The organism is Wolbachia endosymbiont (group A) of Sicus ferrugineus, assembly GCF_947251515.1.
Classification (GTDB): Bacteria; Pseudomonadota; Alphaproteobacteria; order Rickettsiales; family Anaplasmataceae; genus Wolbachia.
Genome location: NZ_OX366370.1, coordinates 634,386 through 749,728 on the forward strand (window position 1 = coordinate 634,386; position 115,343 = coordinate 749,728).

A 115,343-nucleotide genomic window follows, 5' to 3' on the forward strand; every position below is an offset into this window, starting at 1 on the left:
TCATGTAAGACGAGGCCTTGAATATATAATTCATCGTTTTGCTTTATTAATTCTAGGATCTCCTCCGATGACACAAAATCTTCACCATCAAATTTTAGTACTTCAGTTATGCCGCTACTACTCACATTCATAATCATGGTACACATTCTGGATCCATTCTCTACAGGCCAAGTGCTTGTCATTTCATAATATGCGCCTTCTTTAAATTCATAATATCTTTTCTTATCTTCTTGATGAGCGTATATTTCATGTTTTTTATTGCAATAGATATTCAATTCTTTAATATCTTTCTCTTGCTGTAAAATGTCACTAATTCTTGTTGGCTCACTTCTATTGTAATTAATAAGGTTAACATTCAAAACTCTATGGGCGTTATCAGTTTCTGTGTAATAAGCTTGAAGCTCTACGTCTTTCCTCTCAAAATATTTACTTGCAGCTTTTTTTCCCTGCTCTGCCAACTCTATGCATTTATTTATATCTTCCTTAAAGCTCTTATTAGCAGACTCTGTTACTGCTTTATCTATGTACGTTTGTTTAAAATCTCTATCGTTTATTAGGTCATAAAAACTCCACTCATCCCTATAAGCCTTTTGTATAGCAGTGAAGTCACTTTCTTCTTTCAAAAGTACTAAGAAGCCTACCTTGTCTTCTAGATCTTTTAGTTTAAAACCTGTTATTATCTTCTCTAATTGAGAATCAAATTCTTTATTGGCAAAATTTTCAGCAAGATTATTTAAATTTCTTAATTCTTTGCATAATTTATCATTTTCTGCAATTGAGCGGCAGAACTTTATTGTAGCAGAGTCCTTAGTGGAAGGATTTTCTTTTTCCACTTCATCGATACGGTCCTTGAGGGATGCAAAACGTAGTGTAAGCCGTGACGAATATAGATCGCGTTCATAAGATGCCAACAAGCGATTTATTGCACTCCAAGCACATGATGCGATTGATCTAATACCAGAATCCTCTCCTGCCTCTGCTGTTTTTTCTTCCTTAGTCAAAACTTCAATCATAACACACCTCCTTTAACTATATTTACATTATACCAATTAACATATATTCAAAAAAATCAAACTGTATAACCACGTTCTACACTAACTTTTATTATTAACTTAATTGTGTTGAAAATAACTGCAAGTGTTAACCTTAAGCTTTTGTCTTTCATTATGCACTACTCACTATAAGTTTACAATAATATCTTATATAATAGACTTGGTATTTGGAATTATGCAAGTATTTTTTTTTGGATAAGAGTTAATAAGATACAAAGACGTTTTCAGAAATCTTTAAGCTTAATAACATCCTCTCTCTTTGGACTAGTTGAAATTAGATGAATTGTTACACCTATTAATTTTTCTAACCCTTCTATATATTTTATTAAATTGATAGGCAATGCTTCAATCGACCTTTTACCTTGAGTGTTTTCTTTCCAGCCAGGAAACTCTTCATATATTGGCTCTAATTCCTCTTGTATTGAATGCGATGCGGGTAAATAATCATACATTTTCCCGCTATACTTGTAACCAGTGCATATTTTAATTGTATCAAAAGAATCAAGCACATCTAATTTGGTTAATACAATGCTTGAAACTCCAGAAAGTTGCACAGCCTGGCGCACTAAAACTGCGTCAAACCATCCGCAGCGCCTTCTTCTATTGCTCACTGTTCCAAGCTCCTTGCCTATAGTAAATAAGCTATCTCCAATCTCGTTCTTTTGCTTAGTAGGGAATGGACCATTGCCCACTCTTGTTGTATAAGCTTTTACCACACCAATAATGTAAGCATTGGAGGCTAATCCTGAGCCTGTTATTGCTTGCGACGCTACAGTATTACTTGAAGTAACAAAAGGGTAAGTTCCGTGGTCGATATCTAAAAATGTGCCTTGGGCGCCTTCAAATATTATTTTCTTACCTTCTTTCACAAAGTCATTTAATATCCTCCACACAGGTTTTTTATATGAAAGAATTTTTTTTGAAATCCCTTGAATTTCTTTTAATATTTCTTCTTTTTTAACCACCTGGTAGTTAAGGCCTTTTCTGATAGCATTGTGGTAATTCAGAAGAGTATCCACTCTTTTATTGAGCTCATCTGCGTTTTCTAAATCACAAAGGCGTATAGCTCTCCTTCCAACTTTATCTTCATAACATGGTCCTATCCCTTTGTTTGTTGTACCAATTTTGTGATTTCCGTTTAAATCTTCAAATAGCTTTTCCTTGTCCTTATGTACGCTAAGTATTAATGGACAGCTCTCGGATACCATCAAGTTGTTATAGTTTACGTCCACTCCTTTAACTTTCAATGACTCTATTTCTGAGATTAGAGCATGTGAATCAAGAGCAACACCGTTTCCTATGATGGATATTTTGCCCGTTCTCAAAACAGCAGAGGGCAGTAAATTTAATTTATAAACCTCATCATCTATTACTATAGTGTGCCCTGCATTATTTCCTCCCTGAAATCTCACAACTACATCTGCATTCTCAGAAAGATAATCTACTATTTTACCCTTGCCTTCGTCACCCCATTGCAGACCAACAATTACAATGTTATTCATCATTATTTTCTAAATCAATACATAAATATTAATGCAGTACGCTACAAATGGAAAGAGAAATCTGCGCCTTTCCTGCACCTCTTAAATAAAGAAATATACTGTCGATTTTCTTAATATATTACCAAATTATTCATCATTATATGATACAACTTACAGCATATTTACAGTAAGGTGTTATTTATGAAAGAGGCAAAAGGAAAAAATAATAAGAGTCCAGTAGTTAGATTAAAGGCCACAGCTAAAGAGTTCAATTTTAGTAAATTAAGAGCAGATCAAGATAACGAATTAGCAAATTCTGGTGAAACAATGTTCTTAGATTTTCAAAGGATGAATTTTATTATTAACGGAAAAGAAATAGATAAAAATCTTATTATTGCATTTAAGGAAGGAGCTAAGCACCGCAAAAGCGAACTTTTTAATAGTGATGATATATATAATGACGAAATATTTAACAAAAAAGGAACAAGAGAAATAGATACGGATCATGGCAAAGCATTTGTTGCTTCAGTACTTGAAGATATTGAGAAAGAGCTTGTAAGTGATACATTGGATGAGCTATACTGCAAAGATCCCAAAACTGCCAATCATCAAAAAACCGATTCATATAAGAAAGAATTTGAAGAATTTTACAATGCTGGCCACGGGTATATCCATCTATTACCTACAGAGAGAGATGAAAACAAGGATTACCGTTCCTTTGCAAAAGAAGTTTTCAAAAAAATGTTTAGATACACTGGGGCAGAAGTTCCAAGTGATGCTATTTTAGAAGAGCTAGTCACCAATTGTAATCAAGCAGGGTATGAGGCTGCTCCATTTATACAAACCCAACTTGCACTTGGACAATCGTTCATAGTAGAAAATCCTAAAAAAGTAATAAACATTGATTGTGCTAACCAAAATAATGTGAGAATTAGATCTGATATGAGGCTACCAATACTCTCTGTTAAAAATCAAGTTATGCATGGTGATAAGATATGTGATCTGTCTAACTCATTAGAATTTACACTTGAGTCTCAAGATGGTAAAGACTTTGTAACATACAGAGATGGTAAATTGTCACTTACTATTCCTAAAGAGTTAAAAAATTATAAAGATAATGGCAAGAGCTTATTTGACATTATTAAAGAATATTTTCAGAAATTCTGTGCAAAATTAGGATTTAAACCTGAGACAAAAATACAAATAGAGCATAGCTTAGGTACTCAAAGTAACTATTTAGATGGTACAATATCTACTACAGGATCGGATGCAAATGAAGAGTTTATCAATCTTTTAAGCGAAAATCTCAGAGAGAGGTTCTTGGGGTTAGGACTTGCTCTAGAAGATGTTAATGATCTTGTTGAAGTCAGAGTATCTACAGTTATGGATCTATTGAGTGATTATGCTAAATTGGAAGATAATAAAGAAAACAGAGAGTTATTAATAAGTGAAGTAGCAGATAATTTAGGGCTTTCCTTTCAAGGTAAAATAGCATCAGAAGTATTGAAAGAGTTTGATGATGAAATGTTAATGCATACAGAAAGTATAGATAATAACATAGGTCAACATATAATGGAATTAGGCTCTTTACCTTCTTTGATAAGAGGCCATATTAATCATAATCAAGTGCAGTCCGTTGTAAATACTTTTATTAAGTTAATTATTGAAGGGAAAAGCGAAGTATACAAAGAAAAAAATGCAATTAATGCAATTTATCAGAAGGTAGATAAGGCAATTGTTGAACAAGAAAAAAAAGCAACTAATAAACAAGATAATGATAAATGGACAGATAGAATAAAAAAACAGAAATTATCTGTGGAATCACATGAACATTTACTTTAAAAATACTAGTAGGCTCTTTAAATATTTTAGAGTTCATGGTTGTAATGGTTGCTATTTTACAGTGCATCTCACGACCATAATCATGCACTTTTTCCATAAGTTGCCTCCCGAAACCTTTTCCCCTATAATCAGAATGCACCCAAAGCAGATCAGTATAAATTGATCCATACATCACAGAACCACTACAGCCCGCAATAATTTGTTCAGTATCATCGCGAATAAAAAAAGCAAATGGGTCACACGTACCTTTATCAGCGGTTTCTTCATTAATCTTTTTGGAGAGAAATTCAATATCTCTATTGTTTGGAGACGTGGTGTATTCTATTTTCATCTCTTGGCCTAATACCGCACACTAATTTCTCTCTTTATCTTATATAAATTAATTAAGTAAAGCAAATACATTATCCACACTACTAAAAAAAATGTGGCACAAAACATAAACATTACAACAAGTGGCAACAGCAAAGAACTTTCTATTGCTACTCCACCTCTTCTCAAAATGCTTGCTGGCTGATGGAGAGTAGACCATAAATTCACAGAAAATTTTACTACGGGAATATTTATAGCACTAAAAATGGCAAATACTGCTGCTGATTTTTCTGCCCTCGCTTCATTATCAAAAGCGCTCCACAATGAAAGGTAGCCAACATATAGGAAAAATAAAATTAGCATTGAAGTAAGCCTTGCATCCCATACCCACCAAGTGCCCCAGGTTCCTTTTCCCCAGATGCTACCTGTGATTAAGCATATTGCAGAAAAGACTGTCCCTGCAGGAGCAGCAGCATGTGCCAAGACACTAGCAATGCTATTGTTCCACACCAATGAAATGAAACTAAGTGATGCAATGAGTCCATATATTCCAAGAGCAAGCCATGCGGAAGGCACATGAATGTACATAATTCGTACAATTTCTCCTTGTTTATAATCCTCTGGGGAGAAGAGTAACGCCAAAAACATTCCAATTAAAAAACATGCGAAACAAATAACCCCAAGCCAAGGTAGTGCTTTTTTAGAAAAAGAAGTGAAATTTGTAGGCTTTAATAAAAACATTCGTTTTGAGAATAATTGCGTTAAGAATTTACCAATTAGTTTGAGTTTTATCAACAGGATAGTTTTTCTGCATTGACATAGATTAACAAATTAGCACAATTTCAGTAGCAGATTGCTTGCTATTATTTTTAGTATATGACCCTTAAAAAGCTTAATCTACATTTAGTATCAGATTCAAGTGGTGAAACTGTTATATCAGTTGCAAAATCAGCCCTGAAACACTTTCGTTCTATAGAAACGATCGAATATGTTTGGTCTTTTGTAAAAGGAGAAGAGCAGATTGACAAAATTCTGGAGGAAATTAATAGGAAAAGTGATGAGCATAATTTTGTTATATGCACTATTACTGATGATGAGCTAAGAAAATATCTAAAAGATAACTGTATAAAGTTGAAAATTCCCTATAGAGCAATATTATCACATATTATTAGAGAAATTTCGTCCTATCTTGAAATTGAAAAAGACGAAAAGCTTGACTTGCATACTGAGATAAATAACGAATATTTTCAGCGCATTGAGGCAATAAACTACACTATTAATCATGATGATGGGCAAAATATTCAAGATATTGATAAAGCAGATATAATTTTGGTTGGAGTTTCACGTACATCAAAATCTCCCACCAGTACGTATTTAGCTTACCGAGGCTATAAAGTTGCAAATATTCCTTTTGTTAGTGGAGTACCCTTTTATGTCGACTTGGTAAAATTAAAAAATAAACTAACGATAGGGGTAACAATAGACGTAAGTAGGCTAATAGAAATACGCAAAAATAGACTTACTTCAATTAACAACGAAGATAATAATATATATGCTAACCCTGAAAAAGTAGAAAAGGAAATTAAAGAAGCAGAGGAACTATTTAAGCAGAATAACTGGCCAATTATTGATGTCACGCAAAAGTCAATCGAAGAAGTATCAGCAACAATTATACAGTATTTTAATAAAATGTGAAAAATTTATCAATTGACTAACTCTCTGTAAGTGATCATAATGTAAGGTAATTTAATTCTTACTATAGATATGAAAGTCAAAGGGTCGCTAAAATCTCATCGTAACAGAGATAAAAATTGTAAAGTTGTGAAAAGGGCTGGTAAGATTTACATTATAAACAAGGTAAAGCCAAGGTGTAAAGCGCGTCAAGGTTCTTAGCTTTTTGTTCACCTTTTCATGTTATACATTTCTTGTATGTGAAAGTACGGTGTTTATACCTAAAAAGAAGCAAAAGTTACTGTGTTTAAGCGCAGCCTTATTCATTTCTTCTCTTACATTATATTTTAGCATTAGCACAATTACAGGTAAACGTGGCTTATTGACGTTAATCGACTTAAAAAAAGAGATTGAGTACAATAAGCTTTTGCTAAAGGATGTCTCTTCTGAAAAGGAAAAGTTGGACAATAAAGTATTTGGCTTATATGAAAAAAGCTTAGATTTAGACCTGCTTGATGAGCAAGCAAAAAATGCTTTAGGTTATGTGAACCCTAATGAACTTATGGTTGTTCTTGACGTGGAATAGCAGTAGACTTCTTGCGTTACCTCCTGTCATTCAAGCCCCTTTCTTGTCATCCCAGTGCCCTATGATGTCATTCCAGTGTCAAGCACTGGAATGACATCATTATAGAGTGAACCAGTGTCAGCTACTTTCATGACACCATCATAAAGTGAAACTAGATTCCAGCGTCACGCGCTGGAATGACAAAGAAGAGTGGGCTATTGGTTTTTCATATGGTTATGCAAGCGCTTAAATTTTTGATCAAAAAGGAACAAGTTTAGAGAAAAATAATGATATTATTAGTGGAACATAAAATAGTCCTACTGCAGTACTAATTAGAAGCAGCAGAGTAGCTTTATCTGGTTGATAATTCAAAATATTAGCAAGTATTATACTGGACCCAGAAACTGGAATAATAGCCAGCAACATCAGTGCTTTATATATACTCTCGTCGTATACACCTATAACATGTTTGTCTAGAAGGACAATTCCTAAAACAAACAGTGGCCAGAATACGTACTTTGCTGTAATAGTGATCAAAGCAAGCTTCCAATCTACTTTAAAGCTTGTAATATTTGCAATGCTCACTCCAAGTAGCATCATCCCTAATGTGACAAATGTACTTCTAATATTCATCATAACATCTGTTAAAAAAGTAGGTATTTGTATATCATATATACTTAAAAAGAAGCCCAGAACCATCGCATAAAGCGAAGGAAGTTTGAACAACTTTAATATGCATTCTTTTGCGGTATAAATACCATTTGCAGCTATGTAAAATCCTAAGCTATTTTCAAACAACGCCATTCCTATATAACAAACAACATATACAGAGACTGAATCTTCATCAAACAAAGCCATGGCAATCGGCAGGCCAAAATAACCCATACTTGTGCTGCCCGAGCTAAACGCTAATATGTTTCTCGTGTTATCCTTAAATAAAAAAGAAGAAAGATAATACACTGATAAGGACATAGTGCTACCTATAAACCATATCAAAATCGGCAGAGAAATTACTTTTAAATTAACTTCTGTATGAGAGACTCCATATAAAATCACTATTGGATTAGCTATATAAAAGAGTATTTGAGATATAGTGTTTCTGTCAATTTTAAGACATTTTCCTGCTAAATAACCAATAAATATTGTAATATAAATAGGTAATATTTTTAGGAAAAGAGTAAGGAACATACTAGCCTATTGTGATACTTTTGACTGATAAAGTGATATTAGATCTTAAGGTATTATAAAAGTAAACAAAATTTATTTTCCAATTTATCCAGCTCATAGTTAATTAAAAAAGATTCACTTAGTGCCAAAATTCGTTTTTACATAGGACTTAAAGATGACATTTTTATGATAAAATTATGTTAAGTTTCTATAAAGCTTCTTGCATATTTTTATAAACCACTTGTAGTAATTTAGGTGGACTGTTGAAAAAACACTCATCTTGCATGGTTCTCAGGAATTCTTGCCTTGATCATTAAGATTGTACCATTACTTTCCCTAATTTTTTTTAAATCCAACTTTTTCGTAAACACGGATTGCACGAACATTTGCTGTATCTGGGTCAACAAAAGCATTTTCAGAAACTTTAAAGACAAATTCATTTAAAAATATATTCAAAGCTTGTGGACCAATGCCTTTGCCCACATAATCCAGCTCTCCGATATACCAGTCTATAGCAGCACAGCTTTCTGGAAGCTCAGAAGTATCGTAGCCCTGCTCAGGTGGAAAATCATGTTTGTTATAGTATTGAATATAACCAATATCAACTCCGTCACAATTAATAATGAATGCATGCATTGGTTTTTCAATAATTTGTGTCTTAAGTTTCAAACGTTTGAATCCTTTGATATAATTGCTATATTTTTTCTCAATTAACTCTGGTGTCCAATTTATATCCGCATCCCACCACTTCTTTACGTGAGGTGTTTCTAACCATTTTAATAACAGTAAAAAATGTTCTTCTTTCAACGCTTTAAATATGATATTCTTATTCATTAATTAAAAATCTCAAATGTTACTACCATTTCTGTTAATCCTGTCTCTAATTGCCAAGTTCATTGAAATTGACATTTCCGTACCTAGTTTTCCTGATATGGTGCACTATTTAACGTATCAGAAGGCACAATTCAATTAACTATTGCTTATAATTTCCTAGGCTTTTGCATAGGAGGGTTATTTTTCGGTCCATTGTCTGAATGCTATGGCAGAAGGAGAATTATGATCATAGGTAACACTTTGCTATTAATCGGTGCTGTTGGTTGTGTTTTTGCACCGTCGGTTTTTTGGCTTTTAATTTCTCGCTTTGTTCAGGGCATTGGTGTTAGCACGTCTGTAGTTGTATTTGCCATAATTGCAGATAGCTATCAAGGCGACAAAGCGGTGAAATTTATTGGAATCATGAATTCTATTCTAACAGTTGTCATGGCAATTGCACCTATTTTAGGAAGCTTTATTAACGAAGCTGTAGGGTGGCGTGGTAATTATGCAACTGTTGCAATACTTTGTTGATCTCTTGGGTTTTGCTGCTTTTTCTGTTACCAGAAACAAAAAAGGACCGCGATATTTTTTAGTTTGAAAAAAATGACGAAAGATTACAGAAAACTACTATCTAGTCCGAGGTTTGTTACGTTGTCTTTAATGTCAAGCCTCTTTTCTGCCGCTTATATGTCATTCATCACTTGTGGACCTTTTTTGTATATGGAGACTTTTGGTTTATCTAGCACTATTTATGCACTACATCAAGGTGCAATAGTTGGGTGCTTCTCACTCATTAGTCTATTTGCTGGCAAAATCTTACAGAAACTTGGAGCAATATGGTGTGTAATTTCTGGTACGAGCGTGGGTGCTATTGGGTCTCTATTGCTTGTAATATTCAGTATAATTGTACCCCACTCTTTCTACTTAGTAACACTGTCTATGATTATTTTTTCTATCGATTGTGCAATTTGCCAGCCAGTGATTTTTAATGCATCAATAAATGTTTTCCCTGAAATTAAAGGCACAGCTTCTTCTCCAGTCTCGTTCATTAGAGCTTTTATCATGGCTATTTTTATCGGCTTAACAAGCTACGTTTACAATGGTCAAGCAATTAGTGTAGCTGTTCTTGTTCTATCTGCGATAGTACTAGAACTTGTTTTTACTGCCTGTTTATTGTTTTTAAAAGATCCGGTATAATTAATGATCTTTTTACAGATGTGAGCGATTAACTTTCCCCGGCCAATCTTTCTGCTTCATTACGTGAAATTAATGCCTCAATAAATTCATCTAGTTCACCTTCTTTTATAATCTGCTCTAGCCGATGTGAAGTTAGATTAATTCTGTGGTCTGTTATTCTTGATTGTGGAAAATTATATGTTCTTATGCGCTCGGAACGATCACCAGAGCCAATCTGACTTTTTCTCATTGTTGACCTTTCCATTTCTTTTTTTTGTCTTTCAATTTCGTATAGCCTTGCCCTCAATACTTTAAGCGCTTTAGCTTTATTTTTGTGCTGCGATTTTTCATCTTGCTGTATTACAATTATCCCTGTTGGCAAGTGGGTGACCCTTACTGCGCTGTCAGTTGTATTCACTGATTGCCCTCCAGGACCACTGGATCTATAAACATCTATTCGTAAGTCTTTTTCTTCTATTTTAAAGTCAACTTCTTCTACTTCAGGTAATATCGCAACAGTAGCGGCAGAGGTATGTAACCTTCCTGAGGATTCAGTTTCTGGCACTCTCTGTACTCTGTGTGCTCCTGATTCAAATTTCAACCTTGCAAAAACTTCTGTTCCATTAATGAGTGCAGAAGCTTCCTTATAGCCACCTATACCTGTATTAGAAATGCTTATTGGCTCGAACTTCCAATTTCTTCTTTCTGCATATTTTTGATACATACGAAATAACATTGCTGCAAATAATGCTGCTTCTTCTCCTCCTGTACCTGCTCTGATTTCCAATATTGCATTTCTTGAGTCATCTTCATCTTTAGGCAATAATGCTAACTTTAGTTTTGCTTTTACTTTTGGTAATAATACCTTGTGCTTTTCGAAAAATTCTTCTTTTGCTAACTCTTTTATATCACCTTCGCTGTTTTCATCTTTCATTATTTCCTCTAAGTCTGAAATTTCCTCTTTCAGCGTGTTATATTCATCAATTATCTTGATTATTGGCCTAAGCTCAGAGTATTCCTTTGAAAGGGTAATGAATTCTTTTTGACTTAAATTGGCAGGGTTTTCCAAGTTCCTTTCTATATCACTAAATTTTTTCTTTAAGTCTTGTAAATTATTCTCTATATTCATATAGCACAGGTCTAGTATTTTAACTAAGTAATATATACTGAAATAAAAAATTTCTTATATCAAGCAATAACACTATAATATATCTACTACCTTCTACTTGAATATAATGGCAAGACAGATAACATCAAGCTGCAATTTCATATTTGGAGCTTCGGACATGAAATCATTACCAGATGAGTCGGCTCCAGAGATTGCGTTTGCTGGTAGATCAAATGTAGGAAAATCCAGTCTGATCAACTTACTGATAAACAGCAAAAAAGCTGCCAGAGTTTCCTCTAAACCTGGATGCACTAGACAAATAAATTTTTATTCTATGTACAATGATAAGTTCAGACTTGCTGACCTACCAGGGTATGGTTATTCTCATGCAGGTAAGGAGGAAATTATACAATATTTAAACTTAATTGAGTATTATCTAATTCAAAGAAAAAATCTAAGAAGAGTGTTTGTGTTGATAGATAGCAAGGTAGGATTAAAAGAAATAGACAAAGACTTCATTTATTGGTTAATATATAATAATATTAACTTTAACGTTGTGCTAACAAAAATAGATAAAGTGAGTCAAAAAAGCCTAGATGCCATTCTAGAAGATACTCAAAAATGGATTAATAATGAGAATGTGTCAATTCATCAAATAAGCATCCGTGTTAAGCATAAAATAATCAAGGTAAGAGATGAGTTTTTCAAGTTTACAAGATAAAAAAATGAAAAGTAGTGAATTTTTAAAGGGTGAAGTATCATTTGAACAAAAAGCAGAAATATTACTTGAAGTGCTGTCTAGCATACCTAGCTTTGTGGGTGAAACTTTTGTCATTAAATGTGGCAGCGTAACGATCTCAGATGAAACACTATTCTATACTTTTGTGCATAATGTTGTCTTATTAAAGCAGCTTGGTATAAATCCGGTGATAGTTCATGACGGAGAATATGAAATTAACTCAGTGTTAAAAATGCTGGGTATGGACAGTAAGTTTGTGAATGGTATCAGACTTACAGACAAAGACACTATGAAAATCATTGAAATGGCACTGTGTGGTTCAGTTAATAAAAAAATTGTTCAGCATATAAATTCTGCTGGTGGTTCAGCTATTGGATTATGTGGAAAAGACGGCAACTTAATAAAAGCTGAAAAGATAAGCGCTACGCTTAAGGAAGACAGATCAAATAACATCGAAAAAATACTAGACATGGGATTCATCGGTAGGCCCACTGAAATCAATCCTGATATATTATTTTTTATTGAAGAATCAGATTTTATACCAGTTATTGCACCTATCGGTCATGGAAAAAATGGGGAAACATATCATATTGATGCCGATAGCACTGCAAGCACAATTGCAATTGCAGTTTCTGCATCTAAAATGATAACCTTTAGCGATACAGGTGAAGAAATAGATAAAATTGGTGGCAGGAAGATATCTGTTAAAAATTTAAATGCATCGATTGATTGTGGCAAAATTCAAGGAGAAAAATTTATTGGAAGGCTTATGGCATATACTAAAATGGTAGAGGAATGTGCTGGAGTTGTTCACATAGTTGATGGTAGAATACCTAACATTATGCTTGATTTATTTACTGAGAATAATTCAAGCATATCAATTGTGAGTGATTTATAACTAGGCTGCTCACAACTACACGAATAGACTTCTTGCATAACCATATGACGAACTTTTCTTGGGAATAGAAACGAAAAAACTTACTTTACAAACTCCGCCAGCCCCCTTATCATAACACTGAAGCTATTTATTTATCTTCGCAATCTCTGCAGTAGATTAATGACAAAAAAACTTAATGTATTTGGCGTAAATCATGCTTAATTTTTTGCACTATGTGCACCTCATGTCTTTATAAAACTTTAGGTTTCTGCCTATAAAAGCCGAAACGCGCTTATAAAGCGTTTAAGACAGTAAAAGACATCAAATAGACAAGGGAGAATTTGAATACTAGCTACCCTGGGGTTTCTTTGCCTTTTTTTTTCACTTAGTAAATTTCTTAACGTTTATAATTTAGGTTAGTTGCGTTTAAAAGCAGCTGAGTCGTGGTTATTAGACGTTTGGAATAAAAAAACGCCATACTTGAAAGTATAATGTAATACCAATTCTCATTGTTGGTCAGTCAAATAGGAGAAATTGCAGAGTTGTTTAATTGTGGAGCTGGCAAGAGAAGTAATAAATTTGCACAAAGCACCCTAAAGCAGAGCAATTGTATCGTATATTTTATTGCGCAAAATGTTCTGTTTTATGTATAACCAAAGCCTCTCAACAGGATTGAGTTCAGGTGAATATGGAGGTAGGTATATAATCTCAATATTTTTAGCTACCTTTAAATTTTTTGACTTATGCCAACTAGCACAGTCCATAACAAGAACAGCTTCTCTTGTCCCTAGATATTGCGACATTTGCTCAAGAAATACATTCATGCAATCAGTGTTAACATTTAGTGCAAATAAGCTAAAACTCTCTCCATTTTTAGGATTAACTGCACTGTAGAGATAAAAATTATGCCTACCTAATTTTATTTTAACCCGAGTCCTAGTGCCTTTTTTAAACCATCCATGCCCAACTTTCGAATGTGTGCCAAACCTTGATTCATCAAAGAAAAATAGCTCTTTTTCTGGATACTTGCTAATAGCTCCATTGAGATTTTTTTTTGAATTCCTCTTGTTTACTTTTATCTTGTACGTTGTGTACTGGTCTTGGTGTAATATATGAAAATTTCATCTTTTGCATATGGCGGTGTACTGTAGATTTGCTGATATTTAATCCGAACTTTTCCTGGATTCTTATTCTCATTTCTTTAATGGTAATATTAGGATTTTCTTCTATACATGCTTCAATTTGCTGTAGTTGAGCCTGATTTAATTTAGTTTTTCTACGGCGTGATGGAGGAGCAAACAGTTTTTCTTCTCTGCCAAATTTCAAGAGTTTTATCCACGAAGTTAGTGCGCTTCTTGAAATTCAATATATTTTTGCTACAGCCGTTATACTATGCTTTTTTGCCGCAATTACAGCATTTAGTTTTTTTGAAACATATGCATTGTTCCTTACTTTCTTCAGCATTTCTTTTGCTGATTCTACTACTTTTTCATCCAATAATTTTGATCTTAATGCCATTTATACCTCGCTACTTCACTTACTTTAGTATGGCTTTTTTCCCATTATTGTCTATCCGTTCTTTGTATAGTGGGAATTGGTATCAATATCAACAAAACCCTCTGCCACTTTCAAGTGGTATAATTAAACGAGAGTGGCTGAAGCGCTATAGAAATTTTCCTGATAGTCTCTCATATGTCACTCAGAGCTGGGACACTGCAGTTTCAACAAGCAGCATGAGCAACTTTAGCGTCTGCACTACCTGGGCAAAAATAGACAACAAATTCTATTTACTTGATGTATATCGCGCAAAGCTTGAGTATCCAAAGCTTAAAGAGCAAGTTTTGTCCTTAGCAGCAAGATGGACACCACACGCAATTTTAATCGAAGCAAAAACAAGTGGTCAGCAATTGGTGCAAGAGCTAAAGACAAACAGTGATTTACCAATTATCGAAATAGTACCACATGATGACAAACTCACTCGATTTTATCAAATTGTTCCGATTATAGAGTCTGGCAAGGTTTTTCTGCCGCACCAAGCAGTATGGCTCAATGACTTTGAGTATGAGATTTTAATGTTCCCAGAAACTCGCCACGACGACCAAGTGGATAGTACCGTGCAATATCTGCAGTGGATGAGAAAAACTAACACCAGCGTTTTCAGGGTCAGGGATTTTACCTCCGACCCTGTTTGAGTGAACCAGTGTCAAGCTACTTGGCTTGTGTTCTAGGCAAAACCTGCTATAACATTTAACATACTGTTTCCGAAACAAATGTTCGTACAGTACGCACTGGTATCTGCTATGTAAGAGGTCTAATGATCAACGAAGAAATTGTAAGAGAGAACTTAAAAAAAGTTATAGAGCAAAAAAGCGGTAAAGATGTGATCGCTCTTGGCATAATATCCTCAATCATTATTAAAGGCGGGGACATTGGTTTTGCGCTTGAAGTTGCCGGTAACACGCAAGCAAACGAAGAATTAAGAAGAAATTGCGAGCAAGCTGTTAAAGCTATACCGGGGGTGAAAAAAGTGATCGTGGTTGCTACTTGTCAAAAACAAACTGGGCAACAAAAAGCTAAATTACATATCGAAGGAGTGAAAAATATAATCGTTGTAGCCTCTGGTAAAGGCGGTGTGGGCAAGTCCACAGTTGCGCTAAATCTTGCTCTCTCATTAGCAAAGTTGAAACATAAAGTTGCGCTGGTTGATGCAGATATATATGGTCCTTCAATTCCTAAAATGCTTAGCACTGAAAAATTAAAGCCAGAAATACAGGGTGGAAAAGCAATACCTATAGAAAAGTATGGACTGCATACTATCTCAATCGGCTATTTTGTTGACAAGGATCGTGCAGCAATATGGCGCGGACCTATGATCACAAAAGCACTTTATAATCTGCTCATGGGAACAAAATGGTCCGATATAGAGTATTTGATAGTTGATACACCACCTGGAACTGGCGATGTGCATTTAAGTCTTATGGAAAATTTTAACTTAACCGGGGCGATAATAGTTTCAACTCCACAGGAGCTCTCTTTAATCGATGCTCGCAAAATTTATGATATGTTTACAAAGCTCAGTATACCGATTATTGGCATTGTGGAAAACATGAGCTATTTTACTCAAAGCGGCTCAGAAATATACATATTTGGAAAAGACGGCGCAAAAAGAATGTCTGAGGAGCTGAGCATCAAACTATTAGGCAGGATTCCTCTGGATCCACAAATATGTCATGCTTCTGATTGTGGAAATCCTTTAATGCTAAGTGAAGATTTGGCAGAGATTTATGAAGACATTGCTAAAGATGTTATAGCTAAAGTGGCTTAGGTTTACCTACAATTTGAAAAACCGTCATTCCGCTACTCGTTAGCGGAATTTATACCGCGAATGAATCCACAACTGTACGAACATTGTGATTTGGACCTACCAGAAGGGTGTCATCCCAGTGCGTGACACTGGGATCCAGGAATTTTATTAAGTTGGCGAGCATAAAAATAGCTGTTTTATGTTAAAATACAACGTTTTAATGATTATGGAAAGGCTGGATTCCAGTGTCAAGCACTGGAATGACATCATCCTTTTTTCTGAATTCCAGTGTCAGCTACTTCCATGACATCGCTTACTATGTGATATAGTACCATATTGCAATGTTCGTACAGTTGTGGAATGAATCGCGGTATGACGTAGGGAAACCTTTCTTGGGTTAGCTATAGGTCTTTGTCTATAAAGTTTGTTTAAACTATTTTCAAAATAGATAAAATATAATTTTACAATTAGCGTGAATAAAATGAATTATGATGTAATCATTTCAGGTGGTGGGTTGCTTGGTCTTATTACTGCAATTGGCCTCAGTTGTGACTCTGTGTCTGTAGCTGTGATTGAAAAAAATAGTCTACCATGTGTAGTAGATGACAACCGAGCATTTGCTATTTCTCAAGGCTCGAAAAAAATATTGGAAAAATTAGGGATTTGGCAGTTTATAGAAAGCGAAGCTGAGCCAATACTTGATATATGCATATTAGATGCGGTTACTGTGCATTACAATCATAAAATGGTTGGTGAAGAACCAATGGGTTATGTTATTAACAATGCTACTATATGGAATGCAATCAACAATAATTTTCTGAATAAACTAAATATATACTCTCCACATTCCTATAAAACAATTGCTTGTGATTCAGGATATGTGGAAGTTATTCTTGATAATAACCAGGAATTAATATCATCGCTACTTATCTGCGCTGAAGGCAAAAACTCTAAACTACCAGAGTTATTTTCTATACCGACAGTGAAATTTGATTATAAACAAAGTAGCATAGTATTTAATGTAAAGCATGAACTGCATCACCAAAACTTAGCTGCAGAGCGTTTTTTTCCTGGCGGTCCATTTGCAATTCTGCCGATGAAGGGTGGCTATACTTCTTCGATAGTTTGGACAGAAAAATCTGGAATTTCAAAAATGCTAATGGATCTGTCTGAAGAAGAATTTATTATAGAGCTCAAAAAAAGATTTGGTTCTTATTTAGGAGAGATAAAATTAGAGGGTGAAAGAAAACTTTATCCTTTAAGTTTTGTTTTCGCAAAAAAGTTATATAAGGGTAGAGTTTTGCTTATCGGCGATGCAGCACATTCAATTCATCCTGTTGCAGGTCAAGGGCTTAATCTTGGAATTAGAGATGTAGAAAGTGTTATAAAGCACATAGTTGCTGCAAAAGCATCTGGTATTGATGTTGGCAGTAGTTATTTATTAAAGAAAATTTCACGTAACAGATACTTTGATAATTTTACAATGGCGCTTGCAACTGATGGATTAAATAGGATGTTCTCCAACAGAATATTCTGCGCTAAAGCACTAAGAAATCTTGGCTTGATTGCAGTTGAAAATTCAAATTTTCTCAAAAAAAGCTTCATTCGGCATGCTATGGGATTTATATAAACTACTATTTTATAGCTAATGCAAGTCAGTACGTCATACCGCCACGGTATCTCTAGATCCCGCTAACAAGCAGCGGGATGACGAATTTGTCGGTATCTGTTCAGATGCATGGCTAATGTACAAATATTGAAGCAAAGTGCGTAACACACAGCTGTACGAACATTTGTTTGCAAAGGCAGTATGTTAAGTGTTATAGCCGATTTTGCCTCAAACACAAAGGTGTCAAGCATTGGGATGACACCATTTATTGTAAGGACTTACCTCACATTTACTCTATGGTTATACTACCTTGCCGCTATCCTGAACGGATCATGACGAATTTGTCGTTTATCAAATCGTTGGTAAATCTAAAGCTATAGGTACATATCCATTAAGCACGATAAAGAAAATCATTTATAATCGCTATAGCAACTAGTGTAGACACTTGACGTTCCTTGTGATTTGATAAATAGAGGTTTTTATATGATTTTACAACAAGGGCTTCTGGATGACATTGAAAGTAAATGTTACCGTGCTTATCTTCAATAGCCTCTATTACCCCATCACTGGAAAATGCTGCAACTTTATATCCAAGTAACTCCAATTTTCTTCTATTTTCTGGTGTATTACTTACTGCCCCTGAATGAGCATCTGGAAAATATGTTGAAAACCAGCCATTTTCATTAGGTATTAAGAATTTAGCTACTAATTCCGCTAAACGACTGTTTGGAACGATCTTTATCTGCTGGAGAGGTGCATCCTCTTTATGTGGATTAGGTGCTGATTTTAAATGAGATCTTCGCTTCTCTTCATCACTCACAACACTCACTACTTCAATTCCCTTTGCATTCATTATGCCTTCACATATGCCAAGTAAATGAATTGCAGGGTTATCATCCACTATTTTTGCAATTGCTTCAGTAACAAGCTGGCGACAAGGAGTGGGGGGAAACGGTTCTGAATGAAAATTGTCTGGAATAAATATTCTATTTATTTTGTGCTCTTTAATAAACTTTGCAACTTTAACTTTTATTCGGTCTAATGTCAGCTTCTTTGCCAATGTTTCATCTTGTTTTGCGAGATTAAGTGACTCTGTCTGAATTTTTTTAAGGCTAATTATCTTATTATAATCAATCAGTACAGTCTTAACCCCAAAGTTATTAAACATCTCGTAGATATTTTGAGATAGCCCAAGCTCACATGGGTATGCCTCTTCTTCCGTTTTCAACAAACCAACAACTATGTCATTATTTACTGTATTTTCTGCCGTCAAGACAGTTGACGCTGGTTCTTCTTTTCTGGTTATATGTTGAGATGCCGGTTTTTCGCTAACATCAGCATAAGTAATATTGCTTAATAATAGAACTATAATTAATAAGATATTAAAGATTCTACTATAACATTTATACATATAGTTTACCTTCTCAACACTTATATTAATATCATAACATATTATAGAACGTTTTACAACAAAAAGGTAAGTTTGGTAAGAAAGAGAAGTGGCCTGAGCAGGAATCGAACCAGCGACACAAGGATTTTCAGTCCTTTGCTCTACCAACTGAGCTATCAGGCCAACTGTATACTTTCATTTTTAGATAAAAAATGTTATTATGTCTATCAAAAGTTTTTAAAGTAGTTTATATAAAAATAAAGGATGAACATTAATAACAGAATAGGAATCTACCCTGGCACATTTGACCCTATAACTTTTGGGCATATTGACATAATCAAAAGAGCGTGTAAACTAGTCGATAAATTAATAATAGGAGTTGCAGAAAACGTTAATAAGCATATTGCCTTTGACACAAAGCTACGCACAAGCATGGCTGAAAGTGAAATCAAAGGGCTAGGAATTGATGCAGATGTTATATCTTTTAATGGGTTGCTAGTGAAGTTTGCCAAAGGGCAGAATGCTTCTGTTATTATTAGAGGATTAAGAGCAGTATCGGATTTTGATTACGAGTTTCAAATGAGTTGGGTAAATTATAAACTTCTTCCTGAAATCGAAACCATATTTCTTCCTGCTTCTGAAGATACTCAATTTATCTCATCAAGTTTTGTAAAGGAAATAGCAAGATTAGGAGAAGATGTTAGCAAATTTGTATCAAAAGGCGTTCAAAACGAATTAATTAACCTGAATAGGATAAAAAATGGAGAATAGTGCTTGTTGTTTTTTATTTCTGAATGGGTATATTCAATATATAAAATGTTATAAGCTAAAGGAGTAGCATGTCAAAAGTGAGGGTTAATAATAGAAAAGTTTGTTGTCATGGTGATGAGAATGATGAGGGTTCCGGCCATCCATTAATATATTTAGATATGGGAGAAGAAGAGGAAATAGCCTGCCCTTATTGTGAAAAGACGTTTGTCCATGACTGTACTGTAGAAGCGGTTGGGGAGCTGACTAGGGATGAACTCTAATGGCACTTTATTTCTTCTGCAGACTTAGCTTATGTAAATAGCAATAAGAGGGGCAGTAAAAATGAAACTATCCATACGATCGAGCACTCCTCCATGGCCAGGTATCATACTTCCACTATCTTTAACACCGTAAGCTCTTTTAACAAGCGACTCAGTGAAATCGCCAAGTTGCGCTAGAATAGCGATTGCAAGGCCAATGATTGGAGAATAAAAAATTGAAAATAGACCAAAAAATATTGATCCAAAAATTGTGCACACTACTCCAGCTAAAATCGCACCAAGAAGTCCTGTCCAAGTTTTTCCAGGGCTAAGAATTGGGCAAATTTTAGCTCCACCAAAATTCTTACCAAATAGGTAGGCAGTAATGTCAATTCCCCAAATGGTTAAGACGAACCATACTAATGCGTATTTTCCCTGTGGTAGATTATATAAATATATTAATGAGGCGCTTGGTAGTGCAATCAATAATAATGCGAAAACGTATAAAATTTTGTTTCCTTGGGTTAGATTATACCATTCAAAAGAAGATAAAACTGCTATTGAAAAAATCAATAGGTAAAACGATAAATCACTGAAATATGTAGCAAAAGAAAATATGAATAATATTACTATTGAGGACAATATTCTAATTATAAAATTATTATCTACCATATTTTTTCTCTCTTTTTGTATAATCTTCTAATGCTTTGCTCAAATCTTGACAAGAAAAATCAGGCCATAAAGTATCACAAAAATATAATTCAGCATAAGCTGCTTGCCATAATAAAAAGTTGCTTAACCTTTTTTCGCCGCCAGTGCGAATTAATAAATCCAATTTTGGTAGATCTTTAGTATATAGAAATTTTTCAAATTCCTCTTCTGATACATAAGCAATATTTTCTTTTATAATATTGCTTATAGCTTGTGTAATTTCTTGCTTTGCTCCGTAACTGACTGCCACAGTGAGTAATAAACCATCGTTCTTATGTGTCATTTCTTCTGCTTTTTTAATTTGATCCAATATTTTACTGGATAACAGACTTAAATTGCCAATAAAATTCAACTTAATGTTACAGTTGCAAATGAAATTGACTTTATCTTCATTAGTTAAAACGGAGTAAAATAAATCAAATAGACAGTCAGTTTCGTTTTTGGGTCTAAGCCAATTCTCCATAGAGAATGCATACAAAGTTAAGTAGGGTATGGTTAGGTCCGTACAATACTTGGCAATATCGTATGCAACTTCACTGCCCTTTTTATAACCATCAATTTTTACCTTTCCTTGATTGTTCGCCCATCTACCATTACCATCCATAATAATTGCTAAATGTTTCGGTAAAGATTCTTGATTCAACATTTAAAGTTCACCTAAACCACCCGCCAACACTCTCTTCTGTAACCCCAGTACTCTCTTCTGTCATCCGAGTAGCTGACACTGGGATCCAGAAAAGTTTGCTTGTAGACAAGCAAACTAGCACAGAAAGTAGCTAATCTTGTACTAAATAAACGTTTTTGATGAGGTTGGATAAGAAGTTGGATCCCAGTGTCACGCACTGGGATGACGCCCTTCTTGGTGGAATTTGCTCTCAAATCACAACGTTCATATTCACTACTGAAGGTTTCTTTCATATTACCTTAGTGATGCAATATATCCTTTTCTTTGATGGACAATTCACCATCAATCTTTTTTATATTATCATCAGTAATATTTTGTATTTCCTTCTTAGCACCATGAAAATCATCTTCTGAGATCTCCTTATTTCCCTTCATTTTCTCTATTTCTTCCATAACATCTCTGCGTATATTTCTGATGGCAATCCGCGCATTTTCAGAAAACTGATGCAATAATTTTACTAATTTTTCACGGGTTTCTTGTGTTAAATCCGGAAGAGCTATACGTATGGTATTGCCCTCAACAACAGGATTTAAATTCAAGTTGGCATTTAATATAGCATTTTTCACTTCACCTACAACATTAATATCCCAAACTTTAATTGATAGGGTTTTGTTATCTATAACTGAAACGCCTGCAACCTGATTTAACTTTTGATGTCCACCATAGATATTTACAACTATACCATCAAGCAACGATGCGCTAGCTCTACCAGTGCGTACGCCTTTAATATCATTATGAAAGGACTGAATAGTTTTTAGCATTCTTTCTTTTGTTTTAGCTTTTATTTCATTTAACATAAATTACCTACTGTTTACAATCTGAAACTATAGTATAAGTACCTTGACCCTTAATAATATTGACTATTTTTTCTCCCTTCAAAGAAAAAACTATAATTGGAATAGAATTCTCACGAGCAAGTGAAATTGCTGATGCATCCATAACTTTTAAATCACGAGTCAATAAATCCGTGTAAGAAAGCCTATCATACATTACAGCATCCTCATTTTTTTTCGGATCAGCGGAGTATACACCATTTACTTGTGTACCCTTTAGAATAACATCACAATTCATTTCAACAGCACGTAAGGCTGCAGCTGTATCTGTAGTAAAAAATGGGTTGCCTGTGCCTGCTGCAAAAATTACCACTCTACCTTTTTCTAAATGACGAATAGCTTTCCTTCTTATGTAAGGTTCACATACAGTGGCCATGGGTATTGCAGATAATACCCTAGAAGCTACTAAATTTTTTTCTAAAAAGTTTTGTAAAATTAAAGCATTGATTATAGTTGCAAGCATTCCAATATAATCACTGCTTGCTCTTTCACAGCCACTTAAAGACGCAGATGCGCCACGAAAGATATTACCACCACCAACAACAATACATACCTGAACTCCAAGCCTGTTAACATCAGCTATATCTTTGCATAATTGGCTTATTATTCCCATATCATGGCCAAAAGACTGTGACCCCATCAAAGCTTCACCAGAGATCTTCAATAACACTATAGAGTATTTTACTTTATCTGCTAAGGAAGACATTTCTTGCCATTTAGTTTGCACTGCCCAAAACAAGTAACTTGTAATCAGATAATTTAATAGCACTCACCTCGCTTGATTTTATAAAATCAGAAACCTTCATTTTATCATCTTTTATGAACTTTTGTTCTAGTAAAACAACTTCTTCATAGTACTTAGCCATTCGTCCATCTACTATTTTTTTTGCTACTTCTTCAGGTTTATTTAAGCTCCTTACTTGCTCTTCAATTATAGAACATTCATTTTTCAACTTTATTTGATCTAAATCATCTATAGACAAAGCTTCAGGCTTCATAGCAACTATGTGCATCGCTATTTGTTTTCCAATTTCCTGTAACTTTGCCTTATCACCGGGTGATTGCAATGCAACTAAAGCGCCAGTTTTACCTAAACCACGTACATCACCGTGTACATAACCAGCAACAACTCCATCCTTAGTCTCTAGGTAACAAAGCTTGCTCAACTCTAACTTTTCACCAAGAACTGACGTACCATTCATAATAGCTTCCTGCACTGTGCCAATGCTTTCATACTTGGCATTTTTTAACTCATCAACGCTGATACAGCGTTCTTGATGAGCAATTGATGCTAAATTTGAAACTAACTCTATAAATTTCTCATTCCTTGCAACAAAATCGGTTTCGCAATTGAGTTCAACCAATGCACCATAATTTTCAGTCAAACACATAGCAACGAGCCCATCTGAAGCTACTCTATCAGATTTTTTGTCAGCTTTAGCAAGACCTATTGTACGCAACTTATCAACGGCTTTCTTGATGTCACCATCACATTCTTCTAATGCTTTTTTACAGTCACTTAAGCCAAGCCCTGTCCTATCACGTAATTCCCTTATATTATCTGGATTCATCTTCATTTGTTACTACCTCCCTTTCTTCTTCTTTGTAAACTTTACTACGTTTCCTTTTAGTTTGCACAATACTATCTTCTTTTTCTTGAATAAACTCATCACCTTTTATATTATCAATCTTAACTCCAGATCTTGCTAGACTAGACTCTATTCCAGCTAATATAGAGTCGGTAGCTAATTTACAATAGAGCTCTATTGATTTTCTTGAGTCATCATTTCCAGGTATTAGATAAGTAATATCATCTGGATCAGAATTAGTATCAAGTATTGCAACTATTGGAATTCCTAACTTTTTAGCCTCCTTAACCGCAATATGCTCTTTATTAGTATCAATGATGAATAAGATATCAGGAATTGCTCCCATTTCTCTAATACCACCAAGCGCCTTATCAAGCTTTTGCTTTTTCTTTTCAATGTTCCCCAATTCTTTCTTTGTTAAAATGCTATCCTCGTCATTTAATATTTTCTCATATTGCATCAAGGTTTTTATCGAAGAAGAAACAGTGCCCCAATTAGTAAGCATACCACCAAGCCATCGATGATTCACATAATATTGACCACAACGAATCGCTTCACTTGCAATAATATCAAAAGCTTGAAACTTTGTACCAACAAATAGAATGCGACCACCTTGAGATGCAACGTCATATAAAGCCTTCATGGCCACCTGTAGCAATGGTAATGTTTTTCGCAAGTCAATTATATGTATACGATTTTCTTGATGTACCCCATATATATATGGAGCCATTTTTGCGTTCCAGCGACTAATTTTGTGACCAAAATGTACACCAGACCCGGCTAAATCACGCACAGTGACTTCAGGCAAACTTGCCATATTTATTCCTCCAAATAGTTTATCTTCCATGGCATTGCCCTAAAGGGACTACTTGTACAAGCCATGTGTGAAATTAAATTATTTATATAGTAATAGAAAAGACAGCAAAGCGCAAACAAAAAATATTGACAAAGGGCAACATGTTTATTAGCTTTAAAGTCGAAGCCCGAAAACGCTAAAAAGAAATTAGGGGGGTGTAGCTCAGTTGGTTAGAGCGCATGCCTGTCACGCATGAGGTCGTGAGTTCAAGTCTCATCACTCCCGCCATACTGGTTTTAGCATAATCTAAAATCCGCAATATTATTGCCGGTATTTAGAAACGTTTTCACCAGACTTGACATGGCATGGTATTGTAATTAATACTTAAATAGGTTTGTTTTTATCATTAACAATTAGGATTAAATATGCTCATTTCTGAAGTTTTTGCAGCAGATGCAACTAGCAATGCATCAAGTATCGGCGCATCTTTTGCTAGTTTTATTCCATTGATTTTAATATTTGTGGTATTTTATTTTCTCATTATTCGCCCAAACCACAAAAAACTAAAAGAACATAGAAAAATTATAGATCAAATAAAACGTGGTGATACAGTCATTACTTCTGGCGGGATAATAGGTGAAGTTAATAAAGTTGATGAGGCAAATGCACAATTTATAATAGAAATAGCACCAAAAGTTGAGGTGAAAGTCCTAAAGTCCGCTATATCTGAAGTTTTAAACAAAGAAACTCAAAAAGTGGCAGCTAAACCAATTGAAAAAGGCAAAATCGAAAAGAGTGATAAAAAGAATAAAAATCAACCACCAGAGGAAAGTAAAAAGGGAAAAGATGATAAAGGCAAAAATGCTGCATAACTTTAAAAGAAAGTTCATTTGGTGATCCATTTATGTGCGGAATATTTGGTGTAGTAAGTAGCGGTGATTCAGTAATACCAACTTTACTAACTGGGTTGCAAAAATTGGAATATAGGGGATATGATTCCTCAGGTATAGCAATCATAAATAACGAAGGCGAGATAGAAGTCAAAAAATCAGAAGGTAAAGTTAAAAGATTGTATGAAGTTGTTGATGAAAGCAAGATGTCTCACAGTACAGTTGGTATAGCACATACTCGCTGGGCTACACATGGAGTTCCAGGCCTTAAAAATGCTCATCCCATTCATACAAATAATGTTGTTGTTGCTCATAACGGCATAATTGAGAATTACAATCTGCTAAAAAATGGTCTAGAAGAAAGGGGAATGTTATTCCATACTGATACTGACACAGAGATCATACCAAATATGCTAACCTTATATCTTGATGAAGGATTGTCGCCAGTTGATTCTCTATTTAAGTGTTTAAACAACTTACATGGCTCATTTGCCTTGGTCTTATTATTTGCAGAATATCCAGATGCCTTATTTGTTGCGAAGAGAAATTTGCCTTTAGCAATAGGCTATAACTGTAACACAGTGTTTGCTGCATCTGACTCTAATGCTTTAAGTGCATTTGTGGAAAGAATATCGTATTTGGAAGATGGTGACATTGCAGTGATAAAATCTAGTGGAGTTAGTATATACAACAATGGTACACAAGTTAAACGTAGTATAGAAAATAGTAGTCCAAGTGATTTTCTAATTAGCAAAAATGGGTATCCTAGCTTCATGTTAAAAGAGATTTTTGAGCAACCGCGTGCATTAAACAAAACAATAAATCAATTTTACAAGCAATATAAAGAGTTCAACAAAAAATTGTTTTCTGAGCGGAGTTACATTACTATAGTTGGATGCGGGTCATCTTATTTTGCCGGGCTAATAGCAAAATATTGGCTGGAAAGTGTCGCTCAAGTTCGAGTATATCTAGAAATCTCATCAGAATTTAGGTATAGCAGCGTCAAGCTAGAAGAAGGCAGCATTGGGTTATTCATCTCTCAATCTGGCGAAACTGCAGATACCATAGAAGCGCTGCGTTATGCGAAATCACAGAAGCAAACAATCATTAGTATAACTAACACATTTAACAGCAGCATTGAAAAGATCTCAGATATTGTGTTACATACTCTTGCTGGGCCAGAAATTGGTGTTGCTTCAACAAAAACCTTTTCTGCGCAACTTGCAACTTTAGCATGCTTTGCCGTAGAGCTTGGAAAAATAAAAGGTATACTGGGTGGAGAGAGAATAAAACAGCTAAGCAGTGCTATCAATTCTATTCCCGAGTATGTTGAGCACGTTTTGAATGTGATGAAAATACAACATATATCAGGCAGTATATTAGAACACAATAACGTTATTTTAATCGGCAGAGGAAGTTCATACGGAGTTGCAATGGAAGGCGCATTGAAGATAAAAGAGCTTTCATACATTAATACCATTGGTATTGCAGCAGGGGAAATGAAGCATGGTTCTATTGCTTTAATAGACTCTACTGTGCTTGTTATAGCAATTATCCCTTATGATAGTTTATTCTTTAAAACGCTATCTAATATACAAGAGATTATTACAAGAAAAGGCAAAGTAATTGCCTTCAGTGATAAGCAAGGAGCGCCATTCCTAAGGGGAGTTTGCGCAGATGTGGTGCAACTTCCAGACACTGATAATTTTATCTCTCCAATCATCTACAGTGTTGCTATGCAATTCCTTGCTTACTTTACTGCAGCAAAAAAAGGGTTAGATGCCGATTGTCCAAGAAATTTAGCTAAGTCTGTCACGGTTGAGTAGTCCATTTAAAGTTAAAGCTAGACTTCTAATTAAGGTAACCGTTCACTCAATGGCGTCAACTTAAGGAAAAATGTCTGCGATTGTGTGTAAAATTTCTCTCTAAATTTTTTCACATTAAATTATCTAAAGAGTGAAGAAAAAACGCTGTTGTTTCTGTAAAAAAGTTTAAAATGTGTCCTTTTTAGGTGAAACATGCAAAAAGGGAAAAATCTTATTTTACAAATTAAAAATACAATATACTCGAAAACTTTTCAGAAGATCCATTGTGTTGGAAAAAAAGTTTCACACGCACAAGAAAACTTCCTTTTACGACAGTATTAGACTTCCTGCATAACCAATAACGAACTTTTATTGGGAATAGAGACGAAAAAACCTACTTAACAAACTCCGCCAGCCCCCCTTATCATGGTATTGAAGGTATTCATTTATTTTCAATCTGTGCAGATTAAACGACAACAGACTCTTGTTTCAATGTTAAACAAAATACCATAGAACCCGAGGTTTTAGAGCAATAAACCTATCATACGAAGGTAGTTTGGGAAAGTCTGACCTATTTCGCAACTTTAAGTAACATATGTAAAATGATTTAAAGTTTTCATATCTAGATTGCTGATATAATAAGATTATTGTTATAATTTCAGAATACGTTATTTCAGGTACTCTTCTAGGTTTTTTACCATTGGGTAGTAATCTACTTGCAAAATTCTCATCTATTATTTTGCAATAATCATCTACAAAACAAAATAATTCTGTTATATTTTTATTCATTGGGTAACCTCCTATTATTGCTAAAATACTGGATTTTACCCTATTTCTCTTCCTCTCTCTACTCTCTTTCTAATCCATAGTTAGCGTTCTTATGGCTGGTTTTATGGGTTCAAACTACATATGGTAATCAATGAAAAGGGTGAAATTCAAGGGGTAAAAGGTAATGTTGACGATAGAAAACCAGTTCCGAATCTGACCAAAAAGCTAGTAGGTTTATTACTTGGGGATAAAGGTTATATCCAAAAAGATTTATTTCTACAATTACTTGATAGAAATTTAAAGCTTGTTACCAAGATAAAAAAAGGTATGAAAAACGCATTAATCTCGCTAAATGAGAAGATTCTCCTGAGGAAAAGATCTATCATCGAAACGTTTTTTGGTTACCTGAAAAACAGATTAGATACTCGCCATAGATCCCCTGTTAACTTCCTAGTTCACATTTTTTCTACACTCATTTCATATTCCATGCAACCCAAAAAGCCCTCTATCTCCAGCTCTTTCTTTATCGGCTAATCCATAGTTAGCGTTATTAGCTGATATGTTGCTGGCCAAGAGAGGTAAAAGACAAATGTATACTTCTTCAGCAGATAAACAGATTTCTTTGCAAGAGGCACAAGGCTATTCATTAAATATCGTAGATAAGTTTGAAGCAGAACTAAAACAAGCAGCTTTTCGTTGTGGTATATCGGTACAACAATTAAAAATTAATTTTCAAGAAGTACAATTAAGTGTACTTAAGAAAGTCATAGCGGGAAACTATCATGAAATCTCAGGTATGCTGTACTCATATGCAGAAAAAGCTTGTCCAGCATTAGAGCAAAAGGAGAAATTCTCAATGTCTTTTAAAGGTAAAATCGAGCAAATGTTGCAGAAAGAAATGATGCCTTTACTGGACAAAGCAAATGTTGATCCTTCATCAGTAATACCAATTCCCATTACAAGGCAAACAGATGGACAATGATGGAAGAAAAGCCATAATGAAGCAAGTAAAATAGTTGAGGTATAAATGGCATTAAGATTAAAATTATTGGATGAAAAAGTAGTAGAATCAGCAAAAGAAATGCTGAAGAAAGTAAGGAACAATGCATATGTTTCAAAAAAACTAAATGCTGTAATTGTGGCAAAAAAGCATAGTATAACGGCTGTAGCAAAAATATATTGAATTTCAAGAAGCGCACTAACTTCGTGGATAAAACTCTTGAAATTTGGCAGAGAAGAAAAACTGTTTGCTCCTCCATCACGCCGTAGAAAAACTAAATTAAATCAGGCTCAACTACAGCAAATTGAAGCATGTATAGAAGAAAATCCTAATATTACCATTAAAGAAATGAGAATAAGAATCCAGGAAAAGTTCGGATTAAATATCAGCAAATCTACAGTACACCGCCATATGCAAAAGATGAAATTTTCATATATTACACCAAGACCAGTACACAACGTACAAGATAAAAGTAAACAAGAGGAATTCAAAAAAAAATCTCAATGAAGTTATTGGCAAGTATCCAGAAAAAGAGCTATTTTTCTTTGATGAATCAAGGTTTGGCACACATTCGAAAGTTGGGCATGGATGGTTTAAAAAAGGCACTAGGACTCGGGTTAAAATAAAATTAGGTAGGCATAATTTTTATCTCTACAGTGCAGTTAATCCTAAAAATGGAGAGAGTTTTAGCTTATTTGCACTAAATGTTAACACTGATTGCATGAATGTATTTCTTGAGCAAATGTCGCAATATCTAGGGACAAGAGAAGCTGTTCTTGTTATGGACTGTGCTAGTTGGCATAAGTCAAAAAATTTAAAGGTAGCTAAAAATATTGAGATTATATACCTACCTCCATATTCACCTGAACTCAATCCTGTTGAGAGGCTTTGGTTATACATAAAACAGAACATTTTGCGCAATAAAATATACGATACAATTGCTCTGCTTTAGGGTGCTTTGTGCAAATTTATTACTTCTCTTGCCAGCTCCACTATCTCTCCTTGTCCCTGCACTTGCACCATGGCTTATGTTTACATCACTTAGCGAAGTACCCTGATTCAATAAACTTCTTATACCTGCCTCAATTACTCCAACACTTACTTTTCCTTCTTTTATTATTTGCTCTCTATTAATCTTTATTTCCTCTATTATTGCATTAATTACCTGTTCTGGAGATCCACTTGTACAACCTACAGCTGCTTCTACAATTTTGTCTTCACTTTCCTCATTTACTGCACTTTGTAGTTCTTCATCAAGACCTGCTAATTTACTAGCACAAACCTTAATTGCTATCCTCTCTAAGCTTTTTTCTTCTAATGCCTGCTCTAGCTGTTTTACTCTTTGAGCCTCTCGTTCTGCCCTTTGAGCCTCTTGTTCTGCCCTTTGTTCTGCCTCTTGCCTTGCCTGCACATCCTGCTCAATCCTTTTCTGCAACTCTCTTAATTTTTCTTCCCTCTTTTCCCTCTCTGCTTCTATTCTTTCTTCTTCTCTTTCCATTAACGTCTTCCTTTCCTTAAATTTCTCTTCCAACAACTTTGCCCCACGCTCCAACTTAAATAAAACTTTTCCTAGTTCTTTTGTTCTGCTCTCTCTTCCCTGATTTGATAACTCTACCCTCTTATCTCTCGTTAACTTGCCTGCTAACTCATTGCAACTATCTGATGCAGACTCCAACAACTCTTGATATGAAAGCTTTTCTATATTCTGCTTCTCTTCTTCACTAATTGAATTCTTCCCCCTATAGCATTCGTCTATACCCTTTCCACCTGTAACGTTGAAAAAAGTAAAATATAATTCATTAAATTATAATACTCTAATATTGGCTCTATAAACACTCTATCCGCCTTTCCTTCCAATAATCTTTGATTTCCTCCTAATATTTCATACTGTTCCTTGCTCTCCTTTAACAACATATCTATATCACCTTTCACTATCTCTAGTTCTTTTACCCCTATGCACCTTTTGCTTAGCTCTTCCAGATTCTTTATCCACTTCTCTCGATATAAATTTCTGTATCTTTTATAACTTTCATAAAATTCCTTCCTCACATCATTTACTACATTTCCATCTTTTGGCAGTTTGCTCAATACTTCCAAACAACTCCTTGCACTACTTAAATACTCATTTCTTCCCCTCATTAATATTTCACCTTCCCAAAAAGCTATGCTACTTAATTCACTTTTTGCCACTATGTTCACTACTTGTAAAGCATCGCGATCTATTACATTTTTTATTGGTGCATCCTCAAACAACCTATACACAACAAGGTTTTTAACCATGCTTGTATCCTTCGTAATATAATCGTGTATATTCCTTAGTGCCTGAGTCACATTGTTAATTAAAATCTGTTCACTATTTTTATTAACTTCTTGTCCTTGCTTGTCTGGATGGTAGACTTTCGATAACTTCAATATCTCTCTAACTTGTTCATTAAAGTATTTATTATGATCTTCCATAGTTTTTGTTCCATCTCTTACAGCTGCTAAACTCCTATCTAAATATAGCGGCAACCACTCCATTTTAAATGACTCAAGTCCTCTTTTAACCGTAACAGTAGTTTCATCCCCTACGCTGAAGATTCTCCTTATTAGGTTACTTGACCTTGCTTCCAGCTCATCTGTAATTTCTTCATTTTTGACTGTAGAAGAAATAATTGAACCTACACCACTTTCAGCTTTATTCAGGCCATCACTAATCGCACTGTAGGCTTCTTGAGATTTATTTTTAGCTTTTTTAAATCCATCCTTAACAGGTTTTGGAATAGAAATATTAGGCATTTTTCCCTCCATTAATTCTTGATAATTGTAAATATAACCATACTTTGCAATATAAAGTTGGTGTAGTTTTACATTCGTAAACAGTGAATACATCACTCGTGCAATAAATGAATTATCACTATAGCTTAAAGCCCTTTCTACTTTCTCCTCAGTTACTTCAATATCTTTTACCTTCTTACCCCACGGCCACCACCAATACTTTGGTACTTCATCAAGTCCTTCCAGTAATCTAAGGCAACATTCTTGACTTGCTACTCCGCCAGTATCTTTTCTTTTCGTCTTCTGATAATCAATAGCAACTGTAATTAGCACCCCAAATAATATTACCCCAAGAGTTGCCGCAGCAGTAAATGTTGCTCTACGTGTCGATGCAAATGAAATTATTGCCACAACAGGAGTAATACTGTAAGTTATAATCAATCCATTTTTTGCATAATCTGGCTGCTTATTTTCTCTTACTCTGTACAGATAATCTAACAAAGTAGGACCAAACTCCCACCCAAATATCCGATACTTTCTATGGTTTGATAAAAACTTAACAACATCTTTTTGCCACTCAGGTAAATTAGATGCATACTTCATCAATTTCTCCCCATTCCTGCATTTACACCATGACTTACGTTTACATCACTTAGTGAAGTACCCTGATTTGAGAAACTTCTTATACCTGCTTCAATTACTCCAACACTTACTTTCCCTTCTCTTATTATTTGCTCTCTATTAATCTTTATTTCCTCTATTATTGCATCAATTACCTGTTCTGGAGATCCCCTCGTACAACCTACGGCTGCTTCTACAATTTTGTCTTCACTTTCTTTACTTACTGCATCTTGTAGCTCTTCATCAAGTTTTGCTAATTTTCTACAACAAGCTCTAATTGCTATTTTCTCTGAGTTCTTTTGTTCCAATTCCTGCTCTAACTGTTTTGCTTTTTGCTCTGCACTTTGTCTTGCTCGTGCCTCCCGTTCAACCTTTTCAGTTTTCTCTTGTAATTTACGCTTCCTTAACTCATCTGCCATTCTACCAGTATCCTCTAAAAAGCTACCAAATGTATACTGTCCTTTTGCTTCCCCCCAGCCTTGATTTGCAATCCCATATAAACGTTCTATATACTTCTTTACCTCTTTATCACTTGTTACATCTCCTTCTCTCGTTTTTTTTACATGATCATACATAATTCCTTCATCAGCAAACTGATCTGCATACAATGCCCTTCTATGTAACTCTACAGCTTGGCTATCTATCACTGAATATTGTCCTTTGCTCAGACCTTGATAAATCAAATCGTAAACCATAAAAGATGGTTTAAAAATCCGCCATTCATTTCGATTCTTTTTATTTTCCCATATCTTCCTCTTCTCTTCTAATTCATCCTTTAATCTTTTTAGCTCCTTAACTATATCCTTGTATTTCTTTCCACCTATTTGTTCCAGCATAATCTTATCTTCACTGCCTCTTTTGTCAAAATTACCCTCTTTTGTTGGAAATACCGATACTAAATTTACTAACTTATCATCAAAATCAAATAAACTATCGTGCACATCTATCATTATTGTGTTATTTGACTTTTTGCTTAAATTCCTTACTTCTTCATTTTGACATATTTCTATATGACTCTTACAAAGATCCCCAGCATGAGCAAGATTGAGCAGCAACACACTGACTACTTTTACACTAGCTTCCCGCTTTTTATCCAATGCATATTTTAATAGATCATGAGTAGTGTCAACATTCACCTCCTTAGTTTGGTTGAGAATTTTCCTTTTTACCTCATCTACACCATTGTTTTTTATATCACTGTATAACACATTCTCTTGATCTCCCCTCGCTTTCATTAGATAGTAATCTAACAATTTTTCATACATCGTATGTACAAATTCTTTATCAAATAACTTCCCGTCTGTCATTCTATCAACTGCTTTTTCCTTTACTTCTTGCCTTGCTTCCAATAGCCTCTTTTTCAATCCACTCTTTTCTGCTGCAATACTACTGAGCTTACTGTTTACTTCACTTACTTCCTTTATTTTACTGTCTACACAACTTATATTTTGTAAATTATTATTCATGTAGTTGTTTACCACTTGCATTCCATTAACTAATGGCCTAAACACTGCTAAACATCCTCTAATTAGATCAGAGTACCTGTTGTTTGGTATGTAATTTACAGCTTCATCTAAAACCTGACCATTTTCGCCACCTATATAATTACTTATTTCATTTAAATAGTCCCCAACCTTAGTAGAGAAATTAGTTTGTTCCCATACTTTGCTTACAATCATCTTTTCCATTTCATCAATGATAACATTACACCCTTCTACAAAATGTAACTGAGTGAATGCTCTTACATTACGTAATGAATGAGCTGTGTACTCTGGAATACCTACTTCATTGCCTCCAACTGCACCGGTGCTATTGCTTTCGCTCATGATAGCCTCATTCTGAGTACAGTATAGAAAATTTGTACCTGGTACATTTTCTTGCTCTATAATTCTTTTATGATCCTCAGCTATTTGACGTGCATCTCTAAATAGCTTAGAAATCAAATCTTGCATATCAGTTAAGCGTCTTTCTTCCTCTCGTAACGGAACAACTTGCCCACCTTCGTCTAACGCTCACTTTCTACTTCTAAGTAATTCCAACGACCCTTCTAAACTCTCTCTTTGCCTTTCGATAATTTTTAAAGGTAAATTACACTGTGTATCTCGTTCTATCGCTAACATGTTATACGAAATCATTGCATGTGCTCACCAATATTGCCAAAGCTGACAAAATTCCGATCCCAAGAGAATCTGGACTAACTTATGATCATCTTCATAAATTGCTAGTTCTATCTGTTTCTTTACCGAATTATCAAAAAAACTTGGCATACTACCCTCTCATCATTAATCAGTATACCTTAGTTATCATAAGATCACAAGTCAATATCTTTTTTTACACAAAATTCTAACACTTTGAGTAAAATTTGATACTTGCTAAAAACTTCTAAACTACACCTGCATGACTTAAACTTCTCCAGTGTTGCCTATTGTGAGATATTAAGGCGAAGGTTACTTTGGCAGAAATTCAATTCCACTAACGAAACTTATTCATTAGTAGTATAACGAGGCTTATTATAAAGCTTATCAAAATTGCAGTAGTGATCGGAAAATAAAACACCTTTTTCAATATAGATATCGCCTGGCAAGTTACCTACGCCAAGTCTTTGTATTAGAGGATAAACAAGACCTATCCCTGTAATCAGTAAACCAAGTATTACTAAAAAGCGTGACATCAATTTAGTTTTAGAAAATCTCGTCCACGTTTATTTTAACTATATCACACAGTATTGAAACTAGTGAATAGAATGATTATATAATGCACAAGTAACGATAAGGAGGTGTAACATGAGTAATCTAGTTCATTCAAATAAAAACAATAATCGCGATAATTTTAGCTTAAGAGGTCTGCAAAAAGCTGTTGGTCAATAGCTTCTTTATGGTAGCTAGCCCTGGACTTCTCAGAAGAGATGGTAGTGTATTGCCAGCTTGTGACTTGTATGAAACAGAGCAAAACTATCGCCTATCTTTAGAATTGCCAGGTATCTCTAAAGAAAATGTAGATATTAGTGTCTCTGGCGATAATCTCATAGTGAAAGGTGAAAAGAAATGCGAAAAAGAGTCAGAAGATAAACAATATTACCATCGTGAGAGGTATCATGGTTCTTTCTATAGGTCTTTTCAACTTCCAGCTAATGTAGACCAAGATAAAATATCTGCTAATTTCTCAGACGGAGTATTACATATAAGTGTACCTAAGTCGGAAAAACATATTAAGAAAATTGATGTAAAGTAGTGTACATGAGGTGGTGAGCTTCCAGTTTTAGGCTCGCTGTCTTATCGCTCTTCTCAAAGTAATTTGATAGCTCCCTCTTGCTTGCACTATCACAGTGGATACGTATCTAATTCTGATTGAGTTATTATGAAAATAGATATACCTTTAACTTCGTACAGAGAATAGCAGAAGCAAAATACTGGTGATTGTTTTAAATAGCTTAGTCTGGTATACTTCTAAATTGTTTAACTATGATAAGTGGCTGCATTTCTTCCTCTAATTATCTTTCTAGTCTTATACCTTGGAAGTGGTATTTATTTTTCTTTTATCGGACTTGATAATCCTTTTCATCAAATTTCACCGTTAGTTTGCTTATTATCAGCATTATTTTTCGCTGTTCTACTCAATAAAAACAAAATTCAGCACAATATTGATACTCTTATAAAAGGTATGGGTAATAAAACTACTCTTACCGTGTGTTTGATTTTTCTATTTGCTGGATCATTCTCCACTGTTACTGAATCACTTGGTAGTATAAATGTTATTACTAACTTAACTCTTTGCTTTCTTCCAGTACGATTATTACTTCCTGGAATGTTTGTGGTTTCTGCTTTTATTTCAAGTGCAATTGGCACATCAATCGGAGTTGTTGCACTTATAACACCAATAGCTGTGAATCTAGCACAAAATGGAGCTTTTGATTGTGCGGTAGGCGTTGGAGCCGTTATAGGTGGTTCTATGTTTGGCAGCAATCTTTCAATGATATCTGACACTACTATTGCGGCTACTTCTTCACAAGGAGCTTCAGTAAAGGATAAACTAAAACTGACCCTCAAGACAGGATCTGTTACAGGTGTTATAATACTTATTTATCTAGTAATAATTTCAAATAGTACAGAAGTTGTTTCTATCTCAAGTCTGAATTACTTATCCGTAATCAAAATTGTACCTTATATATCTTTAATAATTATGGGTTTATTTGAAATAAACACTCTGGTAACATTAGCTGTTAATATGGTTATTGCCGGGATATTAGGAACAGCTTTTTTTGATTATTCTCTTATTGAATATTCTCATGACATATGTAGGGGTTTTAATAAGATGAATGAAGTAATGATATTTATTCTCTTCAGTAGTGGATTAAGCCACTTAATGTACGAATACAGTCAGAAAAAGATAGATAAATTCACCGATGAGGTGAATCTTACGAAAAGTCAAGCTGAACTTATGATTGCAGGAATATCATCTATGTTTACTATTTTAGTTTCCAGCAATGTTGTTGCTATTTTATTAACTAGTAATATTGCAAAAAGACTTGCACAAAGATATAACATTGCACCACACCGTAGTGCGTACTTATTAGAGGTATTTACTTCGATTACAAAAAGTATCTTACCTTATGGTTCTCAAGTATTACTAGCAAGCAGCATTGCTTCTCTGTCACCCATTATCGTACTAACAAAAGTATATTATTGTTTTGTTTTTGCAGCAGTTGCGATAGGTGAAATAGTTATTAACGGCAGACGTGATACGATCGTAACTTGACAAGCTCTTAGTTAATTATAACAAAATTATCCGCTCAAATTCCCCGCTTCGATTGGATAAAATATGAATTTTTGCGATAAATGACTTTTATTACATAATTAAGTGTAAATTTCTGTAGCACTGGTTTACCCAAACTTCTTTTCATCAACCTGCATACCATAGATTCTTTGTTTTGAAATATCGGTTTTCTAGCTTTTTGATCTCCTGTTGCTTTTATAAATTAAGACGCCAGTCCGTAGAACTTCTCCAACTGCTCACTCCATAACATTGGTATTTCCCTTAAATCAGCTAATCTTAAACCTCTCGGTTGTCTCCCATTTACTATGTCTTCTTTAATCTTTGGAGCTAAATAATTTAACCTTAAAATTTGTTGTATACGTCTTGTACCTATATTAATTTTAACGCTCAGCTCTTTCACATTTCTATATTTTCCTTCTTCTAGCTGCCGTTTCCACAGATGGGCTCTTACCACTGCTTTCAGTAGTGCATTATCTGTTTTGCATTCTGGTTCGATTACTGTGCATTTATTTCCTTTCTTTTTTAAACTCATTGGTATAAATTTTTCCTCTGACTCAGAACAGACATCTATTCCATCCTCTCTCATCCATACTGTCTTTATTAATTTCTTCACCACTTCTTTCTGTTTTTCAAAACTTAAATTTTTCCACTCTTCCGCTTTTTCTTCCAAATTTTCATATAGGCGTTCTGCTCTCTTCATCACTTCTTTTTCTACTTCTCCCGCTACTACTGTTCGGTTCACTGATCCACAATCTTTTCCTCTTAAATGGTTATTGCATATATAGTATCGATACCTCTTATTATCCTTTTTCGCATACGTCAGTGTCATATTCACATCACAGCTCTTGCACTTGATTATTCCCTTTAGTAGTGCCTCTTCATATTTTTTCCCTTGATACGGTTGATTCTTTATTAATTCTTGCGCTTTTTGCCATTTTTTTTCTTCTATTATCGCTTCATGCTTTCCTTCATATTGTTTCTCATAATGCCTTATTTTTCCCATATATATTGGATTTGTTATTATTCTCCTTACCGTTGCTTTTTTAAAGATTTCTCCTCCATCAGACTTTGCTTCAAATCTCTTTGTTCGGTATCCTTCTCTGTTTAACTCCCTTGCCAATTCTGCCATTGACTTCAGCTCCAAATATCTTTCAAATATATGCTTCACTGTCTTTGCTTCTTTCTCATTTATTATTAATTCTTTATCTTTTACATCATACCCAAGCGGTAAAGTTCCTCCCATCCATAATCCTTGTTCTTTTGATGTTGCTATTTTGTTTTTTACTCTCTCTACGATCATTTCTCTTTCTAGTTGTGCTGCCCCTGATAACACTGTTTGTACGAACTTTCCCATTGGCGTATTATTGTCAAATATCTGCGTTACTGCTACAAAATTTACTCTGTGCCTTCTAAAAAATGATGTCACTTCTATACTATCTTTTGTTTCCCTTGATAGCCTGTCTAATGTATATACTACTACACAATCTACTTCTCCTGCCTTTACATCTTCAAACAACTCCTTTATCGCTGGTCTTTCTAAATTTTTTCCTGAATATCCTCCATCATCGTATCTTTTTGCCAATACTACCCAGCCTTCTCGGCTTTTTATGTACTTTTCACATGCTACTCGTTGCGCGTCCAAGCTGTTGAACTTTTGCTCTAGACCGTCTTCATTTGATTTTCGCGTATATATTGCACATCTTACCTCTTTTAACATTCTCAACTTCCACTTTTATCACGCATTCCAAACAATAAAGGTCCGTTGTAACTCATTCCCATTATTTTCCCTGCTACTGCTGACAATGACGTATAAAACTCTTCTCTGTAGATTAAACCCCTATCTGTTACCATTACCGCATGCATCTCTTCTCCTCTTTCTAATATTAGCTCTGTTCCTGCTACCGGAAGTTTGTCACTACTTATTCTTTTTCCCTTCTCTAGCCGATCTGCCAGATACTCTAGTCTTTTTGCTCCTTTTCTTGATATTTCTCCATACTCCTCCTCTTGCAACCTATATGCTAATCTTGGTACCAGATATTTCTTTGAGTATCTAGGCGCTTCTTCCCCAAATACCTTCTTCCACATTCTCCTCAGCTCTTCTAACGTTTTTTTCTCTAAATTCATTACTTTCTTTTCTGTTTCTTCCTCCATATTTTTAGCCTCTCACAAATTCTCAAATAACTTTTCAATTCTGTCTGTTTCTTTCTTCAATATCTCGGTTATCTCTTTGCTATTTTTTGCATAATCCATTGCTTTCATCCCACATTCATCCCCTTGCTCTATTTCTCCTCCAGCTTTCACTAGTTCCTCCACTATTTCTTTTTCATCTACCATACATCCAAGGTGTAGCGGTATGCATTCATTTCCATATTCTTCCGCATTTACATTCCCTCCTGATTTTATCAATTCTCTCACGGTTTCTAGACATTTCTCCGTTACCGCTAGGTGCAGTGCTGTATATCCTCCTACATCCGCTGCATTCACATTCGCTCCTTTTTCAACTAATAACCTCACTGTTTTTGCGTCTACTGCATAATGTAGAACTGTTCTTCCATTTTCGTCTCTTTCATAAACACTTTTAAATGAGTTCTCTAATAGAGATTTATTAAATGCCTCTTTCTTACCAAGCTTTATCATAATCTACCCCACCTTTCTTTAAAATTAAGTCCCTTTTTTAAGCTTTCCTTCTCACCACCTCATCAATCATTTCGTTCACTTTGCACATTATCTTGCTTGCTAAATTTTTACACTCTTCCCTTATTAGCGCCTTATCTCTCTTTCTTATTTCTTTTATCTCTATTATTTTTAACTCTGGTAAATAGCTTCTATCCAACATATATGCTATTTCTTCCACTAAATTCTCTATTTCATAGCATGTCACTTTTCTACTTTTTGTTATTCCACCTTGTTCTCTCATGAATTTTCTCGCCTTTTCATTCTCTCCATTATCCCATAGGCAATACCTTTCACTCTCCCATATATAATACATTGGTGTTGCACCATATTTATCCAGTTGATTAATGGCAGCTCCTGCTTTTACTAGCTCTTTTATTATTGCAATTCCTGCCCCTATCCTACATGCAGAGTGCAGTGGCGCACATCCGCTGATATATTGAGTGGCATTTATTTCTGCTCCTCCCCTTATCAGCACTTTTACATTTTCTAAATTTCTCGCAAATACTGCCCAGTGCAATGGTGTAAAACCTTTGTTATCTCTTGCATTGATGTCCGCTCCTTTCTTGACTAGAAAACTTACTTTTTCTCTTGTCGACATTCTTGCTGCCTTATGTAGTATCGTTTCTCCTTTTTCATCTTTTTCATTAATATTCTTAAACGAGTTCTCTAATAATTCATAAAATGACTTATTAAAAGCTTCTCTCTTTTCCTTGCTAAACCTCATTTCATACTTCACTATAAAAACATACATAAAATGGCCAATTTGGCTCACTTCAGTGCAAGATCAATTTGTTATGTTTACCTACACCTACCTAATTTATAGCTGTCTTGGCATGGAAAAGCAACTTCTTTTTTTCAAAAAACACACACTTTTACCGAATATTAATGCATTATGTGAAGATGTAAATATATGTATTTAACTCATTAAGCATATAGGTTGTTTTTCTTCCCAGGACCTGTTCAAATGTCGATGTTCGTGCCACGTTAGTACACCTGGGTAAAACACCAAAATGTAACTTTCTAATTCATGTATTGCATCCTTTTGTTTTAAATCTAAATCGCTTTCATAATGAACATAGTGCTCTGCTATACCAAATCTTATAACTTTTTGGTTGGTAAAATCTTCTACCTTGTAATGATGAGTAACGCTAAACCTTTCTAAAATTGGCTTGTATTTTAAATTCCACAGTTGTTCAGATAGTTTGCTACTTCCTAGTAAAAATTTATCCCCTTCCTCTTCTACGCTCGTAACCGGAAAACATGCGTTTATTTCTCCCAAATTCCAACTATCCGACAATACTATCTGCGCTTTAGCAAACTTAATTGCCGGTAATAAGCTCTGTGGTAGCGGATATAGCGCTTTGAAGTTATACCACACATGATTTCTTTCATAGATGCCTCTGTAATTCTTCATGTGGGACTCGGTTTCTCCAAGTATTGCTACATCTAGGCGATATATATCATTGCTTAAAGCTCGTTCATAATGATCGCGTAGATAGTTTTCTATAATCCTAATAACTGGACCACTAGACCTGAAAAAATTTACTCTCCCAAATGATAACACTGGTCCATCTTTTTCTATTTTTACCCCCGAATAGTCAGAAAGAAGATCTCCAAATAAACTCTCATCCAATATAAATCTCTGCGCATTATAATAATCGTTAAAAATCCTCATCAATCTGGATCTTACAGGCAGTGATAGTTTTGCCAGCTCTACTACTGCATCAACAAAAAAATCATTTGGTACGTCTCTTATCCCTATCTGTAATTCAAAGAAATGTTTACCAGGTGGCTCTTCAATAATCGTAATATCTTCTATACTTGCCCATTTTAATGCTATTTTCAGTGACGCTGGTGTTCCTCTTAAACGCTGAAATTTTATTCCTTCTTTTATCGCTCTTCTTTTCTCTTTTGCCCAACGCAGAATCTCTTCTAACCCATATTCCTCTATTATCCATGGCAATATTTCATTTTTAGGATTAAACTTAAATCCTCTTATCCTGCTTGGTTCTACTTTGTAGTCTATTGCATCAACCAGCGCTTTTTCTTGCTTTGTTGCGTTTGGGGGTAATAACATTAACTTTTACCCATTAGTTCAATATTTAAGCTTTGCAAAATAGCACACTCATTCCCCAGTACCACAACATCCTCTCTTGGCTCGATTAATTCTACGTTTTCTACCCCATCCACAAACAGGTTGGCTATAATCCATGATTTCGTTACTTTCCATCCTAATCTTTTCGTTGTTTCAAATTTTTCGATAAATTTCTTCTTCACCGTTTCAATGATGTCTGGTCTGTTAATGCTAATTTTACTGTGGATATCTACTTCTATAATATTGCAACTTACCACTTCTATTGTATCTGTTAAAATCCTCACATCCTCCCTGTTTAGTTGATTTCTGACAATTTCTAGTAATTCTTCTTGGGGTATGCCAGTTGTGGATAATTGTGTTGATAAGATCGAAACTTGTACTTTTCCTGGTACAGGTGATTCTACTAATGCATCTTTTACTCTCGTATCTGCTGATAATGCATAATACCGATAATTTCCTCCAGTACTCCAGCCTACTATTTTTGCTTTAATCCTTTTCCTAAAATTTTCATCTTTTTCTTCTTTTTCCCTTGCAACTCCGTAAAATTCAGCTAAATTATCAAGATCATTTCCCGTCGCAAACTTCAGTAAATTACTTTTTACCGCTTCTTTTATTCTTTCTCTCAGCAAAAGTTCTCGCCATGCTGCTACTTCTAATACCTTCATCGCTGGGTCACTTTCTACTAATGCTGTAAAACTTGAGTCTCGACGTATCAACTCCTCCTTCATACGTGAAAAGATTTCTTCGAAGTTCAGTGGCTCAATAATGTTAGGCTGCTCCATCTTTATACCACAACTCTATCAAAGCGAATCTTTTCCCCCATTGGTAAGTACAATCCTTCTAGGTCAAGCGTTACTTTTCCTTCTTTCACTTCTGTTATTTTTACTTTTTCTAACTTAAATCTCTTTTCCCATTTTTGTAGTGCTTCTGCTGTTGCTGTGTAAATTTCTAGTGTAAAATCACGATTTACTGGCTTATCTACTAATTCAAATAATCTTGATCCATACTCTCTTCTCATAATACGTGATCCAATAGGAGTGGTTAAAATATCAGTAATTGATTGTTTTAAATGCTCCAAACCTTCTAATGCCTTACCTGTTTTAGCATCCATTCCCTTCATTTCTATTTTGCAAAGACGCTTTCACTGCCTTTTATTACTTTAAACCCACATGAAACTATATCTCCTACTCTTCCTACACTAAGACCATTTGCAAATACTGTTTTTGATCCTTCAGTTAATGCTCTTCCTTCACTAAAACTGTCTCCCTGTCTGCACATTGGCTTACCATTTACAAAAACATTGTTACTGCCGCTAATGCAGAAATGCGGTGTTGCTTCTACACAATAATCTCCTACTCGCACAACTGATTTTTTCATTCCTTTTCTATTTAATTTAGATTTATTCTTTTTGCTTTTAGGTTTATTTCGCTCTTTGTCATCTCTATATTTGATTCTCCAGCTTTTAGTGTTATTTTGTCCACTACCTCAATCTCTAAATGATGCTTCTCTTTATCATATAACAATTTTGTTCCATCTTGAAATTTTACACTATTCATTTCTTTTTTATTCTCTGGTTCAGGGTATTTTTCCTGATATATTCCTGGCAATACTACTCCTAATGATAGTTCTCCAAGAGGAGAAAATACTATTACTTGTTCATCGATATCTGGAGGAGACCAATCTCTATCTTTTCCTGCTTTGCTCGTTATCCACGGTAAATAATCTGTTAAAAATTCTCCTATTTTCACTCTTACTTTTGCTTTTTCATAATCTATTTCTTTTACAAGCCCTATACGAATGATATTCGCTAATTTTCTATTTAGCTCTGAAATTGCAAAATTATGGTCTAACATTTTCGCCAACACTTATTGTATGTGGTATGATACCAGTTCCTGACCATATTGATTTTCCTAAGTGTAGCTCATGCACCCAGTCTACCATCCATACTAAATATGCATCCAATTCTGGCCTAAATCCATCTGTTTCCGCAGATATAAATTCTCCTGGCGAAATTTTTTCCGTTTCCCAAGTATTCTTATTTACTACTCTTGCAACTTCCGCTGATAATTCTCTCACAATTATCGGTGCACTTTCTATTGTACTATCAACTATCACTCTTGCTTCAAATCTACCTCTCAGCGCCAATTCCTCCGTTCCTGAATCTTTTCCCGATTCTAAACTCACAAGCTCTACAAATAACGCTGGTGCTATCAATTCTTTCCTTATTGCTGGATAAACCTCACAAGTTTGAATTGCTGGTATTTCTCTCTTCAGCGTAGTGCAGATTGCATTATGCAAATCTTTAAAATTCATACATTTCTTGTAATATAACTCAATTCACTTTCAAAGAACTTTTCAAACACTTCCTCAACTTCATAATTAACAAAATTCTCTATTATCCTTGAAGCTTCAGGTTCCAATGGCAATTTAACTTCCTTTATTGGTAATGCTGTTTTTCCCTCGCGTTTGAAAGCTCCTTTATAACCTCTTGGCATCGTTGCTATAAATGCTCCTGTAATCTGATATTTTCCAATTTCTGCCCCTTTTTTTCCTTGCTTCATTCTTCCAATTGATGATACCTTTACATCATAGAGGTTTGCTCTAACTAAAGCTGTCAATGTATTTCTATTAGCCTTAACAACCCTTAGTCTTTTCCTTATTACCGTTAATTTTATTCTCTTTTCCTCACTGATTTCCTTAGTTGCTTGCGCTTTTAACCATGATGCCGTTTTGTTTAGTGCTATTACCGCTGCCAATTCTATTTTGGCTTTGTTAGCATCAATGTTGTGAATAATCCTCTCAATATTTTCATTAACCTCAATGTTAAACATCCTTCTCTCCAAGTACTGTACATTTTATATTCCATACTATTCCTGAATTATCTCGCAGCGGTGGAGAATATACTTTATATTTACGACCATCAATAACAAAAATATCTCCCACCATCGGCCTCAGTACATCAAAAACGTTTACCTCAAGAAAAAGCATCTCTTCCACAAATTGTCCTTCACCAATCTCGTATAATTTATCTGGCTCTTGCTTTAATACTTGTACCATATATGACTTATCCTTCGACTCATACAAGGCTGTCTTCCCTAAATGGGCAAAACAATCTTTCAACAATCGCTTAATATTTTCTTGCATTCTTTCATAAGTATGCTAATAAGGTATATGCTGATAGGGTAGTCTTACGCCTCACTGCTTTTTAGTTAGTATTGTTATGTTGTAGCGACTTTTACCAAAAAGGCCGGACGATGGCACATTGGCAGAGGATTTGACTGTGTATGTAAATCTGTTCCTCTATCAAATCTTCTTGGTTCTTGTTTTGCATATAGTGGCTGTCCAAGAGTATTTACTGTTTCATTAAAATCTGCTGGTGCAAAATATGTTGTAAATGTGCTTGCTGTTCCTAGTGGAAAACAGTGTCCCGTATCTCTTTCTATAAATCTTCTTACGGTTCCTTCAGGGTCAGTTGCTTGCCCTCTATATTCCTCAAATGTGATTCCACAGAACGTAAATCCTGACCTCATATCATTCCTTAGCGCTGCTCCTTCTTGCCATCTCTCATATGCTTCTTTTACTTTAGCATGAGAAGTTAGTGCATCAAAAAACTCAGGGCTTACCAAGGCATGAATTCCAGTCATGTATTCACCACTTAGGTTATCTTCTATGTGCCTCAATACTTCCAGACACTTACGTTTTACATCTGTTGTTGCTGTTCCTAGTGCAAAATTTACTACTTTTGGCGTGATTTCAAATTCGTTGTACAGATTTAATAATTCACTGCCATCAGCATCTAAAATTATTCCTTTCAGCGCTCCCATTCGCAAATGCTCTAACGTTATTGCATGTTTGTTTCTCATTAGCTGTAAATGATCGGTTATTACATCTGCCAGCGCTTTAAGTTCACTCTCTGATCCAAATGCCCTTATTCCCTGTATTTCCTCTGGCAGAACTACATCATCATGCGGAATATGCGGAATTGTAAACGTTCTTACCTTTCTTTTTCCTCTTTTTCCTACTGTTGCTGGTGCTCCGGGTACTTGCGTTGGTAGTAAACTTAACACTCCGTTGTGCTCTTCTATTGTAATATGTCTAAATCTTACTGACCTACTTGGAAATAAATTTAAATTTTCAACACGTCCATAATTTACCGGCAATATATTCATCGCATTTGTTAGTGCCGTCATGCTAAATGCTGTATTTGTAAATGGATTTTGCATTCTTTTTCCCCCTTATTAATTTAAGTTACACTCCCTTGCGGACAATGATCCCTCGTGCTTCAAGTTGCTTTATTGCTGCAGCTTTTTGCTCTTCAGTGATATTTGTTGGCCACACAATTGCATGATCTGCTAGCATTGCACCACGAGCAATAATTACTCCTTTACTATTTTCCTTTGCGTTTGCATCGCTTGCTATTACACCTATCGCTGTTTGTGTACCATCTGTGGCAGTTGGATTTATTATCTTAACCATGCTATCTTTATCGAGAGCCACTACTGTACCAAGCTTTAGGTTCTGCCCTTTGGCTACTGTTATCTGATCTCTTGAATATAGACTTGATGCCTCATACTTTAATAGTTCACCCAGATTATTTTGTTCGCTTATACAACTCATAAATTTCTCTCCTTAACTGCTTACCGCCGCTTTTATCAATGCTATATACGGCGGTTATAAAAAAACTTAAATACTTGATTGTGCTCTAGCTTTAGCTACCTGCATCATCAACTCTTCTCCTGAATTCTGTGGTATTGCACTCAGTATCTCTGTCTTCTTCGTTCGCTCTGCTAGCAGTTCCATTAAAACTTCCCTAGCTTGCTCAACACTTACGCCCTGCTCAATAAATTCTCCTATTTTCTCTGGCATTCGTGATAAGTTACATAAACGTATTAATTAAAGAACTTCAGTACGATACTTAGTTAAATTATCAGTTTCTAGGTCAGTTGTAGTTTGTTCATTCATAGTAATACTCCTGTTTTTATTAATAGATTTTAACTCCGAAAGAATTGTAATTCCGTCTGCAAGGCCTATCTCTACTGCATTTTCACCAAAATAAAGCCCTGCTTCTGTTGATCGAATCTTTTCAATTGAAAGACCTCTGTTTCTTGCTATTAGCTGCACAAACATTTCATATAGTCGGTCTACTTCTTTTTGTAAGCTTTCCAGACTTTCAGACGTCATTGGCTCATGTGGATTTAAATCATTTTTTCTACTTCCTGCAAATACTGTCGTATATTTTACTCCCTGTTTTTCATCAAATTCACTTTGATCTATATGACTTGCTATTACTCCAATACTGCCAACACCAGAAGTTCTGCTCACAAATACCTTCTCAGCGCTAGAAGCTATAGCATATGCAGCAGAATATGCATCATCATTTGCTATCGCTATTATCCTCTTTTTTCCTCTTGCACTATAGATAAAATCAGCTAAGTCAAATACTCCATTTACCTCTCCTCCTGGGCTATCTATGTCCAGTAAAATAGTCTCTATACTACTATCTGCTAATTCTTGCTTTACTTGCGCTTCTATTTGCTCATATGATGTCATCCCGAGCATTTCATCAAACGCACCTGGTTTTTTCGTCAAGATTCCATGAATTGGTATAATTGCAGTTCTTTCTACGTTACTTTTGATGGAGTGCTTGAGATTTTTGAAAATTGGCTGTTTTTCTTTGTATAGCGATAGTAGCTCAAAACTCCTTGGCTCAAGCATTAATGGTTTTCCTAAGAGCATCATAACCCTTTACAATCAGAGTCAAACATTAAATTGAGACTATTTGCACGCTTTTGATCTTCTGCTATTTCTTGATCAATTTCTTCTACATCGTAACCCATTTCTGATACTACCTCTGCTCGACTCTTAAATCCATTTCTTACTGCCACTTGCTGTGCTTGCTGGTCTTTAAGTGGATCCACCCAATCAAATCCCTGTGGTATCCATTTTACATCTTTAAATATTTGATTATCTGTTGTAGAAAGTTCTCCAGATAAAGTTGCAAGTTCTAACCATCTACTCCATACTGGTCTACAAAATTGGAATACCATAATGTTATGTTGCAGCATAGCGCATCTACGACGAAACTCTATTAATCCTGCTCTGATTGATGAATAATTAACACCTGTTAAATCTCCTGTTAGCTGCTCGTATGTTATCCCTGTGCCTATTGCTATTGCCCTTAGCTGCTGTCTCATGAATGCTTCATAACTTCCTCCTACATCTGATGGTTCTGAAAATTTTATGTCCTCACCTGGGTCTAAAAGCTGCATTGTTCCAGGTTCTAGGCCAGATAGTGCTACTCCTTGCTCATTTGCTTCGCCTTCTCCTAAAATATTTGCTTCAGGATCAAGTCTTGTAATAAATCCTGCAAACATCGCTGCTGTCTTTTTTCTCACTAATTCTGCATCATCGTATTGATCAAGCTCATAAAGCTTTAGCAGTATATTAGAAAGCCATGGCTCTCCTCGAATCTGACCAGGTCTTAATGGTCTATAGATATGTAAAACATCGTTTGCTGGTACTCTCACTGATTCTCCAAACGAGCCTTCTCCTGGATGTTCTCTAAATAAGTAATATGCCTCTCTTTGCCCAAGTCTATTGAACTCAATCCCGTTTCTTATTACATTACCATTGGCTAGTGTTTGATTGCTCTTATTGTCCAAATGCTCTGATTCTAGTACTTGCAGTTGTAATGGTACAGAAAATCTATCCTCTAGCTTTCTCGTTCTTAAACGTACAAAACATTCTCCTCCCTCTATCATACTTCTGCATACTAGAGCTTGTAATCCATAAAAATCACTTACTCCACTACTGTCTGCTTCATCTGTCCATTTTAGCCATAATTCTTGCACCTTCTTTCGAAATTCCCCATCTCTTGCTTTTGATTGTGGTTTTATTCCTGTTCCAATAGAGTTACTTACTATTGTATCAATAATATTTGCTGCATATGGATTTTTTCTTACCATATCACGAGAGCTGCTACGCAAGTGCTCAAGGCTTTGAGAAAGCAAATTATTTATGCTTCCCGCTTCTCCTTGCCAATACATTACCCTTCTTCCTGAGCCTGCTGCATACCATGCAGAACTTTTGATTTTTGGCTTACTAAATAGTTGTTTTAAGGTCTTTAACATCCTGATAACCAAAAATTCTTTAATTCTTCTATTGTTCCATTAAATTTACTTCTATCACATGGTCCTATTCCTCTTACTGAACGCGGTTCAGGTCCCATTTGACCATTAGTGTATTGCCACAAAACCCACTTACTCCATCCTTTTGGTAGTTTAGACCATCTTATTTTCCACAGTGGACACTCAGTTTAAATTGGTATAGCAAAATCTTTTAGAAAATAAGCTCCTCCGCAAATCAATGGTAAGCGATTAGTTCTTTCTTGAACTCTATTCACAAAATCTTCTGCTTGTTTTGGTGTTATATCTTTCTCATTCTGATTTTTCTGAATATCAAGTGCAAGCAGAGTTTGAGCATTATCACCTACTTTATCCAGAAAATAGTCAGCTTGATCTTTACCATTTCCCCAGACTCCAAGATGATATGCACCCCAGAGAAGTCCTTCATTTTCAGCAGCTTTTCTCCTTTTAGCATATTTCGGATCTACATATTTTAGTCCTTGTGTTACTTTATGAACTACACCAGCTATGCTGTCTTCCTTAGCTAATTTGAAGTCTACATTTTCATCACAGTAAGATAAATCTACTACTGCGTTTGTTATATTCCTTCTATTTTCAGAATATTCTTCTTCTACAACTTTTTTCATATCATTTCCTTAAATAATTCCCTTATTCGTTGAAAAAACAATTTTCCTCTTTGGCTTCATTCCAGCAATCTTCAGCTCAGCTTTAATACGTTGTCTTAAGCTCAGTAGATCCTTTATCTGAACTTCAGCATATCTCACAACATGATCACCATATGCAATTGATACTACTCGCTCTCCGCTTTGCAGTTTTTTTATCGCTTCTTCGACTTGACTTAAATATTCTTGATTGTACATTTTACTTCTCATTCAACCATTTACTTTGTCTCACTTTTTTAGGTTTTTTGCTTTCTGGTTTTTCACTCAAACTATTCCATTTACTCTCTGGCCATCTGTCTATTCCCAGTGCTATCGATGCTGCTCTTGCGTAAATTCGGCAATCTAGTACTTCATTTCTTTCTCTTACCTTTTGCCACTCCTGTTTGGTGTATCCTTTTACTACCTTGCTGACTAATTGCTTTGCCGTTAGCTGCTTAAAATATTCAGGTGCATACTCGGGAAAATGACAATACCCTGCTGGCACTTTCTCTTCTTCTTTTAAAACATTAAGTAATTGAAAAAGTTCTGACTTTAATATTGATACTCCTACTGGCCAGAGCTTTATTCCTCTTTTCAGCTTTTGACCACCAACTGTTATATCTACTCTGCTTGGACTGCTAAGTGGTACTAGAGCTTTATTTACACCTTTGACTGCCATTACTCTTCCAGATCCTTGATGACCTCTTACCCAGTTGTATACTTCTTGCGTTGCATATCCAGCATCAACTGCCATCATGCTTATCATGTATTCAAGCCCATTTTCACCGATAAAATGATGATTAAGTAACTCCGAAAGTTTTTTCCATACTTCTCCTCCTCCTGTATCTCCTTCAAATACTCGGTAGTCTATTGACCAATTCTCACGGCTTTTTCCCCATGCTACGACTTCTACTTCTAAACGATCTTTTTGTACATCTACTCCTGCGGTAAGTACCACTTCTCTCCTCGGTACTGTGCCTACGGGAAAAAATTCTCTCCTGTTAAATAATTGCTTCCAGTCTGGTACTTCTCCTTTATCTACCCAAGTTTCTCCTAGCGTGGTATTTATCCAAACTTTCAGTAATTGTTCACTCTCTTTTGCATGGAGAAAGTCCTCTACTGCTTGTTGCCAACTATACCACCCAACTGGACTATAAAGACTTGAAAGATGAAATCCTTTTTTCTCCCCTTTTATTGGATTAGTAGCCCTCCATTCTCCACGGTCAAGCATCTCTGTCTTTTGATGATTTTCTATCTTTTCACCACATTCTATACATATATAGTGTGCTGTATTTGGATTTTTATCTTCTCATTTTATTTGTGACCATTTTAGAACTTGATAGTAATTACAATATGGACATGGTACAAAAAAATATCTCTTATCTGTTGCTTCAAATTCTTTCTCAATTCTGCTTATTCCATGAATCGTTGGTGTTGATACTAAAAAAATCTTTCGCCGTGCAAATGTATTAGTTCGAGCAATACTGAGCAGTACTGGATCTCCTTCACCTCCCGAATCTCCTGGATAGGCATCTATTTCATCAAGAAAGAGGTATTTTACTGGCATAGAACGAAGTCCTACACTACTATTCGCTCCGGTTATTACTACTATTCCACCTGGAAATTCCTTACTTTGTACAGTATTGCCTGAATCTCTTGACCTTGGGTCTTTTACTTTATTTTTTAAACATGGTGTACTCTCTATTAACGGTGCAAATCTTCCCTTCGACCAACGTTTTCCCATTTCAACTGTTGGCTGCACAACTAACATTGGCCCTGGTGTTTGATCTATGATATAGCCTATCCAATTGTTACCTGCTTCTGTTCCTCCAATCTGCGCTCCCTTCATAAATACTACTTTTTCAGCCTGTGAAGAAGGAGATAGTGAATCCATGATTTCTTTAAGGTATGGCGTTCTCTCTGTTCTCCATTTTCCTGGCTCTGATGCTGCAGTTGGCGCTAAAACTCGATACCCATTCGCCCACTCTGATACTTTAAGCTGCGGATCTGGTTTTAAACCTTCAGAAAAAGATGTGGCGTATATCATTGTCTGCATCTACTCACAACTGGTTCTAACTCAATATCATTAACAGTAGAACTACACTCCTCCAATTCCATAAACATCTTTTTCTGAAATTCGTTTTCTATATATCTTTTGCTCATCTCACTTATCATCATTGCTATAACAAGCGCAAATATCCCTGTTACTGTTGCAAAAATGATTGCATTGCCTATTGTTGTTATTAACCCTATATATACTGCTACTGCGCTGACTGTAATACAGATGCAGATAATATTATTATGCTTTTTCATCCTTTTATCTGCTATTTCTCTCTGTGCTATATATTTATTATGAAGGGTTGGAAAATTAACAATGGTATCTCTGCAGAGCAATGCCCCATTTTTTTCAGTAAACAAAACTTTTTGTAACTCTAAATTGTTTGATTTGATTACTAAATGCAAAACAGGTGTATAATTTGCTCCTTTTTTCAGCAATAACTTCACTACATGTAAATGTCCTTTTTCTGCAGCAAGGTAAATTGCTGATAGACCTTTATTATTTGAAATATCAATATCGATTTCTTCTTTTAAAATTGCATCTACAAGCTCAATTTCTCCTCTTTGTGCAGCTAAATGCAATAGACTATTCTTTTCAGAACCGTATTTATTATTCATCAAAGCCTTCTTTATCTCAGGTCTATTTTTAGCGTAATCAAATGGTGTCTTGCCGCTATCGTCTTTTACCAGAGGATCTATATCTTCTCGCGTTAGTAAGACCTCTATTGTTTTAAGTCTTTCAGCGTAATGTAGAGGTGTTTTATTTTCGTAGTCTTGTAGATTCACTTGAGCATTAGGCTCCTTTATTAAGCATTTGAGGATATCAAGACATAAGTCTCTTTCATCGTAATTAGTATTACTTACAGCTATATGAATAGGTGATAATTTCATCGAGTTTTGTCCTACACGTGCGCTATTTACATCTGCTCCTAGCTCCAGTAATAACTTTACTATCTCCAACTTTTTGTTATTAACTGCATAGTGCATTGGTGTCTGATTTCGTGCATCAAAAACCTCGATTTCAGCATTTCCTTCTTCCACTAAAATTTTGACAATATTTTCATGTCCTATGCCTGCTGCTAGATGTAATGGAGTATGATGCAAAGCATTTCGTAAATTAACGTCAATACCTTTTCCTATCAAATATCTAACTGCATTAACTTCACCTATCATTGCAGCTAAATGAAGTAAGCTATCTTGCTCTGATCCGTATTTGTTATTAATTAGTGCTTGTAATATTTCTGCTTTTTTCCCTTCTTTTGCGTAATCAAGAGATGTTTTACCATCATTATCTTCTACAAAAGGATTGATATTCTTTTTTGTGAGCAGCAGATCCACCATGCTTAACTCGTCAAACTCTATAGCACAATGTAATGGGGTTTTTCCGTTTAACCCTCTAACATTTACATCCACTTCTGGCTGATTAATGAGGCACTTTATTAACTCTAAACTTAAGTTATCAGCCATTTTATATTCAAAATCTTTTTTATATTTGAAATTTAGTATTAGATAATTCTTGGAGTGAGTTTGTAATCTCTTCAGTGAGCGTCTTATGAATCTTTTCAGTTTCACTCAGTGATGCAAGCAGCGCTGAAACCCTATTTGGAATATTAAGCAAATTATTACGTACAACTCTTGCTACGTTAAATGCATCGCGCTTTACTTCCTCTACTGCTACAAGTTCTCCTATCTCAGCCTTAGCTTTAGCCTCAAGCAGTTTACCACGTTCCATTTCATTTTTTATTCGCGTTTTTAGCAACATCGTGGAAAGTTTTTCTCCATTTTCTGAATAGTTTTTTCTTCTCAATGGCTGACTTGGATCTCTTATTGCTGCTACTGCTTCATTTGCTTGTTCTCTGTTGATCAAACCATCCTCCAACTCGACTATTCCTTTCTTTACTAAATAACAGACATATTGCTTTGATACTCCTATCTCTCTTGCCCATTCTGTTTGTGTGATTTTCACTTTTTTTGCTTCTTTTTTACGAATTTTCTTCTTGAATCTCTGAAAAGGTTTTGCCAGTATCAGCAATTCCCTACCTGTTTATACTTGCCAATATTTTAGAGATATTTTACTAACATAAAGCGAAGTACTCCGGTTATTACTACTATAGCTGCTTTCTTTTTATATAGTGAAATTTGGCTATAAAAGTTCTTTCAACTAATACTATAAATTACATCTTTGTAGTTATGAGATTCAACCACTACTTGCTCTAGCGTTAAACTGCTGCATTTAGCATCTTTACTGTGGTTTTCTTCAAGCACTTTTGTCCTTGCTTCCTTTATTTCCTCAATGAACTTTCCATTAACTTTTTCTGGTTCAATTCTTTCCTCACAATATACAAGATTTGTGCAATTTGTTTTTCTGTAGTAATGTACTCCAAGGCATATCATTGATAGTGCAAGTATACTCGAGCCTACAAGTACTGATAGCCCTACGTTATTAATCAAAGCGTTCTGGTAAAACTTCTGTACACTACTAATACCACCTTCCACATACAGTAATAAAGGCCATACTATATTTGCAGCAACCAAACTGCTTAATAATGCTGTAAATAATGGCCTATCTTTGATTACTGATTCTACTTTATTCCTTCTACTAATGACTTTGTCGTCAATATTAATGAAGTTGTTCTTACTCTTCCAAGCGTTAAGTGTAAAATGTGAATGAGTACTATTGCTGTATTCCAGTCTGACTGATTTTATTACTTTACCTTTTGGTTGATACTCTAGCACCTGATTCAAAGTTTCATTCGCATTCTTTCCCCCTATTTGACACTCTTCAGTATATCTAAATTGCTTTATTCCACAAAATATCGGACTAATTGCAACCAATAATGCAACAGCTAGAATTGGTATAGTCACATAGATGGCACTGTTTGCAAAAAATGCAATAAATTGTGCTTTATCCTGTAAATATACCAAAGCTGCAGAAACGCTAAGTGCAACAGCAGCTATACCGAAAATTATAAATTCCTTCTGCTGCACTGCATATTTTACTCTTGGCAAAATTCTATTTGTTTTCTTTTCTTTTTTAATTAACGGGGTTTCTTCATTATCACTTTTTTCTGATGAGCTAGTTGAAAGTGTAACTGGACTATCATGTTTTAATGACATATTCTCCCATCCTTGACTGCCACAAGACTCACTCATTTCTGTTACTTGAGAATTTGATCTTGTCATCTCTGCACTTCTATTGTCTATTCCACTATCGCTTCCTTCCAAACTCTTTTTTAAAAATTTTGTATTCAGATCTACAGGTTCATCAATTATATCTTCTGACCCTTTCTTAATTGATGTTTCTTCAGAATTTGACTTTTCTATCTTTGGACTTTGATCATTTATTTCACCATCTAAACCTCTTTTCGAGAATTTTTTACTTTGGTCTATAGCTGCATACATAGGTTCTCCTATAGCTTCTTGCTCATCACATTTTTCTCCATCTAATTGGAAAGAAGAATGTGGTAGCTTTGGTGGTGCAATATTCTGAATAATACTCAACCGATGATTTTCTGCTGTTCTAGGTGAAGGTGGAGCCACACTCCTACTATTGTCCTGCTGTACGATTTTAGGTGATGACTTTGGCTTATCCCATGATTTTCTATCCTCTTCATGCACATCTATTGTGTTATATGTTTGGTAGTTGGAAGATGTGCTGAATGCCACATTAAACTGATCAGGAGAATACCCACCGTTATATCCTATTCCATTTGCCTCACAAACTGCATTAAATTCGTCCTCTATGTCTTTACCATCATCCAACACTAAAGAAGAACAACTCACTGAAAAATCAGAACCTGCTTCGTCTATTTTTGGTGTAATACTGCTATCGCTACCATTGGTAATTACATTTAAAGAAGCCAGTTTGCATTCAGTGTTCAAGTCAGGTTCTTGCTTCGTACCTTTTTCAAACAATTCAATTCTCTCCTTAACAGATAGTGTAGAATCTGAAACATTATTTTCTACTTCTTCAGAAAACGATGTTTCATTATTTGTTTGCGACGTTACTACTCCAGCTAACGTCTTTGCTTGATTCATTGAGTACATCTTATTTAATTTAAAATTGATTTACATGTACTACATTAAACTAATTAAAATACGGTATATACCAGTAAATTAATATTACAACTACTAAGGCTTACTAAATTTCTGTTTGCGTTATCTTTTCCACTTTTTTCTTACTGTTTTTCTTCTTGAATCTCTGAAAAAGTTTTACCAGTACCAGAAAGAATTGCCTCCCTACCTGTGTATACTTGCCAACGTTTTATCGTTACATCCACAAATTTTGAATCTAGCTCTATTGTTCTGCAGATTCTTCCTGTTCTCTCACATGCAATCAGTGTGCTGCCAGAGCCACTAAATGGATCAAGTACAGTATCCCCAGGTCTGCTGCTGTTTACTATCGCTCTCTCCATTAGCTCTACTGGCTTCATTGTTGGGTGTAGTGTATTGTGTGTTGGCTTATCATAAAACCACAGATCACTTTGATTTCTACCACCATGCCACTCACGTTTATTACCGCTTTTCCATCCATAGAGCATTGCTTCGTATTGTCTTTGATAATCTGATCTGCCTAGCGTAAAGTGATTCTTTGCCCAAATGATAAATGTTGACCATTTCCCTCCCGCTTCCTCAAATACTTTTTGTAACGTTGAAAACTCTGATGATGATACGCAGATGTAAATTGCACCTTTCGTATATGCTAAAATATGAGTGCAAATATCATAGAGAAAAAGCTCATACTTTTCACCTTGATTATCGTTTAATATCTTTTTGTCTTCTCTTTCTTGGCTACTACCATAGTCAACGTTATATGGAGAATCACAAACAGTAATATCTGCCATTTTATCGTCTAATACTGCTTTAAATGATTCAACTACAGAGCTATCACCACAATAGATTCGATGATCACCTAAAATCCATAGATCACCTGGTTTTGTTACTTCTTTGTCATCAACAGCTAAGTTAGAAAAATCTTCACCATTGTCTCCATCAAAATCATCGAGAAATCGTTGAACTTTTTCCAATTCAAATCCTGTCATTTTAAGATCAAACTGTAAATCTTCTAGCTCTTGAATTTCCACCTTCAAAAGATCATCATCCCACTTTGCCCAGTTAGCTGATTGATTAGCAAGTAGTCGAAAAGCTTTGGTTTGTGGTTCATTCAAATTATCACTTAAGACCACTGGAATACTCTCCATACCAAGTTTTCTTGCTGCTTTAAGTCTTAAATGACCATCAACCACAGTGCCATCGCTTTTTGCAACTATTGGAATACGAAAGCCGAATTCCCTGATTGAAGCACACATTCTGTTCACTACGTCATCATTTTTACGTGGGTTACGCTCGTATTCGACAAGATCTCGAGTAGGATAGTAGTGGATTGCTAAATTCATATAATTACTATGTTTAATAGTTAATTAAAAAGTTAATATTCAAAATATCTCTGACGCTAAAGAAGGCCTGGGGTCGTACCCACCAAACCCGCCATCCTGGCCGAAAGGACCCACTTTCTATGGGATTTTTAATGTGTTAAAATCTTTACTAAGATTCATAGCATAAAACATTAATGCCAAAGCATCAGATTCATTATCATCTCTAGGTGAAAAACCTTTGTCCTTTACAGCTTCAATAACTCCACCCTTGCTCGCATTACCTTTGCCTGCTATAAAGCGTTTTATAGTTTTAACATTAACACCTTGGTAGGGAATATTGTTCTCCTCACACCAAGCAGATAGAACGGCAAGAAAACCACCGTAGCAATGAGCTGCATCAGTTCCTAGATGTCTTCTCACTTCCTCAAAATACACTGCTTCAATGTTTGAGAACTTTTCCTTCATTTCATTTAGCCAGCTACGAAAATTTAAGAAGTGTATGCCACCACCACTGAAACGACTACCATGAAAACTTTTGCTTCCACTTTCAATTACTTCATCTGTAAGAATTGCCCAGCCTGTTTGTTTGCCGAGGTCAAGTGTTAAAATTGACATTATCGGAAGTTGTTGTATAGTATATATACACGGTTGCTTGCAATTTCGTCCAAAAAATGTTGAAATTTTTTAAAGTTTTTTTATATAGTTGCTAACTATTTGAGTGGATACCCTGCTAACGTAAAAATTTTATAACGAGTGTGATACAGCTTAGCAGGCTGCTATTTCTTTGCAAAAAATGTTTTAAGTTTGTTAAAAGGTTTGTCTCATAGCAATCAAATTACTACAGATCCTTTCTACTGCTTGAGCAGCTAAAGAAGTAATACACCGGAAAATCCAGATAACTCAATTTGTTTTCATCTATCTGTGTTAAAGGTGCTACAAGTGTACCTAACGGGCTTTTCCTTTCTTTCCTTAAGTTTTTTCCTTTGTAATTTTTTTAGTATTTTATATACTTTCCATTCTTATTCATTTATTATTATTTATATTATATGTATATATAATATTTACATATATTATATAATATATAAGGTTTTCGGAAATTGGAAATCAGCCATTATAGAGGGTTTCATCTCTTTCCAATTGACTCAATTTTTAAAAATGGAAATGCAGGATTTTTGTATATAAAGCAGCCAAAAAAGGATAGAATTTTAATAACTTAGCTGTACTACATTTTACGTTTCCAAATTTCAGCAATTCACTGGAAACGGTAAGATCTCACAAAACTGGAAATCAAATTTTCTCTCGTTCAATTTCCATATCAGCAGTCTATCTTATTTAATTTCATAGATGTCTTATTTTATTTATTAATAAAACAACAATTGTCTTATTTAATTTTTCATAATAGCCAAATTGTTCTTATTTAAATTCTGCAGAATCTTGAAAGAAGAATTAGTAATAAACCTTTGATTATTCGAGGTTTTTATGCAATCTAGAAATTCTTTTTCAGGTATTGATCCAATAGTTATTAAATATATAAAGTATTACGCTCATTGTCTTAAATATGTTGACTGCTTTATTCATGAGAGTCTTGAAGACATAGAGCTGGAACTTTTTTGTGAGGTTTGGCCTTGCCTTAGTCTGTATGATGAAACAAGAAGTAGCTTTAATACTTTTGTTGCTAATTTAACCAGACATCGTGCTCGTAACCTCTTACGTAATCAACTGTGCACCAAACGTCAGATCAACTTTGGTATTGATGATAACATACCAGATTGTAAATATCTTGAAAATGATATAATGGTATACATTGACGTAAAAAATATAATCTCAAAACTACCGGAATCTCATAGAAAACTATGTGAGCTGCTTAAGGTTTCTACTATTACTGAAGCTTCGAAAATAACAGGCATACCAAAAACAACTGTCTACAGCATTTTAAGGCAAATACGCGATAAATTTTCATCTCTAAAATGAGATTTGCTTAAACTTTTTTTTGCAAATTTTGGACGAATTGCATAGGTCACCGTGTATATATATCTGAGTGATCAAACCAGGAGAAAAATGAAAATAATTAGTAGAGATGAACGACTGAAGACGCAAACAGGAACGAAAATTGTGATCTTTGGTCCTTATGGAATCGGTAAAACTAGCCTGCTTAAAACTCTTGGTGAATCAACAACACTTTGTCTTGATTTTGAAGCAGGACTTTTAGCTGTGCAAGACTGGAAGGGAGATTCAATCAGCATTCGTACTTGGAATGAGGCAAGAGATATTGCTTGTCTTATCGGCGGACCTAATCCTGCATTAAAGTCTGATCAAGCATATAGTCAAAGGCACTATGAGCATGTATCTGGTAAGTATAAAGATCTTCTTTCTGAAGTTTCTAAATACCGATGCATCTTTGTGGATAGTATAACCGTTGCTTCACGTTTATGTCTATTATGGGCAAAAATGCAACCTGAAGCTTTTTCTGAGAGATCGGGAAAACAGGATATGAGAGCTGCCTATGGATTACTTGCTCAAGAAATGATGGCCTGGCTCAATCAGTTTCAACACATTAGAGATAAGGACATCATCATAGTTGGCACTTTAGGTCAATATCTCGATGACTGCAATCGTTCAACGTGGCTGCCTCAATGTGAAGGGGCTAAAACTGCCAGTGAAATTCCTGGAATTGTTGATGAAGTAATCAGCATGGTTGGAATCAAGAAAGATGATGGTACAGAGGTGCGTTCTTTTGTCTGTCAGACGATTAATTCTTGGGGATATCCAGCTAAAGATCGAAGTGGCTGCCTTGATATGGTTGAAGAACCGCATCTTGGTAAATTACTTGCGAAAATTAAAGCCAAAACCTTGGCTTCTGTTGCCTTAGTTTAATTTTAAAATTGGAGTAATATGGAACAAAACTTTTTCAATATCAGTCAAAAAATTCCCTTTTTCAGTGTGAAAGAATACTTAGATGATCAATCACCAACACCAGAAGATATTATCCACCCTAGAATTTTAACAAAAAGAGGCTTATTGGTACTAGGTGGCCCACCTAAAATCGGCAAAAGTGACTTTTTGATCTCTTGGCTTATCTACATGGCTGCTGGAGTTTCATTTCTTGGTATGACACCAAATAGACCTTTGAAAATTTTTTACATGCAAACTGAAATTGAATATGAATATATGAAAGAACGGTTGCAACAACTTCAACTTGATAACGAACTTTTGAATGTAGCTGCTAACAACTTAATCATTACGCCAAAAGTGCACTTATCATTTAATCATGATGAAATAAGTGAAATCAAGGAAATTGTGAAAGAACGCTTTAAACCTGATGTTTTGGCCATAGATCCATTGCGTAACATCTTTAGCAGTGAGTATGGAAATGAAAATGATAACAGTGCTATGCTGTTTTTTCTGCAAAAGACTCTTGAAAAGCTACGCAGTGCTGTCAATCCAGATGCTTGCATTGTATTAACTCATCATACAAAAAAATTATCAAAAAAGATGCTGGAAGAAGACCCATTTCAGGGTTTGAGCGGAGCTGGTTCTTTGAGGGGATTTTACAGTACGGGAATGGTGATGTTTTCTCAAGATGATGAAAGCACTGTACGTCAGATAGTATTTGAACTGCGTAATGGTGAACGTGTGGCAAGTAAGCTTGTCGATAAGATAAATGGTCGTTGGAAGATTGTAGACCAATGGAGTTGATTCTTTTTTTTCACTTTGCAATTAATCTATAGGAGGACAATATGCTATCAGATTTTTTAACTGATTTTAATACTGCAAAATCACAAAGTAATTTAATACCAAAAGGTACAGCGGTAAAAGTCAAAATGGCCATTAAGCCTGGAGGTTATGAAAATTGGTTCACTAAAAGCTATACTACTGGCAGCATCTATTTAAACGCTGAATTTACTGTCACTGAAGGGCCATATGCAAAACGTAAGATTTATCAAGTAATTGGTATTAAAAGTGGCAAAGCAAGCGTTGAAGGAGAAGATACTTGGGGAGAATCTGGTCGTTCTATGTTGCGAAGTATTTTAGAGTCAGCACGGAACATTCATCCACATGACACTTCAGAAAAGGCAACTCTTGCTCGTAAGCTGAACTCTATTGCAGATTTAAATGGCCTAGAATTTACCGCAAAAGTTGGCATTGAGACCGATAGTAGATATGGAGACAGGAATAGAATTGCTACGGTTATTACTCCGGAACAATCTGAAGTTGATTGGTTACCATTTTGAAGTACGACGAGGAGAAGCTCTGGATTGCTGTAATTGAGAGAGCTATCAAAGATGCAGCAGGAAAAAATCTAGAGCTAAAGAAGGAAGCAACTGAGTGGTTAAATTCGAAATCTTTTGAAACTGTTTGTGAGCTAGCTAATCTCAGCTCTAAACGTATGAAAAGTATGTATGGGAGTTTTATGCAGAGAAAGGAAATAAAAGGATTATTAATTGATAATATTAAGGAGTGTGTACCTTACCTAATTCCAAGCGGTAATTTTTATCGAGAGAGGACTTATGTTGGCAATTGTGATGGGGATACGATTACAGTTAAAATAGTGGGTAAAGAAGCTGGAAATTGGCGTAATTTTACTAAAGGAATCAGTGGTGATATTATTGATCTTTGGACTTTAGTTACAGGTGATATAAATTCTGCCAAGAAGTGGTTAAATACTAAAAATACTGAGAAATTACAAAATAAAGAAGAAATAAAAAAGTGGACAAAGGGGAAAGGAGCGTTTTCTCTGAGACAGTATTTAAGCGATCAATCTCCAATGCCAAAAGACGTCATAGGACCAAGAATTCTGACATCAGGGGGGCTTTTAGTTATAGGCGGTACTCCAAAGGTTGGCAAAACCAGTTTTCTACTCTCTCTATTAGCACATATGGCAGCCGGAATATCCTTTCTTAATATGAAGCCTGCAAAGCCACTAAAGATACTATATTTACAGGACCAAATGAATCGTGAAGGTGTGAGAAGGCGCGTGCAGGAGCTCAAAAAGCTTATGAGTTTGGTAAAAGAAAACTTGGTCATTACTTCAGAAATAAAAATAACGTTAAATGACGAAGGAATAGAGAGAATCAAAGACATTATTGTGGAAAAATTTGGGACAAAGATGATCGATCTTATTGCAATAGACTCTCTGACAACGCATCTGATGCCACTTTCTCTTTTACGGAGTGGGATTGAAAAATTGCGCTCTATCGGCATTGGAATAATCATGACCCATCACACTAAAAAAGTATCCACAGCTACACTGGAAAAAGAACCGTTTCAGGCCTTAGTTGGAGCTAATGCACTCAGAAGCTTCTATACATCTGGTATAATAATGTTTCAACCCAGTAGAAGCAAAAATATCCTGCAGATAGCGTATGAACTTGGAAACGGAAAACCTATACAAGCAAAATTTATTAGCAGGGCTAACGGATGTTGGAAAGCTTCTAAGGTTGTGGCATAGCAAAGTTGAAATTGTTAAATCTATTGTGATTTTACACTACAGAAAAACGGGCATATTGATTGAAAAAGAAGAGCTTAAAACTCAGCTTTTACAAAACATCAGATCTTGTCTTTCGTACTTACTACCTAATGGCACTTTTTGCAAAAATGAGTTTCAAGTAGGCGATGTCTGGGGTAATAGAGGAAAAAGTTTAAGAGTAGAGCTAAGTGGCAGTAAAACCGGGTTATGGAACGATTTCGCAACCGGGGATAGTGGTGACATTATCGATCTCTGGGCAGTCATACACGGGAAGAACGCGAGGACAGAGTTTTCTGAAGTAATGGCTTCTATAGGTGAATGGCTTGGCAAACAACACACTAGAGAAAAAAAGAGTATCAAAGATCTAGAACAGTACATGACTTGTAGCTGGAATTATTACGATGAAAACAACCAAGTTATTGTTATAGTTTACCGTTATGACCCTCCTGAAAGAAGGAATATCGTCCATTTGATGTTAAAAAGCTAAGTTTTGGTGAACCAGATATAAGGCCACTCTATAACATTCCAGGTATCTTAAAGTCTGATAAAATTATTCTTGTGGAAGGAGAAAAATGTGCTGAGGCACTTATAGAACAGGGGATTACTGCAACAACAGCGATGTTTGGAGCAAATGCACCTATTGATAAAACAGACTGGAGTCCACTTAAGGGAAAACATATTATCATTTGGCCAGATAATGATGAATCTGGGAAAAAGTATGCTGAAAAAGCTGCAAAAAAGCTTTCAGATCTTGGAGTCGCGTCACTTTCTATTCTAAAGATTCCACAAAACAAGCCAAAGAGTTGGGATGCTGCAGACGGTGTGTTAGAAGGAATGAACGTTGAAGAATTTATCGAAAAAAATTCTGCAAAACAGTCGCTTAACATTTTAGATTGGAGTGTGAGTCGTTATTTAGGTCAAGCACCAGTACAAAGATTTCTTGTTGAAGGGTTATTTCCTTTAGGCGTAACTTCAATAGTAGCTGCTATGGGAGACACAGGCAAAGGTATGCTTCTTCTTGACCTAGCGCTTAAGGTTGCAAGTGATACAGATCAAGTATGTGGTTTTGGCCCACTTGTTACTGAGCATGGATCAGTGGTGATTTTTTCAGCAGAGGATGATGCAGATGAAATACATCGTCGCCTTGATCGTCTTGATCCTGAAGGTAAAAGAGCAGAATATCATGATCGGTTATTTATTATACCTATGCCAAATATGGGAGGACCTTTCTCTATGCTAAAAACCAACATGCGCGGTAAATGTCCTGAAATTTCAGAAAAGTTTGAAAATATTAGTAGACAGTTAAGTACAATCAAAAATTTAAAACTAATCATCTTTGATCCATTAATATCATTTGTCCATGCTGATATAAATTCAGATCCAGAGCTTGGTTGGTTTTCTACAGGATTACTTGCAAGTTTAGCAACTGAAACGGGAGCTAGTGTAATTACTGCACATCATATGAGAAAACCTAAAATTTCAACCGTAGAACAAGCAAGAGAAGCAATAAGAGGCACTACTGCACTTGTTGATGGAGTTAGGTGTTCTTTTGCACTATGGCCTGCGTCTACAGAACATCAAAATTCAGTATTTAATGATCTGAAAATCGCAAAAGTTAACAATGCAATTTATCAAGGAGCTATAGTCAAATCCAATGGGTTAGCAGACAGAAGTACAAGGACTTACTTGCGTTCACCAATTGGCTTACTTGAAGATATATCCGAGCAGCTTAAACTTAATACATTGTCTGATGAATATCTAAAAAAGATACTTACGCAAGCCATTGCCATTTCAGCACAAGCAGGACATCCATTTACCCATACAGGCGGACCAGGAGTGTTTAAACAAAGGCACAGATTACCAGCTATATTTCATAATATCAGTAGGCATAAGCTTGAGCACTTAATACAGGTCTTATTAAACGAACATAAGGTAGTGAAAGGTATGGCTGCAAACTCAAAAGAAGATAAATGGCTTGATGTTCCAAATGGTCCAATTGCAAGAGGTGAAGGTAAATTTAAGTTAGGTGCTGGAATTTTTAACTTCAAATAAGATTTCCATTTTTTAAAGGCAACTCAAAGAACGTTCTGTAGACTTAGCAGCACCTAAAGAAAGTATAAAGGGATTGAGACGGTAACCATGGTCTTTGCAAGAGTATCCTGGCCAGCCGACATTCTCGATAATATCGTTACAATCAATGCCAAGCTTCTCGAATAAATTTTCTTTTATTGCTTTGATCATTCTATTTAGGGGTCTTCTAATCTTGTACTCTAAGTTGTGAATTTCTGAATTAAAACCCAAACGCTCTCCTAGTTGATTAATATTAAGGAATTTATATTTTTCTGCTGGCAATCCGTTTTTGAAATCCTGCCAAAACTGAGCTAATAACACATGCATAATATCAAGACATGCTACTGAATACTTACTGATAACTTCGATGTTATTTATGTAGATTGAGTTATTTATAATATGCAAATGCAGTATCTTAGGCTGAGATAGCTCAGTAGATGGAGTTAGCGACATTTATTAATTTATTACGTTCAATAAAGTCATTGTAGTATATTTTTAATAAAAAAGTAGAAATTTTTTGGACGAATTTTGAAGCTACCGTGTATATATACTATAGGGGTCAAACTTTCGAATGTCAATACTCACACAATCAGGTCGAGCAGCAATAGCAGCAAGTATAAAAGAGCAAGTTATACATCTTGCCTGGGGAAATGGTGATGCAGGCTGGGAAAGTAGCCATAGAGCTGAAAAAATTTCTTTCACCGATGATGACGAAATAACCTTAGATCACCAACCTGTTAAAAACGTAAAAGTTTTTACCGGGCAAACAATTTATCAGCCAAGTATTGATTATATAGTTGATAGCAGTACTGGTGTTATTAAGCGCATAGAAAACAGCTCCATTGCAGAGGTGACCATAGAGTATACTCAAGACACACCACCGGAATTCATTACTTCTGCAACATTAATTAAGGAAGTTGGACGTCGTGTTGTTGATGAGATGCTCTTCTGCGTGGGTGATGAAAATGGAGAGCTTGTTACTCCCTCCGGAAGGTTTAAACCATCAAATGTACCAACCAATAACTTGTACCTTAAATTTACTTTCGATTTCACGGACGCAGCAAATCAAGTGATAAGGGAGCTCGGGGTTATGGTTGGTACTAAAGTAAAAGAAGGATTACCTACAGGACAGAGATATTTTGAACCAAAAGACGTGGAAAATCCTGGAATTTTGTTAGTTTTAGAACATACAGTACCACTTATCAGAACAGCTGCCACAAGAAAGACTTTTTCATTTGTGGTTACATTTTGAAAAATTTATGAAAGGAAAAAAAGAAATGACAAAAGATGCGCTTACTCGTTTGCAGAAGATAGGACTTGATGATTCCACTGCTGAGCAGCTACTGAGTTTTAAAGATAACGGAAATTTTCTATATGACTCAGCGTTTAAGATTACTGACTTATCTGAAGATAGGTTTGTTGAAGCAGTAAAAGATACATTTTTAGAAAGCACAGCACGGGATATCTATCAAAAAGCTGTGGCCAGGAAAAAGTTTATCTCAGTTTATGTAGCAAATGCTAAGGAAATTTCTGAGCCTCATTATCGAGCTCAACGCTGCTGCAACATACATTAAAATTTATAGGGGAAAACATGCATATACCAAAAATCTTTAATACTGATGATTACAATCAGTGTGAAAGTTGCCAATCAGTACTAAGTCCTGCAGCTTATCTGGTTAAGTTATTGGAAATAGTTGGTAAATATATCACAACACAACCAACTAAATCACTTGAAAAACGTCGTCCAGATCTCTACTGCATAAAACTAGATTGCAATAATACTAACAAAGAGAAGTTATATCTTGAAATCGTAAATGAGATAATGGAGGAAAAGCTAAAGCATGATCTTGGAGATGATGTTCTAAGTAAACTTGCAACTGCCAAATATCCTTTTAACCTTCCAGCAAATTTTCCACTAATGAGTATACGTGCTTATCTTAAGAAGCATAAGACAAGCTTAGCAGAGATATATAAAATACTCATTGCAAATGCTGACACTGATGCAGAATTTTTAAGCCTTTCCCCAGAAGAGCATGAAGTAATTACGTCTGATAATGAAACAGAAGCTTATTTAAAAGAGGTATATGGAATAAAAGACGGGAAAATAGATCAATTGAAAAATGTTGATAAATTCATTGCACAAACAGGTATAGATCACGATAAGCTTCAACCGTTGCTTGATAGCTATAAAGGTGCAAAAAAACTTACTATTACAGAACAAACTATAAATAATCTTGATAATCAAGCACTGAGCTTTCTACATCGCTTCATTCGTTTAGCAAACAAACTTAATTGGTCATTTGCTGAATTAACTCAAGCACTAAATGGGAGTAAAATTGATCAGAAAAAAATAGCAAAGATTAAAAATCTACAAGAAAGATTTAAGCAACCTTTAGCTAAGATATTTGCATTGTATGCTGATAGTTTACCAGAGAGTATATCGAGTAAAATTGACAGTCTACCAGAATTTAAAGCACTTTTAAGTCAAAAAAACCTCAAAGATTTAGCTGCTACAGCAAGTAATTATAGCGCATTGCAAAATATTTTAGAAGTAAACAGTAATGAATTAACTGCTTTGATTAACTACCACAATGATCAAGAGGTATTCGGAGAAAAAATTTTAAAAGTATATAAACAAGTTCTGCTTGCAAGATTAGTAAACATACCAATAGCAGAGCTCTTATCACAATTAAGCGTAGAAGGAATAAATCTGGAAAATGTGGTTGAATTTAATGATTGGTTAAAGAAGCATTCAATTACGACAGAGCAAATACGCAGACTGATTGATCCTGCTTCAAGTAAGCAACTTGCGAAACAATTGCACAATTCAGTACAAGGGATAAAAGATCTGCAGAGTTTCTATAATGAAGTATATAAGAGCATAGGTAATATTCAACCTGAGATACTCGATGCTATTTATACGTTTACTGCTGATTCAAACAATCCACAACCATTTTTAGACAAAGGATTTTTAGAAAAGCTCATTCATAACATAGATGTATTTACAACGCTAAAGTTTGAAGCAGAGGGTATTACAAGTTACAAAAGTGCCTATAGAGGACAAGAAAAATGGTCAATTGAGCAAATCAAGACTTTAGCAAACTATAAAACACTAAAGGGATTATATTCTACGCTACCAGAATACATAAGCTGGTTATACGGCAATGACTACAGCAGTGATAAAGTAACAGAGAAAATGGCTCAGCTAACTGGTTGGAGTAAAGATACACTCGAAGCTATTAAAAAAGTCAAAATATTTAAGCAATGTTTTGGCAAGCAAGATTCGGTGAATTCTTTAATGAAGATAAAATCTCTTATGGATATAGCTGGAATCAATGTCAAAGTTCTACTGAAGCTTCAGGATTTATACAATTTAAAAGCAAGTGAAGGATGGAAAAAATATACCGATACTGAAAAAGATTTAGAACTGATCACTGAAAAAGACGAAGGATATTTAGCAAGAGAAAAGCGGGATATTCTCGCAAGGTACATGATACATACTAATCCGAATCTGAAAAATATGAGAGATCTTTATGGGTTTTTATTGATCGATGTTGAAATGAGTGAATGTTCAAAGATTTCGCCGATTAAAGCAGCACTAAATAGTGTCCAACTTTACATTCATCGCGCTATGATGAAGATAGAAGAGGGTGTAAAGGTTGATGAGAAATTCACTGAAGAAAAATGGAAATGGTTGTCTAGCTATCGTGAATGGGAAGCAAGTAATAAGATAAAATTATATCCAGAAAATTACTTAAATCCAACTTTACGTAAAATTGTTACTCCAGAGTATAAGAAACTACAAAACACGCTCATGCAAGGAAATATCACCGATGAAGGAGTAAGTGATGCATACATGAAGTATTTTGAAGATTTTGAACAAGTAACTAGTTTAAAAATAGTTGATAGTTGTTATGAAAAAGTAGAAGGAAAAAATACTTTATATGTTATTGGTCGCACCCTTGCACAACCCTATGATTATTATTACCGCACAGCAATATTTGATGAAGAAAACCAAAAGATACTTTACTGGACTGCATGGGAGAAAATAGAAGCATCGATTTCAGTTGAAACGGTGACGCCAATACATGCATTCAACAGATTATTTATATTTTGGGTGCAACAAATTGAAAAATGGAAAGATAACGAAAAAAGAATCGATGCAACGATTAATTACATCTTTCAAAAACCAAGCGGAAGTTGGACAGCACCACAGAAGCTTGCAAGTGATATTAAAATAGATCCAGTTGATGAAGCAAAAAAATTATACTGGAAGAAAGTGGCAGCTTTTTACCTTCAAGAAGAGAACGGAAAAGAAAAACGGATAGTAATTGTTATCGGCAAAACAAAGTTTGATAGTGTAAGTTTATCTAATCTATTTACTCTTGATGAAGATTTAGTTGCTAGTGAAAACCAGAAGGGAATATTTATTAATAGCCTTACTTATGAGACTCGTACTATCAATTTAAACAAAAAACTTCCTGACACACACAGTGTTGTGGTTGGCAATAGAGTTCTTTTTTTTAGAAGTATGGTTCGTGGCTATCCTGATTTTCAATATTCTTCTCAAGTTGATATTTATGATAATGACAATGAAACCTGGACAACTCATCCCACTGTAGAATCACGCAGTGAAGTAGCAGTGGCAGTAGTAGGAAAGAGGGCTATTTTCTTTTGGGGCAGCATAAAAAGTAAATCCTCTTCAGAGAGAGACACCTACGATCTGACTGAATTCTCTTCAAAGATAGATATCTACGACGATGAAACGGGAAATTGGACAACTCACACCGCTAGTGAAGCTAGACAATCTGCAAAGGTAGCGGTAGTAGGAAAGAAGGCTATTTTTTTTGGTGGTTATAAAGAGAGCCCAAACCGATACTCTGCAAAAATAGATATTTATGATGATAAAACCAAAAAATGGACGTCTCATACTGCTAGTGAAGCACGATTATATCCAGGAGTAGCAGTAATAGACAAAAAGGTCATTTTCTTTGGTGGTGTAGGTGAAGAATGCTTTGGAAAAATAGATATTTATGATGATAAAACAGGAATATGGACAACTCATACCACTAGTGAAGCTCGATACCTTGAAAAGACAACAGTACCAGTGTTAGGTAAGAAAGCTATTCTCTTTGGGGGAAATAAAGGTAATGATCAGTACTCATTACAAATAGATATTTATGATGATGAAGCAGGAAGATGGTCAACTCATACTTCTAGTGAAGCACGTTTGGTTCCAGCAGTAGTAGTAGTAGGAAAGAAGGCTATTTTCTTTGGTGGTTACATTCCTGAAAGAGGTCGTTATTCTGCAAAAATAGATATTTACGATAGTGAAAAAGGAGAATGGAAAACTCATGAAGCTAATAGGGCAGTAGGTGATGTGTCAACAGTAGTAGTAGGCAAAAGGGCTATTTTCTTTGCAGGTGATGGAGCTTCTCAACAAATCAATATCTATGATGACGAAACTAACAAATGGACATCTATGACTACTACTGGTGTAAGTCATGTTGTCCACTCTATTCAAGATAACAAAGTAACGTTTTTTGGTAATGATATACGTGGTAACATATTAAAATGTGAAATACGGTTAAATAAATTTCAACATCCATCTTATGATGCAATTAACTATGACGATAAGCTTCTTTTTGGGGAAACTAAAAACATCTTTGAGACCAATATTACCAATAAAGAAGGTAATGCTAAACTTTTATATGAAAACGATCCCTCAAAACAATTAGCATTATTAGGTAATTTTAAAAAATCCCTATCGCAACAAGTAATCAATAAACCTGGATGGCTTATTGTTGAAGGTAACTTAGAGCGTGAAAATATTCGTGAGTCGTTTTTGGTTTTACCCAAAGATTACGATCTACCTGCAATTAGTGAGAAATCAACTTACAAGATAAACAAAAGTGAAAATAAGCTTGAGTTTAAATATATTAGCGAAACCCCAAAATCTAACTTTAAAGATATAAAATTCTCTTTTACGAGGTTAAACATCACTGGCAATGTTCGCTATTTACGTCAAAAAGCTTATGCTGGTGGGCCAAAAAGTATTTTAACCTTAGAATCGCAATCAGGTCCAAAAAATGAAGAAAAACTTTTATTTGCGAGATTTAAGCCACAAGATAGCGTAATTGAGCGTCCAAGTGATGCTTTGGAATTCAGTGGTGCCTATGGTCTTTATCTGTGGGAGATATTCTTCCACATTCCAATGCTGGTTGCTTGGCATTTGCACAAAGAGCAAGATTTTGCTACAGCAAGAAAATGGTATCCATATATCTTCAACCCTACCAATAATAAAGCATGGCAGTTTTTGCCTTTTGAAGAGCATAATAGCGATAATATCGTTGCATCACTGAGTGATACGCAAACTACTACAGAATTAGCAATTGATCCATTTGACCCATACACCATTGCAAAACAACATGTAACTTCATTTGAAAAGTACATCATCATATCTTATGTAAACAATCTCATCGATTGGGGAGATATGCTCTTTGCTAAGGGATCTTGGGAAGCATTAAATCAAGCTACGATGCTGTATATCAGAGCTTGGGATTTACTTGGCCCAAAACCTATTAAAAAAGGAAATTTTTCAGTTCAGCCTCAATCCTTCAATGAATTAAAACAGCATGATTTATTGCAACTGGAAACAGAACTACCAGATGGATCACAACTCGCAGTTCAATCTGATGAAGCTTATGATCTTATCAAATACAGCAATTACTTCTGCACGCCTGAAAACAAGAGCTTTATTGGTCTTTGGAATAAAGTTGAAGATCGTTTATACAAGATAAGACATTGTTTAGATATGGGAGGCAAAAAAGCAGTACCGCCTTTATTCCAGCCACCGCTTAATCCTGAGCAACTATCAGCAGTAACTGGAGGCTATTCTGTAGAATTACCACAAATACAACTACCACACTATCGCTTTAGCCAGGTGGTAAGTTATGCAAAATCAATAGTTGAAACTGTAATGCGGTTTGGCTTAGAATTGCTTGATGTTCTAGAAAAGAGAGATGCTGAGTCACTGACTATTCTGTACAACAAACAAGAAAGTATAATCAGTAACTTAATCTCATCAGTTAAAGAAAAAACCATAGAGTCCTTAAAGAAAGAACAGAATGCACTAAATGTGAGTTTAAACAATGCTGAGGAGCGCGGATCGCATTACGAAAATTTAATCAATGCTGGACTTTTAGGTCATGAAACAGAAGGCATTTTAGCGTATTCTCTAGCAACTTTAGCAAGACAGGGAGCTTGTGGTATATTTGGGGCTGCAGCATTAGCACATTGGTCACCGACAATATTTGGTTTTTCTTTTGGTGGTATTAAACCTGGCTTTGCTGTAGCGACAGGAGCAGAATTTCTTACTACTTTAGCAGATATTAAGAAAGAAGGTGCAGAGTTATCCAATATCATAGCAAGTTACCAAAGACGTGCAGAAGACTGGGATTTACAGAAAAAGTTAGCTACCTGTGATGCTAAGCAGATTAGCCATACAATAGAAGCTAATAAAATTAATCAAGCCATTGCTGAACAAGAACTAAAAGTACATAAAGAGTCAATCAAGCAAAACCAGGAAAAAAGGGAATTCTTTGAAAGTAAGTTTACAAGTAAAGAGCTCTATGACTGGATGAAAGGGCAAATAGCAATAATATATTTCCAAGCTTATAAGATGGCTTTAGAAATGGTAAAACAGGTGGAAAAAACTTATCAGTATGAGTTGAATAACGATAGAGTATTTGTTACAGCTAGCTCTTGGAACAGTTTAAAAGAAGGATTACTTGCAGGTCATAGTTTAAAATTTGCTCTTGAGCAAATGGCTAAAGAGTATCTTGATAACAATAAAAGAGCTCTAGAAATTACTAAGACCATACCTTTAAACCCTATTGCAATTAATGACTTAAAAACTAAAGGAAGTTGTAAATTTTCATTAACAGAAAAAATGTTTGATCTTGATTTTCCAGGTCATTATTGCCGTAAGATTAAAAGTATAAGAATTACTATTAAAGCAGCTCATGAAGACATTCATGCTACCTTGCAGCAAATAAGCAACAGAGTGGTACTTAAACCTGATATTGAGGCAATAAAATCATTACTTGGTGAAAGTGATGAATCAAATGAGTCAATAAGGGTAAATTGGAAAACAGGTCAACAGATAGCAATATCAAAAGGAAACCAAGCAGATAGTGGATTATTTGAATTAAACTTCAATGATGAACGTTATTTACCATTTGAAGGCACGGGGGCGGTATCTGATTGGATATTGAAACTGCGAAATGCTACGAAAGTTTCTGATGTAATTGTTCATCTTGATTATACTGCGTTTGATGGTGGCGAGGAGCTCTGCGATAAGGTAAAAGCTCTGCCAAAACTGAAGTACTATTATGACATGCTGGCAGTAAAGTTAAGCGAGTTTGATCAAGAAGAGTGGCAAAGATTTAAACGATCATCAGAGCTTAAGTTTAAACCTACTTTTCCCGCTGAGATCAAAAACCCAGAAATTGATTTAAGTTACAACGGTATTTACCTCATACCAAAGATCTCAGATGAAAGTCAGGTGGATATAAAACTTGGTAGTAATGTTTGGGATAGAAATACCCATAAAGTAACCGTAACTCAGCTAGAAAGTGATTGGGTTATAAAAGCAACTAATGCAGATAAAATAGAGGAGATTATGGTGATAATACCTTGTAAGGCAGAGGTTAATTAATGACCTCAAGCAGCTATTACAACCGCTTTAATCCTGATAAAGAATACGAAAAAAGCTTATTCCTGGCAGGAAGAGGTCTACAGTCAGCAGAACTAAACGAGACTCAGGAGTATGCTCTCTCTAAGCTTAAAGGCATAGGCGATGCAATATTTCGTGATGGTGATGTTATAACAGGAAGCAATTGTATTATAGATAGAGAAACTGGTAAAGTTACACTTGAAGGAGGAAAAATCTATCTTCGTGGAGCGGTTAGAAAAGTCGAAAAAGAAGAGTTTGTTATTCCTCTTAATACTATAGTTCGTATAGGTGTTTATTATGTAGAATCTACCATTACAGAACTTGAGGATGAAAATCTTCGTGATCCTGCGGTTGGTACACGTAATTATCAAGAAGTAGGGGCAGCAAGGCTTAGAGCTACTATCACTTGGGGTTATCAAGCTGAAGGTGTTTCTTCCCCTTTTTCTGTAAATGGAGAATTTTATCCAATTTACAATATTGAAAATGGAGTATTAATAGAACATTCACCGCCACCACAAGCAAATATAGTAACTACTGCTCTTGCTCGTTATGACAAAGAGGCCAATGGATCTTACGTAGTAAATGGCCTTGAAGTAATGTTTTTGCAAAGGGGCGAAAAAGGTGGAGAAATATTTGTGATTAATGAGGGAAAAGCTCATGTTGATGGTTATGAAATTGAGTTACCTCATAGTATTCGTGTTTCTTTTGATCAAGATCCGAATATAAAATCAGTTGAATCAGAACCACATACTTTTCAGCCAAATAGCCAAAGAGTAATGGAACTAAAAGTTAATGATTTTCCAATAAGTGAAATTAAAAAAGTAGATATCACTGTTCAAAAAACCATTACTGTTACTCACGGTTCATACTCTGGAGCTGTTGATCCGATACCTGATTCTGCAGTACTTGAGATTATTCAAATTAAACAAGGCAATGTTATTTACGAAAATAGTATAGATTACAAAATAAACGCAGGAAACGTTGATTGGTCACTACCAGGAAAAGAACCTGCGCCTGGAAGTAGTTACCTGATAACCTACCGCTGTCGCACTCATGTAAGCCCTGAAGATATAAATGAAGAGGGATGCAAAGTAAAAGGAGCAGTTGATAACAGCTTGGTTTTGATTGATTACACCTGGAAAATGCCCCGCTTTGATTTAATTACTATAGATGCAAAAGGCGCAATAAGAAGGATAAAAGGCATAGCTCACCCTTGGCGACCATCAATGCCAAAAGCACCTAGCGGACAACTTTTGCTTTGCTACATTCATCAGACGTGGAAAAAAGGCAAAAAGTGAAAGTAGTGAATGATGCTATTCACGCAGTACCAATGAATGAGCTTGAAGCAATGAAAAAAGGAATAAATGATCTTTATGCGCTGGTTGCACAGGAGCGTTTACGTAGTGATGCAAATTCAAGAGAACCTACCACCAAAAAAGGAGTATTTGTTGACCCATTCTTTGATGATGATATGCGTGATCAAGGAATTTCGCAGTCTGCAGCGATAGTAAACAAGGAATTAATTTTACCTATAGACGTGGAAATTATTGATGTTGAAAAGGGCACAAAACCTTATCTTTTACCATATGAACTTGAGCCGGTATTGGAACAGCTTTTACAGACTAAAAGTGAAAAAATTAATCCGTATCAAGCTTTTGATAGAGTAACCGCAAAAGTTACCATAAATAAAAATATTGACCACTGGACGGAGGTTACTACGAATTGGAAAAGTCCAGTGACAAGAGTTTTTAGTATTACGGAAACAACAGAGCTGCTGTCAAGTACTTCATACGAAGCTGAATTTATGAGAGAAGCAGTACAGAATTTTGAAATTGAAGGTTTTGAGCCAGGTGAGAAGCTTAGAGAGATAAAATTTGACGGAATAACTATTCAACCTACAGCGTAAAAAAAGATGTTAACAGCTAACAACCAGGGAAAATTAAAGGGAAAGATAAAAATTCCAGCAAATATTCCAGCAGGTACTAAATTAGTACAGTTTTATGGAGATAAAGGAAGCTACGGAGAAACAACTTATACTGGCAAAAAAACTATTACCATAGAAGAAAGAAGAAGAGTTATCGTAGCAAGACGAGTTGATCCTTTAGCCCAGACATTTACACTAAATGAAAGTAGGCACATAGGAGGCATAGATCTATGGTTCACAAATAAAGGCAAAAAACGTGTTGTTGTGCAGATTAGAGAAACAGCAGTGGGAATGCCCTCACAAACTGTTATCGCTGAAAGCTATATTGAGCCAAAAGATATAAAGGTAGATGGTACAGCAACACGTATTACTTGCTCTCCTGTCTGGTGTGAAGCTGGCAGAGAATATACAATAGTTTTACTTACCGATGATGCAGATACTGCAGTAAAAATAGCAGAACTTGGTAAATATGATGCAGTAAATAATAGGTGGGTAACAAGTCAGCCATATCAAGTAGGAGTATTACTCTCATCAAGCAACGCAAGTACGTGGACTCCACACCAGAACTTAGATTTAACGTTTCGATTACTAGCTGCAAAATTTAGTGAAAATTCTCATGTTATTGATCTTGGTAAAATTACTGCAAATAATGTATCAGATTTAATTGTTTTGACGAACGTCGAAAAAGTAGCATTTGATACCAATGTGGAATTTATCTTAACAGATGAAGAGGGAAAAGAAAACTTTTTGTCTGATAATTTGCCGCTCGCGCTACGTGAAAGAATAAATGGAGAATTAACGGTAAAAGCAAGCCTAAAAGGAGGGCGAGAAAAAAGTCCAGTGCTATATCCTGGGTTACAGCTAGTTCTAGGTAATCTTTCAGAGTCTGGAGATTATGTAACGAGAAGCATTACAGCAGGGGCTAACACTAAGATTACCATAACATATGATGCGCTGATACCTGGCACTGCAGATGTAAAATCATATGTGGAACAAAGCGCCAAAGGATGGCAATTAGTAAATTTAACATCAGGAAAACCAATAGGGGAAAGTTGGGTGGAGAGAACTCATGTGCTATCAAATTTTAATGGCAATGAGACAAGGATAAAATTAGTTTTAAGTGGTACGGTTATTTATCGGCCAAAAGTGAAAAATTTGCGAATCATTGTTACATAGAAGAATGTCAGATGATAAAACAAGCAGAGGATGTCCACTGCCTCATCCAGAAAACATTGCTGTGCAGGATGTTGTTCGTATCCGTACTACAATTAAGAAAATAGATGAAGATATCGCTAAAAGAGAAAATGAGCACAATCAGCTTAAAAAAGCATTTGAACGACTGAATTTTGAAACTTTTTTAAATTTTTGGAGTAATAACAGATGACTATCGCCAAAGAAGTAGTTTATGCATTACATCAGAGACTGAAAGATCTATCTGTAAATGCTACCCCTGATCAACTTGCCTATCTTGCAAAATCTCTAGAGTCTATTGCTGGGCAAAGTACAGTACTTGATATTGTACAGATGACTGATGCAAAATTAAAAGAGCTTCTTGACAGTAGCACAAGTCATTTAAATAAATTAGATAGTAGTAAAAACAATGCATTAGCGGCAATCTCTGAATTGGAGGGAAAGTCGTTAAAGAAAATAGATGAAAAAGGAATTACAAATTTATCACTACTTGATAGCAGAAAAGATTCACATGTTGCCACCATCAATAATGCCGGAGATCTAAATAGCATAAGAAACACATTAAATAGCCTTAAAGCCATAAGCGATATACCAACTGGTTCATCAGTTATGAAAGAAATAAAAACTAGAGAAGAACAATTAAAAACCCTTACAACTAAATTTAACTCGATTAATGATGTGCCAAATGGGTCATCAATTATAAAAGAGATAAGAAAGCGCAATATGGTTGAACCTGAATCATTACCTTTTCTGTTCGGCATTCTTAATCGATATAATGACTATGGTTGGTCTGATGATAATGGCTATTTCAAAACAGAATTAGAGCAGTGGTATAAAGATACAGCAAAAACCGACTATATGCTGCATCTCCTTGCAGGTAGTAATACTTATGATTGTACGTATTCTAGTTTTTATCATCCACCACAGTTGTACTTCTTACAAGGAAGTAACGGTAAATTTCTGTACAGAAAAGCATTTTTACGTCGTAGTCACAGCTCAGATCAATACAGTTACCCATATGCACTACTTGGAGTAATATTTGTAAAAAACACTACAAACAGCGATAAAACACGAACGCTTCATTTTAGTGGTTCATCACGTTGGAGTTCAGGATATGAAGGAGCAGGGTTATTCGTAGGAACACCTAGTCACGTTAATACTAATAAATCGGCAATCTCAGGAATAACTTGGACAAATATTTACAACTACTCAACTAATTCTGCAGTATTTAGTAGTTCAAATAATATTACTGTGGCAGCAAATAAGACAGTAGCAATTTTATTTTACGCATCGCCATATTTTTACACATCAGATTATCACCATTACAGTTGGTTTATGAGGTGGAGTATTTATAACTTTCGGAGCAATTTTTTAACTACAGGGCTTGAGATAGATGTAGAGAGAACGCTAAGGGCTTGGCAATGTCCTGGATTATCTAACACGCATGAGATTTGGAGGTAACAAACAATGTCTATCTACATTAGATTTGAAAATGATAAACAAGTAGAAACAACAATACTTGAAAGCAAGCCAAAAGGTAAAAATTGGTATGAAGCGCCAAAAGATTTTGATTGGCAAAAAAGCTATTGTTTAACAGAAGGAGGCAAAATTGCTCAGCGGAATCAAGAAGATATTGAATTGGAATTACTGCAAAATGCGAAGTTTTCTGCACTTTCTAATCTTCGTGCTTATTATGATAACTATACTAACCAATACACAGGAGTATCTCATCAAAAGTCTAAATCTTATCAAATACAAGAAAAAGCCGCAAAAAGTATTCTAGCAGCACCAGAATCTATGAATGAAAAAGATGCAGAAATTATAGAACCTTTAGCAAAAGTCCGTGGTATTACGGTTATTGAAATGGCAAGAATAATTGAGGAAAAAGTAAAGAAAGCAGTAAAAGTGATAATGAAATGCGAAGAGCTTGAAGATTTGACCAAGAAGAAAATTGCAGAAGCCAAAAGCGAAGGAGAGCTAGAGGCTTTGCTCAACGATTTTAAACAAAGAATGCAAGAAAGTTAAAAAGAAAAAATGTCAGAAGAATTTTTACATGGTATAAATGTTATTGAGGTAACCTCAGGGGCAAAAACAGTACGTACAGCTAAATCATCAGTGATAGGTGTAATTGGTACTGCGCCTGAAGCAGATGGGCAAAAATTTCCACTAAATAAACCAGTATTAATAGCGGGAAGCTTAAAAGAAGCAACAAGACTTGGAAAGAGTGGAACTCTCCCTTTCGCAGTAAATGGAATATTTTCCCAGGTTGGTGCAACAGTAGTGGTTATTCGAGTTGAAGAAAGTGAAAACAGTGATACAAAGGTAAAAGAAGAAGAAACAACGGCAAATATTATTGGAGGAGTGAATGAAGAAAGCGGAGAATACCAAGGGATTCAAGCATTCCTCAGTAGTGAAAGCATAGTTCATGTTGCCCCAAGAATACTAATTGCACCTCAGTTTACTCACCAACTACCAGAAGCTGAAGATGGCAAAAATCCAGTGGTTGCAGCATTAATTTCTATAGCAGAAAAATTAAGAGCTATAATAGTTGCAGATGGACCAAATACTAATGATGAAGAAGCAGTCAAATGGCGAAAGAGCATTGGCAGCTCAAGAGTTTACCTAGTTGATCCATGGGTTAAGGTCTTTGAAGGAGAAGAAAAACCGGCAAGCCCACTTGTAGCTGGTTTGATAGCCAAAGTAGATAGCGAGCAAGGATTTTGGCACTCACCTTCAAATAAAGAGATAAACGGTATTGTTGGAACAAGTAGGCCTATTGATTTTACCCTTGGCGATAGAAGCTCTCGAGCAAACCACTTAAATGAAAATGAAGTAACAACGATAATTCATCAAAATGGATATAAGCTTTGGGGAAATAGAACATGTTCAAATGACTCACAATGGGCTTTTTTGTCAGTGAGAAGGACTGCAGATTTAATTAATGATAGTTTACTTCGAGCTCATCTATGGGCAGTTGATCGCAATATTACCAAAACTTATATAGATGATGTGATTGAGGGGGTGAATTCTTATTTGGCCAATTTAAAAGCTCAAGGAGCGATTATCAGTGGAAAATGTTATGCAACACCAGAACTCAATACACCGGCAAATATTACAAGTGGAAAAGTATATTTTGACTTTGAATTTACACCACCATATCCGGCTGAGCAAATAACATTCAAATCTCATCTCGTAAATATAAGTTAGGAGAAAGCAAAGTGTTACCCAAAATACTGAGGAATTTTAACGTATTTGTTGATGGTAGAGGCTATGCAGGGAAAATAGATGAAATAACCTTGCCGAAGCTTACCATAAAAACCGAAGAATACAGAGCTGGTGGTATGGATATTCCAGTAAATATCGATATGGGGATGGAGAAACTTGAAGCAGATTTTACTTTTGCTGAGTATGATACAGAGCTCTTTCGGCTATTTGGGTTGATAAATGGAAACTCAGTTTCTTTGACACTCAGAGGTGGAATGCAAGGGAGTGGTAGTAACGATATTGAAGCAGTAATAATCAATTTAAGGGGCATATTCAAAGAATTTGATTTTGGTAGCTGGAAACCTGCTGAAAAAGCAACGCTGAAGTGTACTGTAGCTGCTCATTATTACAAACTTACTATAAGTGGTAATGAGCTGATAGAGATCGACGCTGAAAATATGATTAGAAAGATAAATGGTGTTGATCAGATGGCCTTTCTACAAACGGTTTTAGGGATTTGATATGGTTGATAAAATTAAACAAAAATGCTAAAATATAAAGCATATATTTTGAACGCTTTTTTTATTGAAAAGTTTAGAAAAACATTATAAAATAATCATAGTGGTGGATTTTAGTAAAGTATATGGCAAATCTTGGAACTAATGTAGCTCTTAGCAAAGAAACTTCACAGCATCTTGCTGAACTAGCCAAGCTCACTAAGCAGCCTGCTCAAGAACTGGCAGAAAGGTTAATCAGGGAAGCAATTGAGCTTGAAGAGGAGGACATTTTATTATCTGCAGTTGCTGATGAGTATGATATTGAAGGTGCAAAAAAGACTAAAAGTGAGGACGTAGATTGGGATACACTATTATCTTCCTAGACAGTGCTCTCGAAAGAGATCTCCCAAGTCTTCCGAAAACAGTAAGATCAAGGGTTATAAGTGCAATAAAAGAGCGGCTTACAGCTGATCCTATTAATCTTGGTGAAGTGCTACACCATAGTCTTAAGGGATGCAGAAGACTAAGGGTTGGTGATTACCGTACTATATATCATGTCAACACTGCAAAATATGAAGTAACCATAGTTACAATAGGACATAGAGATACAATTTACGAGAAGGCTAGAAAGATACTGCGTAGACATTAAATATATTTAAACTTTTTTATTGAAAAAATTTAGAAAAATGGACTTCAATAAAGCACAAGCGTAATAGAACCACAATCATAATAAAAAAATTAGTTATGTAAAAGCCAAGCAGACTTTTATTTAATTAACTTTTTAAGGAGAAATATGGAAGCTATAACACTTAATAACCCAATAACAGTTGATGGAATTTCTGTTTCAGAACTTACCGTTAGACGTCCAAAAGTTAGAGACTATCTTGCTATTGAGAGACTTAATGGTAGTGATCTGAGTAAGGAAGTAACTTTGACTGCCAATCTGACATCAGTTGCAAAAGAAGCCATCGAAGAGTTAGATATTGCAGACTATGTGAAAGTGCAAGAAGTATTAAAAGATTTTTTTTCACCAATTATCCAAAAGACTTGAGGTCAGAAGTAATCACGCTTAGTTCTATTATTGGTAGTGGAATTGAGCCTTTGCTTGATATGGAAATTAGTGATTTTATCTTGTGGCATGAAGCAGCGGGGAAAGTAAAATGTCAACTTTATCTATAAAAATAGGAGCTGTTTTAGATGGTAGCTTTAATACTGTAATAAAAGGAAGTAGTAGTCAACTTACTCGTCTTGGTGAGAATATAAGAAAGCTTGATTCATCTTTAAAATCAGTATCAAAGTTTAAGCAGTTGGGTAGTGATGTTTTGACTAGCAGGAGATCATGGAAGGGCTTTGAAGATCAAGTAAAATCTTTAGCTAAACAAATGAAAGCGATAGAGAAACCGAGCAAAACTTTAAAAGCTGAGTTTGATAAGGCTAAAGCATCAGCAATAAAAGCAAAAGAAGCATATTTGAAAAAGAGAGATGCCTTGCATTCATTCAATGAAGAAGTAAGGAAAAGTGGAAGAAATATTAAGTCATTAGTAAGTGATCAATATAAACTTGGTTCTTCTATTGAAGTACTAAAAGGTAAGTATGGTAAGCTTGGATCTGCAATACGTAGTCACCAAAATGTTTTAGCAAGTAAAGCACATTTTAAGTTACAAATTATAGAGACTATTGGACTAGGGCTAACGCTTGCAGCGCCAATTAAAGTTGCTATTGATTTTGAATCGGCTATGGCTGATGTTACAAAAGTAGTTGATTTTGATGAAAAGACAAAGGAAGCTGATAAATTTGCCAAGAAGTTGAAAGAGATGTCACATACTATACCATTATCAGCCGCAGAACTGGCACAAATAGCTGCAAGCGGTGGTCAACTTGGTATCAAAAAAGAAGATCTTTTTCAGTTCACAGAAACAGTGGCAAAAATGTCTACAGCATTTGATATGTCTGCAGAACAAGCAGGTGATTCCATAGCTAAACTCTCTAACGTTTATGGAATTAATATTAGTGAAATGGAGCACGTTGGTAATGTGATCAACCACTTGTCAGATAACACTGCTGCTAAAGCAAGAGATATGGTTGAAGCTCTAGCAATAGTTGGTGGTACTGCAAAGCAGTTTGGATTAAAGTTTGAACAAACAAGCAGCTTAGTAAATACTTTTATTAGTTTAGGCAAACAACCAGCAAAAGCTGCAACTGCAATCAATGCTCTACTTAGCAAACTTCAAACTGCTGAAGGTCAAGGAAAAGAGCTCAAGGCAGCACTAGAAGAAATGGGCATAACTGCAGAAGAAATGGTACAAAGGATCAGTGAAAACGGGGAAGAAGCACTACTTCACTTTTTTCAAACTCTAAAGAAAATGGATAACCAGGAACGCTCTACAATCCTGATGAAACTTTTCGGTCAGGAATATCAAGATGATATTGCATTATTAGCTGGAAGTTTTAATAAATACAAAGATGCAATAAAGTTATTGGCTAATACAGAAAAGTATGGAAGCTCTCTGCAAAAAGAATTTAAAAATCGTGCAGACACTACAGCCAATAAATTACGACTTCTTCGAAATGCAATAGCTGAAGTTGGTATGAATCTGGGTTCAGTAATGCTGCCTACTTTAAAATCTATAGCCGAATTTTTACAAGAAAAAACTAGGAGCATAGCTTTATTTGCAGAAAAATATCCAACCTTAACTACAGCAATCATGGGAACTATAGCAGCTTTAATAAGTTTGAAAATCTTAGTAGTGGGCTTAGGTTATGGATTTACTTTTTTAGCAAGTACAGTTCTCGGGTTAAGAGCAAAAATAATTGCAACATTTTCATTTTTATCAGCTACAGTTTTTCCTGCAGTAATAACAGGGCTAAGAGCAGTAACGCTTGCTGTAATGAGTAACCCAATTGGACTTTTAATAGCAAGTCTTGTCACTGGTGCAGCTCTTGTTATCACTAACTGGCAAAAGGTAAAAGACTTTTTCTCTAGCTTTTGGGAGTACATAAAATCACTCATTAAACCTATAGGAGAAGCTTTTTCATGGATAGGAAATACAGTTAGTAGCATATTTGGAAAAATCTCTGAAAATAGTCCACTGAAAGAATTTGAAAAAAGAAAAAGTATTGTTACTGAAATAAAAGCAGTACATACTCCCCTAAAGAGTAATATTTTCCACAGTGGAAATCCTTTGCTAGGTAGCAGTATAATTAAAGAATTTTCCAATAGAAATCAGAATAGCTTTAGAATCAAAAGCCTTATTGAGGAGAAAAAGTCCACAGAAAACGATAAGATACTTGCTAACTTTGCAAGGAGTAAATTTGCAAATAAAGAACAAAATAAAACTCAGAACATCACTAATAATTACACTATCAGCATTAAAGCAGAGCCAAATCAAGATACCCGTAGCCTTGCAGATGAAGTAATAAAAAGGATAAGAGAAAAGTCACGTGATGTTTTATTTGATACGGTAGAGACATTTTATTGATGTTATCTCTTGGTCCGTATAAATTTGCTCCCACAAGTTTAAAGTATAACAGAGAAAATCGTTGGAGCACGATTGAGTGTATTGAAAATACGCCACTATTACAAAATATCGGCCAAGGTATAGAAAATATAGATTTAGAAGGAATGATTTATCTTCATAATTTTAATGGCTTAAATCAATTAAAGAGTATGAAAGAAGCTGAAAAACCACATGTTTTAGTAGATAGTCTAGGTAATATTTTAGGACAATTTGTAATTACTAGGTTAGAAGAAAAGCAGATGTATTTTTTACCTAATGGACTACTAAGAAAAGTTGAGTTTAGCTTGAGTTTGAAGAGCTATAGATGACTATATATTACTTAACCAAAGAAGGAGAAATGTTAGATCTGATTTGCTGGAAACATTACGGATTTACGGATGGAGTAGTGGAATTAGCACTAGCAGAGAACTTAGGTTTGGCAGAATATGGAAGCTTTTTGCCAGTAGGATTAAAGATAAAGCTTTCTGCTATTCAGAAAACAGTACAAAAGTCAAAATTAAAGGTGTGGGAATAAATGCAGCCAGATTTTGTAATAGATAAATGTGAATCAATTAGAGATAGAGTTATATCGTTACGCCTTACCGATGAATCTGGAACTATAGATGATATAGTTGAAATACATGTTGATTACAGGGATGAAAACTTAAATGTTCCGAATGAATTAAATATCGCTTTGGGTTACAGAGAAACTGGAGTAGTACCTATGGGTATATATACAGTTAATGAAATTGCGGTGCAGAGTCCACCTAAAACCTTACTAATAAAGGCTCACACAACAAATTTAAGATTATCATTAAAAGAAAAGGTATCTAAAGAATGGCATCAAATTACTCTGGGTAACTTGGTTAAGGAAATAGCAGAAAAACACGGATATGGGTACAGAGTTGCAGAAGAATTTGAAAATGTGTTGATTTCACATATTAATCAAACTGAAGAAAGCGATATTAGTTTGCTAACCAAAATAGCAATAGAACGCGAAGCAATCACAAAACTAGCTGGCGGATATATACTCTTTATTCCAAAAGGCAAAGCAAAATCAGCAACAGGAAAAGTTCTAGGAACAACAACTATTACACCACAAGACACGATAAATTGGAAAGTGCATTTTACCGTAAGCAGGTACAACTCAGTGATTGCAAAATGGCATAGCTATGAAAAAGGTGAAACTATATCAGAAACAGTTGGCTCTGGTAGTCCAAGTTATACTATACAGACGCTTTACTCTAATGTAGAATCAGCACTAAGTGCAGCAAATGCTAAGTTAAAACAACTTAAGCGAAATAATGCAGTGTTGGATATCACTATGCCTGGTAATCCAGAACTATTTGCAGAGGCGAAACTTAGCTTATTAGAATTTCATCAAGATATAGACGGTGAATGGATAATTGACAGAACAGAACATGTGTTAGATGGTTCAGGTTATCGAACTGCATTATCAGCATCTATCAGTAAATGTTAAACGAAAATCAGTAAAATAAATGTTCAATGTTAAGAAAAGTGTTAAACATGAGCAAGAAATAAGCTACACTTTTGGTGGTTTATAGCAACGGTAGTATATTACCTATTGCTATACGAAAGCAAAAGCTACAGACAATTATGAAACAATACTGCGGATTGCATCTGAAAATTGTAACTTAGAGACTGTAAAATTCTCAGTAAAAAATTTATTGGACATTGATACACACATGCCTATGTTAACTGCGTTACATTATGCTGCAGAAGGAGGATGTTTAGAAGTTGTCAAGTTTTTGATAGACGAAGGAATTAATGTAAATATTATCAACGGGTATGGAAGTATAGCACTTCACAATGCTGCATATCGAGGAGATTTAGAAATCATAAGGTTTTTATTGGAGAAAGGTGCAAATCCTACAATCAGAAATAAAGATGGAAAAAATCCAAGGGATGTAGCTGTATTAAGGTCAAGGCACAATAAAGATAAACCTTACAGGGAAATCATTAAGCTACTTGCAGAAGCAGAGGATCAGAATAAATCCGAAAAATAAGCTATTATCGACAATATAAACATGCAAAATCAAAAAATCCCAATTACGGTAATTATTACCATGTTAATCCAAACCGTAGCAGTAATCTGGTGGCTGGCCAAGCTCGATTTACGGGTGCACATCCATGATAAATTTATAGAAAAAAACCAAGGACTAATAGAAATAGTCTATCGACTTGAAGAGAGAGTGAAAAACCTCACTGAAGAAGTCAATGAACTTGAAGCCATTCACAAACACAAATAAATTCCACAATGATTAAATATATCTTATCCGTTGACGGCGGAGGCATAAGAGGCATAATACCAGCCATAATATTAGCAGAAATAGAAAAGAGAGCAAAGAAACCGATTGCTGAAATCTTTGATCTTATGGCAGGAACCTCAACAGGTGGGATTGTTGCAGCAGGTTTATGTACACAAAAATACTCAGCTAACGATTTAGTTGAACTCTACGAAAAGTATGGACCATATATCTTTGAATCATCATTCTGGAGAAGATCAATTGCTTCTTGGCTAAATGGAGCTCAATACTCATATAAAAACATAGAATTCATTCTCGATAAATACTTCGGCAAAAGTACTATTGCTGATGTTTCAAGTAATCTACTGCTTACCAGTTATGACATTCACAATAATTGCCCATTTTTCTTCAAAAGCTGGAGAGAAGACAGAAACTTTATTAAACTAAAAGACGCGCTCAGAGCTACAACAGCTGCACCAACGTATTTCATACCAAAACGTCTAAAAATTAACCAGACAGACAGAGTATTAGTGGATGGCGGGGTATTTGCCAATAATCCATCTGCTTGTGCATATGCAAGTGGCAAGAGGTTGTTTCCAAATGATGATATTGTACTGGTATCAATAGGTACTGGAAGAACAAATAGAAGTATAAAGTATGCTAATTCAAGGATATTTGGAAGAATAGGGTGGATAAAACCACTACTACATGTGATGTTTGCTTCAAGTTTAGATGCAATAAACTATCAGCTCGATCAAGTAATAGGCGACAAATATATAAGAATACAATCACAACTGAAAGTAGCATCAGCTGAGATGGATAATATTACATTCAAAAATATTAAATATCTGCAGCAAGAGGCAAATACAATGATAGAGGACAACCAGGAATTAATAGATAAATTCTGCGATATCGTATCTTAATTCACGTAAAAATGCCAAGCAAGATAAAGAACTTATATAAAAAAGCGAAAAAGGGCTTAAAGAATATAGCTTTGCCAAAAAAACATAAAAAAGTTCAAGAAGCTAACGATAAGCCGAAACCGCTAAGCCCTGAAATTGTGATGAAACCTACGCTATGGCAGAAAAAAGTTGAATTAACCTCTAAAGCAGAAAATATCGAAAAAGATAACAAGTGGAAAATAAAAGTATTCAAAACTAAACACATAGAGAAGGATTCAAAAAGGGGAAAAATGTTCAAAAATGGTCTCAAAAAGCTAAAAGGTAAGCTAAAAAGTCTGAATCCCATAAAAGCTAAGAAAAACAAGATCATTGGAAGCAAGAAGTTAGCATTTTTACTCACAGCTGGAACGATTGTAGCAATTTTACCAATGTTCAATTTGACCCCTTTTCCAGCACTTGCAATAACTTCTGCATGTGTTTTCAGTATCAATTTTATCGCAGTCAAGACACTAAAGAAAGCTATCACACAACGCAAAGCAAAATCCAAAACGGTAGCTGAGCCAGAAAAGTTGGAAAATGTTTCAGTTGAGCCAGCAAAAGAAGAATCTAAACAAGTTTCCAAAGATCTCCACTAATATATTTATTAAATACCTTTCTATTTCTATTTAAATATTATTTTTTCAACGAAATGCACTAGCAACACGAATATTTTGCCAAAAAAAATACGCAGGTTATGAAATTTTTGCTATCAAATTACGCAAATTCCTTAGCAGTCAGGCCTGTTATTTGGGAAATGACATCAATAGAAACACCCATTCTAATTAAATTATTTGCGACTTTAATTCCCTCGATTTTATTAATTTTTTCCTCATAAATTTGTCTCCTTTGGAATAAAAACTCTATCCATACATCCAGTTCATCTCGTGATTCTTGATTACTGATTTTTTTAGACTCTCTCGCCCAACTTAATAGCTCTTTTTCTCCTTAACCATCCTTATCTTTATAGCATTCTTCTTCCGTTACCAGATCTTCAGCATTCACTGATAATTTCCCCCTATTTCCCATAACCTCTCACCGAACATGGTGCTCCCTTGTTCATAGTAATGTATCTGTGGATCTCCTATACCAAGCTCCTTCGCTAATTCCTCTTGCGTATACCCTTGTATTATTCTCCACTTTTTCATCTCTTGTCTTTTGCTTCGATGCTTAGAACTTTTTTCTTCTTTATTTTCATATTCATCAGCTGATAAGCCTGTTGCTCGGTAGATTATATCATTAGCAAATCCTGCTTTGACATCACTTTCCTCTTCAGCTCGAATAGATTGGGTTAATGCATAAATTGCCTTGCGTAATTCTCGACCTCTTGTTTTTGTGTATTTTTCTATAAAATTGTACATCCATTGTTTATCAAAATAATGTTTTTCTCCTAGCGCTTTTCGTCTAGGAAAGAGATTCCTAACATCGATTGATAACGCTTTTGCTATGACTTTTAACTTTTTAATTGGAATGCCACATATTCCTTGTTCATACCTTAGCAGCGTATGACATTTTATACCTGTTTTGTCTACTAAATCCTTTAGGGTGTATTTTCTTTTTAACCTCCAATTCCTTACATTTTGCGCTATTTTATATCTTGCAGGGTTAGTGCTAGCCGTTACTTTTTTCATGAAAATTAATATATATCATTATATCTACCATGGTTTCTAGCCTATCCTTATACCTTCTTCTTGTCCACACTGACAGCTTTAACATGAATTTTCCACTAAATGTTGATACTAAGCATGTAAAGGCTGTGGTGGCTCATGATGTTAGTTTTAGCTTCTATTACGAGATCACACCAAAAAAGCATTAAAAATGACAGCTGCTAAATTCATGGCATCCATTTAATACGATTTTAAAGCACTTATAGAGGAGATTATCAAAAAGCATCTGAAGTATGAAATACTATTCTAAGCCCGCGTGTGGACAACACTTTTTTTGATGAATACTTTTGAAGATCGAAATAAGACACAAAAATAAAAGAAGTTGAACATTCCTTCACAATTGTGTATAATTACTAGTACTTTTTAGTTTTTTTTCTCATGGCTCTTTCGAAGTTTCTCGATCCCAAAAACGACCTCAGTTTTAAGAAAATCTTTGGCTCTGAAAAGAATAAAAACATCCTAATTCACTTCCTCAACGATATCTTAGGCTTTTCTAGTGATAACCAAATAAAAGAAATTGAATTTCTCAGTACTATCATGGATCCTGAAATTGCTTCTGACAAACAAAGCATTGTTGATGTTCTTTGCAAAGACTCTATTGGCAATAGATTTGTTATTGAGATGCAGCTCGCTCGTGATAAAGGCTTTGAAAAACGTGCTCAACTTTATGCCGCTAAAGCTTACTCAAGGCAATTAGATAAATCTGGTAATTACATTGATCTTCAGAAAGTCTTCTTTATTGCTATTTCCAATTGTAACCTTCTGCCTGAAGAAGTTGACTATATTTCTACTCATAATATACGTGATATTAAAACCAATGGTCATTACTTAAAAGATCTACAATTTGTCTTTATTGAGTTGCCTAAATTTACAAAAAATAGAGTAGAGCAGCTAGAGAACACTACAGAGAGATGGTGTTTCTTTTTTAAATACGCAGAAGAAACAACTGAAGAAGATCTGAAAAAGATAGCAGCAGAAGCCCCAATAATAAAGCTAGCATATGATGAATTAGACAGGTTTCGCTGGAATGAAAAAGATTTGATAGCATATGAAGAAAGAATATTAAGTGTACAGAAAGAAAAGGCTGTTTTAGAACAAAAACTCGATGATGCTACTCAAAAAGGTAGACTAGAAGGCATCCAAATCGGCCAGGAAAAAGGGAGAAAAGAAAGAGAAATTGAAGTTGCAAAAAACTTGCTAAAAGCTGGTATTTCTATTGATATTATAGCTCAAACTACTGGTCTTACAGCTGATGAAATCAAAAACTTAAGCTAATTCGATGCCTAGATGAATATCTTTGTATTAGATGAAAGCTCAGTGATTGCAGCACAAATGTTGTGTGATAAGCATATAGTGAAAATGCCATTAGAGACTGCTCAATTGTTGAGTAATGTTTTTTCAACAGCATTAAAAGTGCCAAATCCTTTTGTCGGTATTACAGATCAGAATATAGAAGTTCCGTATAAACTTACTCATACCAATTTTCATTATTAAAGCACCAAATAAGAAGCATTGCAGAGTTGTTTAATTGTGGAGCTGGCAAGAGAAGTAATAAATTTGCACAAAGCACCCTAAAGCAGAGCAATTGTATCGTATATTTTATTGCGCAAAATGTTCTGTTTTATGTATAACCAAAGCCTCTCAACAGGATTGAGTTCAGGTGAATATGGAGGTAGGTATATAATCTCAATATTTTTAGCTACCTTTAAATTTTTTGACTTATGCCAACTAGCACAGTCCATAACAAGAACAGCTTCTCTTGTCCCTAGATATTGCGACATTTGCTCAAGAAATACATTCATGCAATCAGTGTTAACATTTAGTGCAAATAAGCTAAAACTCTCTCCATTTTTAGGATTAACTGCACTGTAGAGATAAAAATTATGCCTACCTAATTTTATTTTAACCCGAGTCCTAGTGCCTTTTTTAAACCATCCATGCCCAACTTTCGAATGTGTGCCAAACCTTGATTCATCAAAGAAAAATAGCTCTTTTTCTGGATACTTGCCAATAACTTCATTGAGATTTTTTTTTAAACTCCTCTTGCTTATTTTTATCTTGTCCGTTATGCACTGGTCTTGGTGTGATATATGAGAATTTCATTCTTTGCATATTACGATGTATTGTGGACTTGCTGATATTCAAACCAAATCTTTGTTGGATTCTTATTCTCACTTCTTTAATAGTAATATTAGGGTTTTCCTCTATCCACACCTCAATTTGTTCAAGTTGACTTTGGTTCAATATAGTTTTTCTACGGCGTTGAGGTGGAGCAAATAATTTTTCTTCTCTTCCAAATTTTATGTGCTTTATCCATGTAGTAATTGCCTTTCTTGAAATGCAACATATTTTTGCTACAGCTGTTATACTGTGCTTTTTTGCTGCAATTACAGCATTTAGTTTTTTTGCAACATACGCATTATTTCTTACTTCCTTCAGTATCTCTTTTGCTCATTTTTTCATCCAATAATTTTGATCTTAATGCCATCTAAAACTCGCTATTTTACTTACTTTAGCATGGCCTTTTTCCATTATTGTCTATTCGTTACTTATATAGCTGGAATTGGTATAAGAACCGGATATGAAGTGGGGAATATAAATTCCGTCTTTGATGGTAATATAGACTGTTTCATAGTTAGTGTGCTGACTAATAAAAATTAAGTGAAGTTGACTTTTGCCGTAATATGTTATAATATAAATATTATTTAAGGCCATAGGTAGAGTGATGACAATGCAATATGAACAGTGGAAAAGAATATTAAGTGCAATCGATAAAGAAACAAATTTAAGTAAAGATAATGTAATTGAAAAAATAAAGAAGAGGTTAGAGGAAGAAAGCAAATATGAGCATAAAAAGTGGGGTGAAACTAATTTTAATGTAAATTGCTCATTTATAAGAAAAAATGGATTATTGCATTTAGCTGTTCAAAATAATCTAAAAGGTGTGGTAAATGCTCTATTGGGGGTAGGAGGAATTGATGTTAATTCAGTAAATGAAGATAAACGTACTCCTTTGCATTCGGCTATCCAATATGTTTGTAAAGAGACAGTAAAAACTCTAATAGGAGCAGGGGCAAGTGTTAATGCACAAGATAAAGAAGGAAAAACTCCTTTGCATTATGCTGCTGAGCATGGACACACACAAATAGCAAAGGTTCTATTAAAAAGAGGGGCAAATGTTAATTCAGCAGATAAAGATAAATGTACTCCTTTGTATTCGGCTATCCAATATGGTTGTGAAGAGACAGTAAAAACTCTAATAGGAGCAGGGGCAAGTGTTAATTCAGCAGATGAAGATGAACGCACTCCCTTGCATATAGCTACTCACTTTCCCCGTAAAAAGATAGTAAAAATTCTAGTAGAAGCAGGAGCAGATGTTAATGCAACAGATAAATATGGAAGGAGCCCTTTACATTTTGCTAAGGGGGTAGAGACAGTAGAAGCTCTAATAAGAGCTGGAGCAAATGTTAATGCACAAGATAAAGAAGGAAAAACTCCTTTGCATTATGGTAGAGATCAAGAGACAGTAAAAACTCTAATAGGAGCAGGAGCAGATGTTAATGCAGTGGATAAAGATAAATGTACTCCTTTACATATGGCTGCTCGACGTGGCTGTAAAGAGGTAATTGAGACTTTAATAGAAAAAAGAGCAGATCTTTTATCGAATAATAATGATAATAAAATTCCGATCGATTTTGACAAAAATCACTATATAATTCGGCATGTGGAATCACTTTGGTCTGAAGAGAGGATGAAGCGACTTGACCAAAATAATAAAATAGCTTTTGTTATCTTCTGTTCAACGATATTATTTGGCACTGCTGTAGCAACAACGCTTTTTGTAACAGAAAAAATCGCATTTGGGCTATATCCTATAATAGGAGCAGTAGTTATAGTTGCGGCGGCAGCATGGGCGGTATCTTGTGCTACAGCTAAAATATTAGAACCTAACACCAAAGTAGAGGAAACGAAAGAAGTGCAAGTAAATGGAGATGTGCCAGCACCTTCCCGCATATAGTTCATAAAACCTCACTATCACTACAAGACCACAGATCCTATTTTCGTCGTGCGCTACTTTGTTGCTCCATAGACAATATGCCACCATCGCTAGGCTCTGTGGACAAAAAATATAAAGAGGGAGAAAAAAGTGGTAGTTTAACCAAATGAATATAAGAATGGAGAAATTACCGAATGGAATATTATATAAAAGAAGGAAATTGGAAACAATTTCAGAGTTCATAAAAAGTGTAAAAGGAATGCACAGCAAAGACGAAAAACGTTTAAGAATATTCATAGAAGCGGTGTGGTATGTTGCGCGAAGTGGTTGCCAGTGGAGGATCTTGCCGAAAATCTATGGCCATTACAGAAGCGTACATAAACGATTTAAGAGGTGGTGCGAAAGGGATATTTGGAAGAATTTATTGGAGTACACTAAACAAGAGCCAGATTTAGAAGCTGTCATAATCGATGGTACGATCGTTAGAGCCCACCAATGTTCAGCTGGTTATACAAAAAACTCCAAGGATCAAGAGGCTTTAGGGCGAAGTAAAGGCGGCTTTACAACAAAGATACATGCATCTTGTTGATGCACTTGGAAATCCACTGAAATTTACTTTAAACGCGAATTCTGGATTAAGGAAGGAAGAAAGTATAGGAAATAGAAGGCTTTGTGGATTTGATGGAATAGGAAATGAGAGTAGAAAAGATATGAACCAAAAAATTAACAGGGGATCTATGGCGAGAGTGTGTTCAATTTCTAGTCTATTTTTTAGGTAACCAAAAACAGTCTCAATGATAGACCTTTTTCTCAGTAAAATCTTCTCATTTAGCGAAATCAATGTATTTTTCATACCTTTTTTCACCTTGGTAACAAGTTTCAAACCTCGGTCAAACAGCTTCTGAAAAAGCTCTTTTGCAATATAACCTTTGTCACCAAACAAAAGGCCGATTAATTTTTCCGTCAGATTTGGCACAGGTATCCTATCATTAACATTGCCTTTTGTTAGCGTAAGTGCATGAATTTCACCATTTTCATTGATTAGCATATGTAATTTGAAACCAAAAAACCAGCCGTAAGTGCTCTTGCTTAATTTTGCAATTCCAGCAAAAACTTTGTTTTTGGATATTCTTTTTCCATGACAAACTGCAATGGGAGTTGTGTCTATATATGAAATTCCAGTGTTTTCTGACTGTCCACAAAGCCAATGCAACAACATTGCTAAATGCCACAAAACCCTAGGCTTGAGAGCAACAAACCTGGTATATGAAGGCAACTTTGGAAACTCTGATTTGTAGAGCAACGTTAGGTAATGTAGATAGAAAGTTTTGAAATTTTTACACGGAGATTGTTGATATAGCAGGATTATTGTCATGATTTCGTAGTGCTCAATTTCCGTTGTTCTTGTGGGTTTTTTACCATTTGGCAGTAGTTTATCTGCAAAATTTTTCTCTATATCTCTGCAAAAATCATCGACCAAACAAAACAGTTTTGTTATATCTTCCATGGGTAACCTCATCTATTTTTTTATCACTGCTGAGTTTACCCTGTTTTCTTGCCTTTTCTATTCTCCTTTAATCCAGAATTCACGTGAAAAGGGTAGAGAAGCACCAGATTGGATAACAGAAAATTTCACTGTACAATGTTACAACAATACAGCTCATGGGTAAAAAAGCCATCCAAATCGGCCAGGAAAAAGGGAAAAAAAGAAGGCGAAAAATAGGCTAAAATAGCAGCAGCTAAAAATTCACTCAAGGCCGGTGTCTCTGTAGATGTTATCGCTCGGATTGCCGGTCTTTCGGTGGATGAAATAAAACAACTTCAGGAAGAAATAGCTTAAAATCTGGTGATCTCTTTAATTGGTTATTCACTGTTACACCACTTAAACAAGATTCAGGTTTGTCATCTGTCCCGCAAGTAGTTCCTGGTAACTGATTCTTTAATCGAGTAGCGCTAGCAGGATAAACAGTATTAAGATTACCAGTTATAAATTAATTGCTCCTTTAACCAACTCTTCTAAGAGCTATGACTATTGTTAATGATAATTATCTTACTTCTCTAGATGTACTTGGCTCATTAACACCTAGCTTAGCTACCCCTAATGTTATTTCCGATGCTGATGTAGATAATTGACCACCCATAATCTCTATCGAGCTGTGCGGAACACCAGCCACAATAAACTTTTCGCTTACTAGTATCAAATTATCTCTTTTATCAGCATTGCTGTTGAAAACAACTCCAATAAACGCTACCTTGTCACCTTCTGTTATTGATTTGATATTTTGAGATCTTGCATATCCCTCTATCTGATTATTTGCTTCTTTTAACTTTTCACTAGCTACCTCCTTTGTTGTTTCAGAGTACTTCAATTCAAACCCCACAGATACAGATTCTTTTAGCTCTTCCATCTTTTTCTTTTCATCAGGATTTTCGTTATCTACAACTTGTACCATAATATCAACTCTACCTCCTTCTCCAACTTGAAATTCTGTAAGTACAGCAATTACTCTATCTTTATCCAAATCACTTAATCCAGTGAATAGCCCATCTAAAAAAGCTTTAAACCTGTTTTCACTACTAATTATTGATACAAGACTTTGTTTTGGTTTCCCATTTTCATCACACATTAACTCTTTAACTGCATCAAACAAGTTTTTATATGCACCTAACTCAAATTTATTGTCATTTCTTCCTAACTCTTTCTCTTTTCCTTTAATTTCTTCCCTTAATCCTTTTTGTTGATAATTTATTGCTTCTCTAAATTTATCAATTAATTTAGGTGCAGGATTGATTAGTTGCACCTCTCCTTTGAACTTATTCTTAGATGTGATAGATCTTGTTTGTCTCCCTTGAGAAGAAAAAGTTCCTTCAAAGTATTCCCTTGAATCTTTATTTTCAACCTTTACTAAGTTTTTATTTTGATAAAAAGTGCCAGGTGAAGGTGCTGATTGACTAGGTCCGGTTTCTCCATAACCCATTACATATACCTGAGTGACTTGTCTAATTTCTCCTTGTTTGAGGCCAATTTTATTTAATATTTCTTCAGTAAATGAATACTTGTTATACTTAAATTTTTCACTACCAGCTTCCTGTACATGAAAAATAAATATCTTGCTTTTATTGATTTGTTCCTTAATAACAATCATGTACGTAGTAAGACGGTCCTGTATATCTGCTTCTGAGTGGTTAAATAAGCATACTTTTATATCTTTTGCCTTTTTAGGCTTTTTTACTAAAGGCAACTGTCCAAGTAAGAACCTACTTAAGTAATCTCTTGTATATTGCTCTGAAGGAAACGTGTAGTATACTTGGCCTAATAGATTTTCCATTCTATTTTGAGTATCTTCATTACTATAAACCGTATTAAACAAGGATTGCATAATAGGTTCTTCATTTCTTTTTATCTTAGATGCTACTTCAGAAATTTTATATGATTTTTTCTGCTCATTAAGGTTAATACTTACACAAATAGCTTTATCAGCATTTGTTAATAAGCGCATCTTATTACGACGCAATCCCCTAGCATAACTTTCTGCTTCTGTTAATGCATTATTTACATTACCCTCTGCCTTTAATTCCATTACCAAAGGAACAGCTGACCAAGATCGCTCTTTTCCTCTTACAAGCAACATAATATCACTATACCCCTCCCTGTTAATAACTCTAAGTATAACTCCAAGTTGTAGCGATAACGAAAGTTTATCAACATACCACTGATAAAGCCATGTTGTGCTGCTTCTTTGCTACTATTTTGTACGAGATTTTTTCCTTTGAGGTCAGAGTAAAGTTTTTTAGCTTCTTGAATTATCTTTTCAATAACATCTATACTATCTTGAAAGTCACCTGTAGCTAACTTAACTATACTGCCTTCTAAATTTTCATCTGCTTTGCAATCTACTTTTTTAAAATATTTGACTTCAGGGTTCTTACTTGTTGTATGTTCTACTAAGACTTTAAACTTCCACCTCTGATCCTCTTTTTTCTTTTTTTCTTCTCCTTCAAGTATTTCTCTACCTATTAGAACCTTAGTTCCTACATTTTTGCCTATATTCTCGCCTATATTCTTTATTTCTTCCTCCAAATTGGCACTGGACTTTTTGCCTTTGCTTTCTGAGAAAACAAAAAGATGTTTTTTCTTATCTTCTCCAAATTCTGCAATAACATGTAAATCTTTTCTAATTACCTGAACTTCCCGAAAATGCAAATTTTGTAGCTCAAGTTTTGCAGCAAGTTCTGTGCTCTTTAAACTAGCGAACATGCCAAGAAAGAAGTTTATAAAGAACCCTTCCTTTTCTGGTGCAGCAGAAGCTCCACTTGGTTTTGGTATTTGATCCAAGAATGACTGAAATCTTTCTTGAAATTTTTTATTAGCAGTGCTCGCCTCGAAAAGATGCTGTATTAACTCCTTTTTATCATCTGGCATATTACCACTCCTTAATGTGTTCTATACTTAGATACGTCTGCTTGAATAGAAGCGGTAGACTTCAGATCATTTAAAGATGATGATACATCGCCACCAGCCTGACTAGCTTGCTCGAACTCATTTATTTTCTTATCTATAATATCACTTAACCCGTAGTCCAATAGTAATTCCAAGATTTTTGTCATAGATTCTTTTATTCTAAATTCCTTATGTAGGTTGCACGCGCAATCCAATTTTTGTTTGTAAGCAGGATTTTGTTTTAGAATTTCCTCTATAGCCCTTACAAAATTATTACTATATTTAGTATCATCAAGAACTTTATCCAACAGATCTTTTCTGCCTTGAATGTATAAAGCACAACAAGGTTCCTGTAACATACGAAATGACTCGGCTATCTCCTTACGCCCTGCTTTAGTTGCAGAGTCTAATATCTTCTCTAAAGGCTCAAATGCACCAGCTTTGGAAAGTTCTGATAACATATTAATTAATCCAGGATCACCTTTACTTAATTTATTGAGACAGTATTCCCTATGTTTTGCAAAACCTTCTTTATCCCATATACACGTTAAAAAATCACCTCTTACCTGCATTAATTTCTTATCAGGCGCCACACATACTTGACGTCCTATCCCAGAAATCAAGTGAATAGAATATTTCTCAAATGAGATATTCTCAGGCTCCAAACAACTAATTAACTCTTTTACATACCCGAACAAATACCTACCTTCTAACTCGTCTAATATAGAGTAATTGCCACGAACCTCAAAATCTTTCTGCAGAAGCATCTTATACTTATCAGCACCTAGATTAGCAAGACAAAAGTCTATGACATTAGCATTGCTATGCCTGAGATTGAAACTACCCGAGGAAGTAGCATACAGTGCTGTGTCAATTAAAATTCCATCACGTTCATCTTGTGTTATTCTCCCTTCTAATTTACCTAAAAAGAATTCAAGAGCTTCTATACACCCTTCTTTTTTTGCACATTCAAACCCATATTTCCATAAGTCAACTTGGGTGTTATAGTCTAAGTTTTTATGATAGTTCTTATTATATTTTGCTATTAATTCTTTGAAGTTATTTAGGATTTCCTCATTAGGATTTGAAATAAGGTCACCATTTTTATCCATTATCTGAATATAGTGTGACCAGAACTCCATCAGCCTAGAATACCTACTCAGTGTGTCTGTAACAAACTCCCCTTCTGACTCTGAATCGCCTTGATATTGCTTTAGAGATGGAAAATTTTTACGTATACTTTCCTCTGAGCAAAGCCAACAAACAACTTGATACCTGTCGTAGTCATCTAATAGATCTTCATCGTCTGTTCTCTTTATGCCAAGTAATTCATTTACAACAGAGGCTCTATTGAGAATAAAATCACCAGATTGCCTGTGCATCCAATATTTAGCATCTGAGAAATTATTTAGCTTTTCAGCAACATAAGAAAGATCTGCACTCATTAAGACTTTTTCCCCAAATGGCTCATACCATTCCTTAATCTGAAAGCGCTTTACAGCATGATCTGGGTCACTTTCTGGAACTGAATTTTATAAACTTTTTTTCATTTTCTTCCACGACTATCTTACCTCCACCAAGTTAATAGTAGCATCATTTTTTATGAAAGCATATATTAGCCAGAATTGTAAGATTTTTAATGAAGAAAGAGTAGGGTTAAGGAAGGCTATAAAAAATTAATTAAAAAGAATGTTTAAGGCTTACGATGCTAGGGGTAATATTGGCCTCAAGTTGTATTGTTTCTATAAATTTGCCTTAATTCTTCTTCGTTATTCTTAAATAAATTAATATTAATTTATTATTGTATATTATTAACAATCTAAACAATTCAACCATTTCCAGTGCTAAAAACCAATGGCCGTGAGAAGAGTTTATTTTGGGATGAGTTGGTCTACCGCTTGTTCTGTGCGAACTTTTCTATATAATAATTTACTATATCGCAAAACCAGCTATATTAGCCTACTTTTGCTACATTTAGATATGAACTAACGTACCTAACTTTGTTGCAAAAATTTTGCGTTTTTATTTTCACAACGCCGCTTTTACGTAAAAAGCTCTCACAAATATACGTACTTTTTGCGATTTTTGAGAGAGTCAATAATTAAAATCTTTATGACGCTAATTGATAGCACATTAGCAGACAAAAAGAGCTTTTTTTGTTTTATGAACTCTAAAATTTGTTTCCAATTTCTTTCTTTTATATAATATTCCATTCGGTAGTTTCTCCATTTTTATGTTCATTTGATTAAACTACCACTTTTTTCTCCCTCTTCATATTTTTTGTCCACAGAGCCTAGGAATTATCCTATTGAATTCTATGATATTATTTTTTGTAACATTGTCTAAAGTGCCCAGTGTCAAGCACTGGAATGATAAGAAGAGGGCTACTCGGATGATACTATTATAGAGTGAACCAGTGTCACACACTGGGATCTAGCTAAGCTGGTGAGTGTAAAAGTAGCCGTTTTATGTTAAAATACAACGTTTTGATGATTATGAAAAGGCTGGATTCCAGTGTCACGCACTGGAATGACAAAAAAAGGAGGCTACTCGGATGACAGGAGAAGGGGCTACTTGGATGACAAGAGGGGGTACTGGAATGGTTGTAAGTTGAGGCCCTTCTCCCGCTTTTTTTTTCCAAAATCACTTGCCTGTTTCAATTAATCTAATTATAATAATAGAGAGATTTTAAAAGCTTACAAAAAAATTAATTAAGGGGGTTGTATAGACAAGAAGAGACTTTAATATTTGCGATTGGAGCATCATTAATAGGCACTGCAATAGGGGCACTTACAGGTTTGGGATTAAGTGTCACAGCTTTTTCACCTTTAGCCATAGGTGGAATTGTTGGTTCTATAATTCCAGCAGCGGCTATATTTTTTTTGCAGGATGTTTGCTGTGCAAATCTGATGTAGTAGATTCTAAAAAAGGTTGTACAGTTTTCAGTATTGCAGCACCCATAAGCGCTGCAATTGGAGTTGGTCTTGCTGCAGCTGCAACTGCTATTTCTCCTGGTATAATGCTTAGAGCCGGATCTGCAGTTTTAGCAGGTGCAACAATAGGAGCAATAGCAGTAATAGCGCCAATTGCAGGGTACTTTGTAGCTGACAAAGTGAACGATTATATTATCTCTCCTATAGTTGAGCGCTTTTCTTCAAAAGGGAAGGAAGAAAGTTTAAGCTAATCAAGTAAGGTTTCTGTTATTCCAGTGTGTAACATTGGAATAACAAGATTTGACATTAACCGTTGATAATCGGAATATTAGTAGAGTAGAATTACTCAAAAAAGCATGCATAAATATGACGTAGTAGTAGTAGGTGGTGGTCATGCAGGGTGCGAAGCGGCTGCTGCGGCAGCTCGCCTTGGTGCAAACACGATGCTTATAACTCATAAAATTTCAACTATAGGAGAAATGTCCTGCAATCCAGCAATTGGAGGAGTTGCAAAGGGTGTTGTAGTCAGGGAAGTTGACGCTCTTGATGGAATAATGGGAAGAGCAATCGATCAAGCAAGCATACACTCAGTCATTTTAAATAGCAGCAGAGGTGCAGCAGTATGGGGACCACGTGCACAGGCAGACCGAAAATTATACAAGCAAGTAATACAGGAAATTATTCTAAATTATAACAATTTGACGGTAAAAGAAGAGTCGGTTGACGATTTCCTTATAGAGAGTAATAACAATGGAGAATTATACATTAAAGCTGTAATAACAAGCTCAGGAGAACATATACTAACAAGCAAAGTTGTTTTAACCACAGGAACTTTTCTGCAAGGTGTGATTCATATAGGAGAACAAACAACCCCTTCAGGGAGAATGGGAGATAAGTCTGCAGTGGAACTTGCAAATACATTAAAAAGATATAATTTCAGGCTTGAAAGATTAAACACTGGTACTCCGCCTAGGATTGATGGTAGCACCATAAACTGGAGTATATTACAAGAACAGCAAGGAGATAATCCCCCTATTCCTTTTTCTTATTTATCAAGCAAAGTCAATACACAACAAATATCATGCTATATTACGCACACAAATGAAAATACACACAGAATAATTAGAGAGAGTCTTGATAAGTCTATAAATTATTCAAGTGATGTTAAAGGACCAAGATACTGCCCTTCTATTGAAACAAAAGTAAGGAGATTTCCTGAGCGTCTGAGTCATCAAATATTTCTGGAGCCTGAGGGGCTTAGTGATTTTACAGTTTATCCAAATGGTATAGCCAATGCGTTACCAATTGCAGTGCAGCACGACCTAGTAAGAAGTATAAAAGGTTTAGAAAATGCTTTAATGCTAAAGCCTGGTTATACAATAGAATATGATTATATCGATCCGAGGGAATTATATCACACTCTTGAAACCAAGAAAGTCAAAGGTCTATATTTTGCCGGCCAAATTAATGGCACTACTGGATATGAAGAAGCAGCAGGGCAAGGAATTATTGCCGGCACTAACGCAGCACTCTCCTCATCTGGCAAAAAAGAAAGTTTTGTTCTTCACCGCACAGATTCGTATATTGGCGTAATGATAGACGACCTGGTCACCAAAGGGGTGATCGAGCCTTATAGATTATTTACCTCCCGTGCAGAATATAGGCTGTCAATCAGGTCAGATAATGCTGACAGAAGGTTAACACAAAAAGGTTATGATATTTCCCTTGTTTCGCATGAGAGATACTCTGTTTTACAGAATAAACTTAAATCCATTAAGCAGCTTGAAGAGAAGTTAGGGAGTCTGACGATTACTCCTGAGCAGCTTAGGTCTTATGGTATTAAAATATCTTATGATGGGATAAGAAAAACGGCACTAGATTTACTCAGCTATCCAAACATCGACTGGAATAAATTACAAGAAATATGGCCGGAGTTAAGCAGCATCACGCGCTGCACAACGGATACTGGATCCTCTTCCGTCATCTCAGGACACTCTCATGTCATCCGAGTAGCTGACACTAGGATCCAGGAAAAAAGCAGCGTTACGCACTGGAATGACGCCGCAATGGGTAGCATAACTAAGAATGAAATATGCGAAGCAGTTGAAATTGAAGCAAAATACAAACCTTATCTAATAAGACAAGAAGCAGATATGAAGTTTTTACGAGAGGAAATTAACACTCAAATTCCAATTGATTTTAACTATTCACAAGTTAAAGGCCTGTCAAGTGAGGTAATAGAAAAGTTGCAGACGATAAAACCAGCGACGATTGGCATTGCAAAGCAAATACAAGGCATCACTCCCGCAGCGATAGTGAGCATATTAGTGTACCTTAGGAATAAGAAAACGAAAGTAGCTGCTAGTTTTGCGTGAGGTATATGTCAAAAATCGAAGAATTTCGTTCTTTTATGTGTGAAACAAATGTTGACGCATTTATGTTGCATACTAAAGATGAATATTTAAATGAGTATTCAGAGGAGCTAACAAAGCTGTGTGGCTTTACAGGAACAAATGGGCTACTTATCATTACAAAAGACAACAAGTGCCCATTTTTTACGGATGGACGCTATATCACACAAGCTCGCAATCAGCTCGATCGGGGCAATTTTCAAGTATATAATATACAAGAAGAGGATCCACGCGAATGGGTAAAAGCAAACTTAACATTGACCACCTCACTAGGTTACTATTTGCAATATTTTACCATAGAAGATATAAGAAAGTATGAGAATATCTGTAAATTAATACCCTGTTTAGCTGGAAAAAAAAGTGACTATCGAAAACAAGCAGTGGTTTTACATTCTATTAAATATGCTGGTGAAAGTAGCAAGAATAAATGTGAAAAAGTTGCTAAAAGCATAGATAAAGAAGCTGAAGCAGTGCTTTTAACTGATCCAAATTCAATTTCATGGCTATTAAATTTAAGAAATGAAAATGCCAAATATACTCCATGTATATTTGGCCGTGCTATATTGTATAAAAGCGGTAATGTTGATTTGTTTATTCAAGATAAAGAACATTCAACTATAGAAGCAAATTTAGGCAATCATATAAATATTTTTGATATTAGTGAGCTAGAAAATTCGCTGCACAAGCTAAATTCAATAGTTATAGATCCAAACACAACTCCAATGAGTATCATGGCTGTAATAAAAGATAAGCAGGTAGCTGAAAGAGAAGATCCTTGTCTAATTTATAAAGCAGTAAAAAATCAAACTGAAATAGCTGGGGCTATAAATGCGCACATCAGAGATGGAGTGACAGTTACAAACTTTCTACATTGGCTTGAAAATAATGTTGGTACAGAACTTGAAGCTGAAGAAAAGATTTTAGAATACAGAAAAGAACAGAATTTGTTTAAACAATTGAGCTTTCCAACAATTTCTGCATTTAATGGAAATGGAGCAATTATTCATTACCGTGCAAGCAGTAAAACGAATAAAGCAATTCAGAAAGATGGACTATATTTGATTGACTCTGGTGGCCAATACCTTAATGGCACAACTGATGTGACAAGAACTGTAGTGGTTGGTAATCCGACCAATGAGCAAATAACCCACTATACAATAGTGTTGAAAGCTCACATTGCTATAGCAAGTGTCATCTTTCCTTCTGGCACTACTGGTGGAGAATTGGATATATTGGCACGTACACATTTATGGAAATTTGGAATGGACTATATGCATGGTACAGGGCATGGAGTAGGAAGTTACCTATCAGTACACGAAGGACCACAAGCAATATCAAAGGGCAATAAAGTGAAACTCACACCAGGAATGATACTTTCCAACGAACCTGGTTATTACATTCCGGGAGAGTATGGAATAAGAATTGAAAATCTGATGTATGTCGACAGACAAGAAAATAGCTTTTTACATTTCAAACAACTGACCTTCATTCCATATGATAGAAGGCTAATAGATGTGCAAATGCTTACTAAAGATGAAATTGAATGGATAAATAGCTATCATCAATTTGTCTATGAAAACTTAGAAAATAGCGTAAAAGATAAGGAATGGTTAAAGAAGGTATGTGACCATTTGTAAGCAAAGGAGCATTTTTTATTGTTCAAAAAGTATTAATGCAATTGTGATAGGTATTTTGTATTGTTTTTAATTTAAAAACGATATATAATAAAGAATACGTATTTTTAGGTAGACATATTATGATAAACAAAGGGCAAGAAGATGAATTTATGAAGCAGTATATGGATACTTGCAAAGAGCAAATAGAAAAATTAGCCAAGGATCCTGAATTGCTTAATCAGACTTTAAAACCATTTATGCAAATGTCCCAGCAGCTTATGGCTGGCGGTATGTTAGAAGAGGCTATGCCTGGCATGGTACCTGATCTGGGTAGTATGGATGTTAACAAGATGATTGCTCAGATGAAGAAAATGATTGACTACATAAGAGGTAACTATAAGGAACTAATGAAAGAGCATAGCTCGCAGATTCAAGAGCTTGATGAATCCAGTAAAAAGCTAAGAGGCTTAGTTAAAAAATTGATAGAAAAGATCGAAAGTAAATAAACAATATCTAACGCAAGTCTCTTCTGTCATTCTATGCACAGCTGCATAAGTGTCTAGTGACCTTACCCAGAAAAAGTAGAGAGAAAGTTAAGACGTTTTTGGAGTAAAATAAAACGTTTTTTCAAAATATGGCAAATAGAAGGGAATATACAGCAGGATTCAAATTAGAAGCTGCTAAGCTGGTTAAAGAAACAGAAGTACAAAAATAGCAAAAGATCTAGGCATAGATGGCAGTATGTTAAGTAAATGGGTAAGAAAATATGATGGAAAAATGTCAGAAGCATACGCATTTCCAGTCAAAGGCCCCTTATGACAAAGAGAGATTTGATTTACAGAAAGAGTTAGCAAAAGTAACAAGAGGAAGAGACATTTTAAAAAAAGCCCTGGCCAGTAAAAAAGAGTAAAATATTTTTTCATAAAAGAGCATAGTAAACACTATAAAGTGCAGTAATTATGTAGGGTTTTGAATGTATCTGCTAGTTGCTACTATAAGTGGACTACAAGGAAAATAAGCAGTAGAGAATCAGCAAATAAAAGCAGATATTCAAAAAAAGCTTCTAAATGTAGATATGGAGCTCCTAAAATTCATGCTGAATTGAAGGCTTTAGGTAAAAGTTGCAACTTGAAAACAGTGCAAATTATTATGCAGAAAAATGGTATTCGGGCTATATTGAGAAGAAAATTTAAAACTAATACCAATTCCCACTATACAAAGAACGGATAGACAATAATGGGAAAAAAGCCATACTAAAGTAAGTGAAGTAGCGAGGTATAAATGGCATTAAGATCAAAATTATTGGATGAAAAAGTAGTAGAATCAGCAAAAGAAATGCTGAAGAAAGTAAGGAACAATGTATATGTTTCAAAAAAACTAAATGCTGTAATTGCGGCAAAAAAGCATAGTATAACGGCTGTAGCAAAAATATATTGAATTTCAAGAAGCGCACTAACTTCGTGGATAAAACTCTTGAAATTTGGCAGAGAAGAAAAACTGTTTGCTCCTCCATCACGCCGTAGAAAAACTAAATTAAATCAGGCTCAACTACAGCAAATTGAAGCATGTATAGAAGAAAATCCTAATATTACCATTAAAGAAATGAGAATAAGAATCCAGGAAAAGTTCGGATTAAATATCAGCAAATCTACAGTACACCGCCATATGCAAAAGATGAAATTTTCATATATTACACCAAGACCAGTACACAACGTACAAGATAAAAGTAAACAAGAGGAATTCAAAAAAAAATCTCAATGAAGTTATTGGCAAGTATCCAGAAAAAGAGCTATTTTTCTTTGATGAATCAAGGTTTGGCACACATTCGAAAGTTGGGCATGGATGGTTTAAAAAAGGCACTAGGACTCGGGTTAAAATAAAATTAGGTAGGCATAATTTTTATCTCTACAGTGCAGTTAATCCTAAAAATGGAGAGAGTTTTAGCTTATTTGCACTAAATGTTAACACTGATTGCATGAATGTATTTCTTGAGCAAATGTCGCAATATCTAGGGACAAGAGAAGCTGTTCTTGTTATGGACTGTGCTAGTTGGCATAAGTCAAAAAATTTAAAGGTAGCTAAAAATATTGAGATTATATACCTACCTCCATATTCACCTGAACTCAATCCTGTTGAGAGGCTTTGGTTATACATAAAACAGAACATTTTGCGCAATAAAATATACGATACAATTGCTCTGCTTTAGGGTGCTTTGTGCAAATTTATTACTTCTCTTGCCAGCTCCACAATTAAACAACTCTGCAATTTCTCCTATTTGACTGACCAACAATGAGAATTGGTATTAATATTACATTAAGACTTGCAATAAAAAGTCTTAATGTTAATCAAGTTAAAGCAGCATTAGAGAATTGTGGTACAGATGCAGCAAGGGTTTTAGAGCAAGAGGTATATTGGAATAATGGAAGAGTAGATGCCTTTTTAGTTTATCCTCTGAAAGTTAAATATAGTAAAGAATTGAACCAAGAAGATGTGGAAAAGATAAAAGAGATCACTAAACTTCTTTGGGATAAAGCTTCCCCTGATGTTCGTGACTTCTGGCTTGAAAGTTGCATAACTAATGAAGAAGGTCAAGGTACAGGAGATAACTATATAATAGATTCTCTTGAAGAGCAACAAGAAGTGCATGCTGGTATGGCTGGTGAGGGATGGCTTGAAGACTTTATTCAAGAAGTTAAGGATTATAGACGGCAAAGAGACATAAAACTTAATGACCATATTCTTGAGGAAGAAGATAAGCAAGCGCTTGAGCTAGCAAAGCAAGAAAGTTTGCTTACTGCTTCTATCTGGAGTAAACACAAAGGGAAGATTGCTCTAGGTGTTACTGGACTATGCGTAGCTGGTGCTGTTGCAGCCTATGTGCTAGCGTATCCTGCAGTTGCACTGGCTTTAGCAGTTTTGGCAGCAGTTATATTAATGTGTGCTGGTATTGCTAAGGTTTTAGAAGATCCAAGTGTAGAAAGAACGTTTACAGAAGTACAACGTTAATAATGTCATCCCAGCGCGGCGCGCTGGGACGCTAGAACAAAGAATATAAAAGAAGTGTTGCCGTCACGTTATATCATAAACCTTTGCTGAAGCTTTCTTTATATCTTCACTTGAAAGTGGAATTAGACCAAGCCTAGATAGGTACCCATCTTCAATGCCGATCGAATCTATAATTTCTTTTATGAATTCTCTTAATCCATCAACAGTATCCAGGTGTTCTTTCTTTATATAAAGGTATAGAGGTCTTGCTAATATATATTTTCCCGATGATATATTTTCGTAAGTTGGCTCAATTCCTGCAATTGTGCTCCCTTGTATTTTATCTTGATTCCTCATTAAAAAGCTAAAACTAAATATCCCTAAAGCGTTCTTGTTACTTTTCAATTTTTGTATTATTATGTTTTCATTAATTCCAACTTCTATATACCTTCCGTCATCCCTTATATTACCACATGCTTTCTTTCTTTCTTCCTGATCTTTATAATTCTCTTTGAAAATTCTCGAGTTCATGCATGAATATTGATTGAACATAATAGAATTAACCAAAGTTTCGTATGTGCCTGTATTTTGATGTGGACCATAAATTTCAATTTCTGTTTTTGGTAAGGCTTGATTTACATCAGACCAAAACTTCTTATTATTTTTTACTAATTTATCATTTTCTTGAGAATATGCAGATAAAGTTTCAAATAAGTCCTTCTTTGTGAAATCAAATCTATGGCTTTGATTTGAATTTGCAATGACAATTCCATCATAGCCAATGATGATCTCTATCACTTCATTAATTTTATTCCTTTTACATAGTTCTCTTTCTACTTCCTTCATAGGGCGAGATGAAGTGGTGATGTCTGGCGTGTCTTCCCCTATTCCTGAGCAAAACATTTTGAACCCTGATCCACTTCCTATCGATTCCACAACTGGAGTCTTAAAAGAGAATACACGATTGAACTCCTCGGCTACAAATGAGATAAAAGGAAAAACGGTTGAAGATCCAACAATTCTGATGTATTTCCTGGCATCAGCATTTGACAGCGGCGTGAATAATACGAATACAAAAATCAGGAAAAAGTTTCTAAGCATTATTTTTAGTTAAGAACATAAATCTAATTATTGTAATAAAAAATCAAACTGAAAAGCTTTAATTGCATGACAAAAGCTACAGTTTACATTTAAATTTTATTTTATATTATTGTAAGTATTACACAACTTTAAGGGGCAATTATGGCAGTTATGCCAGATAAATGGATAAGAGAAAAAGCTGAAAATTTTGGAATGATAGAGCCTTTTGTGGATCACAAAAGCAGCAAAGGTGTTATATCTTTCGGACTATCGTCTTATGGGTATGATGCAAGAGTGGATAATAAATTTAAAATTTTTACTAACGTTAATTCAGCCATCGTGGACCCTAAAAATTTCTCTGAGAATAGTTTTATAGATAAAGAAACAGACATATGCATAATTCCACCAAATAGCTTTGTGCTTGCAAGCACAGTGGAATATTTTCGTATACCAAGAAATGTACTGGTCATTTGTGTTGGTAAATCAACTTATGCAAGGTGTGGAATTATAGTAAACGTTACTCCCTTAGAACCTGGATGGGAAGGTCATGTCACACTCGAATTCTCAAACACCACCCCACTTCCTGCAAAAATTTACGCTAATGAAGGCGCATGCCAATTCGTATTTTTAAGCGGCGAAAGTGAGTGTGAAAAATCATATGATGATATGAAAGGAAAATATATGAATCAGCATGGTATCACTTTGCCGCTGGTGAAATAATTACTACTTTCGTTGTGAGCTACCAAGCTGCTCTATAGATAATATGCCACCATCACTAGATAGCAAAGTGCGTACTGATTCACTTTGTCTAAGACGTTCAATTGCCTGCCCTTTGTCATCTCCTGTGCGCATACTGCAGCCAAATTGCATATCTATTCCATTCTCAACAATGTTACATGATAACTTCATAGCAGTAGCGAAGCTTTCTTGTCGGTTAGTAGCATCTCCAGTAACAACACTACAAACAGTGAAGTTACGATCATTTCCAACTGTTCGCATCATCATTTCACCATCTCGTATACTATCATTATTTATACGCTTTGCTATAACAGTCTCATCTACACCTTCTACTACTCGAGATATTACCTCTATATTTGGTTGATTATGTAGCTGACCACTTCTTGTTAATGATTAACGTAAATCAGTATTTAATTGATCCTGCTCCGTATCATCCTGTTGCCCTAACTTATTAGCTTCTTCTTCAACACGCTTATTATATTCTTCGCCATTATTTGCCTCAACTTTATTTACTGTTTGACCTCCATCGTTTTCTATATTTTTTTGACTAAACATATCTTTATTGATAGCTCGAAAAATAAGAAATGGTATCAGTGAAATTACTAGATTTAATATAATGCACGGAATTAAAACCACAGCAGCAGCTATATAGATTAGAGATCTAACTATAAACTTTATTACTTTAGATAATTTAGAATCATCTCTTTGAGCATTAACGGCATTCAAAAATAGGTAGGTAAGACCAATTAATGATGCTGTTATAGCAGTGGGTATGATGATTGGAACAAGTAAAAAAGCGTTGATTAATTTTTTTCCAGAACTAGTTGGTTTAGTGCTATTGTTCAGTGATGCAAGATAGTTTTGACCAACATTAGCAATCCATTTTATACCAGACAAAACTCTTTTACTATTTTCTTCCGACATTTCAAGTTTCATTAGCGCCACCAGTTTTTATGATAATGCTAAATTATACTAATACCAATTCCCATTACAAGGCAAACAGATGGACAATGATGGAAGAAAAGCCATAATGAAGCAAGTAAAATAGTTGAGGTATAAATGGCATTAAGATTAAAATTATTGGATGAAAAAGTAGTAGAATCAGCAAAAGAAATGCTGAAGAAAGTAAGGAACAATGCATATGTTTCAAAAAAACTAAATGCTGTAATTGTGGCAAAAAAGCATAGTATAACGGCTGTAGCAAAAATATATTGAATTTCAAGAAGCGCACTAACTTCGTGGATAAAACTCTTGAAATTTGGCAGAGAAGAAAAACTGTTTGCTCCTCCATCACGCCGTAGAAAAACTAAATTAAATCAGGCTCAACTACAGCAAATTGAAGCATGTATAGAAGAAAATCCTAATATTACCATTAAAGAAATGAGAATAAGAATCCAGGAAAAGTTCGGATTAAATATCAGCAAATCTACAGTACACCGCCATATGCAAAAGATGAAATTTTCATATATTACACCAAGACCAGTACACAACGTACAAGATAAAAGTAAACAAGAGGAATTCAAAAAAAAATCTCAATGGAGCTATTAGCAAGTATCCAGAAAAAGAGCTATTTTTCTTTGATGAATCAAGGTTTGGCACACATTCGAAAGTTGGGCATGGATGGTTTAAAAAAGGCACTAGGACTCGGGTTAAAATAAAATTAGGTAGGCATAATTTTTATCTCTACAGTGCAGTTAATCCTAAAAATGGAGAGAGTTTTAGCTTATTTGCACTAAATGTTAACACTGATTGCATGAATGTATTTCTTGAGCAAATGTCGCAATATCTAGGGACAAGAGAAGCTGTTCTTGTTATGGACTGTGCTAGTTGGCATAAGTCAAAAAATTTAAAGGTAGCTAAAAATATTGAGATTATATACCTACCTCCATATTCACCTGAACTCAATCCTGTTGAGAGGCTTTGGTTATACATAAAACAGAACATTTTGCGCAATAAAATATACGATACAATTGCTCTGCTTTAGGGTGCTTTGTGCAAATTTATTACTTCTCTTGCCAGCTCCACAATTAAACAACTCTGCAATTTCTCCTATTTGACTGACCAACAATGAGAATTGGTATAAGAATTAATATACAATCAACTCAAATTTCTACTTCCGCACTTTTTCATTGTTGCTTACAATAATTATAGCTACATCATGTGCTTTTCTTAATTAAAAACTTTAACTATTCATTATAAGCTATTGAATTTTTTATTATAGTATCTGTCATCCGAGTAGCCCCTTTCTTGTCATCCCAGTGCCCAGACACTTGGATCTAGCAAGCTTTGCTTGCAAATAAGTCTAATACGCGTCGCGTTTTATGCCAAAACACAATTGGAGTTACATGCAAAATAGATCCCAGTGTCACGCTACTTGGATGACACTAATAAAGGAGGATCATTATGTCCACAATAATTTTATCATCAATTTTTGGTCAAGCAGGCAGCATTTTTGGTCCAATTGGCCAGATTATCGGCTCATACCAATTCCCACTATACAAAGAACGGATAGACAATAATGGGAAAAAAGCCATACTAAAGTAAGTGAAGTAGCGAGGTATAAATGGCATTAAGATCAAAATTATTGGATGAAAAAGTAGTAGAATCAGCAAAAGAAATGCTGAAGAAAGTAAGGAACAATGCATATGTTTCAAAAAAACTAAATGCTGTAATTGCGGCAAAAAAGCATAGTATAACGGCTGTAGCAAAAATATATTGAATTTCAAGAAGCGCACTAACTTCGTGGATAAAACTCTTGAAATTTGGCAGAGAAGAAAAACTGTTTGCTCCTCCATCACGCCGTAGAAAAACTAAATTAAATCAGGCTCAACTACAGCAAATTGAAGCATGTATAGAAGAAAATCCTAATATTACCATTAAAGAAATGAGAATAAGAATCCAGGAAAAGTTCGGATTAAATATCAGCAAATCTACAGTACACCGCCATATGCAAAAGATGAAATTTTCATATATTACACCAAGACCAGTACACAACGTACAAGATAAAAGTAAACAAGAGGAATTCAAAAAAAAATCTCAATGAAGTTATTGGTAAGTATCCAGAAAAAGAGCTATTTTTCTTTGATGAATCAAGGTTTGGCACACATTCGAAAGTTGGGCATGGATGGTTTAAAAAAGGCACTAGGACTCGGGTTAAAATAAAATTAGTTAGGCAAAATTTCTATCTCTATAGTGCGGTTAATCCTAGAAATGGAGAGAGTTCTAGCTTATTTGCACCAAATGTCAACACTGATTGCATGAACATATTTCTTGAGCAGATGTCGCAATATCTAGAAACACGAGAGGCTTTTCTCGTTATGGACTGTGCTAGTTGGCATAGGTCAAAAAATTTAAAGGTACCTAAAAATATCGACATTATATACCTACCTACATATTCACCTGAGCTAAATCTTGTTGAGAGGCTTTGGTTATATATAAAACAGAACATTTTGCGCAATAAAATATACGATACAATTGCTCTGCTTTAGGGTGCTTTGTGCAAATTTATTACTTCTCTTGCCAGCTCCACAATTAAACAACTCTGCAATTTCTCCTATTTGACTGACCAACAATGAGAATTGGTATGAGCATTAGACTTCTTTTGAATTCTGCAGGCAACTGTGTTGTAATTTGAAGACAGCAAATGGTATAACTATACGAACATTTGTTTTTGTTAAGGTGCCACACAACAGATGATGTCATTCCAGTCTGGAATCCAGGAATTTTAATTATAAGAAAGCACACTAATTAATAAGTATAAAAGTAGCTGGAAAATAAACATTTTTGATATGGAAAGCTGGATTCCGGACTGGAATGACACCGAAGGGGCTACTCGGATGACACCGTCTTGGATGGAAAACTGGGTTCCAACGCCACGCGCTGGAATGGCATCATTTTTTATCTGTTAAAAATATAAACCGGAAAATAGCGTGGCACTTTGTACCACGCTTAGTACTGTAAGCTTAATTCAGTAATTAAATTAAGCGAGATAAAATAAAAGATAATAACACTATATAACGTTCGTTTTTTTGTGTCAAGCACTTTTTTTTATCTGCTTCAATTAGTAAGGGATTTCAATATTAATTCCGCACTACTTGCAGTTTTTGTAATGGGTCTGCCAATGACGATATAATCAGCTCCTAAATTTATTGCTTCTCTTGGTGTTGCTGTTCTTTTTTGGTCGTCATGACCTGGATCTATACGAATTCCTGGAGTAATAATTTTCAAGTCTTCACCGCATTCCCGGCGCACTTCTTGAGCTTCCAATGCAGAACAGACTATTCCATGGAGTCCAATCTTTTTTGCAAGCTTTGCAAGCAAAATTACCTGTGATTTTACCTCTCTTGCTACTCCAAGCTCGTTTAAATCCTCATTGCTCATACTAGTTAGCATTGTTACTCCAATCAGCTTTATTTTTGTGCCTTGCACCACACTTAGCGCTTCTTCAAGCATTTTTGTTCCACCGCTAATGTGCAGAGTTAACATTTCAATGCTCAGAACTTTTATTACTTCAACTGTTTTAGTTACAGTGTTTGGAATGTCATGCAATTTCAGATCTAAAAAAATTGGTACATTGCATTTTGCAACTTCTTGCACTCCAGAGAGACCATGAGCAGCAAAAAATTCTAATCCCAGCTTTACCATGCCAACTTTACCACGCAGAGTATTAGCTAGAGAAATAGCCTTATTTAAGTCTTGTGTATCCAGTGCGCATATTATTGGGTTCATTATATACCTCCTTGCATGATTTATTTTATAATAAGACTCATTGTTGTGTTTTGCAAATACTTTCACTCTGATTGAACTGACTACGTTCATAAGATTCTGTCAATAGTGAATTTGGCAATTTGATCGGAGTGGATGAGCGACTGTTATATCCAGAATCTTCCTCAGACTCATATCCATGATCTCCTGCATGTAAAGGAACAGATGTTTCACCTGGCGATGATGCATATCCAGAATCTTTCCCAGATGTTTTGCCTCGCAAATCTTGTACAACTTCTTCCAGTACAGACTTCATTACTGGAATCTCCTGTAATATTACTGTTTTATCATCATTTTTGATCACTTTACTTCTCTTTATTGATTCTTCTAACTTGCGTAACATATATTCTGTTATCCTTTCCACATAAGACATTTTTTCTTCCTTCTCTCTCAACAAATCTTTTTCAAGTTGTTCTATTTGACTGTCTTGCTCTAAAAGTGAATCTTGTAACTCCTTTACCTTATTGTCATAATCTTTTCTTATTCCGTCTAACTCACAACATTGACTATTAATGCAATCATTTGCATCACGTAACTCTTCAGATTTCTCTTTTAATTCTTGAGATAAGTTTTTATTTTTCTGATTAATTTCTTTAAATCTACATTGTAACTCATCTAATTCTACATAAAGTTCTTCTTGTCTTTTATACAATTCTTCTTTTTTATTATATAATATATGTTTTTCTTTACATAATTTTTCTATTTCTTTATTTTGTAATTCTTCATATTTATTATTGTCTACTTTCCTTTTCAATTCCATTATGCGTTTTTCTTTTTCAGCTAATACCAATTCCCACTATACAAAGAACGGATAGACAATAATGGGAAAAAAGCCATACTAAAGTAAGTGAAGTAGCGAGGTATAAATGGCATTAAGATCAAAATTATTGGATGAAAAAGTAGTAGAATCAGCAAAAGAAATGCTGAAGAAAGTAAGGAACAATGCATATGTTTCAAAAAAACTAAATGCTGTAATTGCGGCAAAAAAGCATAGTATAACGGCTGTAGCAAAAATATATTGAATTTCAAGAAGCGCACTAACTTCGTGGATAAAACTCTTGAAATTTGGCAGAGAAGAAAAACTGTTTGCTCCTCCATCACGCCGTAGAAAAACTAAATTAAATCAGGCTCAACTACGGTAAATTGAAGAGTGGATAGAAGAAAATCCTAATATTACCATTAAAGAAATGAGAATAAGAATCCAGGAAAAGTTCGGATTAAATATCAGCAAATCTACAGTACACCGCCATATGCAAAAGATGAAATTTTCATATATTACACCAAGACCAGTACACAACGTACAAGATAAAAGTAAACAAGAGGAATTCAAAAAAAAATCTCAATGAAGTTATTGGCAAGTATCCAGAAAAAGAGCTATTTTTCTTTGATGAATCAAGGTTTGGCACACATTCGAAAGTTGGGCATGGATGGTTTAAAAAAGGCACTAGGACTCGGGTTAAAATAAAATTAGGTAGGCATAATTTTTATCTCTACAGTGCAGTTAATCCTAAAAATGGAGAGAGTTTTAGCTTATTTGCACTAAATGTTAACACTGATTGCATGAATGTATTTCTTGAGCAAATGT

96 protein-coding genes, 2 tRNA genes and 23 pseudogenes (2 of these 121 cut by a window edge) are annotated in these 115,343 nt (G+C 35.0%); 64 read left to right on the forward strand and 57 right to left on the reverse strand.

What is annotated here, in order from left to right:
- A protein-coding gene (locus tag OPR24_RS03270; protein WP_265033951.1) for a coiled-coil domain-containing protein crosses the window boundary here: on the reverse strand, positions 1-1,013 show its 5' end (the start). Its footprint begins 1,546 nt before the window's first position; 1,013 of the gene's 2,559 nt are visible here — the first part of the coding sequence; it begins with the start codon at positions 1,011-1,013; the stop codon falls past the left edge of the window.
- 263 nt (positions 1,014-1,276) lie between these two features.
- Entirely contained in the window at positions 1,277-2,554 is a 1,278-nt protein-coding gene (locus OPR24_RS03275) for an adenylosuccinate synthase (protein WP_265033989.1), read from the reverse strand.
- Between the two features lie 180 nt (positions 2,555-2,734).
- Between OPR24_RS03275 and OPR24_RS03280 the strand changes: the two genes are divergently transcribed.
- The gene (locus tag OPR24_RS03280; protein ID WP_265032552.1) at positions 2,735-4,375 is read left to right on the forward strand and encodes a hypothetical protein; all 1,641 of its coding nucleotides are present in this window, start codon (positions 2,735-2,737) and stop codon (positions 4,373-4,375) included.
- Here the strand turns inward: OPR24_RS03280 and OPR24_RS03285 are convergent.
- Together OPR24_RS03285 and ccmC are read right to left on the reverse strand one after the other, a co-directional pair.
- Positions 4,293-4,706, reverse strand: coding sequence for a GNAT family N-acetyltransferase (locus tag OPR24_RS03285; protein WP_265032554.1), 414 nt, complete (start codon positions 4,704-4,706; stop codon positions 4,293-4,295). The two genes, OPR24_RS03280 and OPR24_RS03285, sit on opposite strands and share 83 nt — an antisense overlap.
- Before the next feature lie 8 nt (positions 4,707-4,714).
- Entirely contained in the window at positions 4,715-5,425 is a 711-nt protein-coding gene (gene ccmC / locus OPR24_RS03290) for a heme ABC transporter permease CcmC (RefSeq protein ID WP_265032556.1), read from the reverse strand.
- Positions 5,426-5,560: 135 nt separating this feature from the next.
- On the opposite strand from ccmC, the gene OPR24_RS03295 reads away from it, so the two are divergent.
- The 3 genes from OPR24_RS03295 (at position 5,561) to OPR24_RS03305 (ending at position 6,941) form a co-directional block, all read left to right on the forward strand.
- Positions 5,561-6,379 (forward strand): pyruvate, water dikinase regulatory protein, encoded by an 819-nt coding sequence (locus tag OPR24_RS03295; protein ID WP_265032559.1) that lies wholly within the window; start codon positions 5,561-5,563, stop codon positions 6,377-6,379.
- Between the two features lie 69 nt (positions 6,380-6,448).
- A complete protein-coding gene (gene ykgO / locus OPR24_RS03300; protein ID WP_265032561.1) occupies positions 6,449-6,577 on the forward strand; it encodes a type B 50S ribosomal protein L36 in 129 nt (42 codons plus the stop codon).
- A gap of 49 nt (positions 6,578-6,626) precedes the next feature.
- Positions 6,627-6,941 carry an FtsB family cell division protein gene (locus OPR24_RS03305; protein ID WP_253309259.1) on the forward strand — a complete coding sequence of 105 codons (315 nt, stop codon included), beginning with the start codon at positions 6,627-6,629 and terminating at the stop codon, positions 6,939-6,941.
- 237 nt (positions 6,942-7,178) lie between these two features.
- Here OPR24_RS03305 and OPR24_RS03310 read toward each other — a convergent pair whose 3' ends face one another.
- Both OPR24_RS03310 and OPR24_RS03315 read right to left on the reverse strand, forming a co-directional pair.
- Positions 7,179-8,108 (reverse strand): AEC family transporter, encoded by a 930-nt coding sequence (locus OPR24_RS03310; RefSeq protein ID WP_265032562.1) that lies wholly within the window; start codon positions 8,106-8,108, stop codon positions 7,179-7,181.
- A gap of 254 nt (positions 8,109-8,362) precedes the next feature.
- Positions 8,363-8,921, reverse strand: a pseudogene (locus OPR24_RS03315) (GNAT family N-acetyltransferase).
- 168 nt (positions 8,922-9,089) lie between these two features.
- Between OPR24_RS03315 and OPR24_RS06515 the strand changes: the two are divergent.
- Positions 9,090-10,100 (forward strand): annotated as a pseudogene (locus tag OPR24_RS06515) (MFS transporter).
- A 28-nt stretch (positions 10,101-10,128) separates the two neighbouring features.
- On the opposite strand, the gene prfA reads toward OPR24_RS06515, so the two are convergent.
- A complete protein-coding gene (prfA, locus tag OPR24_RS03330) occupies positions 10,129-11,208 on the reverse strand; it encodes a peptide chain release factor 1 (RefSeq protein WP_265032565.1) in 1,080 nt (359 codons plus the stop codon).
- A gap of 106 nt (positions 11,209-11,314) precedes the next feature.
- Here prfA and yihA point away from each other — a divergent pair, with 106 nt between their 5' ends.
- Positions 11,315-11,908, forward strand: a complete 594-nt coding sequence (gene yihA / locus OPR24_RS03335; protein WP_265032567.1) for a ribosome biogenesis GTP-binding protein YihA/YsxC — start codon at positions 11,315-11,317, stop codon at positions 11,906-11,908.
- 4 nt (positions 11,909-11,912) lie between these two features.
- The gene (argB, locus tag OPR24_RS03340) at positions 11,913-12,824 is read left to right on the forward strand and encodes an acetylglutamate kinase (protein WP_320157132.1); all 912 of its coding nucleotides are present in this window, start codon (positions 11,913-11,915) and stop codon (positions 12,822-12,824) included.
- Positions 12,825-13,309: 485 nt separating this feature from the next.
- Here the strand turns inward: argB and OPR24_RS03345 are convergent.
- Positions 13,310-14,321: pseudogene (locus OPR24_RS03345) on the reverse strand (IS630 family transposase).
- Positions 14,322-14,404: 83 nt separating this feature from the next.
- Here OPR24_RS03345 and terL point away from each other — a divergent pair.
- The 3 genes and pseudogenes from terL to ubiH form a co-directional block, all read left to right on the forward strand.
- Positions 14,405-14,995: pseudogene (terL, locus tag OPR24_RS03350) on the forward strand (phage terminase large subunit); the annotation flags it as partial.
- A 122-nt stretch (positions 14,996-15,117) separates the two neighbouring features.
- A complete protein-coding gene (locus OPR24_RS03355; RefSeq protein ID WP_265032572.1) occupies positions 15,118-16,128 on the forward strand; it encodes an Mrp/NBP35 family ATP-binding protein in 1,011 nt (336 codons plus the stop codon).
- 460 nt (positions 16,129-16,588) lie between these two features.
- Positions 16,589-17,737 (forward strand): 2-octaprenyl-6-methoxyphenyl hydroxylase, encoded by a 1,149-nt coding sequence (gene ubiH / locus OPR24_RS03360; RefSeq protein WP_265032573.1) that lies wholly within the window; start codon positions 16,589-16,591, stop codon positions 17,735-17,737.
- 370 nt (positions 17,738-18,107) lie between these two features.
- Here ubiH and OPR24_RS03365 read toward each other — a convergent pair whose 3' ends face one another.
- A complete protein-coding gene (locus OPR24_RS03365; RefSeq protein WP_265032574.1) occupies positions 18,108-19,127 on the reverse strand; it encodes a gamma-glutamyl-gamma-aminobutyrate hydrolase family protein in 1,020 nt (339 codons plus the stop codon).
- Positions 19,128-19,216: 89 nt separating this feature from the next.
- Positions 19,217-19,289 (reverse strand) — tRNA-Phe (locus tag OPR24_RS03370).
- Positions 19,290-19,370: 81 nt separating this feature from the next.
- Here OPR24_RS03370 and coaD point away from each other — a divergent pair.
- Together coaD and OPR24_RS03380 are read left to right on the forward strand one after the other, a co-directional pair.
- A complete protein-coding gene (gene coaD, locus OPR24_RS03375) occupies positions 19,371-19,877 on the forward strand; it encodes a pantetheine-phosphate adenylyltransferase (protein ID WP_265032575.1) in 507 nt (168 codons plus the stop codon).
- A gap of 68 nt (positions 19,878-19,945) precedes the next feature.
- On the forward strand, positions 19,946-20,137 hold the full coding sequence (locus tag OPR24_RS03380) for a zinc-finger domain-containing protein (protein ID WP_006279326.1): 192 nt from the start codon (positions 19,946-19,948) through the stop codon (positions 20,135-20,137).
- Positions 20,138-20,161: 24 nt separating this feature from the next.
- On the opposite strand, the gene OPR24_RS03385 is transcribed toward OPR24_RS03380, so the two are convergent.
- The 6 genes from OPR24_RS03385 to rpsB all read right to left on the reverse strand — a co-directional run bounded on the left by OPR24_RS03385 (position 20,162) and on the right by rpsB (position 24,751).
- A complete protein-coding gene (locus tag OPR24_RS03385; protein WP_265032577.1) occupies positions 20,162-20,788 on the reverse strand; it encodes a phosphatidate cytidylyltransferase in 627 nt (208 codons plus the stop codon).
- A complete protein-coding gene (uppS, locus tag OPR24_RS03390) occupies positions 20,778-21,473 on the reverse strand; it encodes a polyprenyl diphosphate synthase (protein WP_015589050.1) in 696 nt (231 codons plus the stop codon). The genes OPR24_RS03385 and uppS overlap by 11 nt, the downstream gene beginning before the upstream one ends.
- 278 nt (positions 21,474-21,751) lie before the next feature.
- On the reverse strand, positions 21,752-22,309 hold the full coding sequence (gene frr / locus OPR24_RS03395; protein ID WP_265032579.1) for a ribosome recycling factor: 558 nt from the start codon (positions 22,307-22,309) through the stop codon (positions 21,752-21,754).
- A 7-nt stretch (positions 22,310-22,316) separates the two neighbouring features.
- Positions 22,317-23,051, reverse strand: a complete 735-nt coding sequence (pyrH, locus tag OPR24_RS03400) for a UMP kinase (RefSeq protein WP_265033991.1) — start codon at positions 23,049-23,051, stop codon at positions 22,317-22,319.
- 10 nt (positions 23,052-23,061) lie between these two features.
- A complete protein-coding gene (gene tsf / locus OPR24_RS03405) occupies positions 23,062-23,922 on the reverse strand; it encodes a translation elongation factor Ts (RefSeq protein WP_265032581.1) in 861 nt (286 codons plus the stop codon).
- Positions 23,903-24,751 (reverse strand): 30S ribosomal protein S2, encoded by an 849-nt coding sequence (rpsB, locus tag OPR24_RS03410; protein ID WP_265032583.1) that lies wholly within the window; start codon positions 24,749-24,751, stop codon positions 23,903-23,905. The genes tsf and rpsB overlap by 20 nt, the downstream gene beginning before the upstream one ends.
- Positions 24,752-24,941: 190 nt before the next feature.
- Here rpsB and OPR24_RS03415 point away from each other — a divergent pair.
- The 4 genes and pseudogenes from OPR24_RS03415 to OPR24_RS06520 all read left to right on the forward strand — a co-directional run.
- Positions 24,942-25,018 (forward strand) — tRNA-Asp (locus OPR24_RS03415).
- Positions 25,019-25,155: 137 nt separating this feature from the next.
- Complete coding sequence (yajC, locus tag OPR24_RS03420; protein ID WP_253302548.1) at positions 25,156-25,602, forward strand: preprotein translocase subunit YajC; 447 nt, start codon at positions 25,156-25,158, stop codon at positions 25,600-25,602.
- A 32-nt stretch (positions 25,603-25,634) separates the two neighbouring features.
- A complete protein-coding gene (gene glmS, locus OPR24_RS03425) occupies positions 25,635-27,446 on the forward strand; it encodes a glutamine--fructose-6-phosphate transaminase (isomerizing) (RefSeq protein ID WP_265032585.1) in 1,812 nt (603 codons plus the stop codon).
- Positions 27,447-27,638: 192 nt separating this feature from the next.
- Positions 27,639-27,775: pseudogene (locus tag OPR24_RS06520) on the forward strand (IS4-like element ISWosp8 family transposase); the annotation flags it as partial.
- 154 nt (positions 27,776-27,929) lie between these two features.
- Here OPR24_RS06520 and OPR24_RS03430 read toward each other — a convergent pair.
- A pseudogene (locus OPR24_RS03430) lies at positions 27,930-28,214 on the reverse strand (IS982 family transposase); the annotation flags it as partial.
- A gap of 87 nt (positions 28,215-28,301) precedes the next feature.
- Here OPR24_RS03430 and OPR24_RS03435 point away from each other — a divergent pair.
- From OPR24_RS03435 to OPR24_RS03445, 3 genes and pseudogenes are all read left to right on the forward strand, one after another.
- A pseudogene (locus OPR24_RS03435) lies at positions 28,302-28,727 on the forward strand (transposase); the annotation flags it as partial.
- 55 nt (positions 28,728-28,782) lie between these two features.
- Entirely contained in the window at positions 28,783-29,175 is a 393-nt protein-coding gene (locus tag OPR24_RS03440) for a latrotoxin-related protein (RefSeq protein WP_265032587.1), read from the forward strand.
- A gap of 45 nt (positions 29,176-29,220) precedes the next feature.
- Positions 29,221-30,238, forward strand: a pseudogene (locus tag OPR24_RS03445) (IS630 family transposase).
- 707 nt (positions 30,239-30,945) lie between these two features.
- Here the strand turns inward: OPR24_RS03445 and OPR24_RS03455 are convergent.
- The 4 genes and pseudogenes from OPR24_RS03455 to OPR24_RS03470 all read right to left on the reverse strand — a co-directional run bounded on the left by OPR24_RS03455 (position 30,946) and on the right by OPR24_RS03470 (position 35,242).
- Positions 30,946-32,553 carry a hypothetical protein gene (locus OPR24_RS03455; protein ID WP_265032589.1) on the reverse strand — a complete coding sequence of 536 codons (1,608 nt, stop codon included), beginning with the start codon at positions 32,551-32,553 and terminating at the stop codon, positions 30,946-30,948.
- Positions 32,553-34,523 carry a hypothetical protein gene (locus tag OPR24_RS03460; protein ID WP_265032590.1) on the reverse strand — a complete coding sequence of 657 codons (1,971 nt, stop codon included), beginning with the start codon at positions 34,521-34,523 and terminating at the stop codon, positions 32,553-32,555. The genes OPR24_RS03455 and OPR24_RS03460 overlap by 1 nt, the downstream gene beginning before the upstream one ends.
- 192 nt (positions 34,524-34,715) lie before the next feature.
- The gene (locus OPR24_RS03465) at positions 34,716-34,838 is read right to left on the reverse strand and encodes a hypothetical protein (protein ID WP_265032592.1); all 123 of its coding nucleotides are present in this window, start codon (positions 34,836-34,838) and stop codon (positions 34,716-34,718) included.
- 205 nt (positions 34,839-35,043) lie between these two features.
- Positions 35,044-35,242: pseudogene (locus OPR24_RS03470) on the reverse strand (DUF2905 domain-containing protein).
- A 203-nt stretch (positions 35,243-35,445) separates the two neighbouring features.
- Between OPR24_RS03470 and OPR24_RS03475 the strand changes: the two are divergent.
- Both OPR24_RS03475 and OPR24_RS03480 read left to right on the forward strand, forming a co-directional pair.
- On the forward strand, positions 35,446-35,802 hold the full coding sequence (locus OPR24_RS03475) for an Hsp20/alpha crystallin family protein (protein WP_265032596.1): 357 nt from the start codon (positions 35,446-35,448) through the stop codon (positions 35,800-35,802).
- A 237-nt stretch (positions 35,803-36,039) separates the two neighbouring features.
- Positions 36,040-37,326, forward strand: coding sequence for a Na+/H+ antiporter NhaC family protein (locus OPR24_RS03480; protein WP_265032597.1), 1,287 nt, complete (start codon positions 36,040-36,042; stop codon positions 37,324-37,326).
- Between the two features lie 220 nt (positions 37,327-37,546).
- On the opposite strand, the gene OPR24_RS03485 is transcribed toward OPR24_RS03480, so the two are convergent.
- The 24 genes and pseudogenes from OPR24_RS03485 to OPR24_RS03600 form a co-directional block, all read right to left on the reverse strand.
- Positions 37,547-39,061 (reverse strand): recombinase family protein, encoded by a 1,515-nt coding sequence (locus tag OPR24_RS03485; protein ID WP_265032598.1) that lies wholly within the window; start codon positions 39,059-39,061, stop codon positions 37,547-37,549.
- Between the two features lie 2 nt (positions 39,062-39,063).
- Positions 39,064-39,495 (reverse strand): DUF2924 domain-containing protein, encoded by a 432-nt coding sequence (locus OPR24_RS03490; RefSeq protein ID WP_265032599.1) that lies wholly within the window; start codon positions 39,493-39,495, stop codon positions 39,064-39,066.
- A gap of 12 nt (positions 39,496-39,507) precedes the next feature.
- Positions 39,508-39,981, reverse strand: coding sequence for an ankyrin repeat domain-containing protein (locus tag OPR24_RS03495; RefSeq protein ID WP_265032601.1), 474 nt, complete (start codon positions 39,979-39,981; stop codon positions 39,508-39,510).
- Positions 39,982-40,018: 37 nt separating this feature from the next.
- Complete coding sequence (locus tag OPR24_RS03500) at positions 40,019-40,744, reverse strand: ankyrin repeat domain-containing protein (RefSeq protein ID WP_265033993.1); 726 nt, start codon at positions 40,742-40,744, stop codon at positions 40,019-40,021.
- Positions 40,745-40,936: 192 nt separating this feature from the next.
- Entirely contained in the window at positions 40,937-42,097 is a 1,161-nt protein-coding gene (locus OPR24_RS03505; protein ID WP_265032603.1) for a phage tail protein, read from the reverse strand.
- Positions 42,097-42,897: a baseplate assembly protein gene (locus OPR24_RS03510; protein ID WP_265032605.1), complete on the reverse strand. Its 801-nt coding sequence runs from the start codon at positions 42,895-42,897 to the stop codon at positions 42,097-42,099. Before OPR24_RS03510 ends, OPR24_RS03505 begins: the two co-directional genes overlap by 1 nt.
- Positions 42,898-42,899: 2 nt before the next feature.
- Positions 42,900-43,235 (reverse strand): GPW/gp25 family protein, encoded by a 336-nt coding sequence (locus tag OPR24_RS03515; protein WP_265032607.1) that lies wholly within the window; start codon positions 43,233-43,235, stop codon positions 42,900-42,902.
- 2 nt (positions 43,236-43,237) lie between these two features.
- Positions 43,238-43,492, reverse strand: a complete 255-nt coding sequence (locus OPR24_RS03520; RefSeq protein WP_265032609.1) for a PAAR domain-containing protein — start codon at positions 43,490-43,492, stop codon at positions 43,238-43,240.
- A gap of 11 nt (positions 43,493-43,503) precedes the next feature.
- On the reverse strand, positions 43,504-43,968 hold the full coding sequence (locus tag OPR24_RS03525; protein ID WP_265032611.1) for a phage baseplate assembly protein V: 465 nt from the start codon (positions 43,966-43,968) through the stop codon (positions 43,504-43,506).
- Entirely contained in the window at positions 43,955-44,428 is a 474-nt protein-coding gene (locus OPR24_RS03530) for a hypothetical protein (RefSeq protein ID WP_265032613.1), read from the reverse strand. Before OPR24_RS03530 ends, OPR24_RS03525 begins: the two co-directional genes overlap by 14 nt.
- Positions 44,425-44,946, reverse strand: a complete 522-nt coding sequence (locus OPR24_RS03535; protein WP_265032614.1) for a phage tail protein — start codon at positions 44,944-44,946, stop codon at positions 44,425-44,427. Before OPR24_RS03535 ends, OPR24_RS03530 begins: the two co-directional genes overlap by 4 nt.
- On the reverse strand, positions 44,939-45,259 hold the full coding sequence (locus OPR24_RS03540; RefSeq protein WP_265032617.1) for a head-tail joining protein: 321 nt from the start codon (positions 45,257-45,259) through the stop codon (positions 44,939-44,941). Before OPR24_RS03540 ends, OPR24_RS03535 begins: the two co-directional genes overlap by 8 nt.
- Positions 45,260-45,333: 74 nt before the next feature.
- Positions 45,334-46,338 carry a major capsid protein gene (locus OPR24_RS03545; RefSeq protein WP_265032619.1) on the reverse strand — a complete coding sequence of 335 codons (1,005 nt, stop codon included), beginning with the start codon at positions 46,336-46,338 and terminating at the stop codon, positions 45,334-45,336.
- A 25-nt stretch (positions 46,339-46,363) separates the two neighbouring features.
- Positions 46,364-46,732, reverse strand: a complete 369-nt coding sequence (locus tag OPR24_RS03550; RefSeq protein WP_265032621.1) for a head decoration protein — start codon at positions 46,730-46,732, stop codon at positions 46,364-46,366.
- Positions 46,733-46,798: 66 nt separating this feature from the next.
- Positions 46,799-47,851: pseudogene (locus OPR24_RS03555) on the reverse strand (S49 family peptidase).
- Entirely contained in the window at positions 47,851-49,245 is a 1,395-nt protein-coding gene (locus tag OPR24_RS03560; RefSeq protein WP_265032623.1) for a phage portal protein, read from the reverse strand. The pseudogene OPR24_RS03555 and the gene OPR24_RS03560 overlap by 1 nt, the downstream one beginning before the upstream one ends.
- A gap of 185 nt (positions 49,246-49,430) precedes the next feature.
- The gene (locus tag OPR24_RS03565; protein WP_265032625.1) at positions 49,431-49,886 is read right to left on the reverse strand and encodes a glycoside hydrolase family 25 protein; all 456 of its coding nucleotides are present in this window, start codon (positions 49,884-49,886) and stop codon (positions 49,431-49,433) included.
- A 9-nt stretch (positions 49,887-49,895) separates the two neighbouring features.
- Positions 49,896-50,120, reverse strand: a complete 225-nt coding sequence (locus OPR24_RS03570) for a gpW family protein (RefSeq protein WP_265032626.1) — start codon at positions 50,118-50,120, stop codon at positions 49,896-49,898.
- Position 50,121: 1 nt separating this feature from the next.
- A pseudogene (locus tag OPR24_RS03575) lies at positions 50,122-51,948 on the reverse strand (phage terminase large subunit family protein).
- A complete protein-coding gene (locus OPR24_RS03580; RefSeq protein ID WP_265032632.1) occupies positions 51,945-53,426 on the reverse strand; it encodes an ankyrin repeat domain-containing protein in 1,482 nt (493 codons plus the stop codon). The pseudogene OPR24_RS03575 and the gene OPR24_RS03580 overlap by 4 nt, the downstream one beginning before the upstream one ends.
- A gap of 19 nt (positions 53,427-53,445) precedes the next feature.
- Entirely contained in the window at positions 53,446-53,925 is a 480-nt protein-coding gene (locus OPR24_RS03585; protein WP_265033994.1) for a hypothetical protein, read from the reverse strand.
- Positions 53,926-54,116: 191 nt separating this feature from the next.
- Positions 54,117-55,997: a hypothetical protein gene (locus OPR24_RS03590; RefSeq protein ID WP_265032633.1), complete on the reverse strand. Its 1,881-nt coding sequence runs from the start codon at positions 55,995-55,997 to the stop codon at positions 54,117-54,119.
- Positions 55,998-56,137: 140 nt separating this feature from the next.
- Positions 56,138-57,355, reverse strand: a complete 1,218-nt coding sequence (locus OPR24_RS03595) for a DNA modification methylase (protein WP_265032634.1) — start codon at positions 57,353-57,355, stop codon at positions 56,138-56,140.
- A 117-nt stretch (positions 57,356-57,472) separates the two neighbouring features.
- On the reverse strand, positions 57,473-57,949 hold the full coding sequence (locus OPR24_RS03600; RefSeq protein WP_265032635.1) for a crossover junction endodeoxyribonuclease RuvC: 477 nt from the start codon (positions 57,947-57,949) through the stop codon (positions 57,473-57,475).
- An 864-nt stretch (positions 57,950-58,813) separates the two neighbouring features.
- Between OPR24_RS03600 and OPR24_RS03605 the strand changes: the two genes are divergently transcribed.
- From OPR24_RS03605 to OPR24_RS03630, 6 genes and pseudogenes are all read left to right on the forward strand, one after another.
- Positions 58,814-59,305, forward strand: a complete 492-nt coding sequence (locus tag OPR24_RS03605) for an RNA polymerase sigma factor (RefSeq protein ID WP_265032636.1) — start codon at positions 58,814-58,816, stop codon at positions 59,303-59,305.
- An 87-nt stretch (positions 59,306-59,392) separates the two neighbouring features.
- Entirely contained in the window at positions 59,393-60,208 is an 816-nt protein-coding gene (locus tag OPR24_RS03610) for an ATP-binding protein (protein ID WP_265033995.1), read from the forward strand.
- Positions 60,209-60,226: 18 nt separating this feature from the next.
- Complete coding sequence (locus tag OPR24_RS03615; protein ID WP_265032637.1) at positions 60,227-61,030, forward strand: helicase RepA family protein; 804 nt, start codon at positions 60,227-60,229, stop codon at positions 61,028-61,030.
- Positions 61,031-61,071: 41 nt separating this feature from the next.
- Positions 61,072-61,566: a hypothetical protein gene (locus OPR24_RS03620; protein WP_265032638.1), complete on the forward strand. Its 495-nt coding sequence runs from the start codon at positions 61,072-61,074 to the stop codon at positions 61,564-61,566.
- Positions 61,563-62,783 (forward strand): AAA family ATPase, encoded by a 1,221-nt coding sequence (locus tag OPR24_RS03625; RefSeq protein ID WP_265032639.1) that lies wholly within the window; start codon positions 61,563-61,565, stop codon positions 62,781-62,783. Before OPR24_RS03620 ends, OPR24_RS03625 begins: the two co-directional genes overlap by 4 nt.
- 319 nt (positions 62,784-63,102) lie before the next feature.
- Positions 63,103-64,853 (forward strand): annotated as a pseudogene (locus OPR24_RS03630) (AAA family ATPase).
- Positions 64,854-64,865: 12 nt separating this feature from the next.
- Here OPR24_RS03630 and OPR24_RS03635 read toward each other — a convergent pair.
- A complete protein-coding gene (locus OPR24_RS03635) occupies positions 64,866-65,324 on the reverse strand; it encodes a hypothetical protein (RefSeq protein ID WP_265032640.1) in 459 nt (152 codons plus the stop codon).
- A gap of 118 nt (positions 65,325-65,442) precedes the next feature.
- Here OPR24_RS03635 and OPR24_RS03640 point away from each other — a divergent pair, with 118 nt between their 5' ends.
- The 21 genes and pseudogenes from OPR24_RS03640 (at position 65,443) to OPR24_RS03740 (ending at position 87,725) form a co-directional block, all read left to right on the forward strand.
- Positions 65,443-66,123, forward strand: coding sequence for a hypothetical protein (locus tag OPR24_RS03640; protein ID WP_265032641.1), 681 nt, complete (start codon positions 65,443-65,445; stop codon positions 66,121-66,123).
- A gap of 7 nt (positions 66,124-66,130) precedes the next feature.
- Entirely contained in the window at positions 66,131-66,445 is a 315-nt protein-coding gene (locus OPR24_RS03645) for a hypothetical protein (RefSeq protein ID WP_265032642.1), read from the forward strand.
- Between the two features lie 17 nt (positions 66,446-66,462).
- The gene (locus tag OPR24_RS03650; RefSeq protein WP_265032643.1) at positions 66,463-73,590 is read left to right on the forward strand and encodes a Tc toxin subunit A-related protein; all 7,128 of its coding nucleotides are present in this window, start codon (positions 66,463-66,465) and stop codon (positions 73,588-73,590) included.
- A pseudogene (locus OPR24_RS03655) lies at positions 73,590-75,514 on the forward strand (DUF4815 domain-containing protein). Before OPR24_RS03650 ends, OPR24_RS03655 begins: the two are co-directional and overlap by 1 nt.
- A 6-nt stretch (positions 75,515-75,520) precedes the next feature.
- Entirely contained in the window at positions 75,521-76,708 is a 1,188-nt protein-coding gene (locus tag OPR24_RS03660; protein WP_265032644.1) for a hypothetical protein, read from the forward strand.
- A 4-nt stretch (positions 76,709-76,712) separates the two neighbouring features.
- Positions 76,713-76,916, forward strand: a complete 204-nt coding sequence (locus tag OPR24_RS03665; RefSeq protein ID WP_265032645.1) for a hypothetical protein — start codon at positions 76,713-76,715, stop codon at positions 76,914-76,916.
- Positions 76,913-78,184 carry a hypothetical protein gene (locus OPR24_RS03670; protein WP_265032646.1) on the forward strand — a complete coding sequence of 424 codons (1,272 nt, stop codon included), beginning with the start codon at positions 76,913-76,915 and terminating at the stop codon, positions 78,182-78,184. Before OPR24_RS03665 ends, OPR24_RS03670 begins: the two co-directional genes overlap by 4 nt.
- A 6-nt stretch (positions 78,185-78,190) precedes the next feature.
- Entirely contained in the window at positions 78,191-78,748 is a 558-nt protein-coding gene (locus OPR24_RS03675; protein ID WP_265032647.1) for a hypothetical protein, read from the forward strand.
- A gap of 9 nt (positions 78,749-78,757) precedes the next feature.
- Positions 78,758-79,930 carry a phage tail sheath subtilisin-like domain-containing protein gene (locus OPR24_RS03680; RefSeq protein ID WP_265032648.1) on the forward strand — a complete coding sequence of 391 codons (1,173 nt, stop codon included), beginning with the start codon at positions 78,758-78,760 and terminating at the stop codon, positions 79,928-79,930.
- A gap of 11 nt (positions 79,931-79,941) precedes the next feature.
- Positions 79,942-80,448, forward strand: a complete 507-nt coding sequence (locus tag OPR24_RS03685) for a phage major tail tube protein (protein WP_265032649.1) — start codon at positions 79,942-79,944, stop codon at positions 80,446-80,448.
- 122 nt (positions 80,449-80,570) lie between these two features.
- Positions 80,571-80,807: a hypothetical protein gene (locus OPR24_RS03690; protein ID WP_065095399.1), complete on the forward strand. Its 237-nt coding sequence runs from the start codon at positions 80,571-80,573 to the stop codon at positions 80,805-80,807.
- Positions 80,783-81,073: a type II toxin-antitoxin system RelE family toxin gene (locus OPR24_RS03695; RefSeq protein ID WP_265032650.1), complete on the forward strand. Its 291-nt coding sequence runs from the start codon at positions 80,783-80,785 to the stop codon at positions 81,071-81,073. The genes OPR24_RS03690 and OPR24_RS03695 overlap by 25 nt, the downstream gene beginning before the upstream one ends.
- A 144-nt stretch (positions 81,074-81,217) precedes the next feature.
- A complete protein-coding gene (locus tag OPR24_RS03700) occupies positions 81,218-81,475 on the forward strand; it encodes a phage tail assembly protein (protein WP_265032652.1) in 258 nt (85 codons plus the stop codon).
- 109 nt (positions 81,476-81,584) lie between these two features.
- Positions 81,585-83,903, forward strand: a complete 2,319-nt coding sequence (locus OPR24_RS03705) for a phage tail tape measure protein (protein WP_265032654.1) — start codon at positions 81,585-81,587, stop codon at positions 83,901-83,903.
- The gene (locus OPR24_RS03710; protein ID WP_265033996.1) at positions 83,903-84,250 is read left to right on the forward strand and encodes a phage tail protein; all 348 of its coding nucleotides are present in this window, start codon (positions 83,903-83,905) and stop codon (positions 84,248-84,250) included. The genes OPR24_RS03705 and OPR24_RS03710 overlap by 1 nt, the downstream gene beginning before the upstream one ends.
- A complete protein-coding gene (locus OPR24_RS03715) occupies positions 84,247-84,456 on the forward strand; it encodes a tail protein X (RefSeq protein ID WP_265032656.1) in 210 nt (69 codons plus the stop codon). The genes OPR24_RS03710 and OPR24_RS03715 overlap by 4 nt, the downstream gene beginning before the upstream one ends.
- On the forward strand, positions 84,457-85,401 hold the full coding sequence (locus OPR24_RS03720; protein WP_265032657.1) for a contractile injection system protein, VgrG/Pvc8 family: 945 nt from the start codon (positions 84,457-84,459) through the stop codon (positions 85,399-85,401).
- 81 nt (positions 85,402-85,482) lie between these two features.
- Positions 85,483-85,948, forward strand: a pseudogene (locus OPR24_RS03725) (ankyrin repeat domain-containing protein).
- 21 nt (positions 85,949-85,969) lie between these two features.
- Entirely contained in the window at positions 85,970-86,191 is a 222-nt protein-coding gene (locus OPR24_RS03730; RefSeq protein WP_265032659.1) for a hypothetical protein, read from the forward strand.
- An 8-nt stretch (positions 86,192-86,199) separates the two neighbouring features.
- Positions 86,200-87,111 carry a patatin-like phospholipase family protein gene (locus tag OPR24_RS03735; protein WP_265032662.1) on the forward strand — a complete coding sequence of 304 codons (912 nt, stop codon included), beginning with the start codon at positions 86,200-86,202 and terminating at the stop codon, positions 87,109-87,111.
- An 11-nt stretch (positions 87,112-87,122) separates the two neighbouring features.
- A complete protein-coding gene (locus OPR24_RS03740) occupies positions 87,123-87,725 on the forward strand; it encodes a hypothetical protein (protein WP_265032663.1) in 603 nt (200 codons plus the stop codon).
- A gap of 402 nt (positions 87,726-88,127) precedes the next feature.
- Here OPR24_RS03740 and OPR24_RS03745 read toward each other — a convergent pair whose 3' ends face one another.
- Complete coding sequence (locus OPR24_RS03745; RefSeq protein ID WP_265032666.1) at positions 88,128-88,757, reverse strand: helix-turn-helix transcriptional regulator; 630 nt, start codon at positions 88,755-88,757, stop codon at positions 88,128-88,130.
- A gap of 414 nt (positions 88,758-89,171) precedes the next feature.
- Here OPR24_RS03745 and OPR24_RS03750 point away from each other — a divergent pair, with 414 nt between their 5' ends.
- Entirely contained in the window at positions 89,172-90,068 is an 897-nt protein-coding gene (locus tag OPR24_RS03750; protein ID WP_265032668.1) for an Rpn family recombination-promoting nuclease/putative transposase, read from the forward strand.
- A 12-nt stretch (positions 90,069-90,080) separates the two neighbouring features.
- A pseudogene (locus OPR24_RS03755) lies at positions 90,081-90,275 on the forward strand (pyrimidine dimer DNA glycosylase/endonuclease V); the annotation flags it as partial.
- An 8-nt stretch (positions 90,276-90,283) separates the two neighbouring features.
- Here OPR24_RS03755 and OPR24_RS03760 read toward each other — a convergent pair.
- Positions 90,284-91,281, reverse strand: a pseudogene (locus OPR24_RS03760) (IS630 family transposase).
- 243 nt (positions 91,282-91,524) lie between these two features.
- Here OPR24_RS03760 and OPR24_RS03765 point away from each other — a divergent pair.
- Positions 91,525-92,811 (forward strand): ankyrin repeat domain-containing protein, encoded by a 1,287-nt coding sequence (locus OPR24_RS03765; protein ID WP_265032673.1) that lies wholly within the window; start codon positions 91,525-91,527, stop codon positions 92,809-92,811.
- Positions 92,812-92,956: 145 nt separating this feature from the next.
- Positions 92,957-93,379 carry an IS5 family transposase gene (locus OPR24_RS03770; RefSeq protein WP_265032675.1) on the forward strand — a complete coding sequence of 141 codons (423 nt, stop codon included), beginning with the start codon at positions 92,957-92,959 and terminating at the stop codon, positions 93,377-93,379.
- A 46-nt stretch (positions 93,380-93,425) separates the two neighbouring features.
- Here the strand turns inward: OPR24_RS03770 and OPR24_RS03775 are convergent.
- Positions 93,426-94,297 (reverse strand): annotated as a pseudogene (locus OPR24_RS03775) (IS982 family transposase).
- 161 nt (positions 94,298-94,458) lie between these two features.
- On the opposite strand from OPR24_RS03775, the pseudogene OPR24_RS06615 reads away from it, so the two are divergent.
- Positions 94,459-94,630, forward strand: a pseudogene (locus OPR24_RS06615) (pyrimidine dimer DNA glycosylase/endonuclease V); the annotation flags it as partial.
- Between the two features lie 205 nt (positions 94,631-94,835).
- On the opposite strand, the gene OPR24_RS03780 reads toward OPR24_RS06615, so the two are convergent.
- From OPR24_RS03780 to OPR24_RS03790, 3 genes are read right to left on the reverse strand one after another with little or no spacing between them, the layout of a single operon-like run.
- Positions 94,836-96,422, reverse strand: coding sequence for a PD-(D/E)XK nuclease domain-containing protein (locus tag OPR24_RS03780; protein ID WP_265032677.1), 1,587 nt, complete (start codon positions 96,420-96,422; stop codon positions 94,836-94,838).
- Positions 96,410-97,213 carry a hypothetical protein gene (locus tag OPR24_RS03785; RefSeq protein WP_265032679.1) on the reverse strand — a complete coding sequence of 268 codons (804 nt, stop codon included), beginning with the start codon at positions 97,211-97,213 and terminating at the stop codon, positions 96,410-96,412. Before OPR24_RS03785 ends, OPR24_RS03780 begins: the two co-directional genes overlap by 13 nt.
- Before the next feature lie 11 nt (positions 97,214-97,224).
- Positions 97,225-98,676 carry a hypothetical protein gene (locus tag OPR24_RS03790; RefSeq protein WP_265032681.1) on the reverse strand — a complete coding sequence of 484 codons (1,452 nt, stop codon included), beginning with the start codon at positions 98,674-98,676 and terminating at the stop codon, positions 97,225-97,227.
- Between the two features lie 1,448 nt (positions 98,677-100,124).
- On the opposite strand from OPR24_RS03790, the gene OPR24_RS03795 reads away from it, so the two are divergent.
- From OPR24_RS03795 to OPR24_RS03825, 7 genes and pseudogenes are all read left to right on the forward strand, one after another.
- Complete coding sequence (locus OPR24_RS03795) at positions 100,125-100,415, forward strand: hypothetical protein (protein ID WP_265032683.1); 291 nt, start codon at positions 100,125-100,127, stop codon at positions 100,413-100,415.
- A 105-nt stretch (positions 100,416-100,520) separates the two neighbouring features.
- Positions 100,521-102,539 carry a tRNA uridine-5-carboxymethylaminomethyl(34) synthesis enzyme MnmG gene (mnmG, locus tag OPR24_RS03800; protein ID WP_265032685.1) on the forward strand — a complete coding sequence of 673 codons (2,019 nt, stop codon included), beginning with the start codon at positions 100,521-100,523 and terminating at the stop codon, positions 102,537-102,539.
- A 5-nt stretch (positions 102,540-102,544) separates the two neighbouring features.
- A complete protein-coding gene (locus tag OPR24_RS03805; protein ID WP_265032687.1) occupies positions 102,545-104,212 on the forward strand; it encodes an aminopeptidase P family protein in 1,668 nt (555 codons plus the stop codon).
- A gap of 119 nt (positions 104,213-104,331) precedes the next feature.
- Positions 104,332-104,697, forward strand: a complete 366-nt coding sequence (locus OPR24_RS03810; protein WP_265032689.1) for a hypothetical protein — start codon at positions 104,332-104,334, stop codon at positions 104,695-104,697.
- Positions 104,698-104,825: 128 nt separating this feature from the next.
- A pseudogene (locus OPR24_RS06620) lies at positions 104,826-105,388 on the forward strand (IS3 family transposase); the annotation flags it as partial.
- 84 nt (positions 105,389-105,472) lie between these two features.
- Positions 105,473-106,484 (forward strand): annotated as a pseudogene (locus tag OPR24_RS03820) (IS630 family transposase).
- Positions 106,481-107,197, forward strand: a complete 717-nt coding sequence (locus OPR24_RS03825; RefSeq protein WP_265032692.1) for a hypothetical protein — start codon at positions 106,481-106,483, stop codon at positions 107,195-107,197. Before OPR24_RS03820 ends, OPR24_RS03825 begins: the two are co-directional and overlap by 4 nt.
- Before the next feature lie 63 nt (positions 107,198-107,260).
- Here OPR24_RS03825 and OPR24_RS03830 read toward each other — a convergent pair whose 3' ends face one another.
- Positions 107,261-108,277, reverse strand: coding sequence for a substrate-binding domain-containing protein (locus OPR24_RS03830; protein WP_265032694.1), 1,017 nt, complete (start codon positions 108,275-108,277; stop codon positions 107,261-107,263).
- A gap of 141 nt (positions 108,278-108,418) precedes the next feature.
- On the opposite strand from OPR24_RS03830, the gene dcd reads away from it, so the two are divergent.
- The gene (gene dcd, locus OPR24_RS03835) at positions 108,419-108,976 is read left to right on the forward strand and encodes a dCTP deaminase (RefSeq protein WP_265032696.1); all 558 of its coding nucleotides are present in this window, start codon (positions 108,419-108,421) and stop codon (positions 108,974-108,976) included.
- Positions 108,977-108,979: 3 nt separating this feature from the next.
- Here dcd and OPR24_RS03840 read toward each other — a convergent pair whose 3' ends face one another.
- Both OPR24_RS03840 and OPR24_RS03845 read right to left on the reverse strand, forming a co-directional pair.
- A complete protein-coding gene (locus tag OPR24_RS03840; RefSeq protein ID WP_265032698.1) occupies positions 108,980-109,261 on the reverse strand; it encodes a hypothetical protein in 282 nt (93 codons plus the stop codon).
- 126 nt (positions 109,262-109,387) lie between these two features.
- Positions 109,388-109,930 carry a hypothetical protein gene (locus OPR24_RS03845; protein ID WP_265032700.1) on the reverse strand — a complete coding sequence of 181 codons (543 nt, stop codon included), beginning with the start codon at positions 109,928-109,930 and terminating at the stop codon, positions 109,388-109,390.
- A 123-nt stretch (positions 109,931-110,053) separates the two neighbouring features.
- Between OPR24_RS03845 and OPR24_RS03850 the strand changes: the two are divergent.
- Together OPR24_RS03850 and OPR24_RS03855 are read left to right on the forward strand one after the other, a co-directional pair.
- Positions 110,054-111,065 (forward strand): annotated as a pseudogene (locus OPR24_RS03850) (IS630 family transposase).
- A gap of 492 nt (positions 111,066-111,557) precedes the next feature.
- Positions 111,558-112,569, forward strand: a pseudogene (locus OPR24_RS03855) (IS630 family transposase).
- Between the two features lie 481 nt (positions 112,570-113,050).
- On the opposite strand, the gene pyrF reads toward OPR24_RS03855, so the two are convergent.
- Together pyrF and OPR24_RS03865 are read right to left on the reverse strand one after the other, a co-directional pair.
- On the reverse strand, positions 113,051-113,722 hold the full coding sequence (pyrF, locus tag OPR24_RS03860; RefSeq protein ID WP_265032702.1) for an orotidine-5'-phosphate decarboxylase: 672 nt from the start codon (positions 113,720-113,722) through the stop codon (positions 113,051-113,053).
- 37 nt (positions 113,723-113,759) lie between these two features.
- Positions 113,760-114,548, reverse strand: a complete 789-nt coding sequence (locus tag OPR24_RS03865) for a hypothetical protein (RefSeq protein WP_265032705.1) — start codon at positions 114,546-114,548, stop codon at positions 113,760-113,762.
- A 76-nt stretch (positions 114,549-114,624) separates the two neighbouring features.
- On the opposite strand from OPR24_RS03865, the pseudogene OPR24_RS03870 reads away from it, so the two are divergent.
- Positions 114,625-115,343: pseudogene (locus tag OPR24_RS03870) on the forward strand (IS630 family transposase); it runs 293 nt beyond the window's last position.

What these genes read in the sequence shown, in the direction of transcription:
- OPR24_RS03665 (WP_265032645.1), top strand. Translation starts at nt 76,713, where the DNA reads ATGTCAGATGATAAAACAAGCAGAGGATGTCCACTGCCTCATCCAGAA.
- OPR24_RS03565 (WP_265032625.1), bottom strand. Translation starts at nt 49,886, where the DNA reads ATGAAAAAAGTTGTAGAAGAAGAATATTCTGAAAATAGAAGGAATATA.
- frr (WP_265032579.1), bottom strand. Translation starts at nt 22,309, where the DNA reads ATGTTAAATGAAATAAAAGCTAAAACAAAAGAAAGAATGCTAAAAACT.
- OPR24_RS03280 (WP_265032552.1), top strand. Translation starts at nt 2,735, where the DNA reads ATGAAAGAGGCAAAAGGAAAAAATAATAAGAGTCCAGTAGTTAGATTA.
- OPR24_RS03595 (WP_265032634.1), bottom strand. Translation starts at nt 57,355, where the DNA reads ATGAATTTAGCAATCCACTACTATCCTACTCGAGATCTTGTCGAATAC.
- prfA (WP_265032565.1), bottom strand. Translation starts at nt 11,208, where the DNA reads ATGAATATAGAGAATAATTTACAAGACTTAAAGAAAAAATTTAGTGAT.
- OPR24_RS03730 (WP_265032659.1), top strand. Translation starts at nt 85,970, where the DNA reads ATGCAAAATCAAAAAATCCCAATTACGGTAATTATTACCATGTTAATC.
- OPR24_RS03705 (WP_265032654.1), top strand. Translation starts at nt 81,585, where the DNA reads ATGTCAACTTTATCTATAAAAATAGGAGCTGTTTTAGATGGTAGCTTT.
- dcd (WP_265032696.1), top strand. Translation starts at nt 108,419, where the DNA reads ATGGCAGTTATGCCAGATAAATGGATAAGAGAAAAAGCTGAAAATTTT.
- glmS (WP_265032585.1), top strand. Translation starts at nt 25,635, where the DNA reads ATGTGCGGAATATTTGGTGTAGTAAGTAGCGGTGATTCAGTAATACCA.
- OPR24_RS03460 (WP_265032590.1), bottom strand. Translation starts at nt 34,523, where the DNA reads ATGCAAGATTTGATTTCTAAGCTATTTAGAGATGCACGTCAAATAGCT.
- ubiH (WP_265032573.1), top strand. Translation starts at nt 16,589, where the DNA reads ATGAATTATGATGTAATCATTTCAGGTGGTGGGTTGCTTGGTCTTATT.
- pyrH (WP_265033991.1), bottom strand. Translation starts at nt 23,051, where the DNA reads ATGTCTTCCTTAGCAGATAAAGTAAAATACTCTATAGTGTTATTGAAG.
- yajC (WP_253302548.1), top strand. Translation starts at nt 25,156, where the DNA reads ATGCTCATTTCTGAAGTTTTTGCAGCAGATGCAACTAGCAATGCATCA.
- OPR24_RS03310 (WP_265032562.1), bottom strand. Translation starts at nt 8,108, where the DNA reads ATGTTCCTTACTCTTTTCCTAAAAATATTACCTATTTATATTACAATA.
- OPR24_RS03590 (WP_265032633.1), bottom strand. Translation starts at nt 55,997, where the DNA reads ATGAATCAAGCAAAGACGTTAGCTGGAGTAGTAACGTCGCAAACAAAT.
- OPR24_RS03830 (WP_265032694.1), bottom strand. Translation starts at nt 108,277, where the DNA reads ATGCTTAGAAACTTTTTCCTGATTTTTGTATTCGTATTATTCACGCCG.
- OPR24_RS03765 (WP_265032673.1), top strand. Translation starts at nt 91,525, where the DNA reads ATGCAATATGAACAGTGGAAAAGAATATTAAGTGCAATCGATAAAGAA.
- OPR24_RS03605 (WP_265032636.1), top strand. Translation starts at nt 58,814, where the DNA reads ATGCAATCTAGAAATTCTTTTTCAGGTATTGATCCAATAGTTATTAAA.
- OPR24_RS03645 (WP_265032642.1), top strand. Translation starts at nt 66,131, where the DNA reads ATGAAAGGAAAAAAAGAAATGACAAAAGATGCGCTTACTCGTTTGCAG.
- uppS (WP_015589050.1), bottom strand. Translation starts at nt 21,473, where the DNA reads ATGTTGAATCAAGAATCTTTACCGAAACATTTAGCAATTATTATGGAT.
- OPR24_RS03440 (WP_265032587.1), top strand. Translation starts at nt 28,783, where the DNA reads ATGTATACTTCTTCAGCAGATAAACAGATTTCTTTGCAAGAGGCACAA.
- OPR24_RS03610 (WP_265033995.1), top strand. Translation starts at nt 59,393, where the DNA reads ATGAAAATAATTAGTAGAGATGAACGACTGAAGACGCAAACAGGAACG.
- OPR24_RS03745 (WP_265032666.1), bottom strand. Translation starts at nt 88,757, where the DNA reads ATGAAAAAAGTAACGGCTAGCACTAACCCTGCAAGATATAAAATAGCG.
- coaD (WP_265032575.1), top strand. Translation starts at nt 19,371, where the DNA reads ATGAACATTAATAACAGAATAGGAATCTACCCTGGCACATTTGACCCT.
- OPR24_RS03620 (WP_265032638.1), top strand. Translation starts at nt 61,072, where the DNA reads ATGCTATCAGATTTTTTAACTGATTTTAATACTGCAAAATCACAAAGT.
- OPR24_RS03515 (WP_265032607.1), bottom strand. Translation starts at nt 43,235, where the DNA reads ATGAAGGGAATGGATGCTAAAACAGGTAAGGCATTAGAAGGTTTGGAG.
- OPR24_RS03640 (WP_265032641.1), top strand. Translation starts at nt 65,443, where the DNA reads ATGTCAATACTCACACAATCAGGTCGAGCAGCAATAGCAGCAAGTATA.
- OPR24_RS03560 (WP_265032623.1), bottom strand. Translation starts at nt 49,245, where the DNA reads ATGTTAAAGACCTTAAAACAACTATTTAGTAAGCCAAAAATCAAAAGT.
- OPR24_RS03500 (WP_265033993.1), bottom strand. Translation starts at nt 40,744, where the DNA reads ATGAGGTTTAGCAAGGAAAAGAGAGAAGCTTTTAATAAGTCATTTTAT.
- OPR24_RS03740 (WP_265032663.1), top strand. Translation starts at nt 87,123, where the DNA reads ATGCCAAGCAAGATAAAGAACTTATATAAAAAAGCGAAAAAGGGCTTA.
- OPR24_RS03505 (WP_265032603.1), bottom strand. Translation starts at nt 42,097, where the DNA reads ATGTTATTACCCCCAAACGCAACAAAGCAAGAAAAAGCGCTGGTTGAT.
- OPR24_RS03540 (WP_265032617.1), bottom strand. Translation starts at nt 45,259, where the DNA reads ATGCAAGAAAATATTAAGCGATTGTTGAAAGATTGTTTTGCCCATTTA.
- ccmC (WP_265032556.1), bottom strand. Translation starts at nt 5,425, where the DNA reads ATGTTTTTATTAAAGCCTACAAATTTCACTTCTTTTTCTAAAAAAGCA.
- OPR24_RS03490 (WP_265032599.1), bottom strand. Translation starts at nt 39,495, where the DNA reads ATGGAGGAAGAAACAGAAAAGAAAGTAATGAATTTAGAGAAAAAAACG.
- rpsB (WP_265032583.1), bottom strand. Translation starts at nt 24,751, where the DNA reads ATGGCAAGTTTGCCTGAAGTCACTGTGCGTGATTTAGCCGGGTCTGGT.
- OPR24_RS03485 (WP_265032598.1), bottom strand. Translation starts at nt 39,061, where the DNA reads ATGTTAAAAGAGGTAAGATGTGCAATATATACGCGAAAATCAAATGAA.
- OPR24_RS03465 (WP_265032592.1), bottom strand. Translation starts at nt 34,838, where the DNA reads ATGCCAAGTTTTTTTGATAATTCGGTAAAGAAACAGATAGAACTAGCA.
- OPR24_RS03680 (WP_265032648.1), top strand. Translation starts at nt 78,758, where the DNA reads ATGTCAGAAGAATTTTTACATGGTATAAATGTTATTGAGGTAACCTCA.
- OPR24_RS03295 (WP_265032559.1), top strand. Translation starts at nt 5,561, where the DNA reads ATGACCCTTAAAAAGCTTAATCTACATTTAGTATCAGATTCAAGTGGT.
- OPR24_RS03600 (WP_265032635.1), bottom strand. Translation starts at nt 57,949, where the DNA reads ATGTCAATTTTAACACTTGACCTCGGCAAACAAACAGGCTGGGCAATT.
- yihA (WP_265032567.1), top strand. Translation starts at nt 11,315, where the DNA reads ATGGCAAGACAGATAACATCAAGCTGCAATTTCATATTTGGAGCTTCG.
- OPR24_RS03550 (WP_265032621.1), bottom strand. Translation starts at nt 46,732, where the DNA reads ATGAGTTGTATAAGCGAACAAAATAATCTGGGTGAACTATTAAAGTAT.
- OPR24_RS03525 (WP_265032611.1), bottom strand. Translation starts at nt 43,968, where the DNA reads ATGTTAGACCATAATTTTGCAATTTCAGAGCTAAATAGAAAATTAGCG.
- OPR24_RS03365 (WP_265032574.1), bottom strand. Translation starts at nt 19,127, where the DNA reads ATGTATAAATGTTATAGTAGAATCTTTAATATCTTATTAATTATAGTT.
- OPR24_RS03285 (WP_265032554.1), bottom strand. Translation starts at nt 4,706, where the DNA reads ATGAAAATAGAATACACCACGTCTCCAAACAATAGAGATATTGAATTT.
- OPR24_RS03845 (WP_265032700.1), bottom strand. Translation starts at nt 109,930, where the DNA reads ATGAAACTTGAAATGTCGGAAGAAAATAGTAAAAGAGTTTTGTCTGGT.
- OPR24_RS03735 (WP_265032662.1), top strand. Translation starts at nt 86,200, where the DNA reads ATGATTAAATATATCTTATCCGTTGACGGCGGAGGCATAAGAGGCATA.
- OPR24_RS03615 (WP_265032637.1), top strand. Translation starts at nt 60,227, where the DNA reads ATGGAACAAAACTTTTTCAATATCAGTCAAAAAATTCCCTTTTTCAGT.
- OPR24_RS03810 (WP_265032689.1), top strand. Translation starts at nt 104,332, where the DNA reads ATGATAAACAAAGGGCAAGAAGATGAATTTATGAAGCAGTATATGGAT.
- ykgO (WP_265032561.1), top strand. Translation starts at nt 6,449, where the DNA reads ATGAAAGTCAAAGGGTCGCTAAAATCTCATCGTAACAGAGATAAAAAT.
- OPR24_RS03690 (WP_065095399.1), top strand. Translation starts at nt 80,571, where the DNA reads ATGGCAAATCTTGGAACTAATGTAGCTCTTAGCAAAGAAACTTCACAG.
- OPR24_RS03545 (WP_265032619.1), bottom strand. Translation starts at nt 46,338, where the DNA reads ATGCAAAATCCATTTACAAATACAGCATTTAGCATGACGGCACTAACA.
- pyrF (WP_265032702.1), bottom strand. Translation starts at nt 113,722, where the DNA reads ATGAACCCAATAATATGCGCACTGGATACACAAGACTTAAATAAGGCT.
- OPR24_RS03380 (WP_006279326.1), top strand. Translation starts at nt 19,946, where the DNA reads ATGTCAAAAGTGAGGGTTAATAATAGAAAAGTTTGTTGTCATGGTGAT.
- OPR24_RS03750 (WP_265032668.1), top strand. Translation starts at nt 89,172, where the DNA reads ATGGCTCTTTCGAAGTTTCTCGATCCCAAAAACGACCTCAGTTTTAAG.
- OPR24_RS03780 (WP_265032677.1), bottom strand. Translation starts at nt 96,422, where the DNA reads ATGTTGCTTGTAAGAGGAAAAGAGCGATCTTGGTCAGCTGTTCCTTTG.
- OPR24_RS03475 (WP_265032596.1), top strand. Translation starts at nt 35,446, where the DNA reads ATGGTAGCTAGCCCTGGACTTCTCAGAAGAGATGGTAGTGTATTGCCA.
- OPR24_RS03385 (WP_265032577.1), bottom strand. Translation starts at nt 20,788, where the DNA reads ATGGTAGATAATAATTTTATAATTAGAATATTGTCCTCAATAGTAATA.
- OPR24_RS03785 (WP_265032679.1), bottom strand. Translation starts at nt 97,213, where the DNA reads ATGCCAGATGATAAAAAGGAGTTAATACAGCATCTTTTCGAGGCGAGC.
- OPR24_RS03670 (WP_265032646.1), top strand. Translation starts at nt 76,913, where the DNA reads ATGACTATCGCCAAAGAAGTAGTTTATGCATTACATCAGAGACTGAAA.
- OPR24_RS03825 (WP_265032692.1), top strand. Translation starts at nt 106,481, where the DNA reads ATGAGAATTGGTATTAATATTACATTAAGACTTGCAATAAAAAGTCTT.
- OPR24_RS03635 (WP_265032640.1), bottom strand. Translation starts at nt 65,324, where the DNA reads ATGTCGCTAACTCCATCTACTGAGCTATCTCAGCCTAAGATACTGCAT.
- OPR24_RS03790 (WP_265032681.1), bottom strand. Translation starts at nt 98,676, where the DNA reads ATGAGTGCAGATCTTTCTTATGTTGCTGAAAAGCTAAATAATTTCTCA.
- argB (WP_320157132.1), top strand. Translation starts at nt 11,913, where the DNA reads ATGAAAAGTAGTGAATTTTTAAAGGGTGAAGTATCATTTGAACAAAAA.
- OPR24_RS03455 (WP_265032589.1), bottom strand. Translation starts at nt 32,553, where the DNA reads ATGAAGTATGCATCTAATTTACCTGAGTGGCAAAAAGATGTTGTTAAG.
- OPR24_RS03710 (WP_265033996.1), top strand. Translation starts at nt 83,903, where the DNA reads ATGTTATCTCTTGGTCCGTATAAATTTGCTCCCACAAGTTTAAAGTAT.
- OPR24_RS03700 (WP_265032652.1), top strand. Translation starts at nt 81,218, where the DNA reads ATGGAAGCTATAACACTTAATAACCCAATAACAGTTGATGGAATTTCT.
- OPR24_RS03495 (WP_265032601.1), bottom strand. Translation starts at nt 39,981, where the DNA reads ATGATAAAGCTTGGTAAGAAAGAGGCATTTAATAAATCTCTATTAGAG.
- OPR24_RS03570 (WP_265032626.1), bottom strand. Translation starts at nt 50,120, where the DNA reads ATGTACAATCAAGAATATTTAAGTCAAGTCGAAGAAGCGATAAAAAAA.
- mnmG (WP_265032685.1), top strand. Translation starts at nt 100,521, where the DNA reads ATGCATAAATATGACGTAGTAGTAGTAGGTGGTGGTCATGCAGGGTGC.
- OPR24_RS03580 (WP_265032632.1), bottom strand. Translation starts at nt 53,426, where the DNA reads ATGGCTGATAACTTAAGTTTAGAGTTAATAAAGTGCCTCATTAATCAG.
- OPR24_RS03770 (WP_265032675.1), top strand. Translation starts at nt 92,957, where the DNA reads ATGAATATAAGAATGGAGAAATTACCGAATGGAATATTATATAAAAGA.
- tsf (WP_265032581.1), bottom strand. Translation starts at nt 23,922, where the DNA reads ATGAAGATGAATCCAGATAATATAAGGGAATTACGTGATAGGACAGGG.
- OPR24_RS03715 (WP_265032656.1), top strand. Translation starts at nt 84,247, where the DNA reads ATGACTATATATTACTTAACCAAAGAAGGAGAAATGTTAGATCTGATT.
- OPR24_RS03275 (WP_265033989.1), bottom strand. Translation starts at nt 2,554, where the DNA reads ATGAATAACATTGTAATTGTTGGTCTGCAATGGGGTGACGAAGGCAAG.
- OPR24_RS03520 (WP_265032609.1), bottom strand. Translation starts at nt 43,492, where the DNA reads ATGAAAAAATCAGTTGTGCGAGTAGGAGATTATTGTGTAGAAGCAACA.
- OPR24_RS03355 (WP_265032572.1), top strand. Translation starts at nt 15,118, where the DNA reads ATGATCAACGAAGAAATTGTAAGAGAGAACTTAAAAAAAGTTATAGAG.
- OPR24_RS03510 (WP_265032605.1), bottom strand. Translation starts at nt 42,897, where the DNA reads ATGGAGCAGCCTAACATTATTGAGCCACTGAACTTCGAAGAAATCTTT.
- OPR24_RS03805 (WP_265032687.1), top strand. Translation starts at nt 102,545, where the DNA reads ATGTCAAAAATCGAAGAATTTCGTTCTTTTATGTGTGAAACAAATGTT.
- OPR24_RS03650 (WP_265032643.1), top strand. Translation starts at nt 66,463, where the DNA reads ATGCATATACCAAAAATCTTTAATACTGATGATTACAATCAGTGTGAA.
- OPR24_RS03675 (WP_265032647.1), top strand. Translation starts at nt 78,191, where the DNA reads ATGTCTATCTACATTAGATTTGAAAATGATAAACAAGTAGAAACAACA.
- OPR24_RS03535 (WP_265032614.1), bottom strand. Translation starts at nt 44,946, where the DNA reads ATGTTTAACATTGAGGTTAATGAAAATATTGAGAGGATTATTCACAAC.
- OPR24_RS03530 (WP_265032613.1), bottom strand. Translation starts at nt 44,428, where the DNA reads ATGAATTTTAAAGATTTGCATAATGCAATCTGCACTACGCTGAAGAGA.
- OPR24_RS03720 (WP_265032657.1), top strand. Translation starts at nt 84,457, where the DNA reads ATGCAGCCAGATTTTGTAATAGATAAATGTGAATCAATTAGAGATAGA.
- OPR24_RS03660 (WP_265032644.1), top strand. Translation starts at nt 75,521, where the DNA reads ATGTTAACAGCTAACAACCAGGGAAAATTAAAGGGAAAGATAAAAATT.
- OPR24_RS03840 (WP_265032698.1), bottom strand. Translation starts at nt 109,261, where the DNA reads ATGATGATGCGAACAGTTGGAAATGATCGTAACTTCACTGTTTGTAGT.